Origin of the sequence: Thermoleptolyngbya sp. PKUAC-SCTB121 (genome assembly GCF_016919485.1) — a bacterium.
Taxonomy (GTDB): Bacteria; Cyanobacteriota; Cyanobacteriia; order Elainellales; family Elainellaceae; genus Thermoleptolyngbya; species Thermoleptolyngbya sichuanensis.
On sequence record NZ_CP070366.1, the window covers coordinates 57,672 to 173,014 of the forward strand.

Below are 115,343 nucleotides of genomic sequence, written 5' to 3' on the forward strand. Positions count from 1 at the left end.
ACTGGCTGATGGCACTACCCAGCGGCTCCAGACCGTGGGCGCGGGAAATATTGTGGGAGAGCGATCGCTCTATGCCCGCATACCCCACACCAGTTCTGCGGTGGCTGAAAAGCCCTGCACGCTGTACTGGCTATCTGCCCAGGCACTTGGCCGGATGGAGAACGAAGCTCCGACGCTGGCGGCCGCGTTTCACCGATTTGTTCTCCATCGGCTCACGGAGCAGTTGATTCATCGCGAACAAACGCTGAAGCGGTTGCTAGAGGATGCCTAGCGCTAGAAATCAGGGAGCAGCACTTCAGACAGACCAAACTGACGCAGAGGAAGTCAGGGCGGACGGGCATTTTTAGCTTGCTGCAAGGGGCTTGCTCTAGGGCGTTAAAGCATCAATCCCTGCAAAGTGGCGAACTTCACAGGGATCATCTACAGCCAAATTTGCGCGTTGATTCAGCCTGGTGGAACCGCTAGGCAGGCTCCTTCGCAGCAGGCTCTTCAACGCGGATGGTGAGATAGCGGATTACATCTTCGCTGAGGCGCATGGCCCGCTCCATCGTGGCGACTGCATTGCCGCTGGCGACGTAGTTCATCTGGATATATACGCCTTCGCGATGCTTGCCGATGTCGTAGGCGAGGCGGCGCTTGCCCCGGTGCTGGGTGTCGATGTCAGTTGCGCCCTGGTCTTTCAGGATGGTTTGGTATTTGGCGATCGCCGCATCGGTCTGGTCATCCCCCAGGTCGGGCCGGAGGATGTACATCGTTTCGTAATTCATGGGTTTAAGGAGTCTCCTTGTGGACAGACGGCCTCTAGAGGCAGATGCGCTGAGCGAACGAACGTCAGGACGACGAACCTTAAAGAAACCCATGCCCGTGGCGATCGCCCTAGTGCTTCAGGCAGGTCTTGCCGGACAATGGGTAAGTCTACGCCTTGCGGACGCTCGTTCAATCGGGCATTCTGGCTTAGAAGCAAGGAAATAACATTCTATCACTCATTCCCTGGATTTCAGTTTTTGCTATGGCGCAGCGCTACGTTCGGGTTCAAACCACCTCCAGTCAGCTCTACTACGGCATTTTGCAGCTCAACCGCCAGGTGCAGGTGCTGGATGCGCCGCCGTGGCTGGAGGGGCAGTTGACCGATCTGCTGATTGAGCCGGATAGCTATCGGCTGTTGGCCCCCTGCGTGCCGTCAAAAATCATCGCCGTGGGCAAAAACTACGCCAAGCACGCTGCCGAAATGGGTACCGAAGCCCCGAAAGAGCCGCTGCTGTTTCTCAAGCCCTCAACGACGCTGATTGCAATGGGTGACCCAATCTTCTATCCGCCCCAGTCGGCGCGGGTGGACTATGAAGGCGAACTGGCGCTGGTGATTGGCGATCGCTGCTGTGATTGCTCCCCCGAAACTGCCCAGAACAAGATTTGGGGCTACACCATTGCCAACGATGTCACCGCCCGCGACTTGCAAAAAAAAGACGGTCAGTGGACTCGCGCCAAAGGCTTTGATACCTTTTGTCCGCTGGGCCCGTGGATCGTGCGAGAACTGAACCCCAGCGCCCGCCTGCAAACTTTTTTGAACGATAGCCCCAAGCCTGTGCAGTCGGCGCTGATTAGCGAAATGACCTTTGCGCCAGAGGTGCTGGTGTCCTACATCAGCCAAGTAATGACGCTGCTGCCGGGGGACGTGGTGCTGACGGGCACGCCGGAAGGGATTGGGCCTGTGCAAGTGGGCGATCGCATTCGGGTGGAAATCGAGGGCATTGGCGCACTAGAAAACACAATTGCCGCCAGAAATGCAGAATCAGTGGCGATCGCCTGACCCCCGCTGGCTCAACTGCCCTCAATTCTTAGCAATTTTTCAATAATGATCTAGGCTAGCCCGCTGACAGCAAGCTGGTGCGGAGATTTAGTACACATGCATTTTTGCCGCGTCAGAAATCGTCGGAATCTCGGCATAGCGGCCCAGCGCCGACTGCACAATCGCATAAATGCAGAGGATAAATGCCCCCAAAAACAGCGCCGTAAAGAGGCTCTGCACAAACAGCGGCGGTAGCACCTCGGAAATTGGACTGATCACCAGCGCAAACAGGCTCAGCGCAATGCCAATCAGGATAGATTGCATCGTGTTGAACCGGATGAAATGAGAAATGCTTTCGTTGCGGACGACCAGAAAATACAGCGCCAGGAAGACCAGAAATCCACCAATGCCAAACCCGCCAAACGAAAAGATGCCCGTTACCAGACTATAGACAAAGGCGAAGGGAGCCAGCGGCAGCAGCAGCGGTTGCAGCATCGGAAACTCCCTCAGTAGCCCCACCCCAAAGGGTAGCGCCTCCAGCATCGGCAGGATGTAGGGAAGGCAGGCAAACAGGCGATCGAGCGGGCCAGCAGAGGATGTGCGCCAGGACATAGGTTGAACTCTCCGATGGTCGTCTGTGACGGGTGACTCGCGATGGGTGACTCGCGATGGGTGTCTGTATTAGGCGTATGCAACGGGCACTGGTAAAACATTGCCTAGACTCTAGCGATGGAAGCTGTAGGGCAATGGGAACTACTCCAGTGTAAGGCACACGCCTAAAATCGCGCAGCTTGGGGTGAATCGCGCAATTTACTCGCGCCGCCTACCCGACGTAACCTGTGTCCGCCACGTTTCGATGAGCCGCTTAGCTGCTGGTGGATGCGGTGGCCGCCTTATAGGCAATCCAGCCGCCATAGTGCGACACGTCTTCCCAGCCGTACTGTTCTACTAGTTCTCTGGGGTAGAGGAAGGCAGTCACTACGCTGCCGTCTTCCAGGTACACGTCTTTGGGGTGCATATTGGGCGGCTCGTTGCTGGCCAGGTAGTCGAACTGTTCGGCCGTCATCTCGTACACTTCGCCCGGAATCGAGATGCCGCCCTCTTCGACGGGATAAATGCCAGGATGCCAGCCGTTTTGCACCGAATGCAGGCGATACATGGGTTTGGTTTTGGCTTCCCGCACAAACGTAGCGGATTGCAGGTTGCCGTGGTCGGGCTGGCCGCGCAGAGCAGAGCCGCAGATAAAGACGTGGCGAGTCGTGGCTTCGGTCATATCAGTTGGATAGAACGTGAATGGAACGTGGATGGAACAATGGATGGATAGAACAAAATCTCACATCATCTCATCATGGCATTATCGTGCTGTCCCTTATCACTTCATCCGTCTACGCCGTGCTGCAAGTTCTCTACTTCTTGTGTCACGCGGGCTTGGCTGGCGATTAGGTGCGTCCGAATGGCAGCAACGGCGGCGGTGATGTCGGCCTCAGAGCGCGATCGCCAGCCCGTCTGAATCGTCTCGAAGATCTGCCGATGCTCCTGCCGAATTTCCAGTACGCGGGGATTGCGGCGCGTCGTTTGCACCCGCAGTAGCGCCATCTTGTCAAACACCTGATCCAGCAGCGACACCAGCCAGCGATTGCCAGAGCTTTCGGCAATCAGCCGATGAAACCGATAGTCCAGATCGAGCATTTCGGGGCTGTATTCGGTCTGGGACTTGCTCAGGGTTTCGGACTGGGCCACCAATTGTTCGAGCGATCGCACTTGCTCTGGTGTGGCGTGTTGGCAGGCTCTCTGCACGGCAAACTGCTCCAGCGCCAGCCGACAGTCATAAAGCTGAATTACGTCTTCGACCGATAGCGAGGCCACCCGCAGCCCACCGCTGCTGTCGGCCGTCACCAGCGTGTCCCGCTGAAGCTGACGCATCGCCTCGCGAATCGGCGTGCGGCTGACCTGGAGTCGCTCGGCAAGCTGCGTTTCTACTAGCCGCTGCCCAGGAGCCAGATCTCCAGACAAGATGCTGGCCCGCAGCGCTTCGTAGGTCTGCTCGTAGAGGGATTTACTACGTTGAACCGAAAGGGAAGAGAGAGTCAAAACGAGAAGATCCTTCGCGTTAAATCAGTAAATAAGTAATGAGTAAATAGTCGAATGTTGAATTAAGTTCAGAATTTAGGCTACTTCGCCCAGATGCAGCTTACAGCAGCCCTACTCAAAACTACCCTGATTGAGAGCTAATTTGTAAAGGAGCCTGAAAGCCTTGTTAATCAAGGATTTCCGAGAAACCGCTTTTCCTGGGCAAACATGACCTCAAAGCCACACATGCCAAGAGTTTCAGGCTTCTTAAGATTTGCTTCGTAAATTAGCTCTGAGGAAAGGACGGATGAAGAAGAAGCTTAGAGATTGCAAGTTTAAGCAACCTTTAGGATGGCAATGACATAGACCTCAGGGTCGTCTAAACCATGTGCCCTGTATGCAGTGTACACGCAGGCTCGATTTGCATCCAGCGTCCCGCAGAGTTGGGGACGTGTCTAACCCTTCACTAGCCCATCCCCAAACTCTGACATCTAACTGCAAAATTCTTGTAACGTGGTAAGGAGTAATCCAGCCAAATTCTGCGCCAGTCATGACTGCGACTATCCCCAACTTGCCCAGCCAATACGACGCTGCGATCGCCGAACCCAAATGGCAACGATATTGGGAAGAGCGGCAAGTTTTTAAGGCAGACCCCAACGCTCCGGGCGAGCCATACTGCATTGTGATTCCGCCGCCCAACGTGACGGGCAGCCTGCACATGGGCCATGCGTTTGAACACGCGCTGATCGATGTGCTGGTGCGCTATCACCGCATGATCGGTCGCAACACACTCTGGCTCCCTGGCACCGATCACGCCAGCATCGCCGTGCAAACGCTTTTGGAAAAGGAACTGCGACAGCAGGGCAAAACCCGCTACGATGTGGGGCGCGAGGCGTTCCTCAAACGCGCCTGGGAATGGAAAGAAGAATCCGGCGGCACCATCGTCGGACAACTTCGCCGCCTGGGGCTGTCGGTAGACTGGAGCCGCGAGCGCTTCACGATGGATGAGGGTCTGTCTAGGGCGGTGCTGCATTCCTTTAAGCAGCTTTATGACGAGGGCTTGATCTATCGCGGGCAGTATATGGTGAACTGGTGCCCCGCCAGCCAGTCTGCGGTGTCGGATCTGGAGGTGGAAAACCAGGAAGTGAACGGCCACCTCTGGCACTTCCGCTATCCGCTGACGGATGGGTCTGGCTTTGTCGAAGTCGCGACGACGCGCCCAGAGACGATGCTGGGTGATACGGCTGTGGCGGTGAATCCAGGAGACACGCGCTATCAGCATCTCCTTGGCAAGACGATTCGCCTGCCCATCACCGGACGCGAAATTCCCATCATCGCCGACGACTACGTGGATGCCAGCTTTGGCACCGGTGCGGTGAAGATTACGCCCGCCCACGACCCCAACGACTTTGAAATGGGCAAGCGCCACAACCTGCCGTTCATCAACGTGATGAACAAAGACGGCACGATGAACGAAGTCGCCGGGCCGTTCCAGGGCCTCGACCGCTTCGAGGCCCGCAAGCAGGTGGTGCAGCGGCTCCAAGACGAGGGTTTCCTGGTCAAGGTTGAGGACTACAAGACCACCGTGCCCTACAGCGATCGCGGCAAAGTGCCCATCGAGCCGCTGCTTTCGACCCAGTGGTTTGTGAAAATTCGCCCCTTGGCCGATGCAGCGCTGGATCGCCTGGATAACTATAACGAACCGGAATTTATCCCCGAACGCTGGAAGAAGGTCTATCGCGACTGGCTGGTGAGCCTGCGCGACTGGTGCATCTCGCGGCAGCTTTGGTGGGGCCATCAGATTCCTGCCTACTACGCCGTCAGCGAGACGGGCGGCGAAATTACGGACGATACGCCCTTTGTGGTGGCGATGTCGGAAGATGAAGCGCGATCGCACCTGTTGGCCCGCTACGGCGATAGTGTGCAGATTCAGCAAGATCCCGACGTACTCGACACTTGGTTCTCTTCAGGACTCTGGCCCTTTTCTACGATGGGCTGGCCGGATCAGACAACTGACCTGGCGACCTACTATCCCACGACAACGCTCGTCACAGGGTTCGACATTATCTTTTTCTGGGTCGCCCGTATGACCATGATGGCGCAGCACTTTACGGGCAAAATGCCGTTCCAGTATGTCTACATTCACGGTCTGGTGCGGGACGAAAACAACAAGAAAATGTCGAAGTCGGCCAACAACGGCATCGACCCACTGCTGCTCATTAACAAGTACGGCACCGACGCACTGCGCTACACGCTGGTTAAAGAGGTTGTGGGTGCGGGGCAAGACATTCGCCTGGAATATAACCGCAAGACCGATGAATCGCCCTCAGTGGAGGCCTCGCGCAACTTTACCAACAAGCTGTGGAATGCCTCTCGGTTCGTGATGATGAACCTGGACGGACAGACCCCCGCGCAACTGGGAGAACCGGGATCAGAAGGGCTGGAGATGAGCGATCGCTGGATTCTCTCCCGCTATCACCAGACGATTCAGCAGACCCGCCACCAGATTGATAACTTCGGCCTAGGCGAAGCGGCGAAGGGGCTGTACGAGTTCATCTGGGGTGACTTTTGCGACTGGTATATTGAGCTAGTCAAATCGCGGCTTCAGGATACCAGCGCGGGCGATCGCCGTCGTGCAGCTCAGCAAACCCTGGCCACGGTGCTAGAGGGGACGCTGCGCCTGCTGCACCCGTTTATGCCGCATGTTACCGAGGAAATTTGGCATACGCTGACGCAAACGGGCGAAGAGGCAACTTTGGCGCTCCAGCCCTATCCCGTAGCCGATCCCCAGCGCATCAACTCTAATTTGGAGGATCAGTTTGGGCTAATCTTCGACACCATTCGCACGGTGCGGAACCTGCGGGCCGAGGCAGACATCAAACCGGGCGTGAAGATTCGCACCGTCCTGCAAACGGACAACGCCCAGGAACGAGCCATTCTCACTGCGGGGCAGACCTATATTAAAGATTTGGCAAAGATTGAGAGCCTGTCTATTCCAGAACCCGTGTCTGTGCCGACTACGCCCAGCGACTCGCTGCCTGCACCCAACGAGTTTGAGGCAGAGGCACTGCACCTGGCTCAAGAAGCCGCCGAAGCTGCCTACAAAGCGGTCGAAGGTGTGAACTTTGGCTCTCTGGAGCGCTATCGCAAGCTGATTGTAACGCTGGGCCTGGTGGTGGCGCTGGTGCTAGTGTCGCGGACGCTGCTGGCGACGGTGCATTCGCTGAATGGGCTGATTTTGGTCACGCCGCTGCTGAAACTGCTGGGCTTTGGATACACGATCTGGTTTGCCATCCGCTATCTCTCGACTTCTCAGAAGCGCCGTGAGTTTGGGGAGTTGGTCAATCGAGTGGTGACGGATATTCTGGGCGAAGCGTCGCCTTCTGATGCCAGGCCGACGATGCCCAAAATTCCGTCGCCGCAATCGACAAAGCCTTTGCCTGTGCCCCAAGTGCAGGAAGTGCCAACTCCGCCTGGGGGAACGCCGCAGGCGATGGTGGGCGTGGTGCGGACGGTGCAGGTGTCGGTGCCGCTGGCGGGTGTGGTGGACGTTGCTGCCCTGCGAGCTAAGCTGGAGAAGAATCTGGCCAAGACCACGGCAGAAGCCGAGAGCCTGCGATCGCGCTTGAGTAATGCCAATTTTGTCGATCGCGCTCCGGCAGAGGTGGTTCAGGGGGTGCGGGATGCTTTGGCAGAGGCGGAAACACAGGCTGCTATTCTGCGCGATCGCCTCTCCCGACTTTAGGACTCTCCCGAGTTTGGGCTAGAGTCCTGACGGGGTGCCTATGGGTTTGCATCTAGGGGTGATGTTGACTTTGCTATCGCAATTTACTAGATGCACTCTCCGTGGACTCATACGTTGACTCATACGTTGATAGTTTTGGTAGTCTTTGACACTATCTACTGTGACAGTTCAGAATCTTCATGCAATTCGGCTGCGATCGCCTTAGACTCTGAACGGGGCCAGCGGTATACTTAACTCTTAAGGATTCACAAATCTTCTCAATCACGGCTCGATTCTGATGCTCTACCTGGCTCAGGTGACAACGCGAGATTCTGAAGGGAAGGCGGGACTAAAGTTGCTTGCCCAAAAGCGTGCTGACTACGTATGGGCAGTTTGTGAGTCTGGAGATATTGTGTGGGCCGAGGCATCCGAACATTATGCAACAGGCATGTTGGTTCTCGTGGAGCTAAGCAGCTCGATGAAGATCAAGCAGTTGCAAGATGCAAAAGATTGGGTGTTGGAAATTGTGCAGGATTATCTGACCGCCGGGGTTTCACCCGCGCTGCTCCACGAAGAAGCGCAGAGGGCTGAGCAGTGGCGGCAATCCTACACCATGAAAGAGCAGGAGATTGGACGGCGGGCGCTAGAGGTTGAGGCCTGGCGGGATCAGATCCAGGAGCTGGAGGAAAATCTAAAGCGCGAAAAAAAGCAGATTGAGATGATGGCAAATGCGCTACGCCTCAATGCAGACCCCAGCGCAGGTTCTCATGCTGAAGAAACTATTGCGGCTGCTCCTGTAAAACACAACCACAGCGCGGGCAAAGATGCCTCATTGCAAAGCCCTTCAGAAGAGTCTCAGCCTGTCTAGAATTCCTGGTTTGCTTGGCAGACAGAGCCACTGATCGCCAGTCCTCAGGGCGTTTTGACCCTTTCGCTGAGGGCGATCGCTGGGTCTGGCAGGGTATCTGCGGCTGGGAATAGAATTCGCTCAATGCGGTCTAGGGCTAGACCCAGATCATCGTTGACGACCTGCACATCAAACTCGTCAGCCGCATTGATTTCGGCGCGGGCCCGCTCCAGCCGACGGGCGATCGCCTCTTCCGAATCTTGCCCCCGACCCCGCAGGCGATGCTCTAGCTCATGCAGCGAAGGCGGCAGCACAAAAATCCGCAGCGCCTCCGGGAAGGTGTCCCGAATTTGCCGTGCCCCTTCTAGCTCAATTTCTAAAATGACCCACTTCCCCTCTTGAACTGCTGCCTCCACAGGACGACGGGGCGTGCCGTAGCAGTTGCCTGCAAACTCAGCCCACTCCAACAGTTCCCCCTGGTCAACTAGCGCCTGAAACTCGGCACGACTCAGAAAAAGGTAGTGCTGACCATCGACCTCTCCGGGACGCGGCGCACGAGTCGTCGCTGAGATCGAGAGATAAAGCTCAGGATGCCGTGTCATCAAGGCTTTCAAGAGCGTGCCCTTGCCAACCCCGCTCGGCCCAGTTAGGACAATTAGCCTGCCACTTGACCAACGCTCTTGCATATAACAACTGCAACCAAAATCTTTAGGATCTTCATTCTATATGCAGTTGAAGATCTGATCCGTCTTGATATCAGCCGCCTCTTGCGCTGCGTCTGTTCGGGGTGGAGCTAGTCATCTCGGGGTGGAGCTAGTCATCACTGTTGTCTTTGCTCACCATGAAGCGGTTGGCGACTGTTTCGGGCTGAATCGCTGACAACACCACATGTCCAGAATCGGTCACAATGACAGCACGAGTGCGACGACCATAGGTGGCATCAATTAACTGTCCGCGATCGCGGGCATCGCTGATGATACGCTTGATGGGGGCTGATTCGGGGCTGACAATGGCAATCACCCGATTTGCAGACACGATATTCCCGAAGCCGATATTGATGAGCCGGATGTCCATACAAATCCATGCGGAATAGAAAGTGAGCAGAACTGATGCGTGAAATCTGGATACCACCCCAAAGCAGGCGGCACCTTGGCCGCTTGGCAAAGAGCAGTACGTCTAGTGACTTTCAAATAGTTCTTGGTTTTAGTGATGCACTCGGTAGAAATCCTCAAAGTGCTTGGTTCTAGAGGTTACAGTTGTCACCCCAGATTCAAAGTCAATGGTAATCATTCTGACCAATAATAGGATGTTTTACGTATATATTTTCAATTTGTTAAAACCAAATCTGGTGGTACTTTTCCGTAATTTTGTAGCTCAGGGCCTACCTGTGATTTCTGTGTAGCACGAACCTTGACTTACCCTGCTTCACCCAATTGGGTGAGTTTTTTGCAACAGTGTGAATGTTAGAGAAAAATCCGCCAACTATGCTAAGAAAATCCGCCATTGCTAAGAAAATCTAGTATTTCTTCATATAAAAAATAGATTTCAGGAATTCGGTGAATGCGGATCTTCATAGAAAGAAAAGAAGTAGATCTCCAGAAAATCTGTGCAACCCGTTGATTACACGACTCTGATGGCGACCTGCGCTGAACTGCGAGTGACCTGGCTCCCGGCTCGGCTGGAGCAGGTTGTGCAGCGCGATCGCCACACGATTGCCCTCTGCCTCCGCACGCTCGATCGGCGCGGCTGGCTTACGCTCTCCTGGCATCCGCAAGCGGCCAGAGTGTGCATCGACCCGCCGCCGCCCAAAGGCCCCGACACCTTCACCTTTAGTCAACAACTGCGGCATCAGCTTAGCGGACTAGCGCTGGTTGCGATAGAGGCGATCGCCCCCTGGGAGCGGGTGCTAGATTTTCAGTTTGCTCGACGACCCGGCGACCCTGCTCTATGGCATCTCTATGTGGAGATCATGGGCAAATACAGCAACGTAGTGTTAACAAATGCTGACAATCAAATCGTTACCGTGGCGCATCAGGTCAGCGCTCAGCAGTCCAGCGTGCGCCCGGTGCTGACGGGACAGCCCTACGAGTTTCCCCCCGGCTTGACCGAATCGATGCCCAGCCTAGAGGAGCCGCTCGATCGCTGGCAGGAGCGGGTGGCGCTGATTCCTGGCCCGCTCAAGCGCAACTTGCTGAAGGCCTATCGCGGGCTGAGTTCGGCGCTGGTGCTGCGGCTGATTGCGGCGGCAGGACTCGATCCGGAGCGCCAGACAGATTCGCTGAGTCTGGCGGAGTGGGAACGGTTGGGCGATCGCTGGCGGGCGTGGCTGACGGCGCTGCGAACCGAGCAGTTTTCCCCCGGCTGGCTGTCCGATGGCTACACCGTGCTGGGCTGGGACGATGCGCTTCCGGCTGAGTCAGTACAAGCGCTGCTCAGCCGCTATTACACCGACGAGCTAAACCGCCAGGTCTTCTCGCAACTCCGCCACCAGCTCAACCAGCGGCTGACCCATCTGCTCAACAAGCTCTACGCCAAAGCCGAAGATTTCCAGACCCGGCTGGCCCAGTCCAACGAGGCCGATCGCTATCGGGCGCAGGCGGATTTGCTCATGGCGCACCTGCACGAATGGCAGCCGGGGCTAAAATCCATTGAGCTAGCGGACTTTGAGACGGGCGAACCTGTCAACATTGCCCTTGATCCTGAAAAGAACGCCGTGCAGAATGCCCAGGCGCTTTACAAGCGACACCAAAAATTGCGGCGATCGCGCCAGGCTCTTGAACCGCTGCTGGCCGAGGTGCAGGCAGAAATCACCTACCTGGAACAGGTGCAGGTTGCCGTCCTGCAAGTAGACACCTACACCCTGCCAGACGACCTAGACGCGCTCGAAGATATTCGCAATGAGCTCATCCAGCAGCGCTATCTCGATGACCCCGACCAGCGCTATCGAGGAACTGCGGCAACCAACATGAACTTCCGCCGCTACACCACACCCAGCGGCTTTGAGGTGCTGATCGGGCGCAACAATCACCAGAACGACCAGCTAATCTCGCGCACCGCGACCGACTACGATCTCTGGTTTCACAGTCAGGAAATTCCGGGGAGCCATGTCCTGCTGCGGCTTCCGGCGGGCGTAGTGCCAGAGGATGCCGACCTGCAATTTACGGCTGACTTGGCTGCTTACCACAGCCGCGCTGCCCAAAGTGAGCAGGTTCCCGTCGTCTACACGGAGCCGCGTCATGTGTATAAACCCAAGGGCGCACGACCCGGCACAGTGATCTACAAACAGGAGCGGGTGATTTGGGGACAGCCGCAGCGGGCTAGGCGTTGGCTGGAGTCTGCTGCCAGTTCTGCTCCCGTCTCTACGCCGGAACCCGTTGCGCCATGAGTCGTGTCGCAGGCTTGGTGATCTTGTTGCTCAGCGGGGTGGGGTTGTTTCTCAGCCTGTGGACGGTCGTGCCTGCGCCGACTTTTGCGCTGCTGCCGCTGGGGGTGGGAGCGCCGGAAATCAGCCCGCTTTTGATGCTGGTGAATGGGCAGGTGGGGCTGGATGCAGTCGTTCTCTTTTCCGCCAGCCGTCGTCCTGCGGCTCGGCGCATGGCCCGCAGCGCGATCGCCCTCAGCCTAGTTGCCCTCCTGCTCAGCAGCCTGCCGCTGTTGCAACTGCGGGGCACGGTGCAGCAGGTAGACCAGGCGATGCGAGCAGCCCTGGGAGACTCCTACGATCTGTCCCCAAATGCATCCCGACGCGGGCGATCGCGCCCATTTGTGTTTTCTGACCTGCTCTTGGGCATTCCGATTCCGGCGGACGTTTCTGCTGAATCCATCGAGTATGCTGCTGCGGATGGCACGCCGCTGCGCCTGGTGAAGTATCAGCCTGTGGTGCGGCCACCGGAGCCGATGGGGGCCATCGTTGCGCTCTATGGCGGTGCGTGGCACACGGGGGATGCTGACGATAATGCCCATTTCAACCAATACTTGGCGGCGCGGGGCTATACGGTGATCGCGCTGGACTATCGCCACGCGCCGGAGCATCCCTTCCCGGCGCAGCTTCAGGATGTGCAGCAGGGGCTACAACTGATTCGCCAGCGGGCCGCAGCGTGGGGAATTGCGGGCGATCGCCTTGCTCTGCTTGGCTGGTCGGCAGGCGCACACCTGGCCAGCCTGGTCGCCTTCCAGCCCGGTGCCGTGCCCGTGCGGGGAATCGTCGGCTACTACGGCCCGGTAGACCTAGCGGAGGGTTATCGCAATCCGCCGCGCCCCGACCCCATCAACACCCGCGCTTTGCTAGAAGACTTCCTGAGCGGCACGCCAGACACCCGACCCGCCGAATATCGCGCCGCCTCGCCGATTACTTATGTGCGCCCCGGTCTGCCGCCTGTGCTGCTGATCTACGGCGATCGCGACCATGTGGTCAAGCCGGAATTCGGCCAGCAGCTTTACCAAGCACTCCGCGCCAATGGCAACACCGCCGCCCTGATCCGCCTGCCCTGGGCAGAACACGCCTTCGATGTGATTTTTCGGGGCATTGGTGGCCAGATTGCGCTCTACCATGTGGAGCGGTTTTTGGATTGGGCGATCGCCCAGTAGAAGGATTTTGGATTGGGACTTTTAGAGTTTGGATTGGGGCTTGTGCAAAAGATTTTGGATTGGGACTTTTAGATTTTGCATTGGGGCTTGTGCATTTGGAGGATTGCTCTGGGCGCAGCCCGCGAGAAATCCTCCAAGATTCAGAAAAATCATTGCAGGCGGGTCAGTCCTGGGGGACTTTGGATGGGGGATTTTGGAGGCGGGATTGGAATCGCGGCACGGGGTTTTGGCAGGGGCCTCAATCGGCGATCGCCAGCGCGATCTTTCCAAGGCAGGAACCTGCTTCCAGCAGCCGATGCGCCGCTGCTGCCTCTGCCAGCGGAACCGTGTGGCTGAGGATGATGCGGAGCTTGCCCTGGTCAATCCACTGGGCGCAGCGGTGCAAAATCTCTGACTGGTGCGCTTGGGCAGAGTCCAAGCCCTGGAGCATGGGGGTGAGCATGAGTTCAAAGCTGACCCGCAAGTTGCGATCGCGGGCCGTCTTCCAATCCGTCTGCGGATCGGGCGCAAGGAGCGATACCACATCGCCATACACCCGCGTCATCGCGAAGCACTGCGACAGCACACCGCCGCCCACCGTATCAAAGCTAACATCCACCCCAGCGCCCTGGGTCAGCGCCATCACTTCAGCCACAGGATCGGTGGTTCGATAATCGATCGTGGCGGCGGCTCCCAGATCTCGCGCCAGTGCCGACTTTTCCTCAGTGCTAACGGTGGTGTAAACCTGCGCCCCCATCAGCCGCGCCAGTTGAATCGCCACATGCCCCACGCCGCCCGCGCCCGCCTGCACCATCACCGTCTGCCCCGCCTGGAGCCGAGCGCGATCGCACAAGGCTTCCCAAGCGGTAATCAAGACCAACGGCGCAGCAGCCGCTTCGGCAAAGCTCAGCGTGGCGGGCTTGGGCGCAACACAGCGTTCTTCTACCACGGCAAATTCTGCGTAGGTTCCCGGCGCTCCGCCCAGCCCGCCCTGGCAAAAATACACCGCCTCACCAATATGAAACTGTTTCACCTGAGCGCCAACTGCCTCAACGACCCCCGCCCCGTCGCAGCCTAAAATTGCAGGCATCTGATCCGGGTAAAACGTGCCGCGCTTCCGCAGCTTTGTGTCAATCGGGTTCACGCCTGCCGCCTTCAGGCGCACCAGCAGCGCAGTATCGCTCGTCAGGCGGGGTTCAGGAACGTCGCGCAGTTGCAGCACCTCCGGCACACCTGGCGCAGTCATCAGTACAGCTTTCATCCGGGTTTTCTCCTCTCTAGCCCGACCCATCCCCTGATAAATCAGAGGTTCAGCAGCCTGTGAACTGGACGTAAAGTTTCAGTCCAGCCTGCTCCGAATTGTAAGGCCGCAGGCTGAAACCACACCCGCTGCTGAGTCAGCAAGTTACACTAGTGCTATCCAAAGATCCTGTGTTCTGGCACGACTGAAAGCTTAAGGTATGCGTGATTCTCGACCCCGCCCGCTGACCCCAAACACTTCCCTACCCCGCACCCGCACTACTCGAACTGTCCGTACCGCGGCGACAGGTGCAGTGGCAGCGGTCTGGCTGGCGCTGCAAGCCGTGCTGGTCGCTCCGCCCGCTCTGTCGCAAACCAGCACGGCCCGTTCCCCGGAACGCCTCAGCTACACGGGGCTGATAGAAAAAATTGAAGCAGGGCAGGTGTCTAGGATCGAGGTCGATTCTGCGCGGGGTGTGGCGCAGGTTTACCTGAAGGATCGCAGCAATACGCCACAGGAAGTCATTCTCTTCAGCAATCCAGGCGATAACCAGGCGCTATTTGAAACGGCGCGAGATAACAAAGTCGATGTTGCGGCCCAGTCTTCGGCAGACAGCAATGCGGTGTCTTGGTTTATTACCAATGCGCTGCTGGCGTTTCTGCTGATTGCGGGGCTGCTGATGATTTTGCGCCGCTCTGGCAATGCCTCTGGTCAGGCAATGAATTTTGGCAAGTCTCGCGCCCGCTTCATGATGGAAGCCAAGACGGGCGTGACGTTCGACAACGTAGCGGGCATCGAAGAGGCCAAGGAAGAACTGCAAGAAGTGGTGACCTTCCTGAAGAAGCCGGAACGCTTTACCGCTGTGGGGGCGAAGATTCCCAAGGGCGTGCTGCTGGTGGGGCCGCCGGGGACTGGGAAAACGCTGATGGCCAAGGCGATCGCCGGAGAAGCAGGCGTTCCCTTCTTCAGCATTTCTGGCTCAGAATTTGTGGAAATGTTTGTGGGGGTGGGTGCATCCCGTGTCCGCGACTTGTTCAAAAAAGCCAAGGAAAACGCGCCCTGCATCATCTTTATCGACGAGATCGACGCAGTAGGTCGGCAGCGCGGCGCGGGCATCGGCGGCGGCAACGACGAGCGGGAGCAAACCCTGAACCAGTTGCTCACCGAGATGGATGGCTTTGAGGGCAACACGGGCATCATCATCATCGCCGCCACAAACCGTCCTGACGTGCTGGATTCTGCGCTGCTGCGGCCGGGCCGCTTTGACCGACAGGTGCAGGTCGATTTGCCCGGATACAACGGTCGGTTAGGCATTCTGGAAGTCCACGCCCGCGACAAGAAGCTGTCGCCGGAGGTATCGCTAGAGGCGATCGCCCGCCGCACGCCAGGGTTCTCTGGGGCCGACCTGGCAAACCTGCTGAACGAAGCCGCCATCCTCACCGCCCGTCGCCGCAAGGAAGAAATCACGGCGCTGGAAATCGACGATGCCATCGACCGCATCACCACGGGCATGACGCTAACGCCGCTGCTCGACAGCAAGAAAAAGCGGCTGATTGCGTATCACGAGGTCGGCCATGCGCTGCTGATGACCCTGCTGAAAAACTCCGATCCGTTGAACAAAGTGACCATCATCCCCCGCTCCGGCGGCGTGGGCGGCTTTGCCCAGCAGACCTTCAACGAAGAGATGATCGACAGCGGCCTCTACACCCGCGCTTGGCTGCTCGACCGCATCACCATTGCGCTGGGCGGCCGCGCCGCCGAGGAAGAAGTGTTTGGCGATCCGGAGGTGACAGTCGGCGCGAGCGGCGACATCCGCGTGGTGGCAGACCTGGCCCGCGAAATGGTGACTCGCTACGGCATGTCTGACCTGGGCCCCTTTGCGCTGGAAAGCGGCAACAATGAGGTGTTTCTGGGGCGAGATCTGATGTCGCGGTCGGAATATTCTGAAGAAATTGCCGTCAAGATCGACCATCAGGTGCGGGATATTGCCACCCGCTGCCACCGCGAGGCCCGTCGCCTCATCCGCGAAAACCGCGCCTTAGTAGACAAGCTGGTAGAGATTTTGCTAGAGCAGGAAACCATTGATGGGGAACAGTTCCGCAAGATTGTGGGCGAGTCGGTCGAGTTGCCGGAACAGCAGCTTGCTGCCCAAGGGATCTAGCGTTCTGATGCAACGCAACCCGTTCCGTTAGCCGTCTGCCAGGAATAGCCCTGTTTCGGTGCAGATGCCGTGTAGCGGGCGATCCCAGGGATCTCTTGGCAGGCGGGGCACACGGGCATACTCAAACACAATGCCGATTGTGGGTTTGCCCCGCCACTGGGGCGCACTCAGCATCCGGTCGTAGAAGCCGCCGCCGTAGCCCAGTCGATAGCCCTGCACATCGCAGGCCAGCGCCGGAACCAGGATCAGGTCTACCTCTGCTGGGCTGAGCTGGAGCGATAGGGGATGGGGTTCTGGGATACCAAACGCGCCCGTTTGCAGCGGGTAGGCACGGGGCATCCCGGCTCCATTGGGCGACCAGCGATGCCAGACCATCTCTTTTTCAACACAGCGGGGGAAGCCCCAGCGCTTGGGCAGATGAAACAACGGGCTGAGGTCAGGCTCTTGGCGCACGCTGAAATAGGCGAGAACCGTCCGCGCCTGAGCAAATCCCTCCCAGCTTTGCAACCGGGCACAGAGGCGATCGCTCTTTTCTCGCCAGAGATCAGGATGCATCGTCTGACGGGCCTTGAGCAGCGATCGCCGTCGGATGGCCTTTTCCTGATCACGGTCAGCTTGGGAGCCAGCGGTGAGATCCAAGGGGTTAGAAGTTGGGGTTAGAAATTGGAGTTAGAAGTTTGGGTGAGAAGTTGGGAATCCAGAAAGTTGGCGCGCTCCGCACCCGTTTCGTAACTTACTCTAGAAGCTTTTGCGCTGGTGTGGCAAGCCAGATTATCGACCCGACAGCCACGCTAGCTCAACCACCGTCAGGTCATACCAAAAGCCGGAGCTTGCCGGAACCTGCTGGAGGCGATCGCCACACTGCCGCGTCCCCAACTGACCACAGGCCAGGCTCAGCAACTCCTGCTGCGACACTGGGCGGCCGCTGGGCGTGAACCAGTTTGCGCCAAACCGAGCCGATCGCCCGTTGGGATAAAACCAGGACGAGCCAGACATGAGCAGTTGCCCATTGGGATATTGCCAGGACGAGCCAAACCGACCCGCCACGCCGTTGGGATAGTTCCAGCCGTTGCCAAAGCGAGCAACCTGTCCATTTCCCCAGCGGCTAAGACTGGTGGCTACGCCGCCGCTGCTGCATACCGCCAGTTGCGCTCCGGTGACGGCATCGCTGAGGGAACTGCCTGCATCCCACATATAGGACAGTCGCGCCATCACGGTCAGATCGGTGCAGTCTTGCGTAGACACCAGCGGCAGAGGATTGGGCGGCTCTGGTCGGCGACGCGGGCGATAGTCGTAGCGGGGATGGCAGTCGTAGCCCGGATAGCAGCGGGGCAGGCGATTTCCGTAGGGATTGCTTCGCGAATCGTGCCGATAGTCATCCCGCCAGTCCGCATTGTCGCGCCAGTCGTAGGGAGCGCGCTCATCGTGATCAGGGCGATCGCCCCGCCGCCGGATGAGGATTCGCTGCGCCAGTTCAGGCGCTTGGCGGGTGCTGGGTTCTGCCCCTGGTCGGGCATCGAGATGGGTTGCATCAAGGCGGGTTGCCAAACCCTTCAGCGGCATCGCCAGCCCGCCCAAGAGGGCCAGCGCCAGGGCAATTCCCGTCGGGATTGCTTCGCGAATCGCTCGATGTCGTGGGGTTGGGTGCGGCGATTTCCGCAGGGATCGCTTTGCGAATCGCGTCTGCCTCATCGCATTTTGGAACAGCCGAAGCAAACCAGTTTGAGGGTGTAGCATTTGACAGAACGGCGCTTGAGGAATCTAAACGGAGCGGGCGATCGCAGGGTACGCAGCAGGTATCCGGCGGCCGGGCGTGAGACGTGCGGACTGAAAAGCTTGCCAAAAATCCAAAATCGCCAATCTAAAATCCAAAATCGCTGGAATTGTCAAACTAAAATCCAAAATCCTAAAATCCAAAATCGCTAGAATCGTTAAAATCGTTCGATTGCAATACCCGCGGCAAATAGCGGATCTGCGTGCTGGCATCTGCGCCCAGTTCGCTGTGGGCGGCGGCGGCGAGTCGCCCAGTGGCAGCGTGCCACCAGGTAGCGGCGGCTACGACTGGCTCCAGGGGCAGATGCCGCCGTGCTGCTTGGGCCAGCAGCCCCCCCAAAAGCCCTGTCAACACATCACCACTGCCGCCCCGCGCCAGGGCAGGCGTGCTGTCTGGATTCAGCCACACAGCCGGATGTTGGGTTGTGCCGATCGCCACTTTTGCGCCCTTCAGCAGCACGATCGCCCCAGACTGCTGGGCGGCGCGGCGTGCTGCGTCGATGCGATTCCCGCAGGGATCGTTTTGCGAATCGCTCTGTTCCTCCCTGCCCGACGCTGCCCCCAGATCGGGAAACAGACGGCGAAACTCGCCCGGATGCGGCGTGAGGACGGTTGGGGCGGGCCGATTCCGTAGCGTGGGAACTGGGTCGAGCGTCGCCAAAATATTCAGCCCGTCGGCATCCAGCAGCAGCGGCGTGGCTGCTTCCAGCAGTTGCTTGACTAGGCTCACTGGCTCGCGGGTCAGCCCACAACCGCAGGCGATCGCCGCGTAGTCTGCCAGGTTCAGGTCTTCAGGCAACTGGGCGATCGCCCCATCGTCCGTTTCCCCACAGCCCCACACCAGCGCATCCGGCACCTGCGCCACCACCATCAGCCGCAACGATTCTGGCACGGCCACCGACAGCATCCCCACGCCGCTGGCCCGGGCCGCCTGGGCCGCCAGCAGGGCCGCCCCCGCATACTGCCGCGATCCGCAGACCAGCAGCAAGTGCCCCTCGCGATACTTATGGGTGGTGACGGAACGGGGAATGGGTAGAGCGGCGATCGCCTGCTGCGGCGTAATACGGCAAAGATCAGGCGGGGTTCCCAGCACCTCGACGATATCCGCCAGTGGCAGGTCAAAGTCGATCAGTTCCGCCTGCCCGATCCAGTCTTGCCCCTGGTCTTGCAAAAACGCCTGCTTCCACAGCCCCAGACAAAAGGTGCGCGTTGCCCGCACGGCCGTTCCCAGCACCGCGCCAGTGTTGGTGTGCAGTCCAGAGGGCAGGTCAATACTTAGCACGGGTTTCTGCCAGGTGTTAATCCGGTCAACGGCGGCGGCGATGTCGCCAGAGAGCGGCCGCGTCAGCCCAAAGCCAAACAATCCGTCAATCAGCACGGTGCAATCGGCTAAATTAGCCAGCGCCACCTGGGGAATGCCCAAACTGGCGGCGTAGCGGGCATGGTGAGCCGTTAGCTCCTTGAGACTGGCAAAGGGCGCAAAAAGTTTCACGCCATAGCCGCGAAAATGCAGTTCCCGCGCCACCACCAGGGCATCGCCGCCATTGTGCCCCGGCCCGACCAGGATGCCAAACGTCGTTCGCACATCGGGATACAGCTCACACACGCGCCGGGTAATTAGCCCCGCCACCTTTTCCATCAGCGCCGCCACGGGCATCCCCGCCGCAAACACCCGCGACTCGATGGCCGCCATCTGGCTGGCCGAAACGACAAACTGCTGAATCTGGGTGTGCCGCATGGGAGGGGTTCGGGGTCAGGGGTTAGGAATCTAGCCAGATGCTCTTGCTGCTGCGATCCTATCCCTAATATTGATTTTGGATTTTGGATTGGCGATTTTGGATTGCAAGTCGGGCGTTTGCGAGGCTTCCAGCAATTTCATTGGTGGCAGCATTTAGGAGAGTTGAGACAGCGTAAGGGGTTTCGCGTTGCGCTTTTATCGTTGCTGCTGGCTAGACTTAGAAAAAATTTATTGTGCAGCAGCCGAAGGAAAAGTTAGGTCAACAAGAAATCTGGTTGGCTCTGAGCAGCTTAACGTTGTGTCCTGACTCCCGACTCCTGACTCCTGACTCCTGCTATAAAACCAGTGCTGAAGAGGGAAATTGTGCAAATTCGGGAAGATGATTTGATGGGCGACAAGATTGCGGCGCTGCTGCAAGAGCATCTGGATAATATGCACGAAATTACGCCGCCAGGGAGTGTTCATGCGCTGGATCTGGAACGGCTGCGATCGCCTGACATCACCTTCTGGAGTGCGTGGCAGGGAGACGAACTGGTGGGCTGTGGCGCACTCAGGCACCTGGATGCCACCAGCGGTGAAATCAAGTCCATGCGGACGGTTCAGGCATACCATCGTAAGGGCGTTGCCTCAAAGCTGCTGGAGCATATTCTCGCGGAAGCAGAGCGGCGGGGCTATGGCCGTCTGTATCTGGAAACGGGGGCACTGGCGGAATTTGCTGCGGCGCGATCGCTCTATGCCCGCTACGGGTTCGAGCCGTGCGGACCCTTTGCCGACTATGCGGATGATCCCAACAGTGCTTTTATGACAAAGGCACTCCCAGCGAAGAAACAGGCTCCAATCAGCCTGCCTGCTTCGGAGAGCGCTTGATGAACCGCATTTCGCCCTGAAACTCGCCCGCCGTTTCAACCCCCACCGCCGTCCAGCCCAGGTGCAGGTAAAACCCGTAGGCCCGCAGGGTTGGGTCGTTGCCCGTCACTAGCCAGATTTCCGCGCACCCTGCCGACCACAGCCAGTCTTCGGCTGCCTGCAAGAGCGATCGCCCAATGCCGCGTCCTTCATAGGCTGGCAGCACAAACAGCCCAAAGATCGTTTTCTCGGTGGCATTGGCAATGGCAAACCCGGCTAGACGGTGCGCGGGCGGGTCTGGGCTGCCAGGATTCATCTTGGTCTTCACCTCGGCATTCATCTCGGCAACCCAAGCGCAGCAGTCGGTGTCTAGCATGTGCGCGACGGAGGCTGGCGTAATGCCCAGCGCGGCAATTTCCTCGCGGGACTGGTGATTTTCCACAACGCTGGTGCGGATGTCAAACAGGGCCTCGATGTCTGTCGCCTGTGCTGGGCGGATCTGCCACCCCCAGAGATTGCCCTGTAGATAGCCCTCGATGGCTGGACGGATCGGCGCGAGGCTCTTGTAGCGCTGCATATCGGGCGGCATCTGGGCGATCGCCCTGACCAGCCCCGCCGCTGCTTCTGGGTATTGCTGCAACATGGCCAGCGGATAGGTATAGGTGCGTACCGTAAACAGCACGCCGCCGCTCTGGGGCAAGCGCCGCACGGTCTGTCGCTCTACCCGAATCCACAGGCGATCGCCCGCGTTGTCTGGCGTGAGGTCGGTTGGAACCGGATGGCTCCGCTGAACGCCCAGAAATAGCTCCGGCGTATCGACAATGCTCCAGTTAAACCGATAGCCGGGATGATTGGGCTGGAGCCGCGCAAAGAAGTTATCCATCGGCTGCTCCAGCGTTTTGTCATAGCCAGGAACGGGCGCATGAATCTGCCCCAGCGGTCGCCCCAGCTTATCGGCCAAGCGCCAGTAGAGCGGGAAGCACAGCGATCCTGCCACCAGGCGATAGGTTCCCTCCGCCGACGGCAGCAGCACCAGCAGATCTTCCTGCACCCAGCGCCCCGCCAGATCCAGCGGACACTCGCGCCAGGATTGCGGATCTGTATCGCCTCCGTCGCCCACTGTCCAGGTTTCGCCTGTGAGGTGGTTGATCAGGCGATCGCCCATCCGGGTAAACCATTGGGGAAATCGCCGCGGTAAATGATCAGCTAGTAAATTCAACACGTCTTGCTGGGCTGCTTCGCTGCCGGGGAGTGCGGCAAAGACTTCTGCATGGCGTTCACTCAGCAGTTCGCGCTTCCGTTGCAAGTAGCGTTCGTACTGGTCGTCGATTTCTATCCAGTGGTCGAGGGAGAGCGATCGCAGCCCCAGCCGCATCTGCCAGCGCCCGTCGGCGAACGGAAAATATGTAGCAGGGGGAGGGGCGGCAGGGGAAGACATCGGTTTCGGGCAATCCTATCGGATTTTGCCTGCATCTCTTAATCGCTAATAATTGCTAATAATCGCTAATATCGGTAATTGGTAGTGTTATTCAGTAGCAACGAAACGCTAACGGCGGGATTTGGGGGTGTTTTGCCGTAGGCGATCGCGGATTTGCTCAAGCTGATCTTGGCTGCTGACGGGCGATCGCGGCGACGGCAGTTCCGTATTGGGCCACAGTTCCAGATCAGAGCAGGGGCAGGAAAGTTCCTTGCGCTGTCCCAGATCCAGCATCGGCACGGGCATATTGCAGCGGGCGCAGGACTCGATCACCCAGGCGGGCGAGAGCAGGTCAGCGATGCTCTGCGTCGTGCCTTCCAGATAGCACTGAGAAAGGTCATGCTGCATCAGGATCTTCCAGGCGAGGGCAAAGTCGTAGCTGTAGCGATCGCCCTGCAACACGGTTTTGGGCAGCAGCGGCTCTGCGTTGCCCGGAAGAATTACGCGCTTGCCAAGCTGAAACCAGGAACCCAAATAATCTCTAACCTGCTCGAGAGAAGCCATAGCGCCCTCCTGGGGCAAAGTCCTTGAAACTGCGATCGCCCCGACTGGATGAAGTAGCCTGCGATTCTAATGGCCTTAGTTACTAATGGCCTTAATGCACTAATGGCCTTAATGGCCTGACCTTAGTTGCCTGAATTCCATTGTCTCTATACGTCCATCCTATCGGCATCCATCAGCCGACAGGAGTCGTAAAACCGAAGCGTTCCTTAAGGTTTTCGGGATGATCCTACTAACAATCACTCGGTTGCCCCATCAGGCTCCGGCAGCCGCACCCCAAGCTGCGTCAGATCTAGCGCGTAGCCGCCCGTGACCAGATAGACCGACTGGGCGATCGCCCCGATGCGGCGGGTCAGAGAACCAAGGCGATCGCGGAAGATGCGCCCCAGCGGATAGGCCGGCACCACGCCCCAGCCCGTCTCTTCCGCCACCAAGATCAGCTCCGCAGGGCTGGATCGCAGCACAGCCAGCAGCGTGGCAACCGTACTCTGCCAGGTGTCTTCGTCTTGCTCCAACACATTTGCCAGCCAGGTTCCCAGGGCATCCACCAGCCAGCACTCGCCAGCAGCGGCAGTCGCCAGCAGGGCAGCCAGATCCACGGGTTCCTCAAGGCACGTCCAGTCGGCGGGGCGACGCTGCTGATGCTGATCGATGCGGGCCTGCCACTCGGCATCGTCTGCACGGCGCTGGGCAGTAGCAACGTAGATCACGGAACCGGCGTGCGATCGCGCTAAATGCTCTGCCCATTCGCTCTTGCCGGAGCGAGAAGGGCCCGTGATCAGCGTAATGGGCATATTCTCTGCGATGAGAGGACGGAAAAACGCGAGAAAAAGGGTGCAAACGTTGCGAAGAATCTTTCTAGCATATTCCGTTGCCAAAATTCCTCGATAGAATGGCGACAGCCGCTTTCCCCCCGCCCATTATGAAATCTGGACTGCAACGGATTGAAGCCACGCTGAATCAGCTCGACACGCTGCCAGAGGCAGAACCACGAGCGGATCAGCCAGGGGCGCAGTCCACGGTTTCCCCAGAAGCGGAATCGGTGGCGCAGTCTGTAGTGCAATCGGTCGCGCAATCGGTGGCGCAACCTGCGACCCAGCCCGCCGCGCCCGTGCTGCTAGAACTACCGTTTGGCGGCAAGCTTCCGTCTACATCACAGGGTGGTCACGCTGGCGTTGCGGAGCCATATCGCCCCGCCGTAGCCCCCAGCCCCCATCCTGTTGCGCCGACGGTTTCTTACACCATTTCTTCCCGCCTTTCCCAGGGACTTGCGCCCACTGTGTCCCCAAATGCCTCCTCAAGCGGGTCTGCGCCCATTTCCCCGACCCGCGCTCAAACCAGTTCATCACCCGCCGCGCCTGCTACGCCTGACCTGCCGGGTTTTCCGTTTGCGCCCCTAGCTGCGCCGCGCCACGCCACAGACCCCGCTCTGGCGCTGGGCATTTTGCGGGAGATCGAGGGCACGCTGCTGAGCTGGCAGCGAGAACTCCAGCGGCTTCAGCTTGAAATTCAAGAATTGCATATGGAGGGACCGATTATCGACGGCTGGCTAGAGTCGCAGCCCACCACCCCACCGCCGCCAGAGGCCGAGTTTATCCGCCATGCAGAAATCGACGCGCTGATGGGCTATGTGGAAACGATTTGCGACGCTGCGCCCGATGGCATGATTCACAAGTCTCCGCGAGCGGGCTATCGGCTCTGTGGGCTGGATGCAGACGGTAAGGTGTGGTCGCGGGAGTGCCCGCCGGAGCGCGTGCCCCAGGTGAGTCTGGCGATCGCCCGCTGCCAGAAGGTGCGCCAACTGGTGACCCGCAAGAACGACCTAGAGTCGCGCCTCAGCAAGCTGGCTGAGCATTTGGTATCGGTGCATAGTGAACTGATGACTTGAGGCTGGTTCAATCAAAGTCAACTGTGAACCAGAGGATGAGTGGCGATCGCTGGGCTGCGGCTCTGTTTACCTACATCGTGCCCTACATGGTCAATATCCACGGGCAACACATCAGCCGCGATCGCCCTTAGTGGTCATAGCAGTAGCCGTAGTCGCCTTTTGAGCTAGGCGACCCGCAGTTGCACCCGGTCAAAGCCGTGCATTCTGGGGGGTGGTGCAGACTGTGACGTGACGCGCAGTAGCCGGGGAATATCGCCGCTGTTGTAGACCCGAAACTCGCTCTCCACCGTCGCAGTGGCGGTTCGCACGGCCTGGTTTAGCACGAGGGAGCCACTGGGATCGGACACCGAGCGGTGAAACGTCCCCGGCGGAATCCGCAAAATCTCGCCGTTGGCCTCTAGCCGCACGATATGGAATGGGTAATCCCAGGAAAAGTTCACCAGATAGAACGTGCGCCCCCCCGACAGCGCCAGCAAGTTGTCTTCCTGGTTGGGATGCATGTAAAACTGCCAGTGTCCGTCGTCGCTGTTGTTGGGGCTGACGGCGGGGCCCTCATGAAACACGAGGTCGCGGGCGTTGGAATTAGCGATGGTGATGTCGAAAAACCGAACGCTGGGCGTATCGCGGAATTTTTGGTAGGAAATCAGGTCAAACATGGTGGGTTAGCGATGAAGAAGGGCTGTTGCATTGCAACGCTGCGTTTCGGCTACCCTAACGCAGGGCTTTTGACAGATACAAAACTTAAGGCGGGTTGCATCTATGCAAAAAGCGGATGGATGTGTCAAATTTCCCGTGCTATACCATTTCACCGTGTGTCAGATTAGGGGCAGAGCGGTGGACGGTTTTCGTGAACTTTTACGAATTTTTATGAACATTGACCAGTTGCGCGTGTTTGTGACCGTGGCCGAACTGGGCAGCTTTTCGACCGCAGCGCTCAAGCTGGATGTGTCGCAATCTTCTGTGAGTCGGGCGATCGCTGCGCTGGAGGAGGAATTGGGCGTGTCGCTGCTCACCCGCGGACGGTTTGGGGCACACCCGACGCAGCTTGGTGAGCGGGTGCTGGTGCAGGCGCAGCAGATTTTGCAAGCGCGAGAACGGATTGACTATGAAGTGAACCTGGCGCGGGGGTTGCAGGGCGGGCGCGTTCGGCTGGCTTCTTTTCGCAGTGCGGCGACCCACCTGCTGCCGCCGCGAATTGCCCAGTTTTGCCAGCGCTTTCCTCAGATCGAAGTGACGCTGACGGAAGACGACCCGCTGGCGGTGGAGCAGGCCCTCCGAGAAGGTGCGGTGGATATTGGGCTGGTGCCACTGCCCCGGTCTGAGGAGTTCGACACCTGGGAAATCGGGCGAGATGAGTTTGTGGTGCTGCTGCCGCCTGGCCGCAGATCTGTGCCGGAGCCGATCACCTGGGAGGTGCTGTCGCGGATGTCGTTTATTTTGTACAACTACGCCGAATGTACCTCTGCCGTGCGCGATCACTGGGAGCGCTGGGGGCAGACGCTGCGGGTCGCCTACGAGGTCAAAGAAGATTCCACAATTGTCAGCATGGTGGCGCAGGGTTTGGGCGCAGCGATTTTGCCCCGACTAGCGGCGCTGCCGATTCCAGATGGCGTGCAGGTGCGATCGCTCCCGGTGCCGCTGGAGCGGGTGATCGGTGCTGCGGTCTTGGCAAACGTGCTGCATCCGCCCGCTGTGTTTGTGTTTCTGGACGCGCTCCGGGGCACGGGGCAGTTTCGCCAGTCAGCTGCGTGATTGAGACTTCAGGGCAAAATGCAGCCCCAGGATAATCAGGCTCATGCTGAACAGCATCAGGACGGTCATGGGCTGCCGAAAGAAGGCAAAGGCCAGCAGCGTTACGAAGATGGGAACGAGGCTGTAGACCGAACTGGAGGCGCGGGTGGGGCCGATGGCTTTGACGCTGAGGTTGTAGAGAAAATAGCCCAGGCCCGATGCGCCCACGCCCATGTAGCTGAGGGAGGCGATCGCCGCTGGAGAGAGCCGCGCCACCGTGGCCCAGTCTTCGCGCAGGCTCAGCAGCAATAGCCAGATCACGCCAAACCCGGCTGCATAGAAGCTGACTGTGAAGCCGGAATAGCGCTGACTCAGCACCTTGATCAGCAGTGAGTACACAACCCAACTCAGCACCGCGCACAGCATCAGCCCGTCGCCCCGGTTGATTTGCATCTTGACCAAGTTGCCGAGGTCGCCTTTGGACAGCAGCGCCAGCACGCCCACCAGGGCGATCGCCCCGCCGAAGTAGTTTTGCAGCGTCAGCCTTTCTCGAAGGAACAGCGCCGCCGCGATGCCCGTGATGACAGGATTGAAGGCGTTGATGATGGCAGTGTTGGCGATCGCCGTATAGCGCAGGCTGAGAAAGAAGAAAAAGTGATAGCCGACCACGCCGAATAAGCCCAGCAATGCCAGTAGGAAAACATCCTTTTTTTGCACAAACAGCGATGATTGTTTGTAGTGAATCAGCAGGCTAGAGAGAAAGACTAGGGCAATCAGGTAACGCAGCAACGTTGTCAAGATGGGGCTGAGTTCAACTGTTGTAAATTTTCCAGCAATGAAGCTGCCTGCAAACAAAAGACTGGTCAGCGCGGTTAGTAAAATTGGCAGGAGGCGATCGCGCAGCATAATAACTTGATACACTACAAAAACTGAACCCAGACGTGACTCAGGGCATCCCTAAACGCGCAATCTGTGAGCGATTGATGTAATCCAGGTAACACTTCAGGGCGATTTGGAAGGTTCTGAAGGTTAACTTGATGTTGCAGATGTTACAGCAGATGTTGCACAGAATTATGTTGCATAAGATGCGGCTAAAGAGGATATTTTGTCAAAGTTTTAGTCTGTATGGTTCTAGTCCGTATTGAAGTTGTTTTTATCCCTGGCTTTTTAGAATACTTTTTTGAATTTACAGCCTGGTTGTTTCATCAAAATGCGATTCAGATGCGAAATTTAAGTTTGTTTCAAAAACTGACTTTAAGGAAGAAACCCTGGAGCGCTTCTAGGAAAATGGGTTCATGGAACGGGCGATCGCACGCCCGATCTTCTTGGCTCAAAACTGGGATGCAAGCGCTTAGCATCTTGCTTCTAACGCTGCTTTGGGCTGCTGCTCCCAGTTTGCTGGCTGGTAGTTTGCTAACTAGTAGTCCGCTGGCGAGTAGTCCGCTGGCTGATAGTCAGGTTGCGCCTGTTCATCTGATTCATGCATCGAGCCATGCGCTGGAGATTGATGGTCTAGAAATCTTTGCGCCCAGATCAGAGCCGAAAGCAGAGGAACCTGCGGACGAGCCGCAGACTGGGCAACAGGATGCGTCTAGAGTGCCTCAGGGTGCAGCCGTGACCTTGGGCGGCAAAACCCTGTTTAACGTGGAAGCCTCGATCGGCACAAAATCCCGCGCGGAACGAGCCGCCGAAGCCTCCAGAGCAATTCGGTCGGCGGCAACGAATTCTCAGATTCCGCTAGAAGATTTTCGGTTGAATGATCTACCCAATAATGGAGTGACGCAAATTCTGGCAGGCGAAGATTTGCTGATAGCTGTTACCCAAGCAGATGCAAATGTTGCTGAGATGTCGCGAGAAGCCCTAGCGCGACAGCATCTTGAAGAAATTAAAGACGGCGTGATTGAGTATCGCAACACGCGATCGCCCCAAAAGCTATTAGCAGGACTCGGCAAAACGGCGATCGCCACGCTCATCTTCGCGCTGCTGTTCTCTCTGATTAATCGTCTATTTAAGGGGATTGATCAAAAGATAGAATCTTCCGATCGATTTCGCATTCGCACTCTGCACTTGGGCAGGCGAGAAGTTCTATCTGCACAGCAGTTAACCAACTATCTAATTCGGTTCTCTGGGCTGCTTAAAATCATAGTGCTGCTGACGCTAATCTCGATTTTTGTCAATACGGTTCTCTCGTTTTTTCCGGCAACGCAATCTGTTTCGATCGGCATTTTCTCGTCTATTTTTTCGGTTTTCAGTCAACTATTTTTTGGCTTTCTGGGATACCTGCCCAAGCTGATTTTTCTGGTCATCTTAGGATATGCCGCTATCTACTTAATGCGGTTCTCCAGATTTGTTTTCTCTGAAATAGACAAGGGCGATCTCAGCATTCCAGGCTTTGATCGAGATTGGGCGATTCCCACCGAGCGCATTGCCCAAATTCTGATTCTGGCGCTGTTTGCAGTCATTGCATTTCCCTACTTGCCAGGAGCGGGCAGCGATGCCTTTCAGGGCATTTCAATCTTCTTGGGTATTCTGATTTCGCTGGGTTCTAGTTCAGCAATTGCTAACATCATCGCAGGCATCTTGTTGACCTATACTCGCGCCTTCAAGCTCGGTGATGAAGTGGAAATTGGTGACGTGGCGGGGACAGTGGTTGAAAAGGGGCTATTGGTGACTCGAATCCTCACTGACAAAAACTATTACGCCAGTATTCCCAATGCAGAAGTTTTGGGTACGACGGTGACCAATTTTCGCCAAGGCGGGTTGATGAGAAACGAAGAAGACGAGCCGCCAATGGTGTTTGTAGAAGTTGGTTTCCGATATGATGTGCCCTGGCAAATAGCCTACGAAATTTTGGTTGAGGCAGCCAAAGAGACGAAGGACGTGTTGCCCGAACCAGAGCCGTTTGTGCGGAACATTGAGTTCGCAGAGCAGTGTGTGATTTACGAAATTAACGTGTTCACAAACAACTTTCGGGATGACGAAATCATCGAGTCCGATCTGCGGCGAAATATTCAAGGCAAGTGCTATGAACGCGGCATTGAGCTTGCGCCCTTGCAGCAATTTACCGTGGTGCGCCGCAACGGCAAATCGACATCGACCATGCCGCGCAGCTTAGAGCAGAACTAGCCGGAGTCTGGCAATCGACATCGACCATGCCGCGCAGCCTGAAGCAGAACTAGCCGGAGTCTGCTGCAAATCGTAAATCTACCTTGCTACCAGGGACTGCCAATCATCGTAAAGGCGGCCCAATAGTAGGGATGAGACAGGGCTTGCCCACGCAGTTCGCTAATGCTGCTGGCGGGTAAGATCAGGTCGCCGACTCTGCCCAGTCCGCGCAGGCGACCCGCTTCGTCGATGCCCACTTCGCCCCGCGCCATCGCGACCTGGGCTTGGCGTAGCGCCTCTGCCTTGATCGGCGAGGTGGCCAGGTTTTCATAAAAGCGGGTCATCAGGGCAGTCGTGGCAGCATCGCTGACGTACCACAGGCTGGCGACGACGGTCTTTACGCCCGTTTGCACGGCCAGTCCGGCAAAGCCCAGTTCGGCTTGTTCATTGCCCAACGCGGTGCGGCAGGCGCTCAGCACCAGCATTTCGACGGGTGGGTCGTTCCAGCCAAGTTGTTTCACCTGATCCAGCCCCAGCCGCTCATCCCAGAACTGAATGTAGGACGCGCTGATGTTGCCTGCCACAAAGTCGGCGTGGGTGGCGAGGTGAATGATGCCGAAGGGCTGCTGCTGGCGGGCGGCGCGGAGGTTGGCTAGGGTGCTGCGCTCGTCTAGAAAAATCTGCCCGCGCCAAAGCTTTAGCACCAGCGCGTTTAGCTCGACTGGCACCGACGGCAGGGGGGCCTGACCCTGCGTGCTTTTGGACACGCCCATTGCCAGCATTTGGGTGTTGCGAATATCGACGTAGCGTGTGTCGGTGAGGCTGAGGCTGGGCATGAGGCCGACGCTGTATTGCTCCACTAGGAACTGTTCGCCGTCGTGGAGTGCGGCATAGGGCAAGGCTCTCAGACCGGCCGGCGGCAAGAATACGAGGTTTTCGACTTCGCGCTCGTCTAGCTCGGCTTTGATGGGCGCGACAAACCATTGGTATAGCTGCTGGGACGACCGCAGGTAGCGGGTGTTCAGCACGTTTGCGGGATTGGTGACTTCGTTGCGAAATTCCTGGGCGATCGCCATCACTTGGGCCCGGGTTGCGCCCTCGACGCGCTTGCGAATCAGGTTATTTTGGGACGTGACGACCACTAGCTCAAGCTGATCGGTGTCTTGGGGTGGCACGCTTTCGCGCAAAAGCCCCGACTGGGGTGGCACAAAGCTGATATAAACGAAACCAGGGCGGACTCCGGTGGCCTGTTCGATGGCATAGGCGATCGCCCGTCCATCGGCCAGCGACAGCGGCCGCGTCGCCTCTAGTCCCAGAAATTCAATAAACTCGCTGCTGAATTCATCCTCAAAGTAGTAGATATCGGGTTCGATGCTAGGAAACCAGGGTTCCCCAATCACGCCGATGTCCTCAAAGCCGTCCCCAAAGTCGTCCTCGCCCTCGTTGAATTCATTGTCAGTGCTGTTGCGCTGAGGCGGACGTACCGTACCGCCGCCATTACCGCCGCCGTTACCGCCGCCGTTACCACCACCATTACCGCCATTATTCGGCCTGGGTTGGACACTAACCTGCACCGGGCGAGCGGGGGAGCGACTGAGGACACCGCCCTGGCCATTGGGGTCGGTTGCGACGACGCTAAACACATCTAGCAAAAAAGTCAGATCCGTGCCCGTGTTGGGCAGCGTCACGTCTAGACTGTCGCTGGGGCTGATCACGGTTCCCACGCCAACGGGCGACCCGTCGCGGGTGATGCTGACTCCGGGGGCGATCGCCGCAATTTGAAAACCAATCGTATCTCGGTCAGCATCGCTCCCCGACAATCCTAAGTTACTGACCAAAATCTGAATCGTTTGCCCTTGCTGCCCCGCCCCTTGGTTGGAATTGATAATGTCAAGGTTGGGGGCGCTGTTGACAGAATTAATAGTGATTCCAGGCGTGGTTGTGTTGATGCTGCCGTTGAACTCGACTGGAAACTGGCTGCTGCTGATGCTGCTGTTCCCGGTCGAGAGGCTACCGCGAGTGCCGTTGGGGGTTCCCGCCACGCCCACCACAAAATCGAAATTGTCGGGGCCGCCTGCGTGGGTGATTGTGATCGTGCCGTTATTCAGCGGGTTGCTGCCCTGGGTGGCGATACTGGTTGCTTCGGACAGGCTCTCGTCTGCAATAATGCCTGTCACCTGGACGCGATCGCCCCTCAGCGTGACATTCCCGCCTGCGCCCTCCGCAGACGGAATTTCGGGCCCTGGGATGCTGCGAGTATCAATCGACTCGACCGTGACATTGCCCAACTCGCTGATGACGTTTACTGGGCCCGCGCCAAAGCCCAGCGAGTTCTGCGTACTCAGCCGTGCTACGGTAATGTCGCCTGATGCCCGGAGGCTGATTTGACCTGTAGTCTCAAAGAGAAATCCGCCCGTGTCGAGATTTCCGGCCCGAATCGATGCACCAGAAATCAGCAAGTTGCGTCCCCCTGTTGTCAGGGTATTGCTGGTGCCCATGCTAAAGCTGCCTGCGCCATTGTTATCTGCATCGGCAACAAACTGAATCGTGCCGGTGCCCGGCGTATCGTCGAGGAACAAATCCAGCCCGTCGATGAGGGTGATATCGTTGGTGGCTTGCAGGATAATATCGCCGCCAAAACTAAGCAGAGAATCGGCTGAGACGTTGATGGTTTGGTTTGGAAACTCGTTGGCAAAAATGTCTGGCAGGGCAGCGTCGACCCCCGGAGAGTTGGGCAGGTCGCTGATGATGATGTTCAAGGGATCGAGCAGCAGCGTCCCCGCTCGCCCGTTGGGCGCACTGGCATCCACCGTGCCGTCAAATCCCAGGCTGAGCTTGCCCGACACTTCTACCAAACCGCCGTTGCCGCTCTGACTGCCGCCTCTACTGCGGATGGTTCCTGAAAAGGCGGTGGCCTCGTCTGACCAGATGACGACCGGGCCGCCGTTGCCTGTGGCGATCGCATCGGCATTCAGGCTGGAGTCTGCGCTGACATAGGTGCGGCGGGCGTTGGGCACGCTTCCCCGTCCCTGATAGCCGCCGCCCACCTGGATTGGCCCGCCGCCCGTCGCGCCGCTGGTGTTGATTTCGGCATTGACGACCGCGAGGCGATCGCCCAGCACATTCACCGCGCCGCCCGTGCCACGGGGGGAACTGGCATCTAGTCGCCCGCTGGCGATCGTTGTGCCCGGATCGGCGGGCAGCGCTAGCCCCGAACCCGTCAGCGACACCGTGCCGTCTGGGTTGACCGTTAGCCCGGTGGCGTGGGTCACGTTGCCGCCCGTCAGCAGCGCAGGCAGGCTGGCGGGGGTCAAGGGCAGCGGGTTGGGGCCGTTGCGAAAGGCACTGGGCTGAATCTCCAGGCTGAGCAGGCTGCCCGCTTGACTAATCCGCACGCGGTTTTGGCCAGGTACGCTGGAGAGCGTTACCATGCCCCCCGGCGCGGAGGCGGTGCCTGTATTGACCACAGTGCCGCCCAGCAGAGTCAGGTGGTTGCCCGGTGCAACGGCCAGGTCGCCTGCATTCACAATGGCCCCCGGCTGGGCCATGGCAAAGGCAAAGTTTTGTGGACTCCCCACTAGCGCATCGTAGTTCGCGTCGCCCACAGCGCTAAACCAGCCGTTGGCAAAGCCAATGCCGCTGGCGGTAGTGGCGGTAAAGGAACCCGCCAGATCCAGCCGCGCATTGCGTCCAAAAATTACGCCTGCCGGATTCATCAGGTACAGGTTGGCATTGCTGCCCGATACGCGCAAAATGCCGTCGATCAGCGAGGCGCTGCCGCCATTGACGCGGGCGAGGATGTTGCGAACCTCCCGCGTAGAGAGGAAATTGGCAATTTCGCCCTGGCTCAGCCCAAACTGGCGGAAGGTGTGGAACAGGTTGCGACCATCGCGCGATCGCCGCCCGCCGGAGATATCCAGCCGATTGCCCTGGCGCGTGACGCGGGTGTTCCGAGCAGGCTGCACGGACTGGGAGACTGATTGGGCTAGCACGACCTGGTTAATACCTGACCCCACCAGCAAGAGCGTGGCCAGCGTTGCCGCTGCGGTTCTAGCTGCCGCCGCGCCGCCGTAGACCGCCGTCCTACGTCCCTGCTGAGCCTGTGCTGCACACCCCTGGGCGCTCTCCAGCGAGATGCCGGTCGATCTGTCATCCCGCACCAGCCGTTCAAAATCGGGGGCGGCTGGCTGATGCACGGGGGCGATCGCCCTGGTTAAATGGCGATCGCCGTCATCGCAAGGCAAAACCACAGAGGGGCGGGGCATAGGGCAATTGCCTCAAATGCTTGGGTGAATGCTGGGTGAACTGCTGAATCCAGGCTTGAAGCCAAGCTTTAATCCAGGCTGTCCACACGTTACGCCAGGGTTTTGCTGGATGACTATGGGCGATCGCAAAACTTAACCCAGGGATTGAAGAACCCAGGGATTGAAGACAGGCAGTTGAACCTTGTCCCTGACCCAGCGCGTCCATCACTATCGTCAACTATCGTCAGCAATCCAAAACCCAGAATCCAAAACCCAAAATCAAAACCCAAAACCCAAAACCTAAAAACTTCCGTGGATCAACAAAACTCTTAGAGCAATTCTGGTAGGTTTGGAGTCAAATTTGGCGTTGCATCGGCCCAACGCAGTCAAAACTATCCGACTGGCATACTTTTGGAACCCTTCTGAACCCCTATGGCAACCTCCACCCCCAAGCTGATTCTAGACACCGACCCCGGCGGCGACGACAGCCTCGCGTTTCTCTGGCTGCTGAGCCTGGTTAAACAGGGACTCGCAGAACTGGTGGCTGTGACCGCAGTAGATGGCAACGTCCACGCACGGCTGACCTTTGCGGCGGCGGCGAAACTGCTGGCGCTGTGCGGCTATGAATCGGTCGAGGTGGCGCGGGGCGTGATTGGCGGTTCGGAGGGCGATGCCGAAGATGCGGGCGATATCCACGGCGCAGACGGCATGGGCAACCTCTCGCATACGCTGCCGGAACCTGCCCAGAGCTATGAAGCGGCCCGCTATTCGGACGAGGTGCTAATTGAAAAACTGAAGCAGGCTCCAGGAGAAATCACGATCATCGCCATTGGCCCACTCACCAACTTGGCCGCCGCCGAGAAAAAGTCGCCCGGTGTGCTAAGGCTGGCAAAAGAAATCGTCATCATGGGCGGCGCGTTTGCGGCTCCAGGTAACATCACGCCGGAAGCCGAGTTCAATATTGCCTACGATCCAGAGGCGGCGCAGTTGGTCTTTGCGACCTGCGATAATCTGATCGTGCTGCCGCTGGACGTGACGCGCCATGTGGTGTTTACGCCAGCGATGGCAGAGCAGGTGATGGAGGTCGCGCCGACCAGCCCGATTTCTAAATTTGTGATGGGCTTGTGCAAATTCATGGTGGGCACGGCGCTGGCGTTTCGCGAAACCGAGGGGCAGCAGGGCTTTTTGGTGCATGATGCCTCGACGCTGGCGTATTTGTTCTATCCCGAAACGCTGCGCTTTCGCAGGGGGCAGGTAGAAATCGAAATCCTGGGACAATGGACACGGGGCAAGACGCTGCTAGACAATCGCCATAAGGTGAAACCGGGCGCGAACGCTTGGGTGGCGACAGAGATTGACAGCGTGAATTTGCTGGCGCTGATGATTGAGGATTTGAAAGTCTTGGTTAAGGATTGACGCTGCGGATCGTCGCCACTAGGAGTCGCTATCAGGATGCACGGTTGCTCCTGCGGCGGATACTTGCAGCGGATAGTTGCAGCGGATAGTTGCGGCGAATACTTGCGGCTGATGTCGGGGGTTTGCAGTCTGCGGACTTGCAGTCTGCTTAGCACTTCCGGGCGAGGGATGGGGAAGGGAGGCTGCTGCTGAGCAAATCTCGCAGTCCGCGCAGGGGTGCAACCAAGCGTCGGCTCAGGGCTGGCGGGCAGAGCAGTAGCGCTCCCTGTGCTAGCCCCTTGAGCGAGAGTCGGTTGCGCCAGCCGTAGCCTGCTGAGCAATAGACCTGCAAGGCAGAAAGGCGATCGCCCAAGGAGAGCCAGCAGTTAACCGCTGGGGTAGCGTATTTTTGCAACTGCACCAGGCGGACTGGCTCCAGTTCTCTCGGCAGGCTTACCCGCCGCAGCAGGTCAAAGGTGAGGTGCGTATAGTTTTGGGTGGCGGTGATGGATTCGTCCGTGGCGCGATAGCTGGCTGTGTATTCATCTAGAAAATAGAACGCTTCGGACGCTGCCGCCAGCCGCAGCCCAAAGTCGAGGTCGCAGGCGCTGCCCACCTCGGCCCGATCCCGATAGCCGACCTGACGGGCGATCGCCGTTTTCACCATAAACCCGTCATTGGGAAACTGTGCCACCAGCGCCGACTCCATCGGGCAAGATTGCCGCCCCGCCCGCGCCGCGACTCGGCGATATTTTGCGTTTAGCGCCAAGGAGGCTGAAAGGTCTACACGCCCTTGGTGATCCATCCAATACTGCTTGCCAAAAGCCGCGCTGATGGACGGATCGGCCTCGAAGCAGGCCGCAAGTTTGGCGATCGCCCCCGGCACGAGCAAATCATCATCATGCAGCAAGATCAGCAGGTCGCCTGTGGCCAGATGAAAGAGCTGGTTGACGTTCCTGGCCTGGCGGAGCGCGGGCTTGTTGCGGACGTAGCGCACCTTTTGGTTGGCAATCCAGTCTGCCAGCGCTTTCTCCGTCAGGTCGTCAGGAGAATCATCGCTCACCCAAACTTCCAGGTTGGGATACCCTTGCTCCAGCGCAGACCTCACCGCTTCGCACACCAGATCGGGGCGGCGATAGGTGGGAATGCAGACAGAAACAGAAGAGGGCATAGTGGGCAGATGTCCCTGCTGATGTAGTGTTGCCGCTGGTGTCGAGTGCTACCATGCAAATCCTGATAAGAGTTTAATGGAAACTTGCCCGATGGGATAGTTCGCTAAAGTATGGTTTTGGCATTGGGGCGATCGCCCATGCAGCGCCAACTTGCGGTACGCAGTGATCCGGTATTTGCAGGGCGTTTGGGACTAGAATTTTACCTGGGGTAACGTTAGCCCGTGTTTATCTGGGGCTTAGTATCCAGGATTTAGCGATCCAGCGCGATCCAGCTTAGTAATTGAACTCTTAGAGGATGTTTGAAAAGTCCTACTGTTTGTAGCAAAGCGTGCAAGATCCCCCTAAATCCCCCTTAAAAAGGGGGACTTTAAGGCGGTTTTCCCCCTTTTTAAGGGGGGGCTAAGGGGTGATCTCTGAGTGCTTAACCTTACAGGCGATACCTTTTCAAACACCCTCTTAGTCATCTCATTGGGAATATCACAGGTTTAGTCCATGACTGCTGCTCTTCCTTCACAATCTGCCCCGCTGCCGCTGACTTCACGGTTGGTCAATGTGATTTTGTCAATCAAGCCCCTGGCGCTGTTGGCCAAGCACAACGCCCGCAACATGATGATTAAGCGGGCAGAGGCAATCGGCGTGTACTGGCGGCAGGAGGTGCAGGCGCTGCGGGCGCGGGGGGAGGGCACGACCTTTTCGCCAGCCTGGGAAGAAGACCTAGCGGCGGTGCAAAATCCCGACTTGGTGTATCCCGACTACTACTGCTGTTCTTTCCATGCCTACGAAGAGGGCAACTTGGGCTGGGAGCCTGCGATGGAGGTGGAAGTAGCAGCCCACGCGGTTCATGCCCGCATCTGGCCCGATGGCGGCGCAGAGGGCGATACGCGGCTCCGCCAGAGCTTTTTGGACATTTTGAAAGAACAAGGCCCGGAAGATCCCCAAGCCATTCTGGATCTGGGATGCAGCGTGGGCATGAGCACCTTTGCGCTGCAATCGCTCTATCCGCAGGCGGCGTTGACGGGGGTGGATCTGTCGCCCTACTTTTTGGCGATCGCCCGCCACCGGGCCCGCACGGGTCGCCAGCCCAACAGTCTGCACACGCTGCAAGTCATGGGGCCAAAACCCGACGCGCCTGCGCCCCGCTGGCTGCACGCCGCCGCAGAAGAGACGGGCTTGCCGGATGCCTCCTTTGATCTGGTGTCCGCGTTTTTGATTTTCCACGAACTGCCCCAGTCTGCGGCAGTGCAGATTTTGCAGGAGGCGCGGCGCGTGCTGCGGCCCGGCGGCACGTTTGCCCTGATGGACATGAACCCCCGCTCGGAAATCTACGCCAAGATGCCGCCCTACATTTTGACCTTGCTGAAAAGCACCGAGCCATACCTGGATCAATACTTTTCGCTTGATCTGGAGCAAGCCCTAGTCGAAGCAGGCTTCGAGCCGCCCACCATCACCTGCAACACGCCGCGCCACCGCACGGTGATCGCCCGCGCCCGCTAGGTCTTCAGCCTCAGGTTTAGGATCGTCGAGGTGAATTGGCTGAATTTCTGCCTTTTGTGAGAGCGCGGTCAGCCCTTGATGTATCGTCGGGTCGAGGAAAAATCAGAATCGCCCAAGCATACTGAAATTGGGCATACTGGTGAGTAGCGCTGGTGCATCAGGCAAGCCATAGGCTGGTTGCGCTGGATTAGCGGTTCGCGAGTCTGCCCAAAATTTTGGAACCATGAGCGATCGCCCAATGGGGGCTTCTGATGACAAAACCTAACGCTTCTGCAAAATTGGCTGAGGTGCCCAAATCGCCCGAAGAAATTCAGCGCGAAAAACAGCGGATGTACGACGTGCTGTTCCTTCTGGAGCAGTTGTTTCATCGGGAAGAGGCGACCGTCAAGCTGGTTTTGGGCTGTCTGTATGACGTGGGCGCAGTGAACCTGATCAATCAGAAGCTGACCTTTCGCCCGCTGAACCGTTTGGGCAAGGGCACGGCGCGATTGTCGAAACCGCTCTTTACGGCGATCGCCATCCGCTGGTTTCACAAAAATGTCCCCCAGCTTTTGACGAAATGGCTGCACAGAAAGGTTCAATTTGAGCCAGAGGAGCCGGCGAAACCCGTAGCCGAAGCGGCCAAGGCAGAGATGCAAGAGACTGTAACGGCGGCAAACGCTGAGTTGGTGCAGCCTGCTGCGGTGGCTCCGGATCAAACGGCCCTGCTGTCCGAAGGCTCTGCGCCGCTGCTCCAGCCCATCTCGCCTAGTGAGCCAACCTACAGCTCCGTGGCGCTGGAGTTACAGCCTAGGGAGTTGCAGACGAACAAAACGAACCAGACGAACGGTAAAGCGGCGATCGCCCAATCTGCCCAGCCAATTACGCCGATGACTCAGAACGGCACGCTGCATCTAGTGGCCGATGCGTCCCCTATCACCCGCCCGGTTGAGCATTCCACCGTTGTTGCTTCCGTTGCGCCTGTAGCGCCTGTTGTAGCGGCTTCCTCGATCTCGCTCCAGGAGTCCGAAATGATGCCCCGCACGGCGGCACTGGCGGTGATGGAGGACTATCGTCAGGAGATTGCCCGACTGCGATCGCGCGTGAATTATTTGGCGATCGCCCTGATCAGCGTCAGCGGCATCCTCACGAGTGCCCTCCTGTGGGTTGCCACAAATCCCCCTGGCAATACGGTCGAAGCGGAAACCCGCCCGCAGCCTGTGCTGACCCAGCCCGCCATTAGCAGCGGCGCAGCAGAGTAGGAAATAAGAGTCAAGGAGAGCTACACCTTCGCCAGCGCTGGCTCCTCTACCTGCGATAACCCGCTCTGCTGCACAGGCAGCCCGTAGACCTCGGCGGAGTTGTTCGGGCTTTCGATTAGCTTGACTTTGTGCAGCTTTGCGCCGATTGCCCGAATCGGGTCTTCCAGCAGGTCGCGGATGTGGACAGCGATGTTCTCCGCTGTAGGCACGACCTTTGCAAAATAGGGAATGTCGTGGTTCAAAAACGTGTGATCAAGCGGTTCCACAACATGTTCATCGACCGCCTTCTGAAAGGCAACCAGATCAGCGATCATGCCCGTGCGCGGATCAATCTCGCCCTTAATCGTCACTTCTAGGTGATAGTTGTGGCCGTGGCCGTGAATTCGGGCGCACTTGCCGTAGATTTCTGAGTTCTGCTCTAGGGTAAGGTGCGGCAGCGCCAGACGGTGTGCCGCGCTGAAGTGGGTGCTAATCGTGAGGTAGGCTTCCATGTCGTTTCCTGTGTAATCGGCCCAGAGTTCAGGATGTTCAAAAAGCTGAATGTTGATGATGGGCAAGTGGGGCGCGAGGCGATGCCAGATGACCCGTGCAATATGTTCCGTCGTGGGCAAGGTCTGCTGAAACTCGTCCCACACGTCGTTGAGATAGGCAAAGTTAAGCTGGCTCGTCACTTCTCGCTTAATCACCTGCTTCACGTCCGACAGGTTTAGTACCATGCCATAGTCATCTAGCTCGCCCTCCATTGCTACGTAGAGCACGTAGTTGTGCCCGTGTCCTGGGGCCTGGGCGCATAGCCCAAACTGTTGTCGATTCTCGTCTTCGCTTAGCTCTGGTAGCCAATAGCGATGGCTAGCCGAAAACTCAGCCCGACGATTGATGATGCATTTCATAGAAAAGCTGCTGGTAGAAAAGCCGCTGGACAGTTGTAACGTTCTGTAAAGATACTAGCGTTTCGCCTGGGCGGATGGGGGCAGGGGAGCGGCGTTAAAACGCTGAACCCTGTGTCTGGAGCGTTCCGCTACCCTTCTTCCAGCCAAAGCTCGTCGCTGGCATGATGCACCGTTTTTACCCACTTCAGGCGCTTGGGACGAATGGACATGCGGAGGGTGGTGCTGGCCACGATCGCCAGCCAGTGGAGCATGTAAATCGCGCCGCGCAGGGTTTGCAGCAGGAGTGAAAAACCGGGGTAGGTGCGGCCGCGGCGCACGTCTTCCAGTTCTGCCTTGGCTTCGGTGCGGGTCTGGAAGCGACGCAGGCCGATCATCATGCCCACCATCGACATGATCAGCGTGAACCCGGTAAGCGGGCCAAAGATGGGAAGACGACTGCGGGCGATCGCCATCAGCAGATCCGGCAGCGCTGCCGTTGGCATGATGTACTGAAACATGAAGAACGTCAGCAGATCCATCGTCTTGCGAGTGCCCATGCGGTTGCGAACGATCCAGCGCCAGTAGTCGAGGTAGCGCTGATAGCCGCCCTCCGCCCAGCGGTTGCGCTGATGCCACAGCCCGCCCAAGCGCGTTACGCCTTGCTCTTGCACCGCAGGCATTGGCAAAAAGTCGATGTCCCATCCGTCTAGGTGTAGGCGAATGGTCAGATCCAGGTCATCGGTAATGGTTTCTTCGTTCCACGCGCCGCAGCGTTCTAGCGCCGCCCGCCGCACAAACTGACCGTTGCCGCGCAGTTCGCCAATGCCGCCTACCGCAATTCGCTGCTGCTGGTAATACGCATCTAGCGCCATTTCAGCAACCTGGCCCTGAATCCAGAAATTCCCCGAATCGGGATGGTTGGTGGCCTGGGCGATCGCCTTTCGCACCTGCACTGCGCCTACCCGCGCCGATTGGAACAAGGGCAGCACCCGCCGCAGCAGATCCGCAGGCACGTCCGCATCAGCATCAAACACGCCAAAGATTTCGCCCTTTGCCAGCGCACAGACTTGGTTTAATGCGCCCGACTTGCCACCACTGGCCTCGGCTCCGCGCCGCAGCACTTTCAGTTGGGGATACTCACTTTTCAATTTGTCCAGCACTTGGGGCGTGCGATCGGTGCTGTGGTCATCCACCACCCAGAGTTCATAGCGACTGACTGGATAGTCGATTTCACACAGCGCCCGCACCAAGGGACCAATCACGCCCTCCTCGTTCTTGGCTGCCACCATCAGCGATACGAAGGGCAGATCCGCCGAGTTGTCGCTGGTCAGCGGGTGGGGCAGAGGGCGGGGACGGGCCGCCATCAGCCGCAAGATGTGAACCCCCATCAATGCCGTTAGACCATACACCACCCACGCCCCCCAGGAAACGAGATGGAGGGCGATCGTGCTGCTCCACACAATCGTCATTGCTAGGGCTGCCTTGCCCCTGCGTCCCGCTAGCCCGCGATAAAACTGCGACTGCGGATCGTCTGCATCGGACAAATCAGACACGATGGCATGAACCGGCTCTAGCTCACCGTATTCGTCGTCATACCAGGACTGCTGCGGCATAGGTTCACCCTTTGACGGCTTCCGTCATGATGCAGAGGTCTAAATCGGTCAAATCTAAATCTGGGAAGTTCTAGATTTGAGAAGAATCTGAGAAGAATTTAGATCCGTCAAACCAAAAGGAATCGAATGAAAAATAGCGCGATGTGCAACGTTCACGCTGCCCTCATCCCCCAACCCCATTCTCCCAAGTCGGGAGAATGAGAGAAAGAGAGGCTCGAAATCCCTCTCCCGATCTGGGAGAGGGATTAAAGCCTTCGGCATACCAGAAAAGGGTGAGAGGAATCGGCAAAGTTGCACATCTCGTAAAAATATGGACTGTAGATATGAATTTGTCTAAGATGTCTCAGTCTAAAGTCGCGGTTTGGGAAACCTGTCGAGCGGACATTGCGCCGCCAATCTCCATCCTAACCAGGACGAATGGACGATTTGAAAATCCTTCAGGACACTTTTGGTACAGGACTCTTTCAGCAGTAGTCTACCAATCATTAAGCAATCCTAAAACTGAAATTGGCAAACCATCGTTAGATTGCCCGAAATTCAAGCCTTTCCATCATGCGCTAGGTTGTGAGGCGATCGCTCGACTCAGCGGTGTGGCTTCCCGTCTCACCCGCTGGGCTTCTCAAACCGCTGACCCTGCATAACCTGACCCAGACACACCAGGCTGATATTCTGATGAAGGTTCTTAGAGGCGAATGGTTTTATGGCGTGGACACGGCCCAGCGGGCGGCAGGCAGATGAGCTGCGTCCGGTTCGATTTGAGCGGCGATTCACCCGATTTGCGGCGGGGTCGGTGCTGGCGCACTGCGGCGAAACCCAGGTGTTGTGTACGGTGACGGTGCAGCCCGGTGTGCCGAAGTTTTTGGAAGGCAGCGGCCAGGGCTGGCTGACGGCGGAATATCGAATGCTGCCCAGCGCCACACCCCAGCGACAGGCACGGGAATTTATGAAACTGTCGGGGCGGACGCAGGAGATTCAGCGGCTGATTGGGCGCAGTTTGCGGGCGGCGCTGGATATGAAGGCGCTGGGGGAACGGACGCTGACGGTGGATGCGGACGTGCTGCAAGCGGATGCGGGAACCCGCACCACGGCAATTACCGGAGGATATGTGGCCCTGTGTGATGCGATCGCCTATCTCCTGTCCACGGGTGAACTGGAGGCTTCACCCCTGCGGCATCAGATCGCGGCGGTGTCTGTGGGGCTTTTGCACGGCGAAGCCTTTCTGGATTTGGACTATCCCGAAGATGTGGCGGCGGAGATTGATTTCAATGTTGTGATGACGGAAGAATTGGCCCTGATCGAGCTACAAGGCACGGCCGAAGAAGGCAGCTTTAGTCGGACTCAGCTTAACCAGCTTTTGGATATTGCCGAAACGGGCATTGGCGAGTTGCTCAAGCTTCAGCAGCAGGCATTGCGAAGCAGCTAAGCAAGACCCTGGACGGGCGATCGCCCCCCTTTTATCGGCTCAAAATCCTTCCCAAGAATCCCCCGTCTGGGGCTTATCAAAGCTTTACCCCAGAACGTTAAGATAAGGGATGAACATTCCGAAAAGGATCGGAGTTAATTTCTAGTGCTAGAGACACTCATCGCCGACTTTCGCGTCATCTTTGAGCGAGATCCTGCCGCTCGAAACTGGTTAGAAGTTCTCTTTTGCTATCCCGGTCTACAAGCCCTGTTGATGCACCGTTTTGCCCATCGTTTGTATCAGATGCGGCTGCCCTTCTTGCCGCGTTTGATTTCCCATCTGGCCCGCTTTTTGACGGGCATCGAGATTCACCCAGGCGCACAGATTGGCAGCGGCGTGTTTATCGACCACGGCATGGGGGTGGTCATTGGCGAAACGGCGATCGTGGGTAACTACGCGCTAATTTACCAGGGCGTGACCCTGGGCGGCACGGGCAAAGAAAGCGGCAAGCGCCACCCGACGCTGGGCGAAAACGTGGTCGTCGGCGCGGGCGCAAAGGTGTTGGGCAACCTGAACATTGGCGATAACGTGCGAATTGGTGCGGGGTCTGTGGTGCTGCGCGACGTGCCCGCCGATTGCACGGTGGTCGGCGTGCCTGGACGGGTGGTGTATCGCGGTGGTGAACGGGTCGATCCGCTGGAACACAACCGCCTGCCTGACTCGGAAGCTGAGGTGATTCGTGCCCTGCTGGATCGCATCGAAGGGTTGGAACAGCAGATGGAAAGCCTGAAACGGGAACGGGCGCAAACGCCGCATCTGTCCGTTCCCGCAGTGGAGCATCGCCCGCTGGTTGCTGCCTTCGTCGTGCCGTCTGATGCAGAAGCCGAGCCGCAACAAGCGCCAGCCGTTGAGGTCAAATCCAAGTGTCGCTTGAGCGATCGCGTGATTGAAGAATTTCTGAACGGCGCAGGTATCTAACGGCCTGCTTTGATGGTTTCTATTTGATGGTTTCTACAAGATCGCCTCTACCCGCAGCCGGAAGTCCCACGACCTCCGGCTGCGGGTAGAGGCGCATCAATCCTGGGTATTAGTCCAACCGATGTAACAACCTGTAAATCGCCTCTGGGTTGGATCACGCCATTCCCTACAATGAGCCTATAGCCTGCTTTTAGCCGTTCCTCAAACTGTTCCAGGACTTACGCACTTGCGATAAGTTTTCTGGATTTTGGAGGATTTCTCGCGGGCGCAGCCCGCGAGAAATCCTCCAACTTCGTAAGTCCTATGTTCTTTTAATTTGCCGATATGACTGTAACCGTTGCTGATGTGATGACTCCCGACCCGATCGTGGTGCATCCCGAAACGCCCCTGAATGAGGCCATCAAGCTGATTGCCGAGCGGCGGATTAGCGGGCTGCCTGTGGTCGATGCCGATGGCAAGCTGGTGGGGGTTCTCTCAGAAGCCGACCTGATGTGGCGCGAAACAGGACCTACGCCGCCGCCCTACATCATGATTTTGGACAGCGTAATTTATCTGGAAAACCCCGGCAAGCATGAGCGAGAGCTGCACAAGGCTCTAGGGCAGACCGTTGGCGAAGTCATGACGGGCAAAAAGGAAATCGTCACCACAAAACCGAGCCAAACGCTGCAAAGCGCCGCCAAGCTGATGCACGACCGAGACACGACGCGCCTGCCCGTCCTCGACGACAGCGGCAAGGTGATTGGCATTTTGACACGCGGCGATATCGTGCGGCATTTGGCAGTGGAATAGTGTTCGGCTGAATCAATTCCAGTCTTTTAGGAATCCCAAGTTTAAGAAGATGACGATTACTCCTGAATCTGTGAAAGCCCTGCTGGAGTCTGGGGATTTTGGCGATCGCCTCCGTGCGGTGAACCAAATGCGGCAGCTTGATCCGGCGATCGCCTTCGATCTCATCCAAATTGCCGCCACGGATTCCAGCGTTCGGGTGCGCTACGCCGCCGTCAGCCAGCTTGCCAGCCTGGGCAGCCAGAATCCCGACATGGCGCTGGATCTGCTGCAAGCCAGCCTGCGAGATGCCGAACCCGACGTGCAGGCGGTCGCAGCCGACTCGATTGGGGCGCTGAAGCTGACGGCGGCCTACGAAGACCTAAAGGCGCTCTATCACCGCAGCACAGAATGGCTGGTGCAGTTCAGCATTATCGCAGCGCTGGGCGAACTGGGCGATCCGTCGAGCTTTGACCTGCTGCAAGAGGCCCTCGGCTCCACCAATGAACTGGTGCGGACGGCGGCGATCGGCTCCCTAGGCGAACTGGGCGACCCCCGCGCCATTCCCCTGTTGACGGCCTACGCCACGCACCCCGACTGGCAAATTCGCCATCGCGTGGTGCAGGCATTGGGACATTTCCAAACCCCAGAGGCGCGTACTGTGTTGGAGACTATGGTGAGCGATGACAACAGTGCTGTGTCCCAAGAGGCAAAGCTTTATCTGTAGGGAGAAATGGGTCGGTATCTACGGTTTTTACACAACAGATGCATCAGATGCATCTATTCGCAAATCGGGCGATCGCCCTTTTCAGTCCCCTCTTAGATTCCTAATTCCTTCTTAAGATTCCTGCCGCAACTGCCGAGATAGAATGATGAAAGTGGCTAATCCCGCTCGGAATACTGTACTTTGTGGGATGATGTAGATACCCTCAAATTGTTACTCTTACTACAGGAATTCTTTCTATGGCACTCCGACTTGGTGATACCGTTCCCAACTTCACCCAAAAGTCCACCGAAGGCGATATCAATTTCTACGAGTGGGCTGGCGATAGCTGGGTGGTTCTCTTTTCCCACCCCAAGGACTTTACCCCCGTTTGCACGACTGAACTAGGCCGCGTGGCAAACCTCAAGCCCGAATTTGACAAGCGCAACGTGAAAGTCATCGCCCTCAGCGTCGATGATGTGGATTCTCATGCAGGCTGGGTGGGCGACATCGAAGAAACCCAAAACACGAAGCTGAACTATCCCATCCTGGCTGATCCCGATCATGTCGTATCTGACCTGTACGACATGATCCACCCCAACGCCAACGCCATGCTGACGGTTCGCACTGTGTTTGTGATCGACCCTGCCAAGAAATTGCGGCTGTCTTTGACCTATCCCCCCAGCACGGGCCGCAACTTTGACGAAATTCTGCGCGTGATCGACTCGCTGCAACTGACCGACAACTATGGTGTGGCTACGCCCGCCGACTGGAAGGACGGCGATGACGTAGTGGTTGTGCCCTCGATCCCTACCGAAGAGGCAAAGCAGAAGTTCCCCAAAGGCGTAAACGAAATTCGCCCCTATCTGCGGATGACCCCCCAGCCCAACAAGTAGGCGCTGTGTGAGGTTGTCAAAGCTTGATAGAAAAAGGCAGGTACGGCGTATCTGTCCTTTTTGTTGCGGCTTTCTTAGGACTTACGCAGTTGGACGATTTCTTGCGGGCGCAGCCCACGAGAAATCATCCAAAATCCAGAAAACCTGTCGCAAGTGCGTAAGTCCTATTTCTTAAGTGCTATTTCTTAAGTGCTATTTCTATAGTTCGTCTAAAGTTCGGGTCAGTTCCGAAAATGCCTCCCTAAGATAGAGGGTGAAATCCGGGGGCGATCGCCCGCTTCCCTCGCCAACGCAGCAGGGCGATCGCCACACCTCCGGGAGCGTTTTGCAGGAGAATCTCATGTCTGAAGGCGATCCCATGCTGGATTTAAGCCACAAGCTGGCCCTCGACCGCGACTGCATGACCCTATCGCGGCACGTCCTCAAGCAGTTTCAAGACTTTTCGCCCGAAGCGCAAGACCTCAGCGCCCTGATGAGCCGCATTGCCCTGGCCGCCAAGTTGATTGCCCGTCGCCTCACTCGGGCTGGACTGATGGACGATGCCCTCGGCTTCACTGGGCAAACCAACGTCCAGGGCGAAGCCGTCAAAAAAATGGATGTATACGCCAACCAGGTGTTTATCTCCGTATTTGAACAAAGCGGACTGGTCTGCCGCCTTGCGTCCGAAGAAATGGAGAAGCCCTACCACATTCCCGAAAACTGCCCCATCGGTCGCTACACCCTGCTCTATGACCCGATCGACGGCTCCTCGAATCTAGACGTGAATATTAACGTCGGGTCAATCTTTGCGATTCGACGACAGAGCGACCCAGATATAGACGAAACCGGGCAAGACTTGCTGCAAAGCGGGCGCGGGCAAATTGCCGCAGGCTATGTCCTCTATGGCCCCAGCACCATGCTGATTTACTCCATTGGCACAGGGGTTCACGCCTTTACGCTCGACCCGACCCTGGGCGAATTTGTCCTGTCGAACGAAAACATCCGTGTGCCGGAGCATGGCCCCATCTACAGCGTCAACGAGGGCAACTTCTGGCAGTGGGACGAGTCGATTCGAGACTACATCCGCTATGTGCATCGCCATGAGGGCTACACCGCCCGCTACGGTGGGGCGCTGGTGGGCGACTTTCACCGCATTCTGTTTCAGGGCGGCGTGTTCCTCTATCCCGGCACGGTGAAAAAGCCCGAAGGCAAGCTGCGATTGCTCTACGAATCTGCGCCGCTAGCATTCCTCATCGAACAGGCCGGTGGTCGCGCCAGCAACGGCACTCAGGACATTCTGGACGTAGTGCCCGATCAGGTTCACGCCCGCACGCCGCTGATTATCGGCAGCACCGAGGACGTGGCGCTGGTGGAATCCTTCATCCGTGAGCGGCAGCGTGAACAGCAAAATCCTGTGATCTCCGTGCGGTCTTAGTGGGCGGCAACCGGCCATTCCTAAAGCCCACATTAAGGTTTGCTGGGTTGTCAAACAGAAAACCAAGTTGAACTGGAAGAAGGTGGTGTGATAAGGAATGGCTTTCGTTGTTTCACGAGGTTTGCGGTCTAGAGCCTGCTGATGGAATCTGCGAAATCTCATCTGGAGCGCAGGGCAGATTCAGAAACGCCCGTCAGGATCGAAGGTCAAGGGTGAGCGCGTCCTGCGGGCTGGCATCTAGAAACAATATCTGGAAACAACATCTGGAAATAACATCTGGGCGATCGCCCCTCAAAGCTGCTTCCACTCCTCCTCAACCTCTCATCCACCCAAATCTACGCACACTCTACGCACTCCTAACCTTGTCTATGGTCACGCTTCTAGAAAACCCCCTCCGCGTTGGTCTTCAGCAAGACCGCATTCCCGAACCCCAAATCCTAGTCATCTTTGGTGCCAGCGGCGACCTCACCCAGCGCAAGCTGATCCCTGCGATCTACCAAATGAAACTGGAGCGTCGTCTGCCGCCCGAGCTCACCATCGTCGGCGTAGCCCGACGGGATTGGAGCAACGACTATTTCCGAGAGCAGATGCGGATTGGGGTCGAAGAGTTTGGCGGCGGGCTGGGCAAACAAGAAGTCTGGGACGACTTTGCTCGTGGGCTGTACTACTTTCCCGCCGACATGGACGATCCGGTGAGCTATCAGGGTTTGAAGAACTTCCTGGCAAACCTGGATGACACCCGTGGCACCCGTGGCAACCGAGTGTTCTACTTGGCGGTGGCCCCCCGCTTCTTCTCTGGGGCGATCGAGCAACTGGGCGCAGCCGGAATGTTGCAAGATCCCGAAAAGCATCGCCTAGTGATTGAAAAACCCTTTGGCAAAGACCTGATTTCTGCTCAGGCGCTCAACCAGGTCGTGCAGCATGTGTGCAACGAAAACCAGGTCTACCGCATCGACCACTACCTCGGCAAAGAAACAGTCCAAAACCTGATGGTGTTTCGCTTTGCCAATGCCATCTTTGAGCCGCTGTGGAACCGTCAATACGTAGACCATGTGCAAATCACGGTGGCCGAGCGCGTTGGACTAGAGGGACGAGCTGGCTACTACGAAACGGCTGGAGCTTTGCGGGATATGGTGCAGAACCATCTCATGCAGCTCTTTTGTCTGACGGCGATGGAGCCGCCCAACTCGCTCGATGCTGACAGCATCCGCAACGAAAAAGTAAAAGTGCTACAAGCGACTCACCTGGCTGAAGAGATTGAAATCGGCAAGGGTGCGATTCGGGGACAATACTCCGCGGGCTGGCAAGACGGAAAGGCAATTCCTGGCTATCGTGAAGAAGAAGGGGCCAGCCCGACTTCGACAACCCCGACCTACGCCGCCATCAAGCTCAACATCGATAACTGGCGCTGGAAGGGTGTTCCCTTCTTTCTCCGAACCGGCAAGCGGATGCCCAAAAAGGTGTCGGAAATCGCCATCCAGTTTAAGGAAGTGCCATACCTGATGTTCCAGTCGGCATCGCGCCAAGCCAACCCCAACGTGCTGGCAATGCGGATTCAGCCAGACGAGGGAATTTCACTCCGATTTGAAGTGAAAACGCCTGGAACCTCTCTGCGAACCCGCTCGGTAGACATGGATTTTCGTTACGACACGGCCTTTGGTAGCGCCAATACCGACGCTTACAGCCGACTTTTGGTTGACTGTATGTTGGGTGACCAAACTCTGTTTACGCGGGGTGACGAGGTAGAAGCCTCCTGGCGCATTCTCACGCCGCTGCTGCGAGTTTGGGATGCCCCTGCTGATCCCGATGCGATTCCGCTGTATGAGGCAGGCACCTGGGGGCCGATCGAAGCGGAACTGCTGCTCAATCGGGATGGACGACGCTGGCGGAGGCTGTAGAAAAGGCTTGGGTCGAATACAAGCTCGAAGAACAGCATTGAGACTCGAACTGGCTTGAATCTTACTTGAATCTTACTTGAATCCTAGTTTTCTCAACCTTTCTCCACGACATTACCCATGACTACTACACCGCTCGTTACCTTACAGCAACCGAAGGATATTTCCCTCAGCGAGATTGAGGCGGAGTTGAGTCAGATTTGGCGGATGCAGAGTGGCGCAAAGGGAATGCCAGCACCGACTCGTGCGGCGACCTTTAGCATCGTGGTATACGCGCCAGAGGAATTTCAACAACTGCTGGCGATTCTGGGGTTCTACACTGAGGAGATTGACAGCTATTTTGGCCCAAGTACCAAAAAGGCAGTGCTGGCAGCTCAAAAGGCGCTGGGGCTGCGGATGACGGGGCGCTTTGACCCAGAAACGCTGGCGCGGCTGCGGGAAGAGGTGGCTAAGCTGCCACCGGAAAAGCGCGTGTTTCAAAATCGAGACGATCGTGGTTCAACGATCAGCGATGCGATCGCCGTTCAAAATCCCTGCCGCGTGGTCACCCTGGCTCCTACGCTGGGCGAAGATACGGGCGTGACGGCGCAGGTGTCGGCCTATTGCCCGATTCAAAAGGGCGGCAACGCAGCGTCGATTTGCGGCGAATATATCACGATGAAGGGCACCAAAGAGGCGCTGAACCGGGTGGGTGACTTGGTGGCAACGCTGATGATCCCCAGCCTGCCGAAGTTTGTCTGGTGGAAGGCAACGCCAAACCCAGAGCATGAGCTATTTCGCAAGCTGGCGGCGGCTTGCAACTGCTTGATTCTCGATTCGTCCTATTTCACCGACCCGGCCATGGAATTCCTGAAGATGCAGGAACTGATCGAGTCAGATACGTATATTGCTGACCTCAACTGGCATCGGCTGTCGGTGTGGCAAGAGTTGGCTGCGGCTGCGTTTGACCCCCCAGAGCGGCGCGTTGCCTTGGCAGAGGTAGACAAAATCACCATCGACTACGAAAAAGGCAATCCGGCGCAGGCTTATATGTATCTGGGCTGGTTTGCAAGCCGTCTAGGCTGGAAGCCGGTGTCTATTACCGAAACACCTGGCGACTATGACATTACAACGGTGATGTTCAAAGGGCCGAATGGGCAGGATATTCATGCCGAGCTAGCGGGTGTGCCGATTGCTGATGCGGGCGAGATTATCGGCGACCTGATTGGACTGCGCCTGAGTTCGAGCAACGCCAACGCCAACTGCTGTACAATTCTCTGCTCGGAAACGACGGGCTGTATGCGGATGGAGGCTGGCGGCAGCGCTCAGAACTGCCGGACGGAGCAGGTGACGGCGATCAACGATCAGAAGGCGGAGTTTCTGGTGAGCCAGCAGCTTCAGCGCTGGGGACGCGACGTGCTGTACGAAGAAAGTCTGGCGATGACGACCAGCATTTTGCGGCTGAAGGCGTAGATCTAGATCAGTTGGCTGGATTTGTCTTTTAGCGCGGTTCGCCTTGGCGGTTTGCCTTACAGATCAGCGGCGATCGCCTCTTCTAGGGGGGGAGCTGGGGGCGCAACTGGAGGGGCGATCGCCCGTGCCGCATTCACCAGCGTCAGCAGCGGCCCGCTTTGCTCTTGCCCGCTCGTAGACAGGTCGCTGTGGCAGAGGAATACGCGCTCGTCGGCGCGATAGAGCAAATCCCGAATTTGGCGCTCCAGCCGGTTCTGGTCTGCCGTTAGCGCATCGGCCGCCGTCCACCGCTGCCCCGACCAATCGCTGAGAAACAGCAGCGCTGCGAACAGCCCGCCGCCCCCCGTCAGCCAGAGCGGAGAACCCGCATCCAGCCAAAACTGCCAGCGGTGGGCAGAGCGATTGGCCCGGTACTGGAAGATGGTGGCCAGCATCACCGCCGGACGGGTGATCAGCGGACGCACGGGATAGGGATCGGCAGTAATCGTGCCGCCGCGCAATAGCTCGATAAAGTCCTGCACGCTTTCCGATAGCGGTGCGGCGTTTCGTAGCGCATCCATTTGTCGCAGGCGAGACTCCACCTCCCAAAAGTGCTGTGCCGTTTCCATGAGTTCACGCAGCGCCGCCAGCCGATCGTAGGGCAAGGTGCTGCCGCCATAGAGAAACTGCTGAATGGCGCGGTCGAGCAGCGTGGCAGGGCTGGGAATCAACCGCTGCTGCTGCTGCGCTTGCTGCGTCTCAATCCACAGGCGAATCGATTCATAGGCCTGGGTGGCCCGATAGCCCAGCCGATCCCACCGAGGGAAAGCCGTCGCAGGCAACAGATGCGGGCGATCGGGGTCGGGCACAAAGCAGTGATCGACAATCAGCCCAGCGCGAACCGGATCGATTGCGGGCGCGGGTTCGGGAGTGGCAGGAGGTTGGAGGTTGGAGGCTGGAGATTGAATTGGGGACTGGCTGAGGACAATCAGGAGTTCGGCGATCGCCTCTCGGTTGATCAGTCGCCCCAGCCCCGGATAGACCAGCGCCAACAGGGTCAGCAGGGCGCGAATCATGGGCGAGGCGGCGAGGGGCTGCTGATCGTTCAGCGCTTCTACGGCAATGCCCCGGCGGTTGAGGATTTCGCGCAGGGTGTAGCGGGCGATCGCATCCAGCCCCGGCCCGATAATCGCCACCTCATCAGGACGCACCCGCCCGCTGTGGATTGCCTGGGCCACCTGCTCTGCCGTTTCTCGCAGCAGTTGTGCCCGCGAGATGGTTTGGATGGATTGCATCGTGTCTGGCAGGTCTGGCAGCAGCACGGGTTCCCGCACCCAGCCCGCCAGCGCATCGGCCCAGTCGGTGCCCAGGGTTCCGGCAGGCGGGTCGAGGGGGTCTATGCTGCAACGTTCTGCCAGGGTTGCCAGCCGCGCCGGGTCGGCTCCCAACCCCCAGCGCACGGATCCCTGGGGGTTGTAGGTGAAAAATCCGGGCAGCCCCATGTCCAGGAGATGGGAAAACAGCGTGTAGGCGATCGCCGGATATTCGTCCACGTCATCCGCCAGCAGCGCACTGAAGCGATCGCCCAGTCGAGCCTGGTAGGTGGCATCGGGCAGCAGATAGCGGGCGTATAGATCCGTGGCAACGCCGTAGGTCAGCAGCCCCCGCTCCAGGCACCAGTCCCGCCACTGGGCGATCGCCCCACCGATGTGCAGCCACAAATCGGGCTGTGTTTCCGGCGGGGCCAGCCCTTGCTGGAGCAGCGGCGCAATGTCTTCTGGGGGAACCTCTGCCAGCGCCGCCAGTTGCAGCAGATCCAGCATCCGCCGCACCAAAAAATAATCCGCCACACCCGGCAGCGTCAGTGTGCCTTCGTCTAGCCCAGGCTGCCAGAGGCGCGTGGCCAGGGCTTGCTCGGTTTCGGGGCGCAGTCGCAGCGGAAACTGAGTGCCCACTATGCCCCGTTCTACCAGCAGCGGATAAAACAGCACCACCTCGCTGAGGAAAAATCCGGCCGGCGTGGCGGTTTCCACGGGATATTGCGCCTGCTGCGCCGCCAGCCGATCGGAGAGGTTGAGACGATTGTCGCCGATGGCGGCAAAGGCGATCGCCGGGGCCTTTGCCGAAGCGTTTTCCAGCGAACTCACCCATTCGCCAAAATGCTGCACCAATCGCTCTGTTTTGCCACTGCGAGACGGGCCCGTGATCCAGATCGACGGCTGCATTGGAACGCCCCTCCTCGTGAAAAAATTAGAATTTGCTACGATACTATACTTCTGGCTCTATACTTCTGGCTTTGAATGTTGTGGCTCTGATGGCTCTTGTGGATCTGATTGTGAACCAGCTTGTGGCTGATTGCTGAAATAGGGCAGACTTACGACTCGACGCATTCTATCCCGCTTCGCAGCGCCCATCTCCACCCCCGCTGTGAAGATTAATCGCTGTGAAGATTAATCTGTGTGCATAGGCAATGACAATCCCAAATGACAAACCCAATTGTTTCTGGTGTCCAGGCGTATCTTCGCTTTAGTCGGCGATGGCTGATGGGCACCCCAGAGCGTGCCCTAGATGATGCTTACGAAGCAGCGCTCCGCATCAAGGCGCTGGAAGATACCTACTTTGGGGGCGATCGCATCTCGTTTCAGCAGGGCAACTATAGCAGCAGCGCCCGCGCCTATTTTCAGACCGAATTGCGGAAGTATCTCAATATTGCCAAGCTGCGGCTGGCCGAGTTTCGCACCAGTAGCTCGATTTTGCAGAGCGATCGCCCCCCCACCGAAGTCCACATCGACGGGCAACCGCCAGATGCCTACGAAATCGACATTCTAGACCGCAGTTCGCTGATTCCTAAAAAGCTGGCTTTTGTAGACAGCATGATAGCTCGCTACGCCGATGGCATTATGCCCGTATCTTCCCTGGCAGCTCGCCCAGAGGTCGATCCGGAGCGCGGCAGAATGCAGCCCTTTGACTCTGGTGCAAGGCGATCGCCCAAGCGCCCAGCCGATCTCGAATCTATTGCCGACAAAACAGGCGTGCTGCCCCGCTCTATCCTCCGCACAGCCGACCGTATCAAGCGCGAGCTAGACCCCAACGCCGAACAGGAGGTGATAGAGGATTTCTACATCTCCAGACGGCGCACGTTTATCGCGGTGCGGCTGGTGCTGCTGCTGATGATTCTGCCGCTGCTGACCCAGCAGGTGACGAAAAATTTCCTGATCAGCCCCATAGTGGATCACTACCGCACGCCCGAAACCACAGGTGCATTCCTCAATGTAGACATTGAAGACGAAGCCTTTGACGAACTGCGGCGCTTTGAAGAACGGCTGCGGTTTTCCAGTTTAGTTGGTGCGACACCACCCCTAACCGAACCCGAAATCAACACCCGGCTCCAGGAAAAAGCTCGAGAACTCCAGCTTGAGGCTATGGCCAAAAGCAACAACGCCGTCAAAAACGTATTTGCAGATATCTTCTCAGCGCTGGTTTTTGGTGCAGTCTTGCTGAGCAGCCGTCGTGAAATTGAGGTGCTGAAGTCCTTTATGGATGAAATCGTCTATGGGCTGAGCGACAGCGCCAAAGCGTTTATTATTATATTGCTGACGGATATTTTCGTAGGGTTCCACTCGCCCCACGGGTGGGAGGTTTTGCTAGAGGGCGTTTCCCGGCATTTTGGCATTCCCGAAAGCCGCGACTTTATCTTCCTCTTCATTGCGACCTTCCCTGTCATCCTCGACACCATTTTCAAATACTGGATTTTCCGCTATCTCAATCGCATCTCGCCCTCTGCCGTGGCCACCTACCGCAACATGAACGAGTAATTTGAACGAGTAACTTTTCGAGTAACTTTCAAGGGTGAATGGCTGGACACTCGTGCAGGAAAAATTCGCTGCGGCAATCCTCGCGACCCTCCTACTCCCGTACTTTGCCGGATGGCAGAACTCTGGCGATAAACCAAGAATTGTAGTACGTACTGGTGTTGCCCTCTTTTACCGCCATGCAATCCCTCAATCCAGCGTCCCCATCCGGCTTGCCCAATCTGCCCTCCTCCACGTTGCCGACAGTTGAAATCCTGGAACTCCGGACGGACTATCGTTCTTGCCACATTGTTCTACCCGACTCGAACGAACGCACAGCGGCGATCGCCCTCGCTGGAGAATACTACAGCTTCTTTCGCGTTGAAAAGTCCGAAGCCCGCGCTCAATCAATCTGCGCCAAACTGATGCAACGAGGACACCGACCCGTTATCACACGAGTCCCCAAAGGATTTGTCGTGTGGACGCTGGAACCCAACGCCCAGCTTGCGACCCAAGCCACTTCAGCCAGATTGTCCGACACCAGTTCGTCTCTAAATTCCTCAACTGGCGCTCCTTCAGAAAAGGCTGCAACAGATGCACCCGTTGCGCCGTACCGAATTTTGGTTTCTCCCGATCAGTACAAGTTCTGCAACATTCGCGTCCCCGATCTGGACAAGCGGCTGATGGCCATTTGTGTAGATGGGTTGTTTTACAGCCTGTTCAAAACCCTTGAAGACGTGCAGCAGGCGGTTCAGATCGTGAAAAAGCTTAACTATCGCGGCAACGAAACGATTATTACCAAAAACGCCAAGGGCTATAGCCTGTGGGTGCTGGAACCCGATGCCCGCATGGATTGATCGCCATGAACCCGTTGCCAGTTCTGTGAGTTCTGTGAGTGCTTGTTTTTGTGGGCATTTGGGGGAACAGGGCGTTTTTGTGACCAGTAGGGGCGATCGCCCGCTCTCAAACAAATTGTCCTCTCTCGGGCAAACGGCAAAACAGCAGCAAAAAGCGGGATGAAGCAACGCCTTACCCCGCTCAATGGTCAATAACAACTTTTAGTCGATAGCTTTGATCAACCACTCCGAATCAATCACTCTATCCACACGCTCTATTGACTGACAGAACCCAAAAACCTGTGGATAACGCTTCAAAGCAGATAAAGTCCCAAAAACAAAACACTTAGAGGTTGGTTTTAGAGGCTGGTTTCGCTCAGTTCGCGAATCATGTAATCAAAGGGCTGATCTAGGAAACCTGTGTCGGTAATGCCGGCCTCAGCAACCTGCGCTGCCACCATTTCCTTGAGAATCTGAATTCCGCGCACCGTCGGCCCAATCGGCACACCCAGGGAGTTATAGGTTTCCCGAAGTCCTTCTAGCACTCGCTCATCCAGCAGGTTTGTATTGCCGGCCACCAGCGCATAGCTAGCATAGCGAAGATAGTAGTCCATGTCGCGCAGGCAAGCCGCATAGCGCCGCGTCGTATAAGCATTGCCGCCGGGGCGAATCAGTTCAGGCACCTCTTCAAACAAGCGCGACCCAGCCTGCCTGACGATACCCGCAGCATTTGAATTAATCACAGCCGCCGCTTGCACTCGGGAAACCCCGGTGCTGAAGTAGGACTTCAGCGTGTCTAGCGCATCGCGATCGAGGTAGCGGCCTTTCAGATCGTAGTTTTCAATCAGGCTTGTGACAGCGTCCCGCATGAAACAAAATCTCCCAACACGACCAAAATCCAGGTTTTTGCCAACACAGAGTGCAACGCTTTGAAACAAGCCAAAGCTGCAACACAGTCCTGATTCAGGAGCCTGAAATGAGCGCTAAAACAGCACTCGAGATACCCCTGCTCAGGCTGAAACGCGCTTTGACTATGGCGTTTCAAAACGTGCTTATTAAATTGCTTATGGTAAAGTCTATCACGCAAGATTGGGCCCTACTTCGCCCCACTGCTCTGGATAGTCTGGGTTTGCGATTAAGTTTTGTATCGCTATTTTGTATCACCCTTCGGATCATCCGCTGTCTCAAGCTTCGGGTCTAAGAAGACTGCTATTCAGGACTTTATCGCAGTGGCAATCTGTTCCAATCCGTTCCAATCTGTTCCAAATCGTACAAAGCTGATTTCCAGGGTTAAGCCCCGCTTTTGTTGCCTATTATACAAAAACCGCCTACGCCTCTCCTTAGGATGATTCAGGTGTAATCAAGGCCTGGACTCTAACACCTCTGACTGCTGATAAACTCCTGCTGTTGATCAGCATTAGAGATGTATAACTCCATTTATTGAAGACTGCATTAAGACTGCATTTTGTATGACGCTGCTCTAAGTGTTGAATGTAGTCTAGGCGGCACTTCTAGCTGAACTGGCTAGAGGATAGAGACCTCTGAGGGATGCTTCCCCCTTATGCCCAGGCAAGCAGGTGTCAGGCGCTTGGCGATCGCACACCAGTCTCACTGCTAAACAACATCCGAGTCAAGATGGCTCAAATCACTGAAGGAGTAGTTCATGACGACCCCGCAAGAAGTCTTAAGCCTAATCAAAGACCAGGGCATTAAGCTGATTGACCTCAAGTTTATCGACCTGCCCGGCATCTGGCAGCACTTGACCGTATACGAGAACCAGATCGACGAAAGCAGCTTTACCGATGGGGTCGCCTTCGACGGTTCCAGCATCCGGGGTTGGAAGGCGATCAACGAGTCGGATATGAGCATGGTGCTCGATCCCAACACCGCATGGATCGACCCCTTCATGGCAGAGCCAACGCTGAGCGTCATTTGCAGCATCAAGGAGCCTCGCACAGGCGAACCCTATTCTCGTTGCCCCCGCGTCATTGCTCAGAAAGCGATTGACTATCTGGCTTCCACGGGCATTGGCGACACTGCCTTCTTTGGCCCAGAGGCAGAGTTCTTTATTTTCGATGATGTGCGCTTTGACCAGAACCAGCACGAAGGCTACTACTACGTAGACTCGATCGAAGGCCGCTGGAACTCGGGCCGCAAAGAGGAGGGCGGCAACCTGGGCTACAAGCCCCGCTACAAGGAAGGCTACTTCCCCGTTGCGCCCACCGACACTTCGCAGGATATGCGGAGCGAAATGCTGCTGACGATGGCCAAGTGCGGCGTGCCCATCGAAAAGCATCACCACGAAGTGGCGACAGGCGGACAGTGCGAACTGGGCATTCGCTTTGACACCTTGGTTCAGTCGGCCGACAACCTGATGATTTACAAGTACGTCATCAAGAACGTCGCTCGGAAGTATGGCAAGACCGTCACCTTCATGCCCAAGCCCGTGTTTAACGACAATGGCTCTGGGATGCACACCCACCAGTCCATCTGGAAAGACGGGCAACCCCTGTTTGCAGGCGACGGCTATGCGGGGCTGAGCCAGATGGCGCTGTGGTATATCGGCGGCATTCTGAAGCACGCTCCAGCGCTGCTAGCCTTCACCAACCCGACGACGAACTCCTACAAGCGTCTGGTGCCCGGTTTCGAGGCTCCGGTGAACCTGGCCTACTCCCAGGGCAACCGTTCCGCGTCGGTGCGGATTCCGCTGTCTGGTTCCAATCCGAAGGCAAAGCGTTTAGAGTTCCGCTGCCCCGACGCGACCTCTAACCCCTACCTTGCCTTTGCGGCGATGCTCTGCGCGGGCATCGACGGCATCAAGAACCAGATTGATCCGGGTGAGCCGCTGGATGTGGACATCTACGACCTCAGCCCGGAAGAACTGGCGAAGATTCCTTCGACCCCTGGCTCGCTGGAAGATGCGCTGGAGTGCTTAGAGAAAGATCACGAGTTCCTGACGGCGGGTGGTGTCTTCACCGAAGACCTGATTAACACCTGGATTCAGTACAAGCTGGACAACGAGGTGAACCCGATGCGTCTGCGTCCGCACCCCTACGAGTTCTCGCTCTACTACGATTGCTAGGGTGGAGCTTTAGGCAACAGGAGCCGTGCTTAAAAGCAGCTTACGGTTTGGGTTGGCTGCATTCTGGTTGCTCTTGATGTTTTGAGCCGATGAGTCCAAGACTTACACACTTACGATAAGCTCTCTGGGTTTTGAATAATTTCTCGCGGGCTGCGTCCGCGAGAAATTATTTAAATGCGTAAATCCTAAAGTCAATAAGGCGCTGCGTAACCATCGGGGTTATGCAGCGCTTCTATTTCTTCTGCCCTTCAGATTTTTTGCCTTGATTTTTTGCCCTTTGGAGACTTCATCCCTCACTTTCACTTTGTGGTCATGGTGTGAGCGCCGTCCCAGTTTTCGGCGGGTGGGGTGAGCAGAAACTCGCGGGCCCGCTCTAGATGCACCTGAACAGCGCGATCGCCCGGCTTGATGTCCTGTGCCCGTTCAAAGTGCTGCAACGCTTCATAAAACCGCAGATGGTTGTACGCAGTGCGTCCGGCGGCGTAGTGGTTCAAAAAGGCAGCGGTTTCTGGGGGAAGGGGCTGCGTGCGATCGCCAATTAGCTCGTAGATATTGATTGGAATCGTTTTGCCCTTGACGCGAATACGGTCGAGTTCCCGCACCCACACCTGATCGCGGCAGAGCTTGTAGGTATACTCGCTGAGGATAATATCGCAGCCGTATTCTTTGGTCACGCCTTCCAGTCGGGCGCTAATGTCCACACCATCGCCAATCACGGTATAGTCCATCCGCTTTTGAGAGCCGATGTTGCCGGAAACCACCTCGCCAGAGCTAATGCCGATGCCAATGCGGATGATGGGCTGGTTTGCCAGACGGCGGTGTTCGTTAAATTCCTTCAGCCGTCGCCGCATGTCCAGCGCCGATTGCACCGCCATCCAGGGGTGATTAGGCAGCGGCAGGGGCGCACCAAACACGGCCATCAGCGCGTCGCCAATGAACTTGTCCAGCGTGCCCTCGTAGGTAAACACCGCCTCTACCATCGTCTCAAAATAGTCGTTGAGCAGCGTCACCACGTCCGCCGCTTCCATCTTTTCGGTGAGCGAGGTGTAGCCGCGAATGTCGGAAAACAGAATCGTCACGTCCTTGCGTTCGCCCACCATCAGCGCATCGTCGCCCAGCGCCATGACTCGTTCCGCCACGCCCGGTGTCATGTAGCGATACATGGTGGCCTTCATCCGCTTTTCCTGGCTAATGTCTTCTAGCACCACCAGTCCCCCCAGCACCTTGCCATCGGGATTGGTGAGTGGGTTCACCGTCAGGTTGACGCTGTGTTCGATGGGGCGGATCGAGGGCACCACGCCGAGTCCTGCGGCCACGGGTGTGAGCGGAGTGGCGGGATCGTTCCACAGCAGGTATTGGTCTGGGGTTTGGCGATCGCCCACCACCAGGGCATGGGTGAGGCGCGGCGACAGCGAAAGTGCGGGAGAAACCGTCGGGTCTAGCGGCGAATGCTCAGGCAGTTCCAGTAGACCCACTTCCAGGCTTTGTTCGGGGACATAGTGGCGAGCGCCGCACTGCAAGCTGTCTTGCAGGCGCAATTGCAGATTGTCGATGGGAATTACCTCCCACACGGGGCGATGCAGCAGATGCTCGCGCCATAGATCTGCCTCAGCACTGGTATCGCCAATTGGGCATCCCAACAGCGCCAGTGCTGCGTCGTTAATGGTCACAACATTGCCCTGCAAGTCCGTGGAGATCACCGCGTTGGACAGGCTTTGCAGGATGTCTTTTTGGTATTGCTTTTCCAGCAGCACTCGCTCAAACAGTTGGGCATTTTCTAGCGCAATGCCAGCCTGGGTGTTGAAGGCCTGCATGAATTCTTCATCGGAGCGGGTAAAGCTGCCTTGGTATTTGTTGATAAGCTGCGTTACGCCGATCAGTTTTCCCGCCGAGTTGAATACAGGCATCGAGAGGATGGTGCGGGTCTTGTACCCGGTCTGGCGATCGGTGGTGGGGTCAAAGCGCGGGTCTTCGTAGGCATTCTCAACGTTGACGACCTGCCCGGTGCTGGCAACAAAGCCGACAATGCCTCGGTTCATGGGAATGCGAATTTCGAGCAGTTGCTTGCGGTCGGCAGTAGGCACTTTGGACCACAGCTCGTGGCGATCGCGATCGAGCAAAAACAGCGTGCTACGGTCGGCCCGCATGAGCTTACGGGCTTCGTCCATCACTGCCTGGAGGGTTTTTTCCAGATCTAGGCTTTGGGCCAGCAGCGTGGTGGCGTTCAGCAGGGCCGTTGCGCCGCGCTGGTTTCGCGCCGCCATGTAGAACGAATTGCAGCTTTCCAGAATCACCCCAATGGAGTGAGCAAAGTTGCGAAAGTGGGCTTCATCCTGCGGGTCGAAGGGCTGAGTGCCTCGCTTATTCAGCAATTGGGCGATCGCCACTACCTGATCCTGCGTGTCAAAAATCGGCATACACAGGATGTTGCGTGTGCGATAGCCTGTCTGCCGATCGATGCTGGGGTTGAACAGCGGATGCTGGTAAGCATCGGAAATATTCAGACTCTTGCCCGTGGTGGCAACATAGCCCGCGATGCCCTCGTTCAGCGGCAGGCGAATTTCGATCGTGCGATCGCCCTCTGAGTTCGCCTGGAAACAGTCGCCTTGGGCGACCTTGGACCAGAGTTGCGCCTTCTCTACGTCCACCAGAAAAATTGTGGTGCGCTCCGCCTGCAACACCCGCCCCACCTTCAAGGTGATCGCTTCTAGGACTTGTTCCAGCAGCGTTTCGAGGGCATCGTTGTTGATCAGGGCGATCGCCCGCAGGTAGTGCTGAAACTCTTGCGTTAGCTGCTGGAGCAGTTGGGTAAACTGGTCGTCTGACAGAGATTCGACGTGGCGCGTCAAGTCAGGTTGAATCAGGCGGGCCAGCAGACTATCAGAAGGGGAGACAGATGAGGAGAAATCCGCCATAGACTTCAATGCTTAGGGGCAACGCATTTGTAAAAGCCGTCTGGGAAAGCTGCCCTGGGCAAAGTAGCTCAGGGTCTCCCTTAGGACTGGTCAGACATGGATCAAATCAACGGTAAACGCATGAGATGCCCCTTTTTCAGCCTAACCGATCCCCTTGCAGATTGCAGGTGGGCAATACCCACAGATGCTTGCCCCCAAAGGGATTGCATCAGGAATGGCACCTTTTGTCAGCAAATCGGCAAACTGTGTCTGAAAGGGTGCATCCCACTTTTGCAACCCTCACCCTAAATCCTGCTCCCAAAGCGGGAGAGGGACTTCTAATCCGGCTCCCCCTTTTTGGGAGAAGGGGCTGGGGGATGAGGGCAAACTTGCAGAATTGGGATGCACCCGAAGAGGCTGGGGGATGAGGGCATACGCAGTCCGGCAATGTCCGGTGGGGTGTAGCGACTCGACTTGCGATCGCAGCTTTTGTCATTTTGTAACTACGTCTGGCGAAAATGACGTTTTATAAATCCTTGATTCCGTAATCATACGGAACCATTTCAGAGTCTTTCAGACAGAAATAGCCGAACAAAAAAATGTCTAAAAATCGTATTTCTTAATGAAAAGTGATTTTATTTTTGCTTACTCAAGCTCTTTTTTAGTCCTGTCCTAACGCTGCATTTAGGCCATTAATCCTGACCGAGTCAACCATTGAAAAGAATCGATGTTTCAGCCCAGAGAGGAACCTTTAAGACAAAGCTTCATATTTGAAGAGCAGCCCACAGAAATGCTGGAATCGACCTGCTGAAGGAGATTAAGCTACTTTAGCGATCGCCCTTTCCTGATATTTTGCAATCGCTTGTTAGTCATGAACATTGGCTGGGAACGATAGAAACATCTCAACCTAGTGAAAGGCTACAAGTGATTCAGCTCCTGCGCTGGGTTAGAGATTCTGTCTGATGATCTGATGAAGGGTTCTCCGGAGTCACTTCGATTGAGCTGGAGCAGAACTTTGCCGCATCAAAAACGCGGACTGAAAATCCAAACACTTTCCGCAATTTTGCTGGGAGCGTTTCAATTTTCACTCTCTATGCTGTACGAAGAAACCGATGCCTCCGTCCCGCATTTGGGGAAAACAGGCAGATTCAATGCTCATCCACTCAAGTATCTGTAGGTGACTAATCATGGCAGTTGAAAAAGTGAATTCTTCCTCTAGCTTGGCAGAAGTGGTCGATCGCATCCTGGACAAAGGGATCGTGGTTGATGCTTGGGTTCGCGTGTCTTTGGTGGGTATCGAACTGCTGGCGGTCGAAGCCCGCGTGGTAATCGCCTCCGTCGAAACCTACCTGAAGTACGCCGAAGCTGTGGGTCTGACCACCCAAGCCGCCGTCCCCGCTGCCTAGAGGCTGATCTTTGTCCCTGCTGGGTGTGTCTATTCCAACTCCTGTGGCGGGCAAGTTCGCAAAGGCTTGCGCTTCCACCTAGTAGGAGATGTTGGGGGAGTCTCGTGGCTCCCCGCTTCTCTTTCCGCATCACTTGGAGGTTATCTTGTGGTTGCTCTGAAAGACCAATGGGAGGCCGGGAGGCAGCAGCGCCAACAAGCGGTTGAGCATCTGCTGGACACCTTTCGCCACCTGCGTCAGACCGTTTCTGCCCAACTTCGTCGCGATCGCGCTGAGTTTCACCAACAGCTTCAGCAGGTGACTCAGGCCCAGCTTGCCGACCTCGCTCAGCGGCGCCAGCTTCAGGCTGCAGAGCAAATGGCGCAGTTGGCTGCGTTTCGACAACAGTTGCAGACGCAAACCGCTCAATTTCTCGACATTACCGCCGTAGAGCGATCGCTCTTGTCGCAGCAGATTTTCCAAGAGCTAGACCAGTTTCATCACGAGCTCCGCGAATCGGTCGCCGCGCTGCGGGCCATCCATCAGCAAGACCTGGGCGCACTGGCGACAGATGTAGCCATGCTGCGGGCCGAAGCACGGGCAGACTTGCAATCAATGCACGCTGAGCGGGTAGCAACATTGACCGAATTTGTCGAAACCCTGCAAGCGGATGTGCAGCAATATTTGGGTGATCTGGCGCAGGAACGTCAGGAGCGGGCCCAGGACGTGCAAGCCTTGCTGAACGAAAGCCGTGCCAAGCGCCGATCCGAATCCGCAGATCTGATGCAGCGGTTGGGCATATTTCGGGCTGAGTTGCGCCAGTTTCGGGCCCAGCTGCAGCAGCAAGTTTGGGGCAAATCCGCCGCCGCAACTCCCGCAGCCCCGGCCGCATCGGCCGCCTCAGCAAAGCCCGCTGTCAAATCGATTCCCCCGGTAACGCCTGCTGCGGCAACGCCTGCGCCCGCTCCGACCGCAAAAGCATCTGCCGCCCGCCCGCGCACGGTGGCCCGCCTCAAATCGTCGCCTGCCAAGTCAGCTAAACTACCTGCGAGTAGACCGCCCGCCCGTGGTTTCAAGCCCTCGACGGCCCCCGTGGCCGAACCCGTCGCCTCCGTCGCGGTTGACAGTCAGCCTGCTGTGCCAGCACTCGTGCCAGTAGCGCCTGTGCCAGTAGCGCCCGTGCCAGTGGTGACGGCTGCATCGGATGTCGCTACTCGCAACGGTAGCCAGTTCCCTGCAAGGGATGCAGTTTCTCTGGAACAGGCCACCTATGACTATGTGAAGTCGTCCAACGGGGCCAAGCTGATGGACATTGAATCTGCCCTCGGCATGAACCGATTCCAGGCGGTCGATACGCTGCGATCGCTCATCAAGCAAGGGCTGATCGTGCAGCGCGATCGCCTCTACCTGGCGCAAGATCAAGCCTGACTCCCAGCCCCTCAGCGAGCCTATTTCATCGCCCTTTTCATATTTTCATATCAGAGGAAAGCCACCCGTGACTACCGTTCTTCGTGCCAGCCCCCGCCGATTTGTCAGTACGCCCGCGGTCGAACGGATCGCCACCCGCGCCTTGCGCTATTTGCAATCGGGCTTTTCTGTCCATCTGCGCGGCCCGGCGGGCACGGGCAAAACCACCTTGGCGCTGCACTTGGCAGACATGATTGCGCGACCGATCATGCTGCTGTTTGGTGACGATGAGTTCAAAACCTCTGACCTGATTGGCAACCAGTCTGGCTATACCCGCAAAAAAGTTGTGGACAACTTCATCCACAGCGTGGTGAAGGTAGAAGACGAACTCCGGCAGAACTGGGTGGATGCCCGCCTGACGCTGGCCTGCCGGGAAGGATTTACGCTGGTCTATGACGAGTTCAACCGATCGCGCCCAGAGGTCAACAACGTGCTGCTGTCGGCGCTGGAGGAAAAGTTGCTGGTGTTGCCGCCTAGCCACAACCGCACGGAATACATCCGCGTGCATCCCCAGTTTCGCGCCATTTTTACCTCAAATCCAGAGGAGTATTGCGGCGTTCACGCGACGCAGGACGCGCTGCTGGATCGCCTAGTGACGATCAACATGCCGGAGCCGGATGAACTGACGCAGCAGGAAATCGCGGTGCAGAAAACGGGCATCGATCGCGAAAGCGCCAGCATCATCGTGCAACTGGTGCGGATGTTTCGTACCAAGACGGGCGCAGAAACCGCGTCGGGGCTGCGGTCTTGCCTGATTTTGGCGAAGATCTGCCAGGAGCATGAAATTATTGCCACGCCAGAAAACGCGGAGTTTCGCGACATTTGCCAGGACGTGCTGCTGTCTCGCGCGGGGCGATCGCTCTCCGAAGCCACCCAAATCCTCTGGGATACTTTCAACGAAATGATTCGGTTGAATACGGATGCTGCCCGCTCCTCTGTCGATCTGCGCGTCACTGAGGTTGAGCTAGAATCCCAACCAACTCCCCAGCCAGCCCCGCAAGCGGCGATCGCCCCCCAACCCGAAGCCCAAGTCCGGCTGCCGCTCAACACCCTGCCCCTCTCCTCCACTGACGCAGCGGCAGACGAACCCGAAGAAGAGCCTGAGTCTCCTGCGGTTCCCTACGAGCGCGACATCTTCGAGTATCTCCAGCGCCATCCCGACGTGCGCCCCTCGGAAATCGAAACCGCCCTCGGCATCACCCGCTTCCAGACCATCAACGCCCTCAACGCTCTGCGCGACAAGGGTCTAGTCACCAATCGAGGCGGCGCTGGTCGGGCCAATACCTATCGCGTCTGCGAGGGAGAACGCGCTTAGCTCAGAGTTTGGGTTAGGAATTGCACCGTTGGATCAATCCCCCTTGGAGGATGTTTGAAAAGTCCTACTGTTTGTAGCAAAGCGTGCAAGATCCCCCTAAATCTCCCTTAACAAGGGGGACCTTAAGGCGGTTTCCCCCCTTGTTAAGGGGGGCTAGGGGGGATCTCTGAGTGCTTAACATTACAGGCGATACCTTTTCAAACACCCCCTGAATGCTCCCTAAATAACTCCCTGAATCACTGCCTGAATACGGGAGACTGTCGATCCAAACCTGACCCCTTGCCGACACCTGCCCCTTTCCCTTCCAACCCCCAACTATGCCCTACTCAACCGCTCAACCAACCCGCCCCGTTCCTACTGTTACCCAAGGCTCGACGCTGGCAGATGTGCTAGAGCGCGTGCTGGACAAAGGCATCGTGATTGCAGGCGACATCTCAGTTTCCGTGGGTTCTACGGAACTGCTCAGCATTCGCATTCGCCTGCTGATTTCCTCGGTGGATAAGGCAAAGGAAATTGGCATCAACTGGTGGGAGAGCGATCCGTTCCTCAGCAGCCAGTCGCAAAAACTGCTGGAAACGAATCAGCAGCTCGAAGCCCGGATTGCGAGCTTGGAGTCTGAACTGCGGTCGCTCCGGTCTGCCAGCACAGTCTAGTCCAGCGAGCGGAAGCCATCCTCCTAGAACTTGCCAGCGTTTTCGCCGGGGGCTAGGCGTAGAGATCGGCCACAAACTCGCCATAGCCGTTGTAGAGCAGCGTCGGCACTTCTTCCCAGGAATACTGATTGCCAGGGCCGATTAGCCGCTCTTTGGCCTGCGACCAGCGGGGATGGGGCACGTCTGGCTCCACGTTCGCTTCAAACTTGTATTCGTTGGGGCTGAGGGTGTTCCAGTATGTGGCGGGCTGCGTGTCCAAAAACTCGATTTTGACGAGGGATTTTGCACCCTTGAAACCATATTTCCACGGGATGACCATGCGGATGGGTGCGCCGTGCTGCTTGGGCAGTGTGTGCCCGTAGATGCCGACGGCAAAGAAGGCGAGGTCGTTGGCCATTTCCTCGATCCGCAGCCCTTCGGTGTAGGGAAAGGGCAGGAAGCGGGCGGGCGGAAAGCTGGGGCCTTTGGTTACGGCAGGGTCGAAATAGGACGTAAAGCGGACAAATTTTGCCGAAGATTTGGGGTCTACGTCTCGCAGCAGGGCGTTCATGGGAAAACCCAGCCACGGGACAACCATTGCCCAAGCTTCGACGCAGCGAAATCGGTAGATGCGTTCTTCTAGGGGAAAGCGGGTGAGCAGGTCATCTAGGTTATAGGTTTTGGGATTGTTGACCAGACCCGTGACTTCTAGCGTCCAAGGATCGGTGGGCAGAACCTGGGCGGCTTGCCAGATGTTTTTGGAACTGCCGAACTCGTAGAAGTTGTTGTAAGTGGCGGCCAGCACTTCGCCTGTGACGGGGCGGCCTGCATCTTGAAAGGCGGGATTGGCGATCGCCCTCAGTGCCTTTGTACCCGTCAGTTCCTCTGCGATGGGGGCCTGGGCGGTTTGGCAGCCTGCCAGCGGCAGGGTCGCCATTGCAAGGCCGCCGCCGATCATCGTTTTTAGAAATCGTCGTCGGTTCAGAAACACCGATTCAGCCGTCACTGCGTTTTCGGACAGCCGCCAAGTGGGGGGCACATGCAGAAATGCCATAGGATCGTGCTAAAAAAACAGATTCAGACTGTGTTCAGAAAGCTGAGTAGACTTAACAGTTCTTAACCTGTCTGTATTTTGGCATGAATCGGGATTTTGGCATGAATTGGGGCTTGAGTTGAATCTGGATGATTGTAGCTACTCCGGCTCGAAGGGCGATCGCCCGTTGAACGAGGGTGGTACATAGTTGGGGCGGGCTAGAGTTTCCGCTAATTCATCCAGCAGTTGGGCGATCGCCCGATCATCGCGGGCCAGGCTGCTGCGGAGGTTGATCCACAAACTGCACGACCGCTGGTTCGCCGTCACCACGACCGCCTCGCGCTGGGCAAGACGGCAGGCAAAGTGATAAAGCCGCGATCGCTGCTGAGCATCGACCGTTTGCAGGCGGTAGTACAACTCGCTGCGATAGTACATCCCGTCTTGAATGCTGTCCCTAAACCAAAACTTGAACGGAAAGAAATTTCCTTCATCAATAACTGGCGGCAACACGGCGACACTCGCTCTCAAGCATTCTGTATAGGGCGTTATATGAGGACGAGCCTAGTGACACCCCATCCCTAGTATGGGCAGATTTCCGAAAAAACTCTCAGAAAACCATAGCTCTAGAAGCGCTGCTTGGCCGAAGTTTGAGATTTGCCCCTAGAGGTTTACGCAGTCTTCATATATCCGTCAGGAACATTTGAAAAAAGTTTGTGGTCATGGCAAACAAATAGCGGCGACGGCCGTATGCACCCGGTGCAAGCAATAGACAGAAACAGTTCCAGTGATTTTTTGGGAAACCTGACTCTGTGCTGCGCTGGGGTGCTGCCTGCTGGTGCATCCGCTATTTCTAGCCGTTGAGGATTTTAGCAGCGCGTTTGGCTGCCTCCCAGCCCTGAGCTAACAGGCTGGTCGAGCATAGCCCCGCGCAACAGGGAATCTCCTAACGCTCGCGATCGCCCTTTATTTTGCCAGTCGGTTTCTCGATTGCAAGATGGCGATCGCCGGGCCAATTCCGTTCGTTCACCTTTACTAAATTCCAAAGGAATTTCACGATGACGAAACCAGTCAAGCCTTATCTCTCGCTACCGGCGCTGGCGCTGACTCGCGGATCTGCCCGCAGGCTGGCGATCGCCCTACTGTCGGCCATGCTGATGGTAAGCGGGCACGCTCCCTTGCTGCACGCCCAAACCCGTTCCGATGCGCCAGTGCGCGTGAGCCAGCGCCAGCAGGGATGGGAGGCAGCCCTGACGGTTGCTCGCGTGTTGGACAGCCGACAGGATCTGGCAGGGATTGTCTTGCAGCTAGACGTGCTGGACAAGCCCGTGACCACCTACGCCAACGTGGTGTATCAAATCTTTGCGCGGGTCAACGGCCGCTGGCAGCAGGTCTACACCACGCGAGGCGCACGGCTAATTGCTAGCCCCAGCGGCCGGCTGACCCTGCCGCCAGAGTTTATCCGCTGGAGCGATTTGCAAGCTCAGATTGGGCGATCGGTCAACCTGAACACGCTGGAATTCCGCTCCATTGCGCGAGTCAGCTACGACGTGCAAAGCCGCCGCAACCAGCAGGTTTCCTGGGAATCGACCCAGACCTACGCCTCGCTGCCCCAGACGACTGTGACCCAAGTGGAAAGCGGTCAGGTCGTGATTGTCCGCGAGACGGTGATTACCGAAACCGTTAACGACCGCGGCCCGGGCCGCCCCCGCCCCACGCCGCCGAGCCGCCGCCCAGATCCACGGGAAGCTAGAGGTCCGCGCCCCCGTCCTACACCGGGTCATGGTCGTCGCCATGAGCATGGCAACTTTAGTTTGGCGATTTTGCAATCTCAGGTCACGTATCCAGAGGTGATTGCGCGGCTGTCGGTGAAGTCGAGAACGCGGCGCGGCTATCGGGAGGAGCGGCTGCTAGGGGATTTCCGCTATCGCATGAACCAGCGGGCCCAGTTTATGCGCGGGCTGCGGCGGGGCGATCGCGTCGTGGTGCGCCTCTACACGCCGCAAAACCAGTTCATTGGCTATAGCGAGTTTGAACTGCTGTCGGATTTTACAGCCGTCAGCCTGGTGCTGCCGAGCCAGCGGTCAGAGGTGCGGATTGTGCGGACGGTTTATGGAATTGATGGCGATCGCAACGGGTCTATCGATCAGGGCGCAACAGTGTATGACTACTTTACGCGAATCAGCAGCAGCCGCTACGAGGAAAGCCGCGTCACCTTCTTGCCTAGCACCCAGGGAATCGACACGCGCTTGTTTGCAGTGCGCGGGCTGCCCAACCCGCCTGTGACCTGCACCTACACTAGCTCGTTCCAAACGGGCAATTTCTCCTTGGTCAGCCGCACAATTTCCGTATTCCGCTCGGCGCTGGCTCCTGCTCTCATCTCTTTTCCAGGCAGCAGCTTTAGGGTTGTTGATGTCAGTACCACAACGGTTTACGAAGTGGCCCAACTGATCCGCGAATACGAGCGCATCGGTACGTCGAGCGGCTCCATTATGCTGATTGGCTCCGATGGCAACTATAGCTACTGTAGTGCTGCCTGCGACGACGATGATGACGATGATGACTGGAGCTATGACTGGGACGATGATGACGACGATGATGATGACGACGACGATGATGATGACGATCGTCGAGGTCGTCGCCGCAGCAATTGCAATCAGGGCATTGGCAATGGGCCAGAGGGCTGCGACCCTGGAAACTCGCGTCCTCGCGGCGGCAGCAACGATGAAGGGGGTCGCCGCCCCGGCCGCCGTCGATAGGCTGTAGCCTTAACCCAGGAAAAAGGGCGATCGCGCTTGGTCTACCTGCTCTAGGCTGGCTGGTTTAGGCGGGGCGATCGCTCCTTTCAAGCAAAATCCCCTGCTTCTGGCACCGTTCCAAGAGGCAGGGGATTTTTAGGTTACGCCGTATCTAGGTTACGCCGCGTTTACATGCCGCATTTATATAACGCCTGTATAACGCCGCAAGCAAAGCGCCGGAGAACGGACTACTCAATTCCTTCAATCCGGTCTTCTACTTCTTGATAAAGCTGGCGCAGGCGCTCTAGGTTTTCTTCGCTGGTTTCCCAATAGCCGCGGCCGTTGACCTCCAGCAGCGTGCCGACGATCTTGCGGAAGGAGTTGGGGTTCAGGTTCAGCAGGCGCTTCTGCATTTCCTCGTCTTCGATAAACGTGGTGTTCACGTCTTCGTAGACCCAGTTATCCACTGCGCCCGCCGTTGCCGACCATCCCATCGTGTTCACGAGTCGCTTCGACAGTTCCCGCACGCCCTCATAGCCGTGGGACAGCATTCCCTCGTACCACTTGGGATTCAGCAGCTTGGTGCGGGCATCCAGCCGGACGGTTTCCGACAGGGTTCGCACTTGAGCGTTGGCCGTGGTGGTGTCGGCAATGTAGGCGGCGGGCTGCTTACCGTCTTTCCGCAGACGAGACACGACCTTCGTCGGGTCCGAGTCGAAGTAGTGGGACACGTCCGTCAGCGAGATTTCCGAAGAATCCAGATTTTGGAACGTCACATCTACTGTCTTCAGCGCGGTTTCAAAAATCTGGCGCGAATCGTCCATTACGCCCGGATTGTCGGAATTGAACGAGAAGCCCTTGCGCGACAGGTACATATCCTGAAGCTCGGCCTCGCTTTCCCAGGTGCTATTTTCCACCGCCAGATTCACGTTGGAGGAATAGGAACCGGATGCGTTGGAGAACACGCGAGTTGCAGCCTGACGCACGTCTACGCCCAACTCTTTGGCCTGCTCGATGGCGTGCTTACGCACGTAGTTCATCTCGACTGGTTCATCCGCTTCGGCCGCCATTTTAATCGCGCGATCCAGCAGATTCATCTGGTTGATGAACAGGTCACGGAACACGCCAGAGCAATTCACCACCACGTCTATACGGGGGCGGCCCAGTTCCTCCAGCGGAATCAGTTCCAGCTTGTTCACCCGGCCCAGCGCATCGGGAACCGGACGCACGCCCACCAGCAGCATCACCTGGGCCAGCGACTCGCCATAGGTCTTGATGTTGTCTGTGCCCCAGAGAACGAAGGCGATGGTTTCGGGATAAGTGCCTGTCTCCGCTTTTTGCCGGGCCAACAGGCGATCGACCACAATCTGGGCCGACTGCACTGCTGCCAGGGTAGGAATTGACTGCGGATCGAGGGCGTGGATGTTTTTACCGGTAGGCAGCACATCGGGGTTGCGAATCGGGTCGCCGCCGGGGCCAGGCAGGACGTACTCGCCCTCCAGCGCTTGCAGCAGTGCGCCCAGTTCGTTGTCCGCCACAACCTGCTTCAGGCAGAATTCCAGATATTCAAACAGCGGCTTGATATCGTCGGCGTTGACCTTGGGATAGCCCGCCTCTGCCAGCGCTTCGATCCAGGGTTCTTTCTTACCCAGGTTAAAGAAGTTGAGCTTGGTGACGAGAGACACGCGCCCGTCCGCGTCGATTTGCTCCTGCACCATTGCAGCGACGGCTTTGCGAACCGCCTGGGTGATGTCGTAGAGCAACTGCACGTCGGTCAAAACGCCGCGATCGCTCCCTTTGTACACCTCGTCGATATCGCGCCCCAGGCTCTCGGCGATAATCCGCTGGAGACTCTTGATGCCGTCTTCGGGGCGATCGAGTCCTGCGATGTTGACCAGCGTGGCGATCGCCTCTTCTGCGGTCGGGGGCTTGCCGATGACGTGCAGACCGCAGGGCAACAGGCGCGACTCAATCTCCATGAGCTTGATGTAGACCTTGCCGATCAGCGTGTCGCGGTCTTCTGCCGACAGGTCGCCAGCGTCGCCATCTGGCAACACGATGTCCTTATCTAGATTGACCTGGCGACACTTTTCCACCACTGCGTTGACGATGGATGCGCCGCGTCCCGAATCCTTCAGGGTTTGGTAAGACGCGATCAGTTCGCTGAGTTCCTTCAGGCCTTTATATAGCCCCGCATTCTCCGCTGGCGGAGTCAGGTAGCTGATGGTTTCGGCATAGCCGCGACGCTTGGCGATTGTCGCCTCCGACGGATTATTCGCCGCGTAGTAATAGAGGTTGGGAATCGTGCCAATCAGGCTGTCGGGATAGCACTCGCTGGACATGCCCATTTGCTTACCAGGCATAAATTCCAGGGACCCGTGGGTGCCAAAGTGCAGCACCGCATCGGCTTTCCAGATTTTTTCCAGGTAGGTGTAGTAGGCAGCAAAGCCGTGGTGCGGGCTGGCAGAACGGGAGAACAGCAGCCGCATGGGGTCGCCTTCATAGCCAAAGGTGGGCTGCACGCCGATAAACACATTACCAAAGGACTTGCCAAATACCAGCAGGTTTTGACCGTCGGTGTTCAGATGTCCGGGCGGCGGACCCCAGCTTGCTTCCAGACGGGTGGAATAGGGCGTGAGCTGCTCATACTCCGGAACCGACATGCGGTAGGCAATGTTCAGTTCTGGGCTGGCGTATTGCGCCTGGGCATCGTGAATCACGGCTTGCATCAGCGCTTCAGCAGACTCCGGCAGTTCCTCAACGTCATAGCCGTTGGTCTTCAGCGCCTTCATCACCTCATAGATAGAGCCGAATACGTCCAGATAAGCTGCCGTGCCCACGTTGCCCTTATCCGGCGGGAAGCTGAACACAGTGATGGCGACCCGCTTTTGCAGACGGGGCTTGCGGCGGAGGTTTGCCCACTTCATGGCTCGTTGGGCGATCGCCTCTATCCGGTCTTGCAGGGCGATCGCCTTACCCGTTGCGCCATCGCGACCCGATACAATAATCGGCTCGATTGCGCCGTCCAGTTCAGGAATCGCAATTTGCAGCGCCACCTGGATGGGATGCAGTCCTAGGTCGCTGTCCTGCCATTCTTCCGTTGTCTGGAACACCAGCGGCAGCGCCACCATGTAGGGACGATTCAGCCGCTTCAGCGAGTCGATTGCCTTGGGGTGATCCTGCCGCGCCGGGCCGCCCACCAGCGCAAAGCCCGTCAGCGACACCACCACGTCCACAATGGGCTGCTTCGTCAGCGGGTCATAGAAGTAGCTGTCCACAGGTTTTGAGAAGTCCAACCCGCCCGCAAACACGGAAATTACCCGTGCGCCCATGCTTTCGAGTTCCTGCACCATGGCCACATAGTGTGCGTCGTCGCCCGTCACCAGGTGCGTCCGTTGCAGCACCAGCCCCACCGTCGGCGCGAGGGGATCTTTCATATCTGCGCCAATGTCTCGCCGAGAGCCATGCCAGTTGAGGTATTCTTTGAGATCCTCAAACATCTGGGGTGCGAGCGGGTGCCAGATGCCCATGTCGGGATAGGTGACCGGATCGCGATATTGCAGCGTCGCAGATTTCAGCGCCTGCACGTCGCAATAGCGGTCGATTAGCATCAACAGGAAGTTTTCCAGGTTTTCGGATGAGCCGCCCAGCCAGTATTGAAAGCTGAGCATAAAGTTCCGCGCGTCCTGCGCCTTGTCCATCGGCAGATACTTCAGCACCTTGGGCAGGGTGTTTAGCAGCTTTAGCATCGCGTCTTCAAAGCCCGCGCCCTGCTTCTGGCGGCGCTTCTTCATGAATTCACCGATGACGCTTTTGGACTGCCCCAGTTGCGACATGGAGAAGCTGCCCAGCTTGTTCAGGCGCATCACCTGGGGCATGGAGGGAAAAACAATGGCGGCATCGAGGCGATCGCGCACGGGCTGTACCGCAGCCACCACCTTTTCTGCTAGCTCCTCTATGAAAATTAGCGAGCCGATAAAGATATTCGCTTCTGAAACGTCTTTTTGCAGGGCTTCGTAGTTCTCAGTGCTACGTAACTCTTCTAGCAAGTAGCCGCTAATCTCGATTGCCACGTCGGGATTGCTCTCATTAATCGAACGTACCGCCGCAGACAGGGCGCTTTGATATTGCGGCTCTAGCACGACATAGACCACCTTGATCAGCGCACGCCCGTTGAGATTGTCGGGAACAATGTGTCTGACCGTGGGCTTGACGTGAGTGAACATGCAGGTCGGCTCCTCTCAAACAGGTTTTGCAATCAGCTTTGGCTATGGGCGGAACAGGGTAGGCTCCGAAACTCTGGACAAGACAGAACAGCAGACAGCAGTACTAGGCTGCCGCAGTGGGACAGGAGAGCGCCAAACCGTGACCGCTTAAAAAGTGTTACATCTGTCGTTTTACCAGAAAACGCTTGTCAAATGGAGGCTTCACGCTGCAAGTGATACAAATTGATAAACAAGCTGAGATATTTATTTACGATCAGTAGCATCAAAAAAAGTATATGCTCACAATTTGGTAAATAAATGTAAAACAATTTGCTGATGCACCTAATAGGAAAAACTTATGAATCGCAAACCCCCAGGTTCTACTGAATCATGAATCGAGTCAGGTTTAAGCCGGACATGATCACCCTCAATGTCCAGAGCCCGGTTTCTAGCCCCATTTTCTAATTTTATAAAAGTTTCTAAACAGTGCGATCGCCCCGCTTGTTTGATCGGATTCACCCAGATCCACGAATGCCAACTGAAGGACTGAAATGGGTTTGACAGCAAAAATAAATTCAAAAATCGGTTTCTTTGCTGATAGATAATCCATCAATTCTTCGGTCTAGAATTCAGGATTCTAGTCTTTTTATTTTTGATAAAAACCTGATAAAGAGTTTCACTCTTCAAGTTTCCAAAGATACCAACCCACTTCGTTCAAAGGTTTTCCGAGAGATTGTTGGATCTGATTTCGCTCAGCTTCTGGCATGTAAAACACGAAGATGTCGGAGCCATCAGGAAACTGCTCTGGCGGTACGTTTGCTTCGGCTTCGTGGCTTAGCAAGTAGAACTGGACAGTCTCGTTTGTGCGATAGCTGAGGGCGATCAGGTTGCCGATATTGATCCCAAAGTCATCGCTAATCACGATGGGTTGATTCGCCTCGTTCAGCGTTTGGGCGATCGCCGGAATGTGGTAGCTAATCCCCTTATTCCACCAGGTTTCTGCCTGGGAGCTAATGATATTGGACAGGAAGCCTAGGAAGAATAGCAAGAGGGCGATCGCCTGCCAGAATTTGCGGTTTTTTGCCCCAAAAACCTCAATTTTCATTGTTAGAAGATAGCCCGCTGCCAGGTGCAGTCCTAGAAAACTGGGCACAAGATATCGCCCGACAATCGAGCGCTGTCCACCCAAAATTAGATCCGGCAGCGCCAAAATCAACACAGGAATCAGAGCCAGCGTCCACACAAAGGTCCAAACATGGCGCGGCGCATTTTGCTGGATAAATAGCAGCGCAAATATTTCTAAAATCAGCAGCGGAATACAGAGCCACCAGAGCGCAAAGGTGTCAGGATTCCAGTCAAAGTCCATGAAAATACGGCTGAAGTTGAGCGCCGATGCTTTCACCATCACCCACAGCGGCAGCGACTCTCTTGCCCATCCCGTGGTGTTGCTTAAAACGTCACGATATTTCACTAGGAAATAGAGCCAGGGCGCAAAGGCAGCGATCGCCACACACGACCATCCCAGGTATGCGGTGCCAGCACGAGTCATGCGCCATTTTTCCCACTTGCGCGAGATGCCGCCATTCAGCAGCACGTATACGCCGTGGGCAATGCCCACCAAACCCGTGAACAAAAACGTGTAGAGTCCTGCTGTGAGGCTCAGCGCATAGAGCGCCCAGTGGGGCCAGGTGCCCAGCCGCAGCGCCCGCAGCAGCAGCGCACTGGAGGTCAGAATTAGCGCCGCCCACAGGCTGTATTCTCGCGATTCTTGGGCATAGAGGACATGGTAGGGCGAGATGGCCAGCAGGCCGACCGTCATCAGGGCGATCGCCGGAGCCTGAAATAGCTCCATGCACAGCCAGTAGGCGCAGACCAGCATCAGTAATCCAAAGACAACCGCCAGACTCCGCAGCGCCAGCACCGAATCGCCAAATAGCCGCACCCAAAATCGCCCAAGAATGTAGTACAGGGGCGGATGTTGGGGGTCTTCTTGTCCCAGGGAAGTTAACAGTTGCCCCAAGCCGCGCTCTGGGCGAAACCGCTGAAAGGCTTGCAGCTCATCGCGGGTGACGATGCGCCCGGTAAAGAGTTGCTCGACGACCTCCGAGCGCCGCTGGGCGGTCATTTCCATTGAGGTATATGCTTCGTCGTGCCAATATACCTTTTTGTCAATGTTGATGACGCGGAAGAGAAGCCCCAGCATCAGCGCCACCAGCACTAGGGTCAGCAGTCTGGGGGTAAGTGCGGTAGGGCGGATGGCGCGACGGTTCACAGGCAATCTCCTCTCGATCAATCCGAAGATGCATGAATGCAAACGGCAAGCTATCTAGCATAGCAAAGCGGGCTGTCGGTTACCGTCTGGCCAGAGAAGGATTGCAAAGGGCGATCGCCGCTAGAGATTTAGCAATCTCCTCCATTAGAGTGCTAAATTCTGGAAGGAGCGCTTAACGAAAACAAAGGTATGTCTAAGATCATTGTGTTTGAGGAAGAGTCTCGGCAGGCGCTGGAGCGCGGTGTGAATGCGATCGCCAATGCGGTGCGCGTGACGCTCGGGCCGAAGGGACGCAACGTGCTGCTGGAGAAAAAGTTTGGTGCGCCGCAGATTGTCAACGACGGCATCACGATTGCCAAAGAGATCGAGCTAGAAGATCCGCTAGAAAACACGGGGGCGCAGTTGATTCGTGAAGTTGCCTCCAAAACAAAAGATTTGGCGGGTGATGGCACGACCACTGCCACGGTGCTGGCCCAGGCCATCATCCACGAAGGGCTGAAGAATGTGGCGGCTGGGACGAACCCCATTAGTCTGCGTCGCGGCATTGAAAAAGCAGTGGCCAAACTGGTGGATGAGATCGAAGCCGTCGCCCAGCCTATCGAAGGAAATGCGATCGCCCAGGTGGCCACGGTTTCCGCAGGTAGTGATGAAGAGGTTGGCGCAATTATTGCCGAAGCCGTTGAGAAAGTCGGCCGCGATGGCGTGATCACCGTGGAGGAATCCAAGTCTCTGACCACAGAACTGGAAGTTGTGGAAGGGATGCAGTTCGATCGCGGCTACATCTCGCCCTACTTTGTCACCGATGCGGAGCGGATGATCTGCGAGATGGAGAATGTTGCGATTCTAATCACCACGCAGAAAATCGGCTCGATTGGTGAACTGGTGCCCGTTCTGGAAAAGATTGCCCGGGCCGGACAGCCGCTGCTGATCATCGCTGAAGATATCGAAGGCGAAGCTCTGGCAACGCTGGTGGTCAACCGTCTGCGAGGCGTGCTGAACGTGGTTGCGGTGAAGGCTCCGAGCTTTGGCGATCGCCGCAAAGCCGTGCTGCAAGATATTGCCGTGCTGACGGGCGGCCAGATGATTGCGGAGGAAATTGGCCTCAGCCTGGACACCGCCACGCTGGAAATGCTGGGCAACGCCCGCAAGGTTACCATTACTAAAGACACCACCACACTGGTTGCCGAAGCCCCCGATAAGGTGGCTCTGGACAAGCGCATCGCTCAAATCCGCAAGGAGCTTAGCGAAACGGATTCAGAATACGACTCCGAGAAACTGCAAGAGCGCCTGGCCAAGCTGACGGGCGGTGTGGCTGTGATTAAGGTCGGTGCAGCCACCGAGACGGAACTGAAGGACAAAAAGCTGCGGATCGAAGACGCACTGAACGCGACGAAAGCCGCGCTGGCGGAAGGCATTGTGCCCGGTGGCGGTTCTACGCTGCTGCACCTGAGCAAAAAGCTGGCTGACTTCAAAAACACGCTCTCGGCAGAGGAGCAAATCGGAGCCAACATCATCATGAAAGCGTTGGAAGCCCCGTTGCGCCAGATTGCCGACAATGCCGGAGTCGAAGGCTCGGTCGTGGTGGAACGAGTGCGAGCGATGGAGTTTGGCAAGGGCTACAACGCGCTCACCGATGCCTATGAAGACCTAATCGCGGCGGGGATTCTCGATCCGGCGAAGGTCGTGCGCTCTGGCTTGCAGGACGCGGCCTCGGTGGCGGCGATGGTGCTGACGACGGAAGCACTGGTGGTCGAAAAGCCTGAACCTGCGGCTCCCGCTCCCGGCGGCGACATGGGCGGCATGGGCGGCATGGGCGGTATGGGCGGCATGGGCATGATGTAGAAGGTAACAATCCTGAGATTGGGAACTGAAACCCTGCCATACTGCAAAAAATCTCTGCTTGATTCAATTCGATTCAGGCAGAGATTTTAAGTTTTGATGGAGTGTGGAACAGGTTGCTCTCAGTAATGTCTCTGAAAGTAGCGTCTCTGAAAGTAATGTCTCTGAACGTTTCTGAAGGAGGGCGATCGCCCTCAGTGCAAGTTCAGCTAGTTCAAATAGTCTTAAAAATCGCCCAAAGTCCTCTCAAAATAAGGGAAAAATAAGGGAAAAATCTGCAATAAGAACCGCCTGAACACGGATGCCCAGGCGGAGTGTGGTGTGAGGAGTGAACGGAAACATGCGTCTCCGCTACGTCTATTGTAAAGGACTGGACTGGAGGATATGGGGCGATCGCCCCATCTAGGGGAAAAATTTATCAGATTGTTACTTGACGAATAGGTTTATCTACCCATCTGGGCTTATTTACCCATGCCAAGCTGTTGAGCCTTCTGATAGACCTTGCCCTCCGTAAGCAGCGACGGCGCGATAATCACCTCGACCTGCTGCATCTCCCGAATGTCCTTTGCACCCAGTGTGCCCATGCTGGTTTGCAGCGCACCCAAAAAATTGTGTGTACCGTCATCCAGCTTTGCCGGCCCGCGCAAAATCTCGCGCAGTGTCCCCGTCGTCCCCACGCGAATGCGGGTTCCGCGAGGCAGCACAGGACTGGGCGTTGCCATGCCCCAGTGATAGCCACGACCGGGCGCTTCGGCCGCACGAGCGAAGGGCGACCCAATCATTACGCCATCTGCACCACAGGCGATGCACTTGCAGATATCGCCACCCGTAATCAGACCTCCATCCGCAATGATTGGCACATAGTTTCCGGTTTCCCGATGATAGTCGTCGCGGGCAGCCGCGCAGTCGGCGATCGCCGTCGCCTGGGGCACACCCACCCCCAACACCCCACGAGAGGTACAGGCTGCGCCCGGCCCAATGCCCACTAGCACGCCCGATGCGCCCGCCTTCATCAAATTCAGCGCCACATCGTAGGTCACGCAATTCCCCAAAATCACAGGAATCGGCATTTCCTGACAAAAGTCTGCCAAATCTAGCGGCGTGATCGACTCCGGCGACAGATGCGCCGTAGACACCACCGTCGCCTGCACAAAAAACAGATCTGCGCCGGCCTTGGCCACGGTCTGCCCAAACCGAGACGCACCTGCCGGAGTCGCGCTCACCGCCGCAATCCCACCCTGCTGCTTAATTTCCTGAATCCGCTGCTCAATTAGCGCTGGTTTAATCGGCTCTGCGTATAGCTCCTGCATCAGCGGCACAAACTCGTGCTTTTCCACCGATGCAATTCGATCTAGGACGGCATTTGGATCGTCGTAGCGCGTCTGCACGCCCTCCAGGTTCAACACGCCTAGCGCGCCCAGTTCGCTCAGCGCTACCGCCATCCGCACATCCACTACCCCGTCCATTGCGCTGGCAATAATCGGAATTTCCCGCTCGATGCCGCCGATCGTCCAGCGGGTATCGGCGAGAGATGGGTCGAGCGTGCGCGAACCTGGAACCAGTGCAATTTCGTCGATACCGTAGGCTCTGCGGGCAGATTTACCCTTACCAATTTGGATGTCCACTATTCACCCTCTGCTTGACCCAACATCGAGGCTGAAATCGGTAGGCACTACAACCCCAAATCACGCAAGCGAGAATTCACTCACGACTTAGAATGCAAGCTACTTTTTTCAACCCAATAAGGAACTAGACTACCAAAAATTGGGCGTGATCTGTTGCCTATTTAACCAAACGATGGCGCAAGACCCAAACAGCAGAATGGCGGTACTTCTGTCAATCCTGAGGAAGAAGATTACAAAATGTTGCGACAAAACTAAGAATGACAACCTGATGCCGCAAAATGTTTGCGGAAGGTAGCTGAGCCTCAACCCTTATGTACTTCTGGTCACACTCGTGTGGAGGGGTATCGCTAGGGGTAGAGTATGGAAAGTTACTATGCCAGTCCGCAAAAGACTCAACTGTATGAATTTGATGAGTTCAGTTGAGTTTGTTTAGCGAGCCTTCTCAGAGACTTTCTCATGGGTTTTCCTGCATAGGGTTTCCTGTGCGGCGCTCTGGAGGTTACCTGGCTAGCGGCTCAGTCGTTCAGACATGAACGCCAGTTTAGACACATCTGGTTACATTTTGCTTTTCGGAGGAATCCATCAATGAGTATTGTCACGAAGTCAATCGTGAATGCCGATGCTGAGGCTCGCTATCTCAGCCCGGGTGAACTAGACCGGATCAAAGGCTTTGTCACCTCTGGTGAAAAGCGTCTGCGGATTGCCCAAGTGCTGACCGACTCTCGCGAGCGGATTGTGAAGCAAGCGGGTGACCAACTGTTCCAAAAGCGTCCCGACGTGGTTTCTCCCGGTGGTAACGCTTATGGCGAAGAAATGACGGCTACTTGCCTGCGTGACCTCGACTACTACCTGCGTCTGGTGACCTACGGTGTGGTTGCAGGCGATGTCACTCCCATCGAAGAAATCGGCATCGTGGGTGTACGTGAGATGTACAAGTCTCTGGGTACTCCCATCGAAGCAGTGGCAGAAGGCGTTCGCGCAATGAAGAACGTGGCAACGTCCATGATGTCTGGCGAAGATGCGGCTGAAGCTGGCGCTTACTTCGACTACGTTATCGGCGCAATGCAGTAGGGTTTTGCCCTCAACTGTTGCCTGAATGCATCAAGATTCACTTTTTAAGGAAGCGAGACCATGCAAGACGCAATTACTTCTGTTATTAATTCTTCTGACGTTCAGGGCAAATACCTGGATACCGCCGCTCTGGAAAAGCTGAAGGGCTACTTCTCCACGGGTGAACTGCGCGTCCGCGCCGCCACCACCATCAGCGCCAACGCTGCTGCCATCGTGAAGGAAGCGGTTGCCAAGTCCCTCCTGTATTCGGACATCACCCGTCCCGGCGGCAACATGTACACCACCCGTCGCTATGCAGCTTGCATCCGCGACCTCGACTACTACCTCCGCTATGCCACCTACGCCATGCTGGCTGGTGACCCTTCTATCCTGGATGAGCGCGTGCTCAACGGTTTGAAGGAAACCTACAATTCGCTGGGCGTGCCTGTAGCTGCGACGGTGCAAGCGATCCAAGCCATGAAAGAAGTGACTGCCAGCTTGGTGGGTGCTGACGCTGGCAAGGAAATGGGCGTGTACTTCGACTACATCTGCTCCGGCTTGAGCTAGGCTCCAAGGATGAAAGCGGAAACAAGAAGTCTGAATTGAAAGGGTTCGAGCTTCACGGTTTACGCTTTTGAATTTGGTAACTTTTGGCTGGGAGTTCTGGTGTTGGTCTCAGGCGATCGCAGGCTTTTTCTCTCAAGAAGTGGCTCCGAGGGTTTGAGATTAACGCTAGGCTTCCAGCATTTAAGAATTTTTGGGTTGATATCAATCGACTTTTTTCCTCAACGTTCTGCCTGCTCAGAACGGGCACTTTGAAACAGGTGCGGCTAATCTATTTCGTTGCTTCTTTCCGGTTAGGAGATGTAACCCATGCGGATGTTCAAGATTACGGCTTGCGTTCCCAGCCAGACCCGGATTCGCACCCAGCGCGAACTGCAAAATACCTATTTCACCAAGCTGGTTCCCTACGATAGCTGGTTCCGGGAGCAGCAGCGCATTCAGAAAATGGGCGGCAAGATTGTGAAGGTTGAGCTGGCAACGGGTAAGCCTGGCTCGAATACTGGACTGGCCTAGGGGCGATCGCCCTCCCCAGCTAGCTTTTAGGTTTTGGCTATGGAAATCGCTATAGAAGTGAGGCTATTGGTCGGGTTGTAACCCATTGCCCGCCAGCATGATCAAGCTTTTGGTTTCCGAGTTGAAGACTCTACTGAGGTAAACGAGACCATTATGGTCTCTTTTTTTTGCCGAAATTTATTTCCATCGGCGAACTACAGACTTTCACAGGCGGGCGACTTCTCGCGGGCGCAAGGCATGAGCAATCATGAAAACAGCATCCTAGCCTACCTGAAGAACCAGAAGTTCCGAGCCGATTGCCCAGGATGGTTGTAGGATTTTCGATCCAGTCCACCACTTCTGCTTCGGCAATTCTCATCTGATTATCAGCTTTGCTTCGGCGATGCCTGCCAAGATGGGGGCGATCGCTGTTTGAGAAAGGTGCTGAGAACTTTGCTTGGAGGAGGGTTGATGAACCTGTATCGAGCTTGTTTGGGTTTGACGATGCTAACTGGGATTGGCTGTGCTGCTCAGGTGGCCGTGGAACCGCCCGCTGAGCCATCTGTCGCGGCGACTTCGGAGGTCGTTGCTGCTTCACCGCAATCTTCTCCGGCTGCATCTCCTGGGGCGATCGCCGCAAGTCCGAGTATTGTGAAGTCTGGAACCTTTGTGAGCGGCGAACATCCAACGCAAGGGGCGGCCCAAATCGTGACTGAAAATGGGCAACGGTTTCTAGAATTGGGCAACGACTTCCGCACGAATAGCGGTCCCGATCTGACGGTAATTCTGCATCGCAGCGGGAATGTGATTGGTTCCACCACTCCGCCTGCCCATGCCATCCGGGAGGGCGATTATGTGGTGCTAGCAGAATTGCAGCGAACCCAGGGGGCACAGCGCTACGCAATTCCCAATAGCGTAAATCTGGACGAGTTTAACTCAGCAGCCGTGTGGTGCCGACGGTTTAACGCAACCTTTGGCGCGGCGGAACTGCTGTAAGCAGTCAGCCAGTGTAAACAGTCAGCCAGTGTAAACAGTCAGCCAGGCGGCTAGACCTGAACCGAAACCCCCGTTGGGTCGAGGTGCAGCGCCTGAGCTTGGACTGAAATTCCCTGATCTTCCCAGGCGGCTTTCATGGCTTCCGCAACCAGGGGCGCGATATCGGCGTGGGCCAGGGCCAGCAGGGTTGGGCCGGCACCGCTGATCACCAGCCCGTAGGCTCCCGCAGCAACGGTGGCGGCTTCTACGGCATCAAAGCCGAGAATGAGCGATCGCCGATAGGGTTGATGGATGCGGTCTTGCAGCGCGGCGCGGAGCCAGTCGGAGTGAGCAGTGTCCAATCCCCGCAGCAGTAGCCCCAGATGCCCCATGTTGAACACTGCATCGGGTCGGCTGTATGCGGCAGGCAGAACGCGGCGGGCTTCGGCGGTAGATAGTTCAAAATCAGGAATCGCAACAACAGGGACGATTTCGGAATGCCAGGGCACAGGGGCGATCGCCCATTCTCCGTTCAGATCGGTTGCTGCCAGCCGACAGCCACCCAGCATCGCAGGCACAACGTTATCCGGGTGGCCTTCCATGTCTACGGCGATTGCCACCAGTTCGGCTTCGCTTAGCGGCGACCCAGCCAGCACATTTGCACCCACCAGCCCGCCGACGATGGCCGTGGCAGAACTGCCCAACCCCCGCGCCAAAGGCACGCCCAAGCGAATCTCTAGCTTAATCAGCGGCGGCGACTGCTTGAGATGCTGAAATAATTTGGCAAAGGCCTGATAGGCCAGATTCGTTTCGTTGGTTTTGACCCGCGCTGCTTCCAGTCCTGAAACCGAGATCTGAACCGGCTCGATGCTTTGGTCTAGGCGGGTAAAGGTGAAGTGATTTCTGAGCGACAGCGCTGCGCCCAGACAATCGAACCCTGGCCCGATGTTGGTCGTCGTTGCGGGTACAGAAACAATGGCGTGGTCGGGCAGGGTCATGGTGCAAGGTTGGCGATCGCTCGATTAAACTATTGCCCCTAAACTATTACCCCGTCGGCTATTGCCCAGCGCCATTCCCACGACCCGGCAGACGCGGCACACCGATAGCGTCTTGAAACTGCTCGACCTCCGGGGTAAAGGCGATGGGCAGCACCACTTCTACGTTTTCATGGGGGCGGGGAATAATCACCCAGGTTTCCAGCGTGCCGCCGGGGGTGTTTTGCGCCGCCTCGATGCCCGCATCCATTGCCTGCTTCACTTCCGACACGTCGCCGCGAATCATGATCGTAAAGCGGGCGCTTCCGGCGCGAATGTAGCCCACCAGGGTTACGCGACCCGCTTTCACCATCGCATCTGCTGCTGCCAACACGGCAGGAAAACCTTTCGTTTCTAGTGCGCCAACTGCAACCGGCATGATTCTCTCCAGAGGCGATCGCTCGCCCGATACTCAACTCGCGGGTAAAAATCGAACCCAATCCAACCCACATTGTACGGTCAAGTGATGCCCCATCGAAAAAAATCGATGGCTTTCCCTACGCTTCGAGTCATATCTACAAAAATGCTTAATGCACAGAAATAGGCGTTAATCAGCGCGATTGATAAGCATCTATTACCGCTGCAATTGGGTTTTTGTAAGGGACTTGGCAAAGTCATCGGAGGAAGTCCAAATGGGCGATCGCCCATTACGCCAACCCCACAACTCCATTACATGAACTGCTGAACTTTGGTGGTGTACTTAATCGGCAGCACTACTTCCAGGTTTTCCGGTGGGTTGGGGATGATGTAGTAGTCCACCAGTTCCGCGCCATAGACCTGATTCACCGCTTCTACCCCAGCCTCAATAGCGGGCTTGACCTCCGAGGTGCTGCCGCGAATCGCCACCAGGAACTCCGCCCGCTCCGCCAGTCCGTAATACACCAGCGTCACCCGGCCCGCCTTCACCATCGCATCTGCCGCCGCCAAAATCCCTGGAAACCCGACGGTCTGAATCACTCCCACGGCTGCTGGCATACTGGCGCTCCCGGCTCACATTGAAAATCTCAGCATTCTATCTCAAGACTACATTGTACGGAGTTTGCTGCGCGGGCGCATGGGTGCGGACGAATGGTTTGTGGGATGAAAGGGTTATAGGGCAAACGGAGGGCGATCGCCTTATCTATAAAGCCTGTCCATTCATCGGACATACATTCCTACACTAGGATGTAGAAATCTAGACTTGCCGCAACCTTGCCCTCTATGTTGAAATCTGGTGCAACCGTTAGCCGCGAAAGCATTAAGCAAGAAATTGAGTAGCTCACGACCGAAGAGCTTCAACAGGTTGCCGACTTTATTGCGTTTCTAAGATTTCGCAACAAGCGCCGTCGAATGCTCGATGCCGAGCAGCTCGCGCTTCTCAATACTGAATTTGCAGAAGCCGATCGAGCGCTTGCCGAAGCAGGGATGGAAGACTACGCATCGTTGCTGCGCGAAGAGGATCAATTATGAGCTATGAGGGGCGATCGCCCATCGCCTCCCCTTCCCTAGTCGGCACTCTGTAGAATATGAAGTGTCGTCAACTCAAGTGACTTGCTCACTAAAACTGGCATGGCTCCCGCAGTTCTAATCGAAAACCTACAGAAGCGCTACGGCAGCGTAGAAGCGGTCAAAGACGTGTCGCTTCAGATCGAGCCAGGAGAAATCTTTGGGCTGCTGGGGCCCAACGGCGCAGGCAAAACGACGACGATTCGCTGCCTCTGCACGCTGTCTACGCCTGATGCGGGACGGATCGAGGTGTCGGGCGACTCGGTGCTAGAAAATCCCCGACTGGCGCGGCAGCGGCTTGGCTACGTCGCCCAGGAAGTGGCGCTGGATAAGGTGCTGACGGGGCGGGAACTGCTGGAACTGCAAGCGGCGCTGTATCATCTGCCCAAGGCAACGATTGGCGATCGCATTTCTCATGTAATCACGCTGTTGGGACTGACCGACTACGCCGACAAAAAAACAGGCACCTACTCCGGCGGCATCCGCAAGCGACTAGACCTAGCAGCGGGGCTGCTGCATCAGCCGGACGTGCTGGTGCTGGACGAGCCGACCGTGGGGCTAGACATCGAAAGCCGCACAGCGGTTTGGGACTTTTTGCGGAAGCTGCGGGAGGGCGGCACAACGGTCTTGTTGACCAGCCATTACCTGGAGGAAGTAGACGCGCTGGCAGATCGGGTCGCCATTATCGACCAGGGCAAGGTGATTGCCGCTGGCACGCCGTCGGCGCTGAAAGACGGACTGGGGGGCGATCGCATCACCCTGCGCCTGCGCGAGTTTACCCCAGCAGACGAAGCCCAGCGGGCCACGGACTTGCTGAAAACGCTGCCCTTTGTGCAAGAGGTGATTGTGAACGAAGCCCAGGGCAATTCGCTAAACCTGGTCGTAGACACTCAGAGCGATGCGCTGCTGACGATTCAGCAGGTGCTAAAGGAAAACGGGCTGCCCATCTTCGGTGTGTCGCAGTCGCGCCCCAGCCTGGATGACGTGTACCTCGCCGCGACTGGAAAGACCATCCTGGATGCCGAGATTGCCGCCGCTGCCAAGCGCGATCCCAAAAAAGAGAAAAAGCAGAATATGCGCTAGTTTGCCGGGTGCAGCCCTAAATGGTTCCGATTCATGTTGTGGGTATTGGGCTGGAGGGTGCCGCAGGGCTGACGGCGGCAGCACGGCAGGCAGTGAATCGCGCCACGCTGCTGGTGGGGAGCGATCGCCATCTGGCCTACTTCCCCGACCACGCCGCCCCCAAAGTTCCCCTGGCAGATTTCCACGCCATGCTGCGGCAAATCCACGCCTACATCGGTGCTGCTTCCCAAGCTGAGACAGATGCAGATCCAGATACAGATTTGTCCATAGCCGTTCTCACCTCCGGCGACCCGCTGTTTTTTGGACTGGGGCGGCTGCTGTTGTCCGAGTTTCCTGCCGACTGGCTTACCTTTCATCCCCACCTCAGCGCCATCCAGCTTGCCTTTAGCCGGGTCAAGGTGCCCTGGCAGGATGCGCGATTGGTCAGCGCCCACGGGCGATCGCCCGACACGCTGATCCAAGCCTTGCAGCAGGGTGCAGCCAAAATCGCTGCTCTGACAGATGGGCACAATACCCCCCCGGCGATCGCCCGGCTGGTGTGCAATCTGGACCTGCCGGGGCAATATCACCTCTGGGTCTGCGAGAACTTGGGTGGCGCAGATGAGCGAGTCCAGTGCTTTGCGCCCGCAGAGTTGGCGACCCAACAAGATACCCCGTTTGCGCCGCTGAACGTGGTGATTCTGCTGCGCGACGCAGAGGCAGACGCGCCTGATCTGGCGACATTGCCTATGTTCGGGATTCCCGATGCGGCATTTCTCAGTTTTGGCGATCGCCCCGGCCTGATGACCAAGCGCGATGTCCGGGTGCTGGCGCTAGCAGAACTGGCGCTACAACCGGGGCAAGTAGTGTGGGATATCGGCGCGGGCACGGGGTCGGTTGCCATCGAAGCGGCCCGCCTCTGTCCCGCGTCCACCGTATATGCCCTAGAGAAAACCGCTGCCGGATTCTCCCTGATCCAGCAAAATGCTGAGCGCTTTCAGGTCAAAAACCTCAAACCTACGCAGGGAAAAGCTCCGGCAGCGCTGAGCCTGCTGCCCGCGCCCGATCGCGTCTTCATTGGCGGCAGCGGCGGGCAGTTGGGCGAAATTCTGGATGATTGCGCCGAGGTGCTGAAGCCGGGAGGACGGATGGTGCTGGCGATCGCCACCCTCGACCATCTGGCGATCGCCCAGACCTGGCTCCAGGCGAACCGCTCCGCCTGGCAACAGCACGCCCTCCAGGTCAACCTTGCCCGCACAGTGCCCGTCGCCGCCCTCACCCGCTTTGCCCCGCTCAACCCCGTCACACTAATCACGCTCCAGCGCAGCGATCGCGCCCCGATACTCAGCTAAGCCAGCCCGCAGTGCTACAATCCTCACCGAGCCGTCTTTTCACACCCCTCACCCCCTTCCCAATGGACACTGCTTTAGAAGCTTTAGAAACAGATATCAGGGCGATCGCCCCCGTCATGCCCGCCGATCAGACCCTTTACCTCCTCCTCGCGCTGCATTGCGTCATTGGGCTGGCTGCAACGGCGGTTGCCTATTACAAAGGGCGAAACCTCAGACTTTGGCTATTCCTAGGGCTAACCTGCGGCACAGCAGCACTGCTCGTTGCGCTGGTGATGAAGCGTCAACCCCGCACTGCATGAGGGATTAGCCCATTAGACGCTCGGTGAGATGATCGAAAATCTATTCATGACAAATTATTAGGCAGTGCGAAGAGTTTGCTGCTATAGTGTATGAAGTGTAACTATAACTCTGGCGCTTAACTCTGGTTCTTGAGTCTCTGTGGCGTTAGGAGCCTGTCTTTCATAGGAAAGAGGGTTAGCCCCTTAGAGGTTTCTGTGGTTGTACTCAGGGCCGCGATGCAGGCTGGCGTTATCCCTTTGATGTTTCTTGAGGTAATCCTGCTGTTGAGTGATGCCCATTGGATGATGCACTGACTGACGCTTCGGGTTTAGTTTGAAGTTATATTCGATTGAGCAGTTCGATTGACCGAGTTCCTCTACCCAGTCATTCCCTTCTCTAGAATCCCACCCCACCTTCGGTAAGCTGTTATGCTGCACGCTGATCGTTTCGAGGGCACCCTGCCCAGGCACCTGTATGTTGTTTCCGGTTCTGATGCCGCCTCCTCCACGTCCGACATGCAGCCTCAGGCGTGTAGTTCCGTAGCAGCCCTCCAAGAGCTTCTAGCAAAAGAGGTCAGCCCTAGCAAGCGGGCAGTGATTGAAACCCTGATTAAACTATGGGAAGCAAACCCAAGGGTATACCTTCAGCAGATGGGTTAAGATGTGAGTGACGAAGATCAAGCCCTTAAGAGATTTTTACAAGAATTTGCACGGGGTGATAGAGGTCTAGAGAGTCAGGAGATACAGGACTCGCTTCAAGGACTTCTACAGGCAATCAACCGGGTTCAGAATGCTGAGACTGACGATCCCGCTGAACTTCTAAAGGCTGCTGGGCTAGGCTATACAAGTAATGTCTTAGGTTCCGCTCATCCCAAGCTGGGGCTGAGCGGAAAAATGTTTATGGGGGCGGATCTCAAAGGGGTCGTCCTCATTGGCGCGGATTTGCGGGGCGCGAACTTCAGTAGCGCTGATCTCTGCGGCGCAAACCTGACCAGCGCAATGCTCAATAACGCGGTGCTAATCAGCGCAAAGCTTAATGATGCCAGTCTTACGAGCGCAACGCTATCGGGTGCAAATCTAACCAGCGCCACGGTCATGCGGGCAAACTTGATTGGTGCAGATTTGTCGGATGCAAATCTGTTTGCCTCGGACTTGCGCTACGCCAATTTGACAGGAGCCGCTCTCTGCCGCGCCAAACTGGGAGAGGCGATGCTGTTGGGGATTAACCTGCGGCGAGCAAATCTGATGAGTGCTGACCTGCGGGGCGCAAACCTTTACAGCGCAAATCTTTGTGGTTCAAACCTGTACTATGTCAACTTCAACGACGCAAACCTAGACGGTGTAGAGGTCGAAAAGGCTCGCTTTCGTCAGAACCAAGGCATTCCCAAGGAGACGCGGCGACAGCTCATCCAAAAAGGGGCAGTGTTTGAGGATTAGTTCTGATATCGGTTCTTGATTTTGGATTTGCGATTTTGGATCGCTAGTTAAGCGCTTCCAGGACTTCTAAGAGGATGTTTGAAATAAGAGGATGTTTGAAAAGTCCTACTGTTTGTAGCAAAGCGTGCAAGATCCCCCTAAATCCCCCTTAAAAAGGGGGACTTTAAGGCGGTTTCCCCCCTTGTTAAGGGGGGCTGGTTAAGGGGGGCTGGGGGGATCTCTGAGTGCTTAACATTACAAACGATACCTTTTCAAACACCCTCTAACCATTTCGTTTTTAGCTTTGCCTGGAGGAGCTTTAATGCTAGCACTGGGGCAGGCGGGGCTGTAGGATGGAGCGGCTGAGGTCGGTGTCTTGCAGAATTGCTTCTTCTAAGTTTGCGTGGCTAAGCGTCGCCCAGCGCAAATCTGTCTGGATGAGCGTTGCCTGTTGAAAATTCGCCCCAAACAGGTAAGCGCGGCTGAGGTGCGTGGAAACCAACTGTGCGCCCTGAAGCTGCGCCTCGAAGAGATAGGCGTTAATTAACTCTGTTTCTAGCAGGTTGGCTTTGCACAGGTTGGCGTGGTTTAGCGTGGCGCGTTGCAGATTGGCATAGGCGAGGCTGCTGCGCTCCAAATTGGCATAGGCAAAGTTGGTGGCGCGGGCGTTGGCATGGCTGAGGTCTGCCCCGGTCGCGTTGGCGCGGTAAAAGCTGGCATCTCGCAAGTCCGCCTGTTGCAGGGTCGCCCCAACCAGCACGGCATTCGACAGGTCAGCCGCCTGAAACTGGGCGCTGTGCAGGGTTGCCAGGGTCAGGTCGGCGTGGCTGAGGTCGGCGGCTTGGAGCAAAGCAAAGGCCAGGTTTGCGCTCTGGAGGTTGGCACGACGCAAATTAATCCCTTGCAGGTCGAACCCGATGAGATTGGCGTGGCTGAGGTCTGGCGTGATGTCGGGAGCGTGCGATCGCCACTGGTTCCAGCGATCGCCCCCCATCCGCAGCAGCGCTATATGCTCGGCGTTTGCCATAGCCTGCTCCCGTGCCCTACTCCTTGCGTCCTGCGTCAGGGAACGGACGACCCGACGAGTTTTCGATGGCCTCGATTGCGGCACGCGACCCTGCAATAATGTCCCGTTCTTCGCCCCCCAGGTAGAGCCGCCCAAAGCTGCCCACAGAGGAAATTTGCAGAATGTTGATCAGCGCTGCCTTCTCAGCTTCGTTGGCGGCCAGCGAGGCATAGGCGGCTGGCTCGACCTCCAGCACGTATAGCGTTTGCCCCGACAGCAGCATTTGACCCCGGCGGTTGCGGTTGATGAGCTGGGCGTGGTGGGGGTCAATGTTGCGGATAATCTGACTGGAGATGATGCGCGGCTTATAGCAGTCCTGCGATCGCACGCCCAGTTCCGCCAGGATCGCCCGGCCCGCCGCCTGGGTTTCGCCCTGGCTGCTGGAATGCACCTCCAGCAAGCCATACAGCCGCTCGGTAAACAACACGCCCGGCCGCACCACGGCAGATTTGAGCGCAATGTCCATCAGGCGGTTGATTTCAATTCCCGGCGAAATCTCGATCCACAGAGAGGCATCACCCGGCAGCGGCAAAAAACCAACGGCGACGGTGCCCATGTAGGCGGCGTGCTGGGATTGTAAGCGGTCAATGTAAACGTAGCTGCGAAGCTCAATTCCCAAAGCTGGTTACGGGTGAAAAAAACGACAAGCCATTGCCCAGTGTATAGCTTTTCTGGGTACGGCTGGGAGTGAGCGCAAGATTTGCGTGAGATTTGTGTGGCGGATTTCTGAGCAGCGCGATCGACCCCAGAGAGCCAGCCAGATTCCTCGTGTGAAGAGAATGGGGGGCGCGGGGAAAGCTAGGATCGGTTTATACCGCCCGTTGCCGATTACAGTTAGAAAATGATGAGTCAGACCCTATTCACAGCCGTCTTCAGATTCAGGCATTTGGCTAAAGGCATTGTGGTAAACCGTGTTTTGGGGCGGCAAGTGCCCACCTGTTGCCATGAGTGTTGCCATGATTGAGGGATTGTCGCCCACGCCCGAAACGCCGCTGGCACTGATGCTGCAATTTGTGATTGCGGTGCTGGCAGGCATTAGCGGTCAGGTGGTGGCGGCGTTTTTTAATGTGCCCAGCATTGTATTTCTGCTGATTTTCGGCATTTTGCTGGGGGGCGACGGGCTGGACTGGCTGCATCCGCAGTCCCTCGGTCTTGGGCTAGAAGTCATCGTGGCGCTGTCGGTGGCGCTGATTTTGTTTGAGGGCGGGCTGAACCTGGAACTGCGGCAGCTCAGCACGGTATCGGGCAGCCTGCGGAACCTCGTCACCCTGGGTACGCTGATTACGCTGTTGGGTGGCGGCATGGCGGCCCACTGGCTGGGGGAATTTCCCTGGGCGATCGCCTTTCTCTACGCCGCGCTGGTGGTCGTCACCGGGCCGACGGTGATCAGCCCGCTGATGAAACAGGTCCAAGTCGATCGCCAGGTGTCCAGCTTGCTGGAAGGCGAGGGCGTGCTGATTGACCCAGTGGGTGCGATTCTGGCGGTGGTGGTGCTGGATGTGATTCTGAACGGCAACGCGGCTCCGCTGTCGGTGGCTAGCGGGCTGCTGCTGCGGCTGGGCATTGGCGGCGGCATTGGGGCGCTGGGCGGCTGGCTGCTGGGGCAGTTTCTCAAGCAGGCGAAGTTTTTGTCAGAAGGGCAGAAAAATCTGGTGGTGCTGGCAGGCGTGTGGGGTCTGTTTGGGCTGGCCCAGAGCATTCGCAGCGAGTCGGGGCTGATGACGGTGGTGCTGGCGGGGCTGGTGTTGCGGGCTTCGTCGATTCCCGATGAGCGGCTGCTGCGGCGATTCAAAGAGCAACTGACGATTTTGGCCGTGTCGATTTTGTTTGTGCTGCTGGCGGCGGATTTGTCGTTGGCAAGCCTGTTTGCGCTGGGCTGGGGCGCGGGGCTGACGGTGCTGGCGCTGATGTTTATCGTGCGGCCGCTGAATGTGGCGGTGTGTACGTGGAACAGCGGTCTGAACTGGCGACAGAAGCTTTTCATGTGTTGGGTCGCCCCCAGGGGCATTGTGTCGGCTTCGGTGGCCTCTCTGTTTGCGATTTTGCTAACCCAGCGGGGCATCAGCGGCGGTGAGGCGATCAAGGCGCTGGTGTTTCTGACGATTCTCTCGACGGTGTTTTTGCAGGGGCTGACGGCGCGGTGGGTGGCGGAGTGGCTGGACATTACCTCCAAGCAGGCGACGGGCGCGGTGATTGTCGGCTGCAACCCGCTGAGCCTGCTGATTGGGCGCATGTTTCAGGAGCGGGGCGAATCGGTGGTGCTGATCGACACTGACTTGGCGGCGTGCAAACTGGCGGAGCAGGAGGGTTTGCGGGCGATCGCCAGCAGTGCGCTAGATACGGACGTGCTGGAACAGGCGGGGCTGGGGCGGGTCGGCACGTTTCTGGCGCTAACCAGCAATGGCCAGGTGAATCAAGTTTTGGCGCAGCGGGCTGCGGAAGAGTTTCAGCCGCCTCGCGTGCTGGCCGTTGTGCCAGGAGATTTGAGCCAGGAGAGCGAACCTGTGGCGATCGCCACCAGCGCTGCCAGTTCCTCTACAACTTCCCCTACCTCGCCCAAGGTTCAGCCCGCCTTTGTGCCCAAAATGCCGCTGAAAACCTGGAACCGCTATTTAGACGATCGCGATGTGCGCCTAGGAGAAACCGTCCTTCAGGAGCCGATCCTGGTGGAGCAGCAAGTCCATTTGGCAACGCTGATTGCGGATGGCAAGCTGATGCCGCTGCTGGTGGAGCGCGATGGGCAACTTCAGGTTGCCTCGACTGAGGTCTTGCAGGAGGGCGATCGCCTCCTATACCTGTGGCACAATCCCAAATCCAAAATGCTGAAACGATTGGGCGGCAGCAACCCCAACGCCCGCCTGATGCCGGAGCGCATTGCCGAGGTGGAAACCCTGCCCCAGCCGTCGGTGGAAATCGAACAGCTTTTGTCGAAATCCATCGCTGCTGCGCCTGTCGCTGAGGATGTCGAGGGCGATCGCCCTGACCCTACGGTTTCCGACGAAATCCCCGGCGCAACTCTCGACGCAACTCCCGACGAAACCCCTGATGCAGTTCCTAGTGAACCCAAAAGCGAAACGCCTCGAGCTGCGGCCGATGCTCTGACTTCCGGCATCACGCCAGAGGATGTGTCAGAAGCGTCTGTCTCCTAACAGTCTGACTGCTAGCAATGTGGTGATTGCAGTGTGGTGACTCTTGACAATCTGACTCTTGGCAATCTGACTCCTAGCAGTCTGGCCGCTTGACCCAGATTGCCAGACCACCGCCGCGTCCCCGCGCTGCCAAAAAGTGGGGTGTAGCCTGAAAAAACGAAAAGAAGGGCAATTTTGCGATCGCCCGTGCCGCAAAAGCTTCCGCCGATTCTTCGCGCAGGCTGCGCTGCCACAGGGGGCGATCGCCCGCGCCAATCCCCATTTCGGTAAAGTCGAACGCCAGCAGATTCTTTTTGGGCTGAAAGCGGCAGGGACCAGTAAACCGAAGCCACAGCCCGCCCAGCGTCACCTGATTGGCAATCGTGCCTTGATTCGTCGCTGGGTCAGCCGATGCAAAGCTAATCTGCGCGGGCACAAACTTGGGCCAATAAAAACCCGGCCCCAGTCGAATCCCGCGTCGGCGGGCTTTGCGCGTGGCCGTGGTAAAACAAAGCCGCCATTGTCCCAATAAATGTTCAAACGCGAGGGGCGTTTTTTGGTGTCGTGCGGTCGTTTCTGCCGCTAGCATGGCTGCCACCAGCGCTTGCGCCGAGGGGCGATCGCCGCCATCCCAGAAAGTCGCTGCGGCCTGAAACAGCGTGGCGATCGCCTGATCTTCGGTCATTTCTGCTGTCATTTCTGGCATTGGAGAAGGAGTCGTTTCAGACGACGAATCAACGGTCACAAGCTGGCCCTCCCATAAAACTGTCCCAAGATTCCCCGGCTGGGTAGTCTTTGACTGCATAACTCATCTGATTGCGCCTGATGAAGTGGATATCATCACACACTCAGGCTCAGTATCATGCGTAAATCACTCACGACTTTTCTACTGATAGGGGTTCAGGCAATCAGCGTTTTGGGCTTAGCGACCACTGGAGTAGTATCCCTGCCCGAACCCGCCCACGCCCTCTGCGCTGCAAACCCGATGGATGGCGTTTGGCAGAACTTGAATCCCAACACTCGCTCCTTGGTCAGAGTTGAGTATCGTTCTGCTTGCCATGATGTCATTTCCTGCCCGGATGGCAACTGTCAGCCCCAGCCGACCCATGTTGGCAGAATTCGAGCCTATGGCGCTTGTCATCCGACTGCGTGTGATTGGGGCTGGACACCTGTTTATCAGCGACCCCAATGGGTGAGAGGGAGCTACGACCAGGGGTTTGCGGATAAGTGGATTTGGGCAAGGATGCAAAATGATCAGCTCATTGTGGTCACTCGCACCCATTTCAAAGACAATAGTGGTCGTGCAAATTATGAAACCTGGGACTATTTTCAAAAAGTGAGCCGCTGAGAACCTTTCCTCACTGGGTGCTTACAGGACGCTGCTTGAGAACCGAGGGGCGATCGCCCGTCTGCATCAGATCGTCCGGCACACTCGGCTCATTCTCCAAGGTCTCTAAATCCAACTCCAAATCGTCAGAATTTTCCAGATAGTGGTTTAGCAGCCGCTTTTCATAGCGACGGTTGCGGCGACGACCTTTGGCGGGGGTGGCCCGCTTGTGCGATCGCTTGTCTACCACCAGATGCTCTAGATCGGAAGCGTCTTCCCAATGCTGCAAGTCGTTCGGCGAAGTGCGTCTGGGCATATTTAGAAATCGGGGAGCGAGAACGGCTCTCCGCAGTCAGGACATCACTCAAGCTTGGCTTTGTTAACTTATATTAAGCTCGGCCTGAGGGTTTTGCTACGGTTCAGGATGAAACTTTGTTAGAACTTACGCAGTTGGACGATCTCCTGACCGCTAGAAATGACCCATTTGCCCAACCGCATCCCCGTCTCGGTGCTAGTTCCTGCCAAAGACGAGGAGCTAAATTTGCCTGCCTGTTTGGAAAGCCTTGCGCCTGCTGATGAGATTTTCGTGGTGGATTCGCAAAGTGGCGATCGCACCGCCGAAATTGCCGCAGACTATGGCGCAAAGGTCGTACAGTTCCACTTCAGCGGGCGCTGGCCCAAAAAGAAAAACTGGGCCCTCGACCATCTCCCCTTTCGCAACGAGTGGGTGCTAATTGTCGATTGCGACGAGCGCATCCCCCCTGCCCTCTGGGACGAAATCGCCCAAGCCATCCAAAATCTAGCCTTGAACGGCTACTACCTGAACCGTCGCGTCTACTTTCTGGGCAGATGGATTCGCCACGGCGGTAAGTATCCCGACTGGAACCTGCGCCTGTTTCGCCATGCCAAAGGACGCTACGAAAATCTGCACACCGACGCTGCCCCCAACACAGGCGACAACGAAGTGCATGAACACGTCGTCCTGGAAGGAACCGCAGGCTACCTCACCACCGATATGCTCCACATAGACTATCGGGATCTCTACCACTGGCTAGAGCGCCACAACCGCTACTCCAATTGGGAAGCCCGTGTCTACTACAATCTACTCAATGGCATGGATGAAGCCGGAACAATGGGCGATCGCACTACCCACTGGTGGAGTAACGCCATCCAGCGCAAACGCTTCCTTAAACGCCTGTGGGTGCGCCTGCCCTGCCGCCCGCTGCTCCGCTTTGTCCTGTTCTACATCCTCCGCTTTGGCTTTCTCGACGGCCACGCCGGATATACCTACGCCCGCCTGCTCAGTCAGTACGAATACCAAATCAGCGTCAAGCTCTACGAACTGCAAAAGCTCAACGGTCGCCTGAATCCAGTGAAAAAGAATTAGTCTTCAGCCTAGATGCCCGAATTGCCCCCCACAGATTTCCCACAGATTTCCCACTGATTTCACTTTACTAGCGTCTTTATTCCAAGATTCAACCGATGCTCAACAAACTCAACGCCCTCCTGGGTCGCCGCCCCGAAGCCGTCAAAGCCAACGTCGAAATCTACACCTGGCAGACCTGCCCCTACTGTATCCGGGCCAAGATGCTGCTGCGCTGGAAAGGCGTGAACTTCACCGAATACAAAATCGACGGCGACGGGGCTGCCCGCGTGAGAATGGCTGAACGCGCCAACGGCCGCCGCACCGTCCCCCAAATTTTCATTAACAACCAGCACGTCGGCGGCTGCGACGACCTCTACGCGCTCGATCGAGCCGGAAAGCTAGACGCGCTGCTGAGTCAGGCAGGATGACCCAGTGAGAACTATTCAGAAGTGCCGCGAATCTCAAGGCGAATCTCAAGTGCCGCGAATCTTATCTAGCTTCGCCCGCACTGCCTGAATATCCTGCCACATCAGCCATTTGGGGCTGCCCTTTTCGCGAGAGGGGTTCCGCAGCAGATAGGCGGGGTGAAAGATGGGCATATAGAAGCGGCCGTCTTGCTCGATCCACTGGCCGCGCACCTTGGTAATGCCCTGCTTGATGCCCAGCAAGCCCTTTAGCGCAGTAGCCCCGGTCAGCAAGATAATCTTGGGATTGATCAGCCGAATTTGCTCCATCAGGTAGCCCTTGCAGGCATCGGCTTCGGCGGAAGTGGGGGTGCGGTTCTCTGGTGGGCGACACTTTACCACGTTGCAGATGAACACGTCCTCGTCAGTTAACTGCACCGATTCCAGAATTTTCGTAAGCAACTGACCCGACTTGCCGACAAACGGCAGCCCGGTTTCGTCTTCGGTTTGCCCTGGCCCCTCGCCGACAATCATCACGGGCGCAGCCAGTCCGCCACGCCCAATGACCGCATGGGTGCGATTTTGCCCCAGTTCGCAGCGCTGACACTGGTCGCAGTGCGCCTTCATCTCCTCCATCGAGGCGTAGGTTCCCGGTGGAATGGGGATGCGGGCGCTAGTGGGAATTTGGGACGGGTCGAAGCTGGCAGATGCGGCGGGCGCGGCGACCTCCGCCAGACTGAATAAGTCGATTTGGTCTTCGCTCGCCATTGGATTCGGTCTAGGGCTTGGTGATCAGAGATTAAACCTATGGAAGCTTCATTGTAAAACGAATCGGCAACCCGAACCGGCCAACACAAACCAGCGCGATCGCCCACCCCTCTCTCTTCCTCCCTCTTCGTTTTTCCCTTTTCGTTCTTCGTTCTTCGTTCTTCGTTCTTCCCTCTTCCCTACACCTCCACCGGCTCCTTCACCCTAGTCCGATACGTCCCTGCGGCCTCTGCGGTCGCCACACCGCCCTCACCCGTAATCAGCCGTGCGCCGCGCTTGCGGGTGAAGTAGTTCCAGCCCCACTGGAGCATGACGATCAGCTTGTTGTCGAACTCGATCAGATAGTAAATGTGGGCAAACACCCAGGCAAACCAGGCCGGCGGGCCAGAAAACTTGACGAAGCCCAAGTCAACCACCGCGGCATTTTGCCCGATGATGGCCAGGCTACCTGGATCTTTGTAGATAAAGGGTTCTACGGACTGCCCCTGGATGCGTCGCTGGAGGGTCTTGGCGACGTATTCACCGGCCTGCACGGCGGCCGGAGCGACACCCGGAATGGGGCGATCGCCCTGGTGGGCATAGTGGGCCAGGTCGCCGATGACGAAGATGTTGGGATAGCCCGCGATGCTGAAATCAGGTTCCACCATGACGCGCCCGACGCGATCGCACGACGCCCCCGCCCGATCTGCCAGCACCTTGCCCATGCCAGAGGCTTTTACCCCCGCTGCCCAGAGGATGGTGCGAGCGGTCATGGTCTCAATCAGGGGATTATCCGGCGTGCCGCTTTTCATCGTTACCACGTCGCCGCTGTCGCTGGGTTCGATCTGCGTCACCAGGGTTTTGGTGCGGACGGTCACGCCCAGACGGGATAGTGATTCGGCCGCCTTTGCCGACAGGTCAGGGTCGTAGGGCGGCAGCACCCGATCCATCCCTTCAAGCAGCAGGATGGTGGCTTCTGAGGTGTCGATGTTGCGGAAGTCTTCTTTGAGCGTGCGGTAGGCGAGTTCGGCGATCGCCCCGGCTAGCTCAACTCCCGTCGGGCCGCCGCCCACAATGACGAAGGTGAGCCATGCCTTGCGCTTTTCGGGGTCGGTTTCTTTCTCTGCTGCTTCAAAGGCGACAAAAATCCGGCGGCGCATTTCTAGCGCATCTTCAATGGTTTTCAGCCCTGGAGCGGTGTCGCGCCACTGGTCGTTGCCAAAGTAGTGGTGGCTGACACCCGTCGCCACAACCAGCGTGTCGTAGGGAATCTCCTGCTCTCGCAGCTTTAGCACTTGTGCCTGTGGATCAAGATCAACCGCCTCATCCATCAGGACGGTGATGTTTTTGTAGTCGCTGAGAATGCCGCGCAGGGGCGAAGAAATGTCGGCTGGCGACAGCGTGCCCGTTGCCACTTGATATAGCAAGGGCTGAAACAGGTGGAAGTTGCGCTTGTCTACTAGCGTCACCTTAATGTTTTTTGCGCGTCCCAACGTTTTGGCGGCGTATAGACCGCTAAATCCGCCGCCAATGATGACGACGTGGTGCGGCTCTGGTGTTGCGATCGCGTCCATAGGGGTTCTCAGGCGGTTCTGTAGATGAGGACGTAGATGAGGACATTGTTCAAGATATTAAGCGCCATGTTAGCCGCCCGAATCGGGGATGTCGTGTGTAACGTTGTACATTTACGGCATCTCTGCATAAATAAAAGCTTTAAAAGTTCGAGATTCGGGGTTCGAGATTCGGGGTTCGAGATTCGGGTGGTTGGAAAATCGCGTACCTCCACAAAACGATTCCTTACGCCTCAACCCTTGGGCCCGCCTTATGCAAAAGCGGCGGTGAGCCAAACGGCGAGCCAGTACACTAGCGGCGCGAGGAAGGGGGCTGGCAAGAAGGAGCCGACGCGCACGTTGCCAATTTCTAGCAGGTTCAGCCCGATGGATAGAATCATGAGTCCGCCTACGCCCGTTGCCAGCAGTACGGGCGGTGAACTGGCGGGATCGGGGAGGGCGCGGGCCAGGAGTCCGGCGGCTAGGGAGAGGCCGCCTTGATACAGCAAAATTGCCAGGGTCGAAAAGCCAACGCCGATGCCGTAGCTGCCTGTGAGGGCGATCGCCGCCAGTCCGTCTATCGTTGCCTTCAGCGTCAGCAGCCGCGCATCGCCCACCAGCCCGTTGTTTAGGCTGCCGATCATGGCCATCGGGCCAATGCAAAACAGCAAGCTGGCGGTGACAAAACCATCGGTAAAGCGACCCTTGCCCTTGACCCGATATTTCAGCCAATCTCCGGCGATCGCCAGCCGTTCTTCAATCTGCCACCACTCGCCCAGCAGCCCGCCCGCCACCAGCGCCAGCAGTCCCAAAATCACGCCGTCTACGATGCCGCCCCTGACCTGGTTCAGGCTGCCTGCCATGCTGATGCCGATAAACAGCGTCGTCAGCCCTAGCCCTTGCTTGATCACTCGCTGCATCCGCTCTGGCAAGTGCCCGGTGAGCAGCAGCCCCAGGGCAGTACCCAGTAGAACCGTGGCAACGTTGATCCAGGTGCCGCTGGTTTTTGCCCAAAAATCTAGCATGGGGTACGAGGTGACGGGGTGATGGGGCGAACTGCGAAGCAGGAGAAAATCTTCCAAAATCACCTTATCTCATCCGCTCCCCACTTCATTATTCTGCGGTCTAGACGGAACCTGCCGCCCCCGGCTTCCGTCGTGGCTGCTCAGGGAATTTTGTGGGATGATCCCAAACAAGGTCTTTTGTCGTGTTCCTCCAGCCTTCATGCATACCGCCGACTGTCCAGAGGGCTGCCAAGCGCCCCACCGATCTGGTTTGCCAACGCCCCATTCCTACACGGTGGATGCCCAGAAAAAAGCAAAACTGCTGTGGATTGCGCTGGGGCTGATTGGCGGGTTCTCGCTGGTGGAACTGGCGGTCAGCCTGTCGAGCCACAGTCTGGCGCTGCTGGCGGAGGCGGGGCATATGCTGTCGGATGTGGCGGCGCTGGCGCTGGCGCTGTTGGCAACCTGGATTGCGGGCTGGCCGCCGTCGGCGCAGGCTCCCTTTGGCTATCGGCGGGTGGAAATTCTGGCGGCGCTGGCAAACGGGCTGGGGCTGGTGGCGATCGCCCTCTGGATTGCCTGGGAAGCAGTCGAGCGGTTGCAACACCCCGATGCCGAAATTTTGGGCCTGCCCATGCTGATTACGGCGGCCGTGGGGCTGGGGGTGAACCTGCTAAATGCGTCTCTGCTGCACGACCATAGCCACCACGACCTGAACCTGAAGGGCGCATTTTTGCACATAGTGTCCGACGCGATTGGGTCGCTGGGTGTGATTTTGGCGGCGATCGCCGTCTGGCTCTTTGGCTGGACGTGGGCCGACGGAGCTATTAGCCTGGTCGTTGCTGCGCTCATCCTGGCCGGAGCCGTGCCGCTCATCCGCCAAAGCTTGAACATTTTGCTGGAACAAGCGCCCGCCTACCTTGACCCTGCCGCTGTCCAAGCGCATCTGCTGCAAACCGAAGGCGTGCAGGCGGTGGAAACGCTGCGCCTGTGGGCGATCGCCCCAGGCCAAGTCGCCCTCACTGCTCATCTGACGGTGAACCCGCAGGATGGCCCAGAGCGCGATCGCCTCCTGCAAACCCTGCAAGCCTCCCTGCAAGCCACTTTCGGACTCACCGACACCACGCTCCAGCTTGCTGCCCCGCCTGCAACACCCCTAGTGAATCTGTCGATGCCGCCTAGCCTGGAACTGGTGGTCAAGGAGTGATGGCGTAATGGAGTGATGGAATCATAGAGTGACGGAGGGATGCAGTAAACTACTCATCACGTCCTCTCCCGCGCTCCCGTAGTCCTGCATGAAGATCGCCACCTGGAATGTCAACTCCATCCGCACCCGTCTAGAACAGGTCGCCAACTGGCTGACGGAGAATCCGGTGGATGTGCTGTGCGCTCAGGAAACGAAGGTGGTGGATGCTGACTTTCCGATGGCTGCGTTTACCGATCTGGGGTATACCTGCTACGTCTCTGGGCAAAAGTCCTACAACGGTGTGGCGCTGATCAGCAAAACGCCGCTGGAGTCGGTCAGTTGTGGGTTCGAGCCTGTGCTAGGAGGGGCGATCGCCACACCGTTTGACGACCAAAAGCGAGTCATTACGGGCGTGCTCGACGGCATTCGCATCGTCAACCTCTACGTGCCCAACGGCTCCAGCGTCGGCAGCGACAAATACACCTACAAGCTCAATTGGCTGGCGGTGCTGCGCGAGTATTTGGCAAAGTTGCTGGAGGAAAATCCCAAACTCTTAGTCTGCGGCGATTTCAACGTGGCGCTGGAAGATCGAGATATCCACGATCCCACCGGGCGCGAAAAAGAAGTCATGGCCACCGATGCCGAACGGCAGGCGCTGCGGGCCATTCTCGACTTGGGGCTGGCGGATGCGTTTCGCAAGTTTAACCAGGAAGATGGACAGTTTAGCTGGTGGGACTACCGCGCTGCCGCCTTTCGCCGCAACCTGGGCTGGCGCATCGACCATCACTACCTCAGCCCGCCGCTCTATGCCGAGGCTAAAAGCTGCATCATTGACAAAGCGCCCCGCAAGCTGGAAAAGCCCAGCGACCACACGCCAGTAATCGTGGAGTTGTAAATTGCGTAAATTGCGTAAATTGCCTAAATCGCCTAAATCGCTAGTGAGGGTTCCCGCTTTTTGCGCTGCACATCACACCGTCAACAAAAACCAGGACTATTGTCCGACTGCGTAAGTCCAAAAAAAAGAGAGCAACTCCATTACCCTGTCAGCCCTGAGGGTAGATGGCTCGTTGCTCTCTAGGTTCAACGTGAGTTTGCTGAGCCAATAGCAGCACAGCGACTCACGGCAGCGATTCACGCTTGAGCAGGTCTTCAATAAACGACCTCTCGTATGCGCTGTTTACCAGCTAGACGGAATCTTGGTTCGCCGCAACCCAGGCGAGGGAAGCAGCCGTGAAGCTGCGCGGAACTCTCCCTCAGCCTAGGCTCACCTTGACGACGCGATTTTTTTCTTCCTCGGCCTTCGGCAAGGTCAGGTTCAAGATACCGTCCTTGTATTCAGCCGTAACCTTGTCGTTTTGGATGCGGCTCGGCAACGGAATCACCCGCTGGAACTTGCCATAGCGGAACTCCGTTCGGGTCATGCCTTTTTCTTCGGTTTTGCTTTCCGACTTGCGTTCGCCGCTGATGCTAACGGAGTCTGCCGAAACCTCAACATTGAGGTCTTTGGCATCCATGCCAGGGACTTCCAGCCTCAGGTGAATCGCTTCACCGGTTTCTTCCATCTCTGCCAGCGGCATGAAGCTGGTCAGCTTGTGGTTTTCTGTAGTCGCTGGCAGGAACTCATCAAACAGCCGATTCATTTGCCGTTGTAGCGTTTCAATCTCACGGAATGGTTCCCATCGAACGAGTGCCATATCCATCGCCTCCTAGAGACAGTAGTTTGAGAATGTGGAATCAACGCTAGTTAGGGTTATCGTCTGAGTCGTCGCCTCGCCAACACTTCCGCTAAGGGAGTGAGCTTCTGTTGATTTAGCTGGTTGGTTGGACGGGGCGTTTCTGATCCTCAGACGATTGATGGCTGACAATCATTATGGTACGGCAAGCGATTCAGGAGTGGGGGTCGGTTTTTTGGACTCGCTGGGTTCTTATTCCCGTACCAAACCCGCTCTTTCATCACATCTCTAGGAAGTGTCTTAAAACTTTCTAGGCCGTTGATTGCTTTGATCGATCCCAGAAGTGTTGAACGCAATGTTAGCAGGGCAAGTTCATAGCTGAATCCAGTACAAAAGATCTATAATTCTGCCTGTAATGACCTACTTATTGCTTCCATTCTCAATAATCCGCCTCTTGAGAGTGCTTTTTGTAAAGTTTTACCATCAAGATTCAACACTTCTGGATCGATCCCCCTTAAGTCCCTCTTAATAAGGGGGACTTCCGGAGTGGTTCGACTCGGTTCCCTGCTTTTTATTAGGGGGGCTAGGGGGGATCGAAGGGTTTTAAAGCACGCTCTAGGTCAAGTAGGAGCCAGCGTCAGGGGGCAACGGCACTAGCTTGGGCACGACTTTCAGCCCAAACTCTTCTTCAAAACAGCCCTTTTTGCCATCCAGGCTCCACAGTTCCAGAGCGCAATCGTCGTTGGGGTGGGTTGGATGGATCAGCAGGCGAAACTCTTGCTGAGCAGGCACTACCTCGCAGGTGATGCTGTCGATCGCCCCGATTTGGCGACGATCGAGGGCGACCGCTATCCGCAGCAGCGTGTTGAGCTGTTCGACGACTTTGCGGTGTTTCTTGGTGGTCAGGCTGCGGTAGTTGTCGTGCTTTTTCTTGGGACAGCTCTTGCGGTGATAGCGGGACAAATTGGCGATCGCCTCAATTTCAATCTCCGTATAGCCCAGCAGGTCGCCATTGCGAATCAGGTAGTAGGAATGTTTATGGTGGGCAGAGTGGCTGATAAAGTGTCCACAGTTGTGCAACATGGCGGCTGCCCACAGCAGTTCTCGCTCCTCGTGCCCCCAATTGTGTAAGATGCCCTGGGTCTGGTCAAACAGGCTGAGTGCAAAGGTTGCCACCCGTTCAGCGTAGGGCAGGTTCACCTGATATTTTTGGGCGGCGCGGAGGACGCTGCGCTGGCGGATGGAGCTTTGGAAGCGCAGACGGTCTTCGATTAGCCCGTGGGTCAGCATCCAGTCCACCACGAGTCCTTCTCGGAGCGATCGCTCGCAAATCGTCACCGAATCCAGCCGCAGTAGCTCCATCGCCTCCTGCAAAATCAGCGCCCCCGCCACGATAATCTCTGCTCGCCGATCCGACATTCCTGGCAGGGCGGCTCGCTCGGCCATCGTCATGCGGCGCAGCCGATTCACCATTTCGCGCAAATCCGCTAGGGGAATCTGGTAGCCATGCAGCGGATCGGGCACGGTGCCCGTGTGTTCGCGGGCGTGCAGGGTGGCCAGCGTCTCAATGGTGCCGGAGGTTCCCACCAGACGGGGGGTTTCCCCAGCGCGAACTTTGCTCAGCAGTTCGTCCACCGAGCGCTCCAGCATCCCGCGCACGTAAGCCCGCAGGTAGTTAAACTCGCTGCTGCTGATGGGGTCGGTGCTGACCATCTCCGTCGTCAGCCGCACTGCGCCGACCTTGGTGCTAGTGAGGCAGCGCGGCTCGTGGCCATCGCCCAAGATTAGCTCCGTCGAGCCGCCGCCGATGTCGATAATCGCGTGGGGCTGTTCGTTAAACGCCACCCCCGACAGTACGCCCAGATAGATTCGCCGGGCCTCTTCCTGCCCCGAAATCAGGTCAATCTCCAGCCCCAGTTCGTTTTCTACCAGTTGCAAAAAGTCTCGTCCGTTGGGGGCTTCGCGCACGGCGCTGGTGGCCACAGCTACGATCGCCTCGGCGTGGTGCATCTGGGCAATGTCCTGACAGCGGCGCAGCGTGGCGATCGCCCGTTCCATGGCCGCCTGAGTCAGATTGCCCGTAGCGCGATCGCGATCGCCCAGACGCACCGTCGTCTTTTCTCGGTTAATAATGGTGAACGCAGGCAGCGTGGGGTCAATCTTGACGACCACCATGTGGATCGAGTTCGTCCCTACATCAATCGCGGCCAGGATGCGATCTTGAATCACGGCAGAGGAAATGGGGGTTGGCAGCACACTTTTGCGCTTAGAGAACACACTAATCATCCGGAGATCCAGGGTTTAGAGAAGCACAGGAGCAAGCTCAGAGTCCACAGCCCGCTGCAAGCTCAGTGCCAGGGCAGCAAACACCGTTTTACGAACAATTGGAGATTCACAGGTTTGTAGACTAGGGCGATCGCAGTTCAGTGCCCCAGCGAACTTGTGGTGTCTTTGGCTGTTTCCAGTCGCTAATTTCTACATTAAGGCGCTTGTATCCGCAGCTATACAGACAGATTCAAGTTTTAAAAACCCTGATCCGGTCATTTCTCCAAACCCCAAACGCCCTGGGGTTCATAGAGACTCGCCTTCCAGAAGCCATTGATACCGTTTATTCAAAATCCATAGGACTGATGCAGTTGGAGGACTTCTCGCGGGCGCAGCCCGCGAGAAGTCCTCCAGAACCTGGGAAATTTATCGCAAGTGCGTAAGCCCTAATCTATTCAAAATCTATTCAGAGTTTAGACTCCGGTGAATCACTTAATGGATTCCCCAGGGTTTCCCCAATCTTAGCCCGACACTCCGCGCACAATCATGAATTCCTGACGAAGCGTTCATCAAACCCGACCCGCCCGCAAATCGGTAAAATAGAGATGCATATTAAGAAGTATTTCAACATGGCAGATCAGCTCGTGCGGGCAACCGCAGCCGGAGGCGGTATTCGGGTTGTGGGCGCAGTCACCACCCGCCTCACAGAAGAAGCCCGCCAGCGCCACAAGCTTTCCTACGTTGCCACGGCTGCCCTGGGGCGGACGATGGTTTCCGGGCTGCTGCTGGCCTCCAGCATGAAGCGACCCGAATCGCGGGTTAATATTCGCGTGCGCGGCAGCGGCCCCCTGGGGGTGGTCTTTGCAGATGCGGGGCTAGACGGCACCGTGCGCGGCTATGTGCAAAATCCTGATGTAGAACTTCCCACCAACAGTCGGGGAAAGCTCGACGTAGGCGCGGCGGTTGGTTCCGAAGGATTTCTCTACGTGGTGCGCGATATCGGCTTTGGCTATCCCTATTCCAGCACGGTGGAACTGGTGTCGGGCGAGATTGGCGAAGACGTGGCCAACTATCTGGTGACTTCAGAGCAAACGCCCTCAGCGCTGCTGGTCGGCGTGTTTGTCGATCCCAATGGCGTGACGGCGGCAGGCGGGATGCTGGTGCAGGTGTTGCCCAAAGCCGCCCGCGACGAAGCCTTGGTCGAAAAGCTGGAATCTCGGCTGGCGGCGCTGTCTGGCTTTACCAGACTGCTGAATGAGGGCAAAACCCTGCCGCAGATTTTTACGGACTTGATGGGCGATATGGATTTGCAAATCTTGCCCGAAAGCCAGATGCTACGGTTTCACTGCGGCTGCACGTTTGACCGGATGCTGGGTGCACTCAAGCTTCTGGGCGAAGAGGAACTGCGCGACATGATCGTCAAAGACGACGGCGCAGAAGCCACCTGCCATTTTTGCAATGAGGTTTATCGGGCTAGCAGCAACGAGCTAGAGCAGTTGATTCAAGAGTTGCAAACCGAATCGGTTGGCTAGCCGCCGCTGCCTGACTGCGAAACCTACCTCTCGAACCGGGCTGTTGAATCTTGACGGCCCGGTTTTATTTTTTGATGCTTTTAATTTTTCCACTACAGCCCTGTTGCCATCAGGCTGCCGCTGATCTGTGGCTAATCAGTTGCCTGAAAAATTGTTGTGCAGGTTATTTCAGAACTTTACGATCCTCCTTTAAGATCTGGATGAACTGTAAATATACGTAGGTAAGTCCTAGAAAAACTACTGAGAGGGCTAGAGGGCGATCGCCCTTTCCATACACTCTGCTAAACCCCCAAATCTGTACACTGAGGACTTACGCAGTTGGACGATTTCTCGCGGGCGCAGCCTGCGAGAAATCGTCCAAAACCCAGAAAGTTGAATCGCAAGTGCGTAAGTCCTGACACTGCTGGATCTGTGCTGTCTTTGAATCCAAGCCCTGATGGGCCTCTCGTTCATCAATCTTGACCAATCGACATCATGAATCCGCCAGGCATTTCTGCACTCGATCGGGCGACGGTTGACGCATTCCGCACCGGCGCTCAGTCCCAGCGTATCGCTTTGATTGACTATGCAAAGGGCATTGGCATTTTTCTGGTCGTCTTAGGGCACGTCCTCCGGGGGCTAACTGGTACTGTTTTGCGGGAAAACGCCCTGACTCAAGCCCTCGACCAGTGGATCTATGCCTTTCACATGCCCCTGTTCTTTTTTCTGTCTGGCTACCTCGCCGAGCGTTCTGTCTCAAAACCGCTCGGCACAGCGATTTCTAGCAAGCTGCGGGCGATCGCCTATCCCTATTTCCTGTGGTCGGTGATTCAGGAAACGCTGCGCCACCTCGCAGGGATCAGCGACCAGCCCTTGAGCAGCCTCTGGCGCATCACGTATCTTCCTATTCTGCAATTCTGGTTTCTCTACGTCTTGTTTGCGGTTTCGCTCGTGTACCTGCTGCTGCGAAAGCTAAAGGTTCCTGTTGCAGTCTGCTTCGCGGGGTTTGCGCTGCTATTTGCTTCCGAGTTTATCGACCTCAGCCTTGGCCCCTGGCCAGTGCTGTACATGATTCGGCTCAACGCGGTTTACTTTGGACTGGGGGCGATCGCCCGCAGGGTCGATTGGGTCGGGCAAATCCAGCGGGTGCAGCATTCTATCCTGCTGCCCAGCGCCTTCTTCGGGTTCAGTCTCATTGCCCTGGCTGCCATCGTCAATCTAACCCGTCTCGAATTGTGGCTATTTCCGCTGGCGGTGCTGGGTATCTTTGCCAGCCTATCGCTGTCTGCCTATCTAGATACCGTCCAGCGCGTTTCTGTGCTGCAAACCTGGGGACTGCGCTCCCTAGAAATTTTCGTGGCTCATACGATTTTCACGGCTGCTGCCAGGATTGTTCTGCAAACGGGGTTGCACATTCACCAGCCTGTTATTCATATCCTTGTGGGCACAGCGGTTGGGCTGGGCGCGTCTCTGTGGCTATATCGCCTGTGTATGCAACTCCGCCTGCCATATCTATTTAGATTACAATCCGCATCTGCCAGTTAGTGCTAACTTTGTGGGCGGGCGGAGCCAAGTGAGCAAGCTGACAGTCAAACCCGTTGAGTTTCGCTATTCTCTGAAAGCGGGTTAGCCTGGATGCACTAGAATGGCGACTGCTAAGGCGCTGCACTTAGTTGCACCAGCTATTGCACCAGCCTGTTAAAGCGTGGGACAAAGGGTAGGCTAAAGGTCGAGACGTAGGGTTTAGAGCAGGGTTCAGACAGAAGGTAGGGCATGACGAGAAACCGACAGGCATCAGGAGACGGGGAGGCAGACAAGGTGCGTCGCCTGCCCAGCCGTTCGCCTGCGTCCCAAAACGCTAGGACTCGTCGGGGCACGGCTCGGGGCGCCCGGCCCACAGATGCCCCGCCGCGAGAGCCAGGTCGGTATGAGTCGCGCAGTCGGTCTGCGCCTGCTCGGCGCGATCGCCCCTTCGTTGAAGGGATACAGTCGTCTGCTCAGCCCCCGCTGCGGGTTCTGTCCTCGACTCCGCGATCGCCCAAGGTTCAGACGCTCCCTGCTGTGCCTGCCGACCGCCGCAGGGACGAACCATCGGCGCAGCCCCGCAGTCCCTTGGTGCGATTTTTCACAAGCTGGCAGCTTTGGGTGTTGGTGGCGACGACGGGCTGCGTTGGAGCGGGCGTGCTGGCGGCGGCGCTGCTGTTCAAGCTGCCTGCTTTGCCCAACTGTCCGTCGATTTTCTGGCCGACGGCTTCGGCATCCCTGCGGATTTACTGCGCCCAGCTTGCGTCTAATAAGCAAACGGTGGACGACCTGCTAGAGGCGATCGCCCTGGTGAACACGCTGCCGCCCAACCACGCCATGCGTCCCGAAGCCGATCGCCACATCGCGCAGTGGTCAGACGATATCTTGAAACTGGCTGAGAAAGCCTTCCACAAGGGCGACCTTCAGGGGGCGATCGCCATCGCCGAGCGCATTCCCGACAACACACCCGCCTTTGCCCAAGTCGAGCAGCGCATCCAGTCTTGGAAAGAGACTTGGGCAACCGCCGAAGCCCTCTACAAGCAGGCAGAAGAAGCCCTGTTTGACGACGACCCCACCAAGGCCTTTGATCTGGCGGTGAAGCTGCTCGACGTGGACAACGAATATTGGAAAACCACCAAATATCAGGAAATGGTGGATTTGGTCACGGCCTCGCGGGAAGACGGCAAAAAGTTGGCTCAGATTCGCCGTATGGCGCGGCGTGGCGGTGCGAGTAACCTGCTAGAGGCGATCGCCTTGGTGCAGGAAATCAAGAAAACCAGCCCTGCCTATCCCGCGGCCCAGCGGTTGCTCAACAGCCTGGGCAAAGACGTGCTGAACCTGGCGGATGAATACCTGAATCGGCGCGACCTCCCCGGCGCGATGGATCTGGTTCGCAAGATTCCCGAAGGGGCGCGCGTGCAGGCAGAAATTCAGGACTTCACGGCGCTGGCCCAGGCGCGGGCCCAGGCATGGGACGGCAGCGCCTCGGATATCGAAGCTGCGATCGCCCAGGCGCTCCGCATTCGGCGCGATCGCCCGCTCTATGGCAAAGCCCAGCAGTTGATTAGCTATTGGCGTGTCGAGCTACAGGATCTAGTGCATCTGTCCCGCGCCCAGCAATATGCGGATTTGGGCACAGTGAGTGACTTGCGGGCGGCGATCGCCGAAGTCAACAACATTCCTCAAGGGAATCCTCGCAGCCGCGAAGCCCGCCGCCTAGCCAGCCGCTGGACCGCCGACATCGAGCTACGAGAAGACCGCCCCACGCTGACCCAAGCCGAGGAAATTGCCCGCGCAGGCGATGCCGACTCGCTGCAAGCGGCCATCAGCATCGCTCGCCAAATCGGTTCTGGTCGCGCCCTGTCTGCCGAAGCCCGCGATCGCATCCAAACCTGGCAGCAGCAGCTCGTCGCCCTGCAAGCGCCACCCCCTGTCGAACCGGTTCCTGTGTTTGCGTCGCGCCCGTCTGATCCGGTCGTGCTAGACAACGGTCTGCCGTCTACCCTCCGCACAGTGCCCGCGCCCTCACCTGCCAGCAGCCCTGATGAGGGCAACCCGCGAGATTTCGCGTCCGTCGATCGCTCGACGCTCCAGCTTGCCCAGAGCGCTGCCAGCGCCGGTACGCCCTCCATGCTGATTTCTGCGATTCAAACCGCAGATCGAATTCCCACCAGCAGCACCCAGCGCCCCGAAGCCGATCGCCTGATTGCCGAATGGAGCGATCAGGTCTTGCAAATTGCCCAGCAAACCGCCGCCGAGAGCCTAGAAGGGGCGATCGCCATTGCCAAAGGCATTCCCCCCCGCACCCCCGCCTACGCGCCAGCCCAGCTTTGGATTGAGCAGTGGCGACAGCAATCGCTCAATGCCAACACGGTTCAGTTCCCGAACCCGTAGTCCGCCGCAGCGAACAGCAAAAGGCGCAACACTTCCCAGCCCCAATCTGCTATAAACTGCTTTCAAATCAAATAGGACTTACACACTTGCGATTAAACTTTCTGGGTTTTGGACGATTTCTCGCGGACGCAGCCCGCGAGAAATCATCCAACTGCGTAAGCCCTATCAAATTTTCCCATCAGAACTTGAGGGGTGTGCAGGTTGGGTTCTTTGATCAGCCTGGCCCAAAGTTCTAAATTCTTGCCTCCTGACCTCCTAACCCTCAACCTCAGACATGCTGACCAGCGAATATATTGAAAAAGCCGAAGCCACTCGCGTGCGAGTCCTCAGTGAGGCCCTGCCCTACATTCAGCAGTTTGCGGGGCGCGTCGTGGTGGTGAAGTATGGCGGCGCAGCCATGAAAGATAGCAACCTCAAGGAAACCGTCATCCGCGATATTGTGTTTCTCTCCTGTGTGGGGTTGCGGCCCGTGGTGGTGCATGGTGGCGGCCCCGAAATCAACACCTGGCTGGACAAGCTGGGCATTGAGGCGCAGTTCAAAAACGGGCTGCGCGTCACCGATGCGGCCACGATGGACGTGGTAGAGATGGTGCTGGTGGGCCGGGTGAACAAAGAACTGGTAGCCTTGGTGAACCAGGCGGGCGGCTCGGCGGTTGGGCTGTGCGGCAAAGATGCAAACCTGATCAAAGCGCGACCCCAGGGCGAAGAGGGCATCGGCTTTGTGGGCGAAGTGCAAAGCACCGATACCAAGCTGATCGAGGCGCTGGTGCGCGAGGGCTATATCCCCATCGTGTCTAGCGTGGCCGCAGACGATAGAGGGCAGGCCTACAACATCAACGCCGATACAGTGGCGGGGGAACTGGCGGCTGCGCTGGGGGCCGAAAAGCTAATCCTGATGACCGACACACCGGGCATTTTGAAAAACTACCACGACCTTTCGACGCTGATTCCCCGGCTGGATATCCAGGAAGCGCGGCGGCTCATCGAGTCGGGTATTGTCTCCGGCGGCATGATTCCCAAGGTCAACTGCTGCGTGCGATCGCTCGCCCAAGGGGTCAAGGCAGCCCACATCATCGACGGTCGCTTGCCCCACGCCCTGCTGCTGGAGATCTTTACTGACGCGGGCATTGGCTCTATGCTAGTTGCCTCAGACTTTATGGGATAGGTTGGAATAGGCATGGGATAGGTGCAGCACAGGTATGGTGGCAAATCCAGAAGCGCTGGAGCGGGCCAGGGCGCTCTTCCAGGCTGGCAAGCAAAATTTTGAAAGCGGGCGCTATCGCGAATCGGTGGAATGCCTGGAGAAGTCGGCGGCGCTGGTGGAGCGGGGCGGCAAGCTGGGCGGCGAGGTGCAGATCTGGCTGGTGACGGCCTACGAGGCTGCAGGACGGGCCGATGCGGCGATCGCCCTCTGTGAGCAACTGGTGCGCCATCCCGATGTGAAGACCCGCAAGCAAAGTCGCCGCCTGCAAGCCATCCTGACCGCGCCGCGCCTGCGGACTCGCCCCGAATGGCTGACCCAGATTCCCGACTTGGGCGGGTTGGAAACCGCCAGCGCTGAAGATCAGAAGGCCTACGCCGTGCCCAATCGCCCCAAGCCGTCGCGCCCGAAGCCACGCCCCAAGCCCGATCCAGAGCCGATTGATCTGAGCCAGGTTAACACCAAAGACAACTCGTTTGTGTGGCTGTCCCTGGGGGCGATCGCCCTGATTGTGGCGGGACTCCTCCGGTTCGGCTATGCCTGAGCCAGAAGCCCTACGCCGATCCCCAGTCTCGCAAATCGCGCAATAGCGAGAAATCGCCAGAAACCTACTGAAAAGCTACCGGACGCTTGAACCCACACCCGCAATTCGCAAAATCGCCAATCCAAAATCGTCAATCCAAAATCGCCAATCTAAAATCCAAAATCAACACGACGCACTGGAGCGGATTGGCAGCCCCGCCACCGAAAAACTCCGCTATCATAAAGTTAATAATTCGTAACAAAACTGCCATGAGTCAACTCAGCCTGGAGCAGATCAAGACCCAACTCGACAGTCCCAAGTCGAGCGATCGCATGGTCGCCCTGGCCATGCTGCGCGACGTGCCTCCCGAATCCGCTGTGCCGCTGATTCTCAAGGTGCTAGATGACGAAAGCCTACAAGTGCGCTCAATGGCCGTGTTTGCCCTGGGGATCAAGCAGACCGACGAGTGCTACCCCATCCTGGCGCAGATTTTGGAAAACGACCCCGACTACGGCATCCGTGCCGATGCGGCTGGGGCGCTGGGCTACTTGGGCGACTCTCGTGCCGTCGAGCCATTGCTGCGGGCATTTTACGAAGATACCGACTGGCTGGTGCGCTTTAGCGCCGCCGTATCGCTGGGCAATCTGCAAGACCCCCGTGCCCGTCATGCCTTGCTGCAAGCGCTGGAGAGCGATGAGGTTGTGCTGCATCAGGCGGCGATCGCCGCTCTCGGCGAACTGCAAGACCTAGAAGCGGTCGAGGCGATCCTGCGATTTGTGGACTCGCCCGACTGGCTGGTTCGTCAGCGCCTCGCCGAAGCCCTGGGCAACCTGCCCACCCCCAAGAGCATTGCTGCGCTGCGATACCTGCTGCGCGACAGCCACCCCCATGTGTCGGACGCGGCGGCGCTGTCGTTGCAAAAGCTGGAAGCAGTGGAGTGAGGAAGAGAGAAGAACGAAGAGAGAAGAACGAAGAGAGAAGAACGAAGAGGAAAGGGTTTTCGGTTTTCGTTCTTCCTTTTTCGTTCTTCTTTTTTTATCTTTAGCTCCGCAAGCTCACCTGGAACTTCTCTTGGAGCGCTTCGCGGACTTTCTGATGCACCGGCTCGATGTCTTCGTCCGTTAGCGTGCGATCGCTCGCCCGGTAGACCAGTCGAAATGCCAGACTGCGCTTGCCTTCGGGCACTGACTCGCCGCGATATTCATCAAACAGTTCTACCGAGTCGAGCAGTTTGCCTGCCGTCTTGCGAATTGCCCGCTCAATTTCCGCAACTGAAAACTGTATGGGCGCAAAGAACGCCAGATCTCGGTCGGAGGCTGGATAGGCGGAGTAGGGCTTGAAGATCGGCGTAATCCTGGCTTCGTCAGACATATCTTCCAGCAGCAAGTCCAGGTCTAGCTCGAAGGCATAGACCTCATCCGGCAGTCCCCGGCGCTGGCGTTCTTGGGGGTGGATCTGTCCAAACGTACCCAGCCGCTCGCCCTGCACCCACAGCGAGGCCGTCCGTCCGGGATGCAGCAGCGGGTTCCGCCGATCGGGCTGAAATTCAACCGCTATGCCAAGCTGTCGAAACGCGCTCTCTAACACGCCCTTGGCCTCAAACCAGGTCATCGGCTGTTCGCGGCCGCTGCGAACCCAGCGCCCGACCGACGCATCACCGCCCATGATTCCCGCGAGGCGATCGCCCTCATATAGCCCGTCCTCTTCGCGCCAAAACACACGCCCGATTTCGTAGGCATTGAGCGCCCCGTTGCCCTGCTCCAGATTGTACTGGAAGGCATCGATCAGCGCCGTCAGCATTTCAGTCCGCAGCGCAGAATATTCCACAAACAGCGGATTGCTGAGGGCAATCTGGTTGTCGCCGTCCGGCTTCACCAGCGAATAGTGAATCACCTCCGTCAGCCCCACCGCTTTGAAGGCATGGTGAATTTGCCGCGTTAGCGCGTAGTCGGGCGACAGGAAGCCCAGTTCGGTCTTGGCAGGCAGCGTATCGCAGAAGTTGTTGTAGCCGTAAACCCGCGCCACTTCCTCGATCAGATCGATTTCGCGTTCCAGATCTCGGTGACGATAGGGCGGCACGCTCACTCGCCACACGTCGCCCGCCGCCGAAATCGGGGTGAGTTCGCAGCCCAGCGCCGTCAAAATCCGCTCTACCTCGGTGGGCGGCAAGTCGCCAATTTCGCCTTCGCCCGGACGCGCCTCTTTGTCTAGTTCGATGGGGCCAAGCACTTGGTTTAGCCGCTCCAGCCGCAGTTCAATCGTGCGCGTTGCCATTGCGCCGCCCGGCCGAGCATCCGCCACCGTTTGTATGTCCACCGTGCCGCCCGCCAGTTCCCCCAGCAGCGCCAGGGCCCGCCGACAGGCCAGTTCGAGTTCCGCAGAATTTACGCCGCGCTCGTAGCGGGCCGAGGCTTCGGTGCGGAGTCCCTGCGATCGCGCTGATCGACGAATCGCCACCGAGTCAAACACTGCCGCTTCTAGCACCAGATTCGTCGTATCGGCATAAACTTCGCTGTTTTCACCCCCCATCACGCCTGCCAGCGCCACGGGCTGGTCGTTGGCGGTGATCAGCAGGGTTTGATCCGTCAGCTTTCGCGCCTGGCTATCCAGCGTGGTCAGGGTTTCGCCGTTGCGGGCAAAGCGCACGCCCAGCGTCAGATCCGAAGAACCCGCAATCGCACGCAGGCGAT

Annotated in this window: 92 protein-coding genes and 1 pseudogene (2 of these 93 cut by a window edge); 52 read left to right on the forward strand and 41 right to left on the reverse strand. The window is 57.2% G+C overall.

All coding sequences use genetic code 11. The features are described from left to right. Positions 1–271, forward strand: the end of a protein-coding gene (locus JTM80_RS00235) for a SulP family inorganic anion transporter (protein ID WP_172353631.1). The gene continues 1,949 nt to the left of window position 1, outside the view; only the last 271 of its 2,220 coding nucleotides appear in the window; its start codon lies beyond the left edge, outside the window; the stop codon is at positions 269–271. A 190-nt stretch (positions 272–461) separates the two neighbouring features. Here the strand turns inward: JTM80_RS00235 and rpsF are convergent, their stop codons facing one another. Then, positions 462–767, reverse strand: a complete 306-nt coding sequence (gene rpsF, locus JTM80_RS00240; protein WP_216655318.1) for a 30S ribosomal protein S6 — start codon at positions 765–767, stop codon at positions 462–464. A 242-nt stretch (positions 768–1,009) separates the two neighbouring features. On the opposite strand from rpsF, the gene JTM80_RS00245 reads away from it, so the two are divergent. After that, complete coding sequence (locus tag JTM80_RS00245; RefSeq protein WP_172353632.1) at positions 1,010–1,807, forward strand: fumarylacetoacetate hydrolase family protein; 798 nt, start codon at positions 1,010–1,012, stop codon at positions 1,805–1,807. Positions 1,808–1,894: 87 nt separating this feature from the next. Here JTM80_RS00245 and JTM80_RS00250 read toward each other — a convergent pair whose 3' ends face one another. The 3 genes from JTM80_RS00250 to JTM80_RS00260 all read right to left on the reverse strand — a co-directional run bounded on the left by JTM80_RS00250 (position 1,895) and on the right by JTM80_RS00260 (position 3,877). Beyond that, the gene (locus JTM80_RS00250) at positions 1,895–2,398 is read right to left on the reverse strand and encodes a Tic20 family protein (RefSeq protein WP_172353633.1); all 504 of its coding nucleotides are present in this window, start codon (positions 2,396–2,398) and stop codon (positions 1,895–1,897) included. 253 nt (positions 2,399–2,651) lie between these two features. After that, complete coding sequence (locus tag JTM80_RS00255) at positions 2,652–3,059, reverse strand: gamma-glutamylcyclotransferase (protein ID WP_172353634.1); 408 nt, start codon at positions 3,057–3,059, stop codon at positions 2,652–2,654. Positions 3,060–3,163: 104 nt separating this feature from the next. Further along, on the reverse strand, positions 3,164–3,877 hold the full coding sequence (locus JTM80_RS00260; RefSeq protein WP_172353635.1) for a GntR family transcriptional regulator: 714 nt from the start codon (positions 3,875–3,877) through the stop codon (positions 3,164–3,166). A 529-nt stretch (positions 3,878–4,406) separates the two neighbouring features. Between JTM80_RS00260 and JTM80_RS00265 the strand changes: the two genes are divergently transcribed. Beyond that, on the forward strand, positions 4,407–7,601 hold the full coding sequence (locus JTM80_RS00265) for a valine--tRNA ligase (protein ID WP_172353636.1): 3,195 nt from the start codon (positions 4,407–4,409) through the stop codon (positions 7,599–7,601). 457 nt (positions 7,602–8,058) lie between these two features. Further along, positions 8,059–8,448: a hypothetical protein gene (locus JTM80_RS00270; RefSeq protein WP_205370355.1), complete on the forward strand. Its 390-nt coding sequence runs from the start codon at positions 8,059–8,061 to the stop codon at positions 8,446–8,448. A 44-nt stretch (positions 8,449–8,492) separates the two neighbouring features. Here the strand turns inward: JTM80_RS00270 and gmk are convergent, their stop codons facing one another. Next, on the reverse strand, positions 8,493–9,113 hold the full coding sequence (gene gmk / locus JTM80_RS00275) for a guanylate kinase (RefSeq protein WP_172353637.1): 621 nt from the start codon (positions 9,111–9,113) through the stop codon (positions 8,493–8,495). 127 nt (positions 9,114–9,240) lie between these two features. After that, a complete protein-coding gene (remA, locus tag JTM80_RS00280; RefSeq protein ID WP_068510970.1) occupies positions 9,241–9,501 on the reverse strand; it encodes an extracellular matrix/biofilm regulator RemA in 261 nt (86 codons plus the stop codon). A gap of 532 nt (positions 9,502–10,033) precedes the next feature. Here remA and JTM80_RS00285 point away from each other — a divergent pair. Continuing rightward, positions 10,034–11,812 (forward strand): NFACT family protein, encoded by a 1,779-nt coding sequence (locus tag JTM80_RS00285; protein WP_172353638.1) that lies wholly within the window; start codon positions 10,034–10,036, stop codon positions 11,810–11,812. After that, the gene (locus tag JTM80_RS00290; RefSeq protein ID WP_172353639.1) at positions 11,809–13,014 is read left to right on the forward strand and encodes an alpha/beta hydrolase; all 1,206 of its coding nucleotides are present in this window, start codon (positions 11,809–11,811) and stop codon (positions 13,012–13,014) included. The genes JTM80_RS00285 and JTM80_RS00290 overlap by 4 nt, the downstream gene beginning before the upstream one ends. Before the next feature lie 238 nt (positions 13,015–13,252). On the opposite strand, the gene JTM80_RS00295 is transcribed toward JTM80_RS00290, so the two are convergent. Continuing rightward, positions 13,253–14,254 carry a zinc-dependent alcohol dehydrogenase family protein gene (locus JTM80_RS00295; RefSeq protein WP_172353640.1) on the reverse strand — a complete coding sequence of 334 codons (1,002 nt, stop codon included), beginning with the start codon at positions 14,252–14,254 and terminating at the stop codon, positions 13,253–13,255. A 199-nt stretch (positions 14,255–14,453) separates the two neighbouring features. Between JTM80_RS00295 and ftsH the strand changes: the two genes are divergently transcribed. After that, entirely contained in the window at positions 14,454–16,394 is a 1,941-nt protein-coding gene (gene ftsH, locus JTM80_RS00300) for an ATP-dependent zinc metalloprotease FtsH (RefSeq protein WP_172353641.1), read from the forward strand. A gap of 27 nt (positions 16,395–16,421) precedes the next feature. On the opposite strand, the gene JTM80_RS00305 is transcribed toward ftsH, so the two are convergent. The 3 genes from JTM80_RS00305 to JTM80_RS00315 all read right to left on the reverse strand — a co-directional run bounded on the left by JTM80_RS00305 (position 16,422) and on the right by JTM80_RS00315 (position 19,905). Next, positions 16,422–16,949 carry a 5-formyltetrahydrofolate cyclo-ligase gene (locus JTM80_RS00305; RefSeq protein WP_315874824.1) on the reverse strand — a complete coding sequence of 176 codons (528 nt, stop codon included), beginning with the start codon at positions 16,947–16,949 and terminating at the stop codon, positions 16,422–16,424. Between the two features lie 216 nt (positions 16,950–17,165). Then, complete coding sequence (locus JTM80_RS00310) at positions 17,166–18,086, reverse strand: hypothetical protein (protein WP_172353643.1); 921 nt, start codon at positions 18,084–18,086, stop codon at positions 17,166–17,168. Positions 18,087–18,300: 214 nt separating this feature from the next. Next, positions 18,301–19,905 (reverse strand): NAD(P)H-hydrate dehydratase, encoded by a 1,605-nt coding sequence (locus JTM80_RS00315; RefSeq protein WP_172353644.1) that lies wholly within the window; start codon positions 19,903–19,905, stop codon positions 18,301–18,303. A 363-nt stretch (positions 19,906–20,268) separates the two neighbouring features. On the opposite strand from JTM80_RS00315, the gene JTM80_RS00320 reads away from it, so the two are divergent. Next, the gene (locus tag JTM80_RS00320; protein ID WP_205370356.1) at positions 20,269–20,772 is read left to right on the forward strand and encodes a GNAT family N-acetyltransferase; all 504 of its coding nucleotides are present in this window, start codon (positions 20,269–20,271) and stop codon (positions 20,770–20,772) included. Here JTM80_RS00320 and JTM80_RS23390 read toward each other — a convergent pair. The 4 genes and pseudogenes from JTM80_RS23390 to cobU form a co-directional block, all read right to left on the reverse strand. Then, positions 20,744–21,250, reverse strand: coding sequence for a GNAT family N-acetyltransferase (locus JTM80_RS23390; RefSeq protein WP_225906903.1), 507 nt, complete (start codon positions 21,248–21,250; stop codon positions 20,744–20,746). The two genes, JTM80_RS00320 and JTM80_RS23390, sit on opposite strands and share 29 nt — an antisense overlap. 198 nt (positions 21,251–21,448) lie before the next feature. Further along, positions 21,449–22,189 (reverse strand): annotated as a pseudogene (locus JTM80_RS23395) (heme-dependent oxidative N-demethylase family protein); the annotation flags it as partial. A gap of 108 nt (positions 22,190–22,297) precedes the next feature. After that, complete coding sequence (locus JTM80_RS00330; protein ID WP_172353645.1) at positions 22,298–22,732, reverse strand: hypothetical protein; 435 nt, start codon at positions 22,730–22,732, stop codon at positions 22,298–22,300. Positions 22,733–22,968: 236 nt separating this feature from the next. Further along, complete coding sequence (gene cobU, locus JTM80_RS00335; protein WP_172353646.1) at positions 22,969–23,523, reverse strand: bifunctional adenosylcobinamide kinase/adenosylcobinamide-phosphate guanylyltransferase; 555 nt, start codon at positions 23,521–23,523, stop codon at positions 22,969–22,971. A 128-nt stretch (positions 23,524–23,651) separates the two neighbouring features. Between cobU and JTM80_RS00340 the strand changes: the two genes are divergently transcribed. Together JTM80_RS00340 and nrtS are read left to right on the forward strand one after the other, a co-directional pair. Beyond that, entirely contained in the window at positions 23,652–24,617 is a 966-nt protein-coding gene (locus tag JTM80_RS00340) for a hypothetical protein (protein WP_172353647.1), read from the forward strand. Positions 24,618–24,640: 23 nt separating this feature from the next. Then, positions 24,641–24,748 carry a nitrate/nitrite transporter NrtS gene (gene nrtS / locus JTM80_RS00345; RefSeq protein WP_205370357.1) on the forward strand — a complete coding sequence of 36 codons (108 nt, stop codon included), beginning with the start codon at positions 24,641–24,643 and terminating at the stop codon, positions 24,746–24,748. Positions 24,749–24,781: 33 nt separating this feature from the next. On the opposite strand, the gene JTM80_RS00350 is transcribed toward nrtS, so the two are convergent. Beyond that, positions 24,782–25,273: a redox protein gene (locus tag JTM80_RS00350; protein WP_172353648.1), complete on the reverse strand. Its 492-nt coding sequence runs from the start codon at positions 25,271–25,273 to the stop codon at positions 24,782–24,784. A 211-nt stretch (positions 25,274–25,484) separates the two neighbouring features. Between JTM80_RS00350 and JTM80_RS00355 the strand changes: the two genes are divergently transcribed. Beyond that, positions 25,485–26,369 (forward strand): LysR family transcriptional regulator, encoded by an 885-nt coding sequence (locus JTM80_RS00355; RefSeq protein WP_172358750.1) that lies wholly within the window; start codon positions 25,485–25,487, stop codon positions 26,367–26,369. On the opposite strand, the gene JTM80_RS00360 is transcribed toward JTM80_RS00355, so the two are convergent. After that, positions 26,358–27,269 (reverse strand): DMT family transporter, encoded by a 912-nt coding sequence (locus tag JTM80_RS00360; protein ID WP_225906728.1) that lies wholly within the window; start codon positions 27,267–27,269, stop codon positions 26,358–26,360. The genes JTM80_RS00355 and JTM80_RS00360 overlap by 12 nt on opposite strands. Positions 27,270–27,758: 489 nt before the next feature. Between JTM80_RS00360 and JTM80_RS00365 the strand changes: the two genes are divergently transcribed. Next, a complete protein-coding gene (locus JTM80_RS00365; RefSeq protein ID WP_205370358.1) occupies positions 27,759–29,474 on the forward strand; it encodes a mechanosensitive ion channel family protein in 1,716 nt (571 codons plus the stop codon). An 86-nt stretch (positions 29,475–29,560) separates the two neighbouring features. Here JTM80_RS00365 and JTM80_RS00370 read toward each other — a convergent pair whose 3' ends face one another. Next, the gene (locus tag JTM80_RS00370; protein WP_172353650.1) at positions 29,561–33,718 is read right to left on the reverse strand and encodes a CHAT domain-containing protein; all 4,158 of its coding nucleotides are present in this window, start codon (positions 33,716–33,718) and stop codon (positions 29,561–29,563) included. A 411-nt stretch (positions 33,719–34,129) separates the two neighbouring features. On the opposite strand from JTM80_RS00370, the gene JTM80_RS00375 reads away from it, so the two are divergent. Beyond that, positions 34,130–35,113, forward strand: a complete 984-nt coding sequence (locus JTM80_RS00375) for a nucleoside hydrolase (protein ID WP_172353651.1) — start codon at positions 34,130–34,132, stop codon at positions 35,111–35,113. A 148-nt stretch (positions 35,114–35,261) separates the two neighbouring features. Here JTM80_RS00375 and JTM80_RS00380 read toward each other — a convergent pair whose 3' ends face one another. Beyond that, positions 35,262–36,263: a glycosyltransferase family 2 protein gene (locus tag JTM80_RS00380; protein WP_172353652.1), complete on the reverse strand. Its 1,002-nt coding sequence runs from the start codon at positions 36,261–36,263 to the stop codon at positions 35,262–35,264. Between the two features lie 493 nt (positions 36,264–36,756). Between JTM80_RS00380 and JTM80_RS00385 the strand changes: the two genes are divergently transcribed. Both JTM80_RS00385 and JTM80_RS22875 read left to right on the forward strand, forming a co-directional pair. Then, the gene (locus JTM80_RS00385; RefSeq protein ID WP_172353653.1) at positions 36,757–37,758 is read left to right on the forward strand and encodes a class I SAM-dependent methyltransferase; all 1,002 of its coding nucleotides are present in this window, start codon (positions 36,757–36,759) and stop codon (positions 37,756–37,758) included. A 251-nt stretch (positions 37,759–38,009) separates the two neighbouring features. Beyond that, positions 38,010–38,999, forward strand: coding sequence for a hypothetical protein (locus JTM80_RS22875; protein ID WP_205370359.1), 990 nt, complete (start codon positions 38,010–38,012; stop codon positions 38,997–38,999). Positions 39,000–39,019: 20 nt separating this feature from the next. Here the strand turns inward: JTM80_RS22875 and JTM80_RS00395 are convergent, their stop codons facing one another. Together JTM80_RS00395 and JTM80_RS00400 are read right to left on the reverse strand one after the other, a co-directional pair. Further along, a complete protein-coding gene (locus JTM80_RS00395) occupies positions 39,020–39,889 on the reverse strand; it encodes a 6-carboxytetrahydropterin synthase (protein WP_205370360.1) in 870 nt (289 codons plus the stop codon). A 128-nt stretch (positions 39,890–40,017) separates the two neighbouring features. Beyond that, positions 40,018–41,481: a glycosyltransferase family 2 protein gene (locus tag JTM80_RS00400; protein WP_205370362.1), complete on the reverse strand. Its 1,464-nt coding sequence runs from the start codon at positions 41,479–41,481 to the stop codon at positions 40,018–40,020. A 564-nt stretch (positions 41,482–42,045) separates the two neighbouring features. Between JTM80_RS00400 and JTM80_RS00405 the strand changes: the two genes are divergently transcribed. From JTM80_RS00405 to opcA, 9 genes are all read left to right on the forward strand, one after another. Then, a complete protein-coding gene (locus tag JTM80_RS00405) occupies positions 42,046–42,219 on the forward strand; it encodes a hypothetical protein (RefSeq protein WP_172353656.1) in 174 nt (57 codons plus the stop codon). Then, positions 42,182–42,904 carry a ribonuclease PH gene (rph, locus tag JTM80_RS00410; protein ID WP_172353657.1) on the forward strand — a complete coding sequence of 241 codons (723 nt, stop codon included), beginning with the start codon at positions 42,182–42,184 and terminating at the stop codon, positions 42,902–42,904. Before JTM80_RS00405 ends, rph begins: the two co-directional genes overlap by 38 nt. A gap of 144 nt (positions 42,905–43,048) precedes the next feature. Beyond that, positions 43,049–43,861, forward strand: coding sequence for a serine O-acetyltransferase (gene cysE / locus JTM80_RS00415; protein ID WP_172353658.1), 813 nt, complete (start codon positions 43,049–43,051; stop codon positions 43,859–43,861). A gap of 324 nt (positions 43,862–44,185) precedes the next feature. After that, positions 44,186–44,650, forward strand: coding sequence for a CBS domain-containing protein (locus JTM80_RS00420; protein WP_068510933.1), 465 nt, complete (start codon positions 44,186–44,188; stop codon positions 44,648–44,650). Between the two features lie 49 nt (positions 44,651–44,699). Continuing rightward, complete coding sequence (gene nblB, locus JTM80_RS00425; protein ID WP_172353659.1) at positions 44,700–45,353, forward strand: phycobilisome degradation protein NblB; 654 nt, start codon at positions 44,700–44,702, stop codon at positions 45,351–45,353. A gap of 236 nt (positions 45,354–45,589) precedes the next feature. Next, a complete protein-coding gene (locus JTM80_RS00430; RefSeq protein WP_172353660.1) occupies positions 45,590–46,225 on the forward strand; it encodes a peroxiredoxin in 636 nt (211 codons plus the stop codon). Between the two features lie 358 nt (positions 46,226–46,583). Then, a complete protein-coding gene (fbp, locus tag JTM80_RS00435; protein WP_172358752.1) occupies positions 46,584–47,639 on the forward strand; it encodes a class 1 fructose-bisphosphatase in 1,056 nt (351 codons plus the stop codon). A 368-nt stretch (positions 47,640–48,007) separates the two neighbouring features. Next, a complete protein-coding gene (gene zwf, locus JTM80_RS00440; RefSeq protein ID WP_205370363.1) occupies positions 48,008–49,537 on the forward strand; it encodes a glucose-6-phosphate dehydrogenase in 1,530 nt (509 codons plus the stop codon). Between the two features lie 117 nt (positions 49,538–49,654). After that, positions 49,655–50,986, forward strand: coding sequence for a glucose-6-phosphate dehydrogenase assembly protein OpcA (gene opcA / locus JTM80_RS00445; RefSeq protein WP_172353662.1), 1,332 nt, complete (start codon positions 49,655–49,657; stop codon positions 50,984–50,986). A 56-nt stretch (positions 50,987–51,042) separates the two neighbouring features. On the opposite strand, the gene JTM80_RS00450 is transcribed toward opcA, so the two are convergent. Beyond that, the gene (locus JTM80_RS00450) at positions 51,043–53,190 is read right to left on the reverse strand and encodes a recombinase family protein (RefSeq protein ID WP_205370364.1); all 2,148 of its coding nucleotides are present in this window, start codon (positions 53,188–53,190) and stop codon (positions 51,043–51,045) included. A 258-nt stretch (positions 53,191–53,448) separates the two neighbouring features. On the opposite strand from JTM80_RS00450, the gene JTM80_RS00455 reads away from it, so the two are divergent. Continuing rightward, positions 53,449–54,780 carry a proton extrusion protein PcxA gene (locus tag JTM80_RS00455; protein WP_172353664.1) on the forward strand — a complete coding sequence of 444 codons (1,332 nt, stop codon included), beginning with the start codon at positions 53,449–53,451 and terminating at the stop codon, positions 54,778–54,780. 176 nt (positions 54,781–54,956) lie between these two features. After that, a complete protein-coding gene (locus JTM80_RS00460) occupies positions 54,957–55,613 on the forward strand; it encodes a hypothetical protein (RefSeq protein WP_172353665.1) in 657 nt (218 codons plus the stop codon). Positions 55,614–55,951: 338 nt separating this feature from the next. Here the strand turns inward: JTM80_RS00460 and apcB (JTM80_RS00465) are convergent, their stop codons facing one another. Then, entirely contained in the window at positions 55,952–56,461 is a 510-nt protein-coding gene (gene apcB / locus JTM80_RS00465; protein WP_172353666.1) for an allophycocyanin subunit beta, read from the reverse strand. A 794-nt stretch (positions 56,462–57,255) separates the two neighbouring features. Here apcB (JTM80_RS00465) and glnA point away from each other — a divergent pair. After that, the gene (gene glnA / locus JTM80_RS00470; RefSeq protein ID WP_172353667.1) at positions 57,256–58,674 is read left to right on the forward strand and encodes a type I glutamate--ammonia ligase; all 1,419 of its coding nucleotides are present in this window, start codon (positions 57,256–57,258) and stop codon (positions 58,672–58,674) included. Between the two features lie 299 nt (positions 58,675–58,973). Here the strand turns inward: glnA and JTM80_RS00475 are convergent, their stop codons facing one another. After that, entirely contained in the window at positions 58,974–61,589 is a 2,616-nt protein-coding gene (locus tag JTM80_RS00475) for an adenylate/guanylate cyclase domain-containing protein (protein ID WP_205370367.1), read from the reverse strand. A 1,166-nt stretch (positions 61,590–62,755) separates the two neighbouring features. Here JTM80_RS00475 and gvpA point away from each other — a divergent pair. From gvpA to JTM80_RS00495, 4 genes are all read left to right on the forward strand, one after another. Then, positions 62,756–62,974 (forward strand): gas vesicle structural protein GvpA, encoded by a 219-nt coding sequence (gene gvpA / locus JTM80_RS00480; protein WP_068510916.1) that lies wholly within the window; start codon positions 62,756–62,758, stop codon positions 62,972–62,974. A gap of 147 nt (positions 62,975–63,121) precedes the next feature. Beyond that, positions 63,122–64,381 carry a hypothetical protein gene (locus JTM80_RS00485; protein WP_205370369.1) on the forward strand — a complete coding sequence of 420 codons (1,260 nt, stop codon included), beginning with the start codon at positions 63,122–63,124 and terminating at the stop codon, positions 64,379–64,381. A 67-nt stretch (positions 64,382–64,448) separates the two neighbouring features. After that, complete coding sequence (gene gvpN, locus JTM80_RS00490) at positions 64,449–65,735, forward strand: gas vesicle protein GvpN (protein ID WP_172353670.1); 1,287 nt, start codon at positions 64,449–64,451, stop codon at positions 65,733–65,735. A 317-nt stretch (positions 65,736–66,052) separates the two neighbouring features. Continuing rightward, positions 66,053–66,388, forward strand: a complete 336-nt coding sequence (locus tag JTM80_RS00495; protein ID WP_172353671.1) for a gas vesicle protein — start codon at positions 66,053–66,055, stop codon at positions 66,386–66,388. Between the two features lie 52 nt (positions 66,389–66,440). On the opposite strand, the gene msrP is transcribed toward JTM80_RS00495, so the two are convergent. Together msrP and JTM80_RS00505 are read right to left on the reverse strand one after the other, a co-directional pair. Beyond that, positions 66,441–67,421 (reverse strand): protein-methionine-sulfoxide reductase catalytic subunit MsrP, encoded by a 981-nt coding sequence (msrP, locus tag JTM80_RS00500; protein WP_172353672.1) that lies wholly within the window; start codon positions 67,419–67,421, stop codon positions 66,441–66,443. A 138-nt stretch (positions 67,422–67,559) separates the two neighbouring features. Then, a complete protein-coding gene (locus JTM80_RS00505) occupies positions 67,560–67,928 on the reverse strand; it encodes a hypothetical protein (RefSeq protein WP_205370370.1) in 369 nt (122 codons plus the stop codon). A 527-nt stretch (positions 67,929–68,455) separates the two neighbouring features. Between JTM80_RS00505 and JTM80_RS00510 the strand changes: the two genes are divergently transcribed. After that, on the forward strand, positions 68,456–70,156 hold the full coding sequence (locus JTM80_RS00510; RefSeq protein ID WP_172353186.1) for a hypothetical protein: 1,701 nt from the start codon (positions 68,456–68,458) through the stop codon (positions 70,154–70,156). A gap of 227 nt (positions 70,157–70,383) precedes the next feature. On the opposite strand, the gene JTM80_RS00515 is transcribed toward JTM80_RS00510, so the two are convergent. Both JTM80_RS00515 and JTM80_RS00520 read right to left on the reverse strand, forming a co-directional pair. Next, a complete protein-coding gene (locus JTM80_RS00515) occupies positions 70,384–74,361 on the reverse strand; it encodes a magnesium chelatase subunit H (RefSeq protein WP_172353674.1) in 3,978 nt (1,325 codons plus the stop codon). Between the two features lie 655 nt (positions 74,362–75,016). Continuing rightward, complete coding sequence (locus tag JTM80_RS00520; RefSeq protein ID WP_172353675.1) at positions 75,017–76,612, reverse strand: glycosyltransferase family 39 protein; 1,596 nt, start codon at positions 76,610–76,612, stop codon at positions 75,017–75,019. A 189-nt stretch (positions 76,613–76,801) separates the two neighbouring features. Between JTM80_RS00520 and groL the strand changes: the two genes are divergently transcribed. Then, positions 76,802–78,454, forward strand: coding sequence for a chaperonin GroEL (gene groL, locus JTM80_RS00525; RefSeq protein WP_172353676.1), 1,653 nt, complete (start codon positions 76,802–76,804; stop codon positions 78,452–78,454). Between the two features lie 458 nt (positions 78,455–78,912). On the opposite strand, the gene JTM80_RS00530 is transcribed toward groL, so the two are convergent. After that, complete coding sequence (locus JTM80_RS00530; protein WP_172353677.1) at positions 78,913–80,076, reverse strand: GuaB3 family IMP dehydrogenase-related protein; 1,164 nt, start codon at positions 80,074–80,076, stop codon at positions 78,913–78,915. A gap of 585 nt (positions 80,077–80,661) precedes the next feature. Between JTM80_RS00530 and apcA the strand changes: the two genes are divergently transcribed. From apcA to JTM80_RS00550, 4 genes are all read left to right on the forward strand, one after another. Then, positions 80,662–81,147: an allophycocyanin subunit alpha gene (gene apcA, locus JTM80_RS00535; protein ID WP_068510885.1), complete on the forward strand. Its 486-nt coding sequence runs from the start codon at positions 80,662–80,664 to the stop codon at positions 81,145–81,147. Positions 81,148–81,207: 60 nt separating this feature from the next. Continuing rightward, complete coding sequence (gene apcB, locus JTM80_RS00540) at positions 81,208–81,693, forward strand: allophycocyanin subunit beta (protein WP_172353678.1); 486 nt, start codon at positions 81,208–81,210, stop codon at positions 81,691–81,693. A 306-nt stretch (positions 81,694–81,999) separates the two neighbouring features. After that, positions 82,000–82,203 carry a phycobilisome linker polypeptide gene (locus tag JTM80_RS00545; protein WP_068510880.1) on the forward strand — a complete coding sequence of 68 codons (204 nt, stop codon included), beginning with the start codon at positions 82,000–82,002 and terminating at the stop codon, positions 82,201–82,203. Positions 82,204–82,686: 483 nt separating this feature from the next. After that, a complete protein-coding gene (locus tag JTM80_RS00550; protein ID WP_172353679.1) occupies positions 82,687–83,178 on the forward strand; it encodes a DM13 domain-containing protein in 492 nt (163 codons plus the stop codon). Between the two features lie 50 nt (positions 83,179–83,228). Here JTM80_RS00550 and thrB read toward each other — a convergent pair whose 3' ends face one another. The 3 genes from thrB to JTM80_RS00565 form a co-directional block, all read right to left on the reverse strand. Next, positions 83,229–84,155, reverse strand: a complete 927-nt coding sequence (thrB, locus tag JTM80_RS00555; protein WP_205370372.1) for a homoserine kinase — start codon at positions 84,153–84,155, stop codon at positions 83,229–83,231. A gap of 58 nt (positions 84,156–84,213) precedes the next feature. Next, positions 84,214–84,570, reverse strand: coding sequence for a carbon dioxide-concentrating mechanism protein CcmK (locus JTM80_RS00560; protein WP_225906729.1), 357 nt, complete (start codon positions 84,568–84,570; stop codon positions 84,214–84,216). Between the two features lie 290 nt (positions 84,571–84,860). Beyond that, positions 84,861–85,166: a carbon dioxide-concentrating mechanism protein CcmK gene (locus JTM80_RS00565; protein ID WP_172353681.1), complete on the reverse strand. Its 306-nt coding sequence runs from the start codon at positions 85,164–85,166 to the stop codon at positions 84,861–84,863. A 573-nt stretch (positions 85,167–85,739) separates the two neighbouring features. Here JTM80_RS00565 and JTM80_RS00570 point away from each other — a divergent pair. The 4 genes from JTM80_RS00570 to JTM80_RS00585 all read left to right on the forward strand — a co-directional run bounded on the left by JTM80_RS00570 (position 85,740) and on the right by JTM80_RS00585 (position 89,805). Beyond that, a complete protein-coding gene (locus JTM80_RS00570) occupies positions 85,740–86,759 on the forward strand; it encodes an ATP-binding cassette domain-containing protein (RefSeq protein ID WP_172353682.1) in 1,020 nt (339 codons plus the stop codon). 20 nt (positions 86,760–86,779) lie between these two features. Next, positions 86,780–88,090, forward strand: coding sequence for a precorrin-6y C5,15-methyltransferase (decarboxylating) subunit CbiE (gene cbiE, locus JTM80_RS00575; protein ID WP_205370373.1), 1,311 nt, complete (start codon positions 86,780–86,782; stop codon positions 88,088–88,090). Between the two features lie 62 nt (positions 88,091–88,152). After that, complete coding sequence (locus tag JTM80_RS00580; RefSeq protein ID WP_205370374.1) at positions 88,153–88,389, forward strand: hypothetical protein; 237 nt, start codon at positions 88,153–88,155, stop codon at positions 88,387–88,389. A gap of 879 nt (positions 88,390–89,268) precedes the next feature. Beyond that, positions 89,269–89,805 carry a pentapeptide repeat-containing protein gene (locus JTM80_RS00585; RefSeq protein WP_172353684.1) on the forward strand — a complete coding sequence of 179 codons (537 nt, stop codon included), beginning with the start codon at positions 89,269–89,271 and terminating at the stop codon, positions 89,803–89,805. Between the two features lie 304 nt (positions 89,806–90,109). Here the strand turns inward: JTM80_RS00585 and JTM80_RS00590 are convergent, their stop codons facing one another. Next, positions 90,110–90,811 (reverse strand): pentapeptide repeat-containing protein, encoded by a 702-nt coding sequence (locus JTM80_RS00590; protein WP_172353685.1) that lies wholly within the window; start codon positions 90,809–90,811, stop codon positions 90,110–90,112. Between the two features lie 16 nt (positions 90,812–90,827). Further along, entirely contained in the window at positions 90,828–91,469 is a 642-nt protein-coding gene (locus tag JTM80_RS00595) for a hypothetical protein (protein ID WP_172353686.1), read from the reverse strand. A 337-nt stretch (positions 91,470–91,806) separates the two neighbouring features. Here JTM80_RS00595 and JTM80_RS00600 point away from each other — a divergent pair, with 337 nt between their 5' ends. Next, on the forward strand, positions 91,807–93,999 hold the full coding sequence (locus JTM80_RS00600; protein WP_172358755.1) for a sodium:proton antiporter: 2,193 nt from the start codon (positions 91,807–91,809) through the stop codon (positions 93,997–93,999). Between the two features lie 73 nt (positions 94,000–94,072). On the opposite strand, the gene JTM80_RS00605 is transcribed toward JTM80_RS00600, so the two are convergent. After that, entirely contained in the window at positions 94,073–94,675 is a 603-nt protein-coding gene (locus JTM80_RS00605) for a hypothetical protein (protein ID WP_172358756.1), read from the reverse strand. Between the two features lie 661 nt (positions 94,676–95,336). Beyond that, positions 95,337–95,621, reverse strand: coding sequence for a hypothetical protein (locus JTM80_RS00610; protein WP_172353187.1), 285 nt, complete (start codon positions 95,619–95,621; stop codon positions 95,337–95,339). Between the two features lie 159 nt (positions 95,622–95,780). On the opposite strand from JTM80_RS00610, the gene JTM80_RS00615 reads away from it, so the two are divergent. Together JTM80_RS00615 and grxC are read left to right on the forward strand one after the other, a co-directional pair. Next, a complete protein-coding gene (locus JTM80_RS00615; protein ID WP_172353688.1) occupies positions 95,781–96,692 on the forward strand; it encodes a glycosyltransferase family 2 protein in 912 nt (303 codons plus the stop codon). A 95-nt stretch (positions 96,693–96,787) separates the two neighbouring features. After that, entirely contained in the window at positions 96,788–97,099 is a 312-nt protein-coding gene (gene grxC, locus JTM80_RS00620; RefSeq protein WP_172353689.1) for a glutaredoxin 3, read from the forward strand. 45 nt (positions 97,100–97,144) lie between these two features. Here grxC and JTM80_RS00625 read toward each other — a convergent pair whose 3' ends face one another. From JTM80_RS00625 to JTM80_RS00635, 3 genes are all read right to left on the reverse strand, one after another. Beyond that, positions 97,145–97,843 (reverse strand): uracil-DNA glycosylase family protein, encoded by a 699-nt coding sequence (locus JTM80_RS00625; RefSeq protein WP_205370375.1) that lies wholly within the window; start codon positions 97,841–97,843, stop codon positions 97,145–97,147. Between the two features lie 179 nt (positions 97,844–98,022). Then, positions 98,023–99,396, reverse strand: coding sequence for an NAD(P)/FAD-dependent oxidoreductase (locus JTM80_RS00630; RefSeq protein ID WP_172353691.1), 1,374 nt, complete (start codon positions 99,394–99,396; stop codon positions 98,023–98,025). A 248-nt stretch (positions 99,397–99,644) separates the two neighbouring features. Further along, positions 99,645–100,397, reverse strand: coding sequence for a DUF554 domain-containing protein (locus tag JTM80_RS00635; protein WP_205371220.1), 753 nt, complete (start codon positions 100,395–100,397; stop codon positions 99,645–99,647). A gap of 199 nt (positions 100,398–100,596) precedes the next feature. On the opposite strand from JTM80_RS00635, the gene JTM80_RS00640 reads away from it, so the two are divergent. After that, on the forward strand, positions 100,597–101,583 hold the full coding sequence (locus JTM80_RS00640) for a cation diffusion facilitator family transporter (protein ID WP_172353693.1): 987 nt from the start codon (positions 100,597–100,599) through the stop codon (positions 101,581–101,583). An 88-nt stretch (positions 101,584–101,671) separates the two neighbouring features. After that, positions 101,672–102,457, forward strand: coding sequence for an exodeoxyribonuclease III (gene xth / locus JTM80_RS00645; RefSeq protein ID WP_172353694.1), 786 nt, complete (start codon positions 101,672–101,674; stop codon positions 102,455–102,457). 358 nt (positions 102,458–102,815) lie between these two features. Here the strand turns inward: xth and JTM80_RS00650 are convergent, their stop codons facing one another. Both JTM80_RS00650 and JTM80_RS00655 read right to left on the reverse strand, forming a co-directional pair. After that, positions 102,816–103,256 carry an Hsp20/alpha crystallin family protein gene (locus JTM80_RS00650; RefSeq protein WP_172353695.1) on the reverse strand — a complete coding sequence of 147 codons (441 nt, stop codon included), beginning with the start codon at positions 103,254–103,256 and terminating at the stop codon, positions 102,816–102,818. 594 nt (positions 103,257–103,850) lie between these two features. Continuing rightward, the gene (locus JTM80_RS00655; RefSeq protein ID WP_172353696.1) at positions 103,851–105,521 is read right to left on the reverse strand and encodes a Ppx/GppA phosphatase family protein; all 1,671 of its coding nucleotides are present in this window, start codon (positions 105,519–105,521) and stop codon (positions 103,851–103,853) included. A gap of 608 nt (positions 105,522–106,129) precedes the next feature. Here JTM80_RS00655 and hslO point away from each other — a divergent pair. From hslO to JTM80_RS00685, 6 genes are all read left to right on the forward strand, one after another. Next, positions 106,130–107,032 (forward strand): Hsp33 family molecular chaperone HslO, encoded by a 903-nt coding sequence (gene hslO, locus JTM80_RS00660; protein ID WP_172353697.1) that lies wholly within the window; start codon positions 106,130–106,132, stop codon positions 107,030–107,032. Between the two features lie 474 nt (positions 107,033–107,506). Next, on the forward strand, positions 107,507–108,556 hold the full coding sequence (locus JTM80_RS00665; protein WP_172353698.1) for an acyltransferase family protein: 1,050 nt from the start codon (positions 107,507–107,509) through the stop codon (positions 108,554–108,556). Between the two features lie 228 nt (positions 108,557–108,784). Next, positions 108,785–110,929 (forward strand): chromosome segregation ATPase, encoded by a 2,145-nt coding sequence (locus JTM80_RS00670; protein ID WP_172353699.1) that lies wholly within the window; start codon positions 108,785–108,787, stop codon positions 110,927–110,929. A gap of 274 nt (positions 110,930–111,203) precedes the next feature. Next, a complete protein-coding gene (argB, locus tag JTM80_RS00675; protein ID WP_172353700.1) occupies positions 111,204–112,094 on the forward strand; it encodes an acetylglutamate kinase in 891 nt (296 codons plus the stop codon). A 34-nt stretch (positions 112,095–112,128) separates the two neighbouring features. Beyond that, complete coding sequence (locus tag JTM80_RS00680; protein ID WP_172353701.1) at positions 112,129–112,674, forward strand: hypothetical protein; 546 nt, start codon at positions 112,129–112,131, stop codon at positions 112,672–112,674. Positions 112,675–112,922: 248 nt separating this feature from the next. Then, positions 112,923–113,594, forward strand: a complete 672-nt coding sequence (locus JTM80_RS00685) for a HEAT repeat domain-containing protein (protein WP_172353702.1) — start codon at positions 112,923–112,925, stop codon at positions 113,592–113,594. Positions 113,595–113,694: 100 nt separating this feature from the next. Here the strand turns inward: JTM80_RS00685 and pheT are convergent, their stop codons facing one another. Then, a protein-coding gene (pheT, locus tag JTM80_RS00690; protein WP_172353703.1) for a phenylalanine--tRNA ligase subunit beta crosses the window boundary here: on the reverse strand, positions 113,695–115,343 show its 3' portion. 814 nt of this gene lie beyond the right edge of the window; the window shows 1,649 of its 2,463 coding nt (coding positions 815–2,463); its start codon lies beyond the right edge, outside the window; its stop codon occupies positions 113,695–113,697.

Coding starts and splice junctions, on each gene's coding strand:
- rpsF (WP_216655318.1), bottom strand. CDS start 767: ATGAATTACGAAACGATGTACATCCTCCGGCCCGACCTGGGGGATGAC.
- JTM80_RS00245 (WP_172353632.1), top strand. CDS start 1,010: ATGGCGCAGCGCTACGTTCGGGTTCAAACCACCTCCAGTCAGCTCTAC.
- JTM80_RS00250 (WP_172353633.1), bottom strand. CDS start 2,398: ATGTCCTGGCGCACATCCTCTGCTGGCCCGCTCGATCGCCTGTTTGCC.
- JTM80_RS00255 (WP_172353634.1), bottom strand. CDS start 3,059: ATGACCGAAGCCACGACTCGCCACGTCTTTATCTGCGGCTCTGCTCTG.
- JTM80_RS00265 (WP_172353636.1), top strand. CDS start 4,407: ATGACTGCGACTATCCCCAACTTGCCCAGCCAATACGACGCTGCGATC.
- JTM80_RS00270 (WP_205370355.1), top strand. CDS start 8,059: ATGAAGATCAAGCAGTTGCAAGATGCAAAAGATTGGGTGTTGGAAATT.
- gmk (WP_172353637.1), bottom strand. CDS start 9,113: ATGCAAGAGCGTTGGTCAAGTGGCAGGCTAATTGTCCTAACTGGGCCG.
- remA (WP_068510970.1), bottom strand. CDS start 9,501: ATGGACATCCGGCTCATCAATATCGGCTTCGGGAATATCGTGTCTGCA.
- JTM80_RS00290 (WP_172353639.1), top strand. CDS start 11,809: ATGAGTCGTGTCGCAGGCTTGGTGATCTTGTTGCTCAGCGGGGTGGGG.
- JTM80_RS00295 (WP_172353640.1), bottom strand. CDS start 14,254: ATGAAAGCTGTACTGATGACTGCGCCAGGTGTGCCGGAGGTGCTGCAA.
- ftsH (WP_172353641.1), top strand. CDS start 14,454: ATGCGTGATTCTCGACCCCGCCCGCTGACCCCAAACACTTCCCTACCC.
- JTM80_RS00305 (WP_315874824.1), bottom strand. CDS start 16,949: ATGCATCCTGATCTCTGGCGAGAAAAGAGCGATCGCCTCTGTGCCCGG.
- JTM80_RS00310 (WP_172353643.1), bottom strand. CDS start 18,086: ATGAGGCAGACGCGATTCGCAAAGCGATCCCTGCGGAAATCGCCGCAC.
- JTM80_RS00315 (WP_172353644.1), bottom strand. CDS start 19,905: ATGCGGCACACCCAGATTCAGCAGTTTGTCGTTTCGGCCAGCCAGATG.
- JTM80_RS00330 (WP_172353645.1), bottom strand. CDS start 22,732: ATGGCTTCTCTCGAGCAGGTTAGAGATTATTTGGGTTCCTGGTTTCAG.
- cobU (WP_172353646.1), bottom strand. CDS start 23,523: ATGCCCATTACGCTGATCACGGGCCCTTCTCGCTCCGGCAAGAGCGAA.
- JTM80_RS00340 (WP_172353647.1), top strand. CDS start 23,652: ATGAAATCTGGACTGCAACGGATTGAAGCCACGCTGAATCAGCTCGAC.
- JTM80_RS00350 (WP_172353648.1), bottom strand. CDS start 25,273: ATGTTTGACCTGATTTCCTACCAAAAATTCCGCGATACGCCCAGCGTT.
- JTM80_RS00355 (WP_172358750.1), top strand. CDS start 25,485: ATGAACATTGACCAGTTGCGCGTGTTTGTGACCGTGGCCGAACTGGGC.
- JTM80_RS00370 (WP_172353650.1), bottom strand. CDS start 33,718: ATGCCCCGCCCCTCTGTGGTTTTGCCTTGCGATGACGGCGATCGCCAT.
- JTM80_RS00375 (WP_172353651.1), top strand. CDS start 34,130: ATGGCAACCTCCACCCCCAAGCTGATTCTAGACACCGACCCCGGCGGC.
- JTM80_RS00380 (WP_172353652.1), bottom strand. CDS start 36,263: ATGCCCTCTTCTGTTTCTGTCTGCATTCCCACCTATCGCCGCCCCGAT.
- JTM80_RS00385 (WP_172353653.1), top strand. CDS start 36,757: ATGACTGCTGCTCTTCCTTCACAATCTGCCCCGCTGCCGCTGACTTCA.
- JTM80_RS22875 (WP_205370359.1), top strand. CDS start 38,010: ATGACAAAACCTAACGCTTCTGCAAAATTGGCTGAGGTGCCCAAATCG.
- JTM80_RS00395 (WP_205370360.1), bottom strand. CDS start 39,889: ATGAAATGCATCATCAATCGTCGGGCTGAGTTTTCGGCTAGCCATCGC.
- JTM80_RS00400 (WP_205370362.1), bottom strand. CDS start 41,481: ATGCCGCAGCAGTCCTGGTATGACGACGAATACGGTGAGCTAGAGCCG.
- rph (WP_172353657.1), top strand. CDS start 42,182: ATGGCGTGGACACGGCCCAGCGGGCGGCAGGCAGATGAGCTGCGTCCG.
- JTM80_RS00420 (WP_068510933.1), top strand. CDS start 44,186: ATGACTGTAACCGTTGCTGATGTGATGACTCCCGACCCGATCGTGGTG.
- nblB (WP_172353659.1), top strand. CDS start 44,700: ATGACGATTACTCCTGAATCTGTGAAAGCCCTGCTGGAGTCTGGGGAT.
- JTM80_RS00430 (WP_172353660.1), top strand. CDS start 45,590: ATGGCACTCCGACTTGGTGATACCGTTCCCAACTTCACCCAAAAGTCC.
- fbp (WP_172358752.1), top strand. CDS start 46,584: ATGCTGGATTTAAGCCACAAGCTGGCCCTCGACCGCGACTGCATGACC.
- zwf (WP_205370363.1), top strand. CDS start 48,008: ATGGTCACGCTTCTAGAAAACCCCCTCCGCGTTGGTCTTCAGCAAGAC.
- opcA (WP_172353662.1), top strand. CDS start 49,655: ATGACTACTACACCGCTCGTTACCTTACAGCAACCGAAGGATATTTCC.
- JTM80_RS00450 (WP_205370364.1), bottom strand. CDS start 53,190: ATGCAGCCGTCGATCTGGATCACGGGCCCGTCTCGCAGTGGCAAAACA.
- JTM80_RS00455 (WP_172353664.1), top strand. CDS start 53,449: ATGACAAACCCAATTGTTTCTGGTGTCCAGGCGTATCTTCGCTTTAGT.
- JTM80_RS00460 (WP_172353665.1), top strand. CDS start 54,957: ATGCAATCCCTCAATCCAGCGTCCCCATCCGGCTTGCCCAATCTGCCC.
- apcB (WP_172353666.1), bottom strand. CDS start 56,461: ATGCGGGACGCTGTCACAAGCCTGATTGAAAACTACGATCTGAAAGGC.
- glnA (WP_172353667.1), top strand. CDS start 57,256: ATGACGACCCCGCAAGAAGTCTTAAGCCTAATCAAAGACCAGGGCATT.
- JTM80_RS00475 (WP_205370367.1), bottom strand. CDS start 61,589: ATGGCGGATTTCTCCTCATCTGTCTCCCCTTCTGATAGTCTGCTGGCC.
- gvpA (WP_068510916.1), top strand. CDS start 62,756: ATGGCAGTTGAAAAAGTGAATTCTTCCTCTAGCTTGGCAGAAGTGGTC.
- JTM80_RS00495 (WP_172353671.1), top strand. CDS start 66,053: ATGCCCTACTCAACCGCTCAACCAACCCGCCCCGTTCCTACTGTTACC.
- msrP (WP_172353672.1), bottom strand. CDS start 67,421: ATGGCATTTCTGCATGTGCCCCCCACTTGGCGGCTGTCCGAAAACGCA.
- JTM80_RS00510 (WP_172353186.1), top strand. CDS start 68,456: ATGACGAAACCAGTCAAGCCTTATCTCTCGCTACCGGCGCTGGCGCTG.
- JTM80_RS00515 (WP_172353674.1), bottom strand. CDS start 74,361: ATGTTCACTCACGTCAAGCCCACGGTCAGACACATTGTTCCCGACAAT.
- groL (WP_172353676.1), top strand. CDS start 76,802: ATGTCTAAGATCATTGTGTTTGAGGAAGAGTCTCGGCAGGCGCTGGAG.
- apcA (WP_068510885.1), top strand. CDS start 80,662: ATGAGTATTGTCACGAAGTCAATCGTGAATGCCGATGCTGAGGCTCGC.
- apcB (WP_172353678.1), top strand. CDS start 81,208: ATGCAAGACGCAATTACTTCTGTTATTAATTCTTCTGACGTTCAGGGC.
- JTM80_RS00545 (WP_068510880.1), top strand. CDS start 82,000: ATGCGGATGTTCAAGATTACGGCTTGCGTTCCCAGCCAGACCCGGATT.
- JTM80_RS00550 (WP_172353679.1), top strand. CDS start 82,687: ATGCTAACTGGGATTGGCTGTGCTGCTCAGGTGGCCGTGGAACCGCCC.
- thrB (WP_205370372.1), bottom strand. CDS start 84,155: ATGACCCTGCCCGACCACGCCATTGTTTCTGTACCCGCAACGACGACC.
- JTM80_RS00560 (WP_225906729.1), bottom strand. CDS start 84,570: ATGCCGGTTGCAGTTGGCGCACTAGAAACGAAAGGTTTTCCTGCCGTG.
- JTM80_RS00565 (WP_172353681.1), bottom strand. CDS start 85,166: ATGCCAGCAGCCGTGGGAGTGATTCAGACCGTCGGGTTTCCAGGGATT.
- JTM80_RS00570 (WP_172353682.1), top strand. CDS start 85,740: ATGGCTCCCGCAGTTCTAATCGAAAACCTACAGAAGCGCTACGGCAGC.
- cbiE (WP_205370373.1), top strand. CDS start 86,780: ATGGTTCCGATTCATGTTGTGGGTATTGGGCTGGAGGGTGCCGCAGGG.
- JTM80_RS00580 (WP_205370374.1), top strand. CDS start 88,153: ATGGACACTGCTTTAGAAGCTTTAGAAACAGATATCAGGGCGATCGCC.
- JTM80_RS00585 (WP_172353684.1), top strand. CDS start 89,269: ATGGGGGCGGATCTCAAAGGGGTCGTCCTCATTGGCGCGGATTTGCGG.
- JTM80_RS00590 (WP_172353685.1), bottom strand. CDS start 90,811: ATGGCAAACGCCGAGCATATAGCGCTGCTGCGGATGGGGGGCGATCGC.
- JTM80_RS00600 (WP_172358755.1), top strand. CDS start 91,807: ATGATTGAGGGATTGTCGCCCACGCCCGAAACGCCGCTGGCACTGATG.
- JTM80_RS00605 (WP_172358756.1), bottom strand. CDS start 94,675: ATGACAGCAGAAATGACCGAAGATCAGGCGATCGCCACGCTGTTTCAG.
- JTM80_RS00610 (WP_172353187.1), bottom strand. CDS start 95,621: ATGCCCAGACGCACTTCGCCGAACGACTTGCAGCATTGGGAAGACGCT.
- JTM80_RS00615 (WP_172353688.1), top strand. CDS start 95,781: ATGACCCATTTGCCCAACCGCATCCCCGTCTCGGTGCTAGTTCCTGCC.
- grxC (WP_172353689.1), top strand. CDS start 96,788: ATGCTCAACAAACTCAACGCCCTCCTGGGTCGCCGCCCCGAAGCCGTC.
- JTM80_RS00625 (WP_205370375.1), bottom strand. CDS start 97,843: ATGGCGAGCGAAGACCAAATCGACTTATTCAGTCTGGCGGAGGTCGCC.
- JTM80_RS00630 (WP_172353691.1), bottom strand. CDS start 99,396: ATGGACGCGATCGCAACACCAGAGCCGCACCACGTCGTCATCATTGGC.
- JTM80_RS00635 (WP_205371220.1), bottom strand. CDS start 100,397: ATGCTAGATTTTTGGGCAAAAACCAGCGGCACCTGGATCAACGTTGCC.
- JTM80_RS00640 (WP_172353693.1), top strand. CDS start 100,597: ATGCATACCGCCGACTGTCCAGAGGGCTGCCAAGCGCCCCACCGATCT.
- xth (WP_172353694.1), top strand. CDS start 101,672: ATGAAGATCGCCACCTGGAATGTCAACTCCATCCGCACCCGTCTAGAA.
- JTM80_RS00650 (WP_172353695.1), bottom strand. CDS start 103,256: ATGGCACTCGTTCGATGGGAACCATTCCGTGAGATTGAAACGCTACAA.
- JTM80_RS00655 (WP_172353696.1), bottom strand. CDS start 105,521: ATGATTAGTGTGTTCTCTAAGCGCAAAAGTGTGCTGCCAACCCCCATT.
- hslO (WP_172353697.1), top strand. CDS start 106,130: ATGGCAGATCAGCTCGTGCGGGCAACCGCAGCCGGAGGCGGTATTCGG.
- JTM80_RS00665 (WP_172353698.1), top strand. CDS start 107,507: ATGAATCCGCCAGGCATTTCTGCACTCGATCGGGCGACGGTTGACGCA.
- JTM80_RS00670 (WP_172353699.1), top strand. CDS start 108,785: ATGACGAGAAACCGACAGGCATCAGGAGACGGGGAGGCAGACAAGGTG.
- argB (WP_172353700.1), top strand. CDS start 111,204: ATGCTGACCAGCGAATATATTGAAAAAGCCGAAGCCACTCGCGTGCGA.
- JTM80_RS00680 (WP_172353701.1), top strand. CDS start 112,129: ATGGTGGCAAATCCAGAAGCGCTGGAGCGGGCCAGGGCGCTCTTCCAG.
- JTM80_RS00685 (WP_172353702.1), top strand. CDS start 112,923: ATGAGTCAACTCAGCCTGGAGCAGATCAAGACCCAACTCGACAGTCCC.